Origin of the sequence: Pseudomonas orientalis, assembly GCF_002934065.1 — a bacterium.
Taxonomy (GTDB): Bacteria; Pseudomonadota; Gammaproteobacteria; order Pseudomonadales; family Pseudomonadaceae; genus Aquipseudomonas; species Aquipseudomonas orientalis_A.
In genome coordinates this window covers 237,843-351,966 of record NZ_CP018049.1, presented here as the reverse complement: position 1 = coordinate 351,966, position 114,124 = coordinate 237,843, and the positions used below count along the sequence as shown (strand labels likewise).

Below are 114,124 nucleotides of genomic sequence, written 5' to 3'. Positions count from 1 at the left end.
TGAGCCGGGCCGCCGCTCCCGGTGACATATTGCTGCTCTGCGGCAAAAGCAAAAGTCCCTCCCTCAACCTCGGCTATCAAACGCTGGCGCGAGACAGCCGTGCGTTGTACACGCATGTCGCATTGGTTATCAGCCCTTTCCGCGTCATCCACGCACCCCAAGCAAGGGTGTAGAAACCCGGGTGAAAACATGCGGGCCAGGGTTGATAACCTAGACAACCTATTGGGTTGGACGCAAAACTTATCTGACGATTTCACCCTGGATTTTCCTGCCATCCTTGCATCAGGCATCTACGAATCCGAAGAAGAAATAACCTCAGCAAGTCGATGCTTGTTGAATATTGCTGACTTCGCCAATGCCATAAGCAGTTGGGACGCTATGCGAACAGCAGTGCTGGCTACCTTTGAGGAACGGCCTTCCTTGGAGTCGACAACGCCCCCTCCATCCGCGCCCTACACACCTCCAAAATCTCATCCGCCAACGCCGAATCATCCGGGCAAGCCCGCGACAACATAATCGCGCCCACCGCCCTCGCCAGTAGATCAATCATTTTCGCCCGCGCCTCTTCCGGCGCCTCATCCGGGCCAGTCGGGCATTTTTCGCCAAGTGTCTGCAACAAGCGTTCGATGCCTCCAGCAAAGGCCGACTTCAATTCCTCCGACTGACGCGCCGCGTCGCCGCATAGCGCCGCCATGGTGCAACCCGTGGCGCGGCCGTCGCGATGTTCCCTGGACACGTATAGGTCGATGAAGTCTTTCACGCTTAATTGTTCAGCGCCGGCCAGGGATTGGGCGAGGCTGTTGGCCGAAGCTTCGGCCATCAGGTCGGCCTTGGAGCCGAAGTGTTTGTAGAAGCCGCCATGGGTGAAGCCGGCGGCGGCCATCAGGTCGGCCACGCCGACGCCATCAAAGCCACGCTCGCGAAACACGACTGACGCCGTTTCGACGATGTGCTCGCGGTTTGCCTGGGCCTGGGCCTTGGATACGCGCATGTTCGATTCCTCTCTACCACTGGATGCATTGGCCAATGATACATAGATGTCGTTCATAATCAAAACCGTTGACAGTTTAGATTTCGATCATCATCCTAATCGCCAGCGGTATGACCTTCCTCCAAACGCACGGAAATCTCCGTCCCTGACCAAAGAGCTGACATCATGACTACTCGCCCTACCGTTCTCATCACTGGCGCTTCCACTGGCATCGGCGCGGTTTATGCCGAGCGTTTCGCCCAACGCGGGCATGATCTGGTGTTGGTCGCCCGCGATCACTCTCGCCTGGAAACGCTCGCCGCGACCCTGCGCGACAAACACAACGTCGCCATTGATGTGCTCCAGGCCGACCTGACGCAACTCAGCGACCTGCACGCCGTCGAAGCGCGCCTGCGCGATGACGCGCGCATCGGTATCCTGGTCAACAATGCCGGCGCCGCACAATCGGGCACGTTTATCGAGCAAAGCACTGACAGCGTTGCGCAACTGGTGGCCCTCAACACCACCGCGCTGGTGCGGCTCACGAGCGCCATCGCGCCGCGCCTGGCCAAGGCAGGTGAAGGCTCGATCATCAACATCGGTTCGGTGGTGGGGCTTGCGCCTGAGTTCGGCATGTCGGTGTATGGGGCGACCAAGGCGTTTGTGCTGTTCCTGTCCCAAGGACTGAGCCTGGAACTGTCGCCTCGGGGTGTCTACGTGCAAGCCGTACTGCCCGCCGCGACCCGCACGGAGATCTGGGATCGCGCCGGTATCGACATCAACACCTTGAGCGAAATCATGGAAGTGGATGCGCTGGTGGATGCCGCACTGCTCGGCTTCGACCGTCGCGAACCAGTGACCATTCCCGCGCTGCAGGACGGCGAGCGTTGGGATGCGCTGCAAACCGCGCGTCAGGGGCTTTTGGCGCAGATCAAGCAGTCCACCGTGGCGCAGCGCTATCTACCATGAAGGCATTTTTTATCGATCGCTACGGCAAGCAAGACGCAATGATTGGCCATGTACCCGACCCTGCGGTCGGTGTGCATGACGTGCTGATCCAGGTGCATGCAGCAAGCGTGAACCCGTTGGACTCCAAGATCAGCACGGGGGAGTTCAAACTGATCCTGCCCTACAGGTTTCCGTTGATATTGGGCAATGATCTGGCCGGAGTGGTGGTTCGCACAGGTGCGGCGGTCACGCGATTCAAGCCGGGAGACGAAGTCTATGCACGTCCTCCCGAGTCACGGATCGGGACCTTTGCCGAGTTGATCGCCGTGCATGAAAACGCGCTGGCGTTCAAACCCTCGAACCTGAGCATGGCCGAAGCGGCTGCCATGCCCTTGGCCGCCTTGACGGCCTGGCAGGTGCTGGTTGAAACCGCCCAGGTGAAAAGAGGCCAGAAGGTGTTGATTCATGCCGGTTCCGGCGGTGTCGGCACGCTCGCCATCCAGCTCGCCAAGCACCTCGGCGCCTTCGTGGCGACCACCACCAGTACGGCGAATGTCGCATGGGTGAAAGCACTTGGGGCAGATGTGGTCATCGATTACAAACAGCAGGATTTTGCCAACGAGTTGCACGATTTCGACATGGTATTGAACAGCCTCGGCAGCGATGTACTGGAGAAATCGCTCAAGGTGCTCAAACCTGGTGGCCAGCTTATTTCTCTATCAGGACCGCCCACCGCGCAATTTGCCCAATCGCAAGGCTTGGCCTGGGTGCTGGGGCAGGTCATGCGCCTGCTGAGCAGCGGTATTCGCAGAAAAGCCCGCAAGCGCGGGGTGAGCTATGCATTTTTGTTTATGCATGCCGATGGAATACAACTGCAGAAAATCACTGCGCTGATCGAGGCGGGCGTTATCAAACCGATCATCGATCGCTCCTTTCCTTTCGAATCGACCGCGCAGGCATTGCGGTACGTCGATCAGGGAAGGGCAAAAGGCAAGGTCACCATTACCCTCCAATAAGCTTGATTTCGACCATAAAAAAACCCCGAACCAGTCGGGGTTTTTCATGGCCTGGTATCAGGCACGACGTGCAATCAATCAGAAAACATTGATCGGGTAGTCGGCGAACAGGCGCAGCTCGTTGCCGCCTACGTTGTAGTTGCTGGCGTTGTTGGAAACGCGCAACCACGAGGCACGCGCACGCAGGCTCAGGTCTTTGGCCGGGCCGCTCTGGACCACGTACTTGAACTGGTTCCAGATTTCGCGCTCGGTGCCATCGCCACGGCCGGTGCCGTCGTCGATGTTGGTACCGCGCACGTAGGCAACGTTGTAGGTCAGGCCCGGTACACCGAAGGTGGTGAAGTCGATGCCGTAGCCGGCCTGCCAGGAGCGCTCGTCCTTGCCGTTGAAGTCGGACCAGTAGGAGTTGGCCAGCAGGATGGTATTGCCGCCGTCGCCGATGCCGCCGGCGTTGCGGTAGCCGCCGTACAGGTAGCCGGTGTCGCCGGTGCTGCGCTGGTGAGCGACGGTGAAGCTGTGCGGGCCAACAGCCCAGGTAGCGCCCAGGCTCCAGATCTTGTTGTCGCGTGCGTCCGCATCACCTTGGTTTTCCAGGGCGAAGCTGCGGTCCAGCTTGGTTTTGTAGCCGTTGAAGTCAAAGGTCAGCGACTGTTTCTCTGGCAGCGCCAGCACGTAGTTGACGTTGACGTATTGCTTCTTCAGCACGTCCTGCATATCGGAGGCATACAGGGCAGCCGACAGGCTTTCGGTGAATTTGTAGCTGCCACCGATGTAGTTGATGCTCTTCAGGCGGCCGCTGTCGCTGCCTTCGGCACTCTTGCGGGCTTCCTTGGTGAAGTGACCGGCGTCCAGTTGCAGGCCGGCAATTTCCTTGGAAACGATCGAGGTGCCCTCGTAGGTTTCCGACAACAGGCGCGAGTTGTCGTACTGCAGGACCGGCACGGCCGGCATCTGCTGACCGTATTTGATCACGGTGTTGGAAATGCGCGCCTTGACGGCTGCGCCGCCTTTGGCCAGGTCGTTGGCCGCTTCGCCGCTGTCGCCCTGCTTGAAGAAATCGATACCGCCGGCGCCGCTGCGACCTTTACCGCCGTCCAGACGGATGGCGTATTGGCCGATCACGTCCACACCCACCCCTACAGTGCCCTGGGTGAAGCCGGACTCGAACTTGCCGATGAAGCCCTGGCCCCACTCGGCTTTGTCCTGCTTGCCGTTTTTGTAGTCACGGCTGATGTAGGCGTTGCGTGCTGCGATGTTCAGGTGGCTGTCTTCGACGAAACCCTTGGATTGCTCCTGGTCGTTCGCCATGGCTGTCGATGCGCTCAAAATCCCCAGAGCGATCAGACTCATCCGTTGCTTCAACATGTTCTTATATTCCTTATTACTGGTTGAGTACGCGCTATGACACCAGGCCCCTATCACTTTCCGGTGTCGACTTTCTCCAAAAAAAACAAGGCCCGCGGACGACTGAACTGCCGCGGGCCTTTTCTTATTGGATGAGTCATGGCTGTCAGCCACAGGCGTTGGGCGCAATCCTATGCGCGCGTTGAACTATGTGTCAATTTCGTGAAGCACCCGTATTTAGGCTAAATAATTCTAAGCACAGACCTATTGCGCTTGGGTAACCGTCCAAAAATCCAACAGCCCCTGCAAAAAAACACACTAAGTAACAAATTAACCGACAATACGTTTGGGAATAGATCCCGTAAGCAAATGCAAAGCATTACCATTTGCGCGCTTTCTCATCCCTGACAATTCGGACACTTTTTCCCATGCCTGCCCCTCGCCTGACGCCTGTTCTTCTTGGGCTTTCTGCTGTGCTGTCTGCCGGTTTTGCCTGTGCTACCACAGTGTTGCCTGCCACCTCGATCAGCGCCGAACTCGACGAAGACGACCCACGCATCAAGCAAAGCACCACCGCCACGCGCACTGCGACCGCCGTGCGTTACGTACCCCAGGCGATCGATTCGGTGAAAACCGACAGCCTGCGCGCCTATGGCACCAACGATCTGGGCCAGGCGTTGAGCGGTATCCCCAACGTCAGCAGCGGTGCCGACACGCGCTTCGACAGCCTGCGTATCCGCGGTTTCGATGCGAGCAATGACTTCTACCTGGACGGCATCCGCGACGACAGCCAATACGTGCGTGACCTGCACAACATCGAGCGTATCGAGGTGCTGAAGGGCCCGGCAGCAGTGCTCTACGGGCGCGGCGGCCAGGGCGGGATCGTCAACCGTGTGAGCAAACTGCCAAGCCCCGGCCGCAGCTCCAGCCTCGAAGCCCAGGGCGGCAGCAACGATTTGCGCAGCCTGTACGCCGACCTGAGTACCGACCCCAGCGATAACATCAGCCTGCGCCTGAACATGGGCAACCAGGACAACAACAGCTTTCGCGATGGCGTCAGTGGCAACCGCCAGTTGTTCGCGCCGTCGATGAGCTGGCAACTCACGCCCGAGCTGAACTGGCTGGTGCAATACGAATACAGCCGCTACAACCGCACGCCGGACCGCGGCATTCCTGGCGTCAATGGGCGTCCTGCGGATGTGAGCCGCAGCACTACCTATTTCTCCAGCGGCGATTACATCGATGACACCTCCCAGTCCCTGCGCTCCAAACTGGCCTATGAGCTCAACGATAACTGGCAACTGCGCCACACCCTGGGCGTATTCAAGCTCGACAGCGATTTCGACAACACCTACCAGACCGGCTACGACGCGAGAACCAACACCGTCAGCCGCCAGCACTGGCAGCAGGACCTGACCACCCGCAACGTGTTCAACAACCTTGAACTGGAAGGGGGTTTCGATACCTTCGGGCTGGAGCACCGCCTGCTTACCGGGATTGAACTGGGCAGCCAGCGCCGCGACCCGAAACTCTACTCGGCCACCGCGCCCAATCGGGGCGGCCAGGCTGTACCGAGCCTGAATCTGCACCAACCCAACCGTCACCTCAGCCATACCGGGCGCATGAGCGTTTCGAGCGACAACCACACTGAAGTCGAAAGCCGCGCCCTGTACGTGCAGGATCAACTGCGTTTGAACGATCAGTGGCAACTGTTGGGCGGGCTGCGTTATGACCACTTCGAAGTGGACACCACCAACAAGTTGCTCAACACTCAACAGGACGTGAAAAGCCACAGCACCAGCCCCCGCGTCGGCCTGGTGTGGACGCCGCTGGAGCATCACTCCTTCTATGCCTCGTGGAGCAAGACGTTTTCCCCGGCAGGCGGCGGTTTGATCGGCATCACGCCGAACGCCGCCGGCAGCGTCAACGACCTGAGTCCCGAGCTGACCAAGCAGAAGGAAATCGGGGTAAAAAGCGATTGGCTTGACGACCGCTTGAGCACCACCCTGGCGGTGTACGAGCTTGAACTCTACAACCGCCGCACCAGCGACCCGCTGGACCGAACTATCACCCTGCTGACAGGCAAGCAACGCTCGCGCGGCATCGAGCTGACCGCCACCGGCAAGGTCGTCGGCCATTGGTATGTGCGCGGCGGCATCGGCCTGCAGGATGCCAAGGTCGAGGAGGACAACAACGGTTTCGAAGGCAAGCGCATCAGCGACGTGGCCAAGCGCAATGCCAGCGTGTTCATCACCTGGAAACCGGAGATGGGCTGGTATGCTGAAACCGGCCTGACCCTGGTCGGTGACCGTTATGCCGACAACCTCAACACGGTGGTATTACCCGGTTATGGCCGCTGGGACGCGCTGGCCGGGTTCCGCCAGAAAGAATGGGACGTGAGGGCTGCGCTGAACAATATCGCCGACAAACGCTATTACGCCTCGGCCACCAGCGTCGCGCAGATTCAGCCGGGGGAGCCGCGTAGCGTGGTGGTGACAGGCACCTACAGCTTCTAAAGCTTCGCGCGCGATGTGGCAGCTGTTCAGTGACTCATCAGCTCGCACAACACCTGCACCTCATCCTCCGTGAACAAACCCGCCGGGTAGCGTTCGCTCATCACGCTGCGCAAGTCAGGCTGTTGCCTGACTTGACGCGAGCCATTTTCCTTCAACCAGAGCCCCAGCGCGTGGATGGCATCGCCATCGACCCGTACCGGGTGGAACGTGCGCATATACATCGGGTTGATTTCGGCATTCATTTCAGCGCTCTCTCCTGCTGCGTGAGCGGCTAACGTACTCAAGGTATGTGACAGAACAACGCGGTCTTGACCTGAGTCCCTGTCGCCTCTCTGCGATACAAGAGCTATGCCAATGTCCCGTATTCACGGGTATTGAGACGCACAAAAGCCCGCGACCTTGCAGGGCCGCGGGCTTGCCTGGAACACCACTGTCACGCGGTGCTCACTCGCCATCAAGGCACTGTTACAACTGCACTCAATTTCTCTGCGGGGCGGGCTGCTGCTGGGTCAGGCAGTGTATGTTGCCGCCCCCCAGTAACAGTTCGCGGCCCGGCACCATCACTACTTCGTGTTGCGGGAACAGGTTCTGCAGGATCTGCTTGGCCTGGTGGTCCAGCGGGTCGTCGAAGCTCGGCGCGATGATGCCGCCGTTGACGATCAGGAAGTTCACGTAGGAGCCGGCCAAGCGCACGCTCGGATTACGTTCCTGGCTCCCGTCCACCGGATCGACACCGGCACATTCTTCCTCGGTGGCGTACAGCGGCCCTGGAATCGGCATCTTGTGCACCGTGAACGAGCGGCCCTGGGCGTCAGTGCTGCTTTGCAGTACGTCCATGGCGGCATGGCAGCGCGCGTAATTCGGGTCTTGCGGGTCGTCGGTCCAGGCCAGCAGCACTTCACCGGGGCGCACGTAGCAGCAGAAGTTATCCACATGGCCGTCGGTTTCGTCGTTGAACAGGCCATCCGGCAACCAGATGATCTTATCCACAGCCAGGTTGGCGCTGAGTACCGCTTCAATGGCTGCGCGATCCAGGTGCGGATTGCGGTTGCGGTTTAACAGGCACTCTTCGGTGGTGATCAGGGTACCTTCGCCGTCGACGTGAATGGAACCGCCCTCCAGCACAAAGCCTTCGGTGCGGTAACGTGAGGCGCGCTCGATCTCGAGAATCTTGCCTCCCACTTGTGAGTCGCGGTTCCACGGCGCATACAAACCGCCGTCAAACCCGCCCCAGGCGTTGAAATCCCAGTTCACACCGCGCACTTCGCCGCTGTCGTTGATCACGAATGTCGGACCGGTGTCCCGCACCCAGGCGTCGTCGCTGGACATCTCCACCACGCGGATATTCGGCACGTCGAGGCGGCTGCGGGCGTTCTCGTACTGGCCGGCGGAAACCGCGACGGTCACCGGTTCGAACCGCGCGATGGCTTTGGCCACGGCCACATGAGCCGCCTGCGCCGGCTTGCCGCCCAGGCGCCAGTTGTCCGGGCGCTCGGGCCAGATCATCCAGGTCTGGGTCTGTGGCGCCCATTCGGCGGGCATATGAAAGCCGTCGGCGCGAGGCGTGCTGTGCAGGGTGGTCATGACGATCAAGGCTCCGAATGGGGTGAAAGCCGACTTTATAACGGATAAATATCGGCTTTAGTAGCTAAAAAACAGGACTGAAAACAAGTCTGATCAAATGCAGTCGATAACAATCGACTTGTTACAACTGTTCGTCGAGCACCTTCGACAGCATGTCGACGAAAAAATCCACACTGCGCCGGGTAGTGACCATCGGCGGCTTGATCTTGAGGATGTTCAGGTAGTCGCCGGTCGGCTGCATGAATACCCCCAGTTCGCGCAGACGGTCGCATAACAGCGCCGTCTCCTGGGTCGCAGGTTCCAGGGTTTGGCGGTCGCGTACCAGCTCAAGCCCCAGGTAGAAGCCGGAACCGTGCACCGCACCGACTAACGGATGATGCTCAATCAACGCTTGCAGGCGTGTCTTGAAATATCCCCCCACCGCCTGGGCGTTTTCCCACAGTTTTTCTTCCTCCATCACATCCAGTACCGCCATGCCGATACGGCAACTGACCGGGCTACCGCCCGATGATGAGAAAAAATAGCCCTCTGCTTCCAGGGCCTCGGCAATGTCGCGACGGGTGATCACCGCACCCAGTGGCTGCCCGTTGCCCATGCCCTTGGCCATGGTGATGATGTCCGGCACAACGCCCTGCTCTTCAAAGCCCCAGAAAAAATGCCCCATGCGGCCATAGCCCACCTGTACCTCATCGGCGATACACACGCCGCCCTGGGCGCGGACCAACCCATAGACCTGCTGCAAGTAGCCCGGCGGCAACGAAATACCGCCGGCGTTGCCATACACCGGCTCGCAGATGAAACCCGCCAGCTGACGTTGGCTCGCGGCGATTTTCGCCAGGTTATGTTCCACGCTTCGTACATAGTCAGGCGCACTGTCCGGCCCGCGAAACTCGCCACGATAGGTATTCGGCGCCGTCACCGGGTGCACCCAGTCCGGGCGGCTGCTCAACGCCTGGGGATTATCGGCAATCGAGGTAGACACCGCGTCCGCCGCCACCGACCAACCGTGATAAGCCTCCAGCACACTGAGCATGTCGCGCCCGCCGCTGTAGGCCCAGGCCAGGCGGATCGCCAGGTCATTGGCCTCGGTGCCGCTGTTGACCAGAAATACCCGGTCCATGCCCTGCGGCGCCAGCGCCAGCAGGCGTTCGGAAAACTCGGCAATCGCCGCGTAGTGAAACCGCGAGTTGGTGTTGAGCAGTGACCACTGCCGCGCCGCCACCGCCGCCATGCGCGGGTGGCCGTGGCCCAGCACCGCCACGTTGTTGAGCATGTCCAGGTAGGAGCGACCCTGCATATCGATCAAGTGGTTGCGCCAGCCCCGTTCGATACGGGGCGGGTCGACGTAGTAATGCTTCTGCGAGCGGGCGAAGCTGGCGTCGCGCCGGGCCAGCAGCGCCTCGGGGTCCAGCTCCGGCTCGGCGTCGCAGGCCAACCCGAGCAGCGCCGCCGGTGACGGGCACAACGCCTGCCACGCCGCCGCCCTGGAGGGGGCACAGAACAGCGGGGCCTCAAGGTCGGCACGACACAGTTGCACGGTCAACGGCCCGTGGACTTCACCGAGTATCTGCCCTTTTACTACCACCGCACCGGGATTGAGCAGGGTTTTAACGCCCCATACGCGCAGGTTCAGTCGCTCGTCATGCACACACAGCAAGTCGTCAGCACCCTCGCGCAGGGTCCCTGCGAAAGGGGCTTCAACCACTGTGCCAGGGGGCAGATGCAATTCGACGTGAAGGGGAAACGTGTCCGGCTCCACAGCGCTGTCCGGACGGGTGCGCGACAACCGGTATTGCCCATAACGGCTGGCCGCCAGTCCATGCACCGCCGCAGCTTCGTCCAGCAATCGTCGATCAATGCCAGGCGTTTCCCAGTTGCCCGCCTCGAAATGCGGGCTGAGTACGCCCAGGTCGATCAAGGCGAATTCCCGCCCGACCAGCCCTGGCAGCAACGGGGCAAATTCCTGGGTGGTCAACTCTGCCAACGTCTCACCGACACCAGTGAGGATCGCCGCCTCCATCAATTCGAACGGCACCGATGTCGCGACGTGGAAAATTTCCCACTCATGCTCGGCGTTCTTCAACAGGTAGGCGTTATCAGGGTCCAGGCGTTGCTGCTGCTCGCTGCTCAGCACCAACACCGCGGCGCGGGCCACGATCAACGGCCATAGCGCGCGCAACTCTTCCCGCAGCAACGGCGTGACCGCGTGGCAGGCGCGGATCGCCGGCAGGATGGCAAACGGGTCGCCCTCGGCATGGTGCAGCAGCGCGGCGCAGGTGACTGACAGGTCGGCAATGCGCCAGGTATGCACCAGGTCGCCGAAATCGATTACGCCCTGGACCTGCCAGTGCCGCTGCGCATCACGCTGCCACACCACATTGTCGTCGGTGATGTCCATGTGCACGGCCTGCCAGGGCAAGTGCGCAGCCAAAGGTCCGATATGCGCCTCGATCTGCCCGGCGACCTGTTCCAGCGCGGCGCGATGGACGACGTCGGGCAAGGTCGCCAGCAAATGCTTGATCAACGCCTGCGCGTGGCGCGGGTCCCATTGCAGGGTGCGGTCCAGGCCGGGATGGGTGAACGTTGCCAGCGCCAGGCTCATTTGCCCGCACAGCTCGCCGAAGCCTGCGATCACGTCGCGCCCCAGGTGAGGCAAATGGGTCAGGGGTTGGCCGTCGATGTAGTCCAATAGCCGCAGGTGCAGGGGTTGCCCGTCGACGCTGACAGTCAGCAACTCCTCGCCATTGAGGGCCTTGATCACCTTGGGCACCCGCACCTGTACGTTTGCCTGCAGCGCGTTGAGGGCGGCATGCTGGGCCTGAAGCTCGATTGGCGCGTAGTCACCCCGGCAGATTTTCAGAACGAAGCGGCCCAAGGCGCTGTCAATCCTGAAGTTAAGGTCTTGTTGACTGCCCAGAGATTGCAATGTGCCACTAAGGCCGTAATGCTGCTCAAGCAGATGGGCCGCCTGCTCAAGGCTCAACTGGGGGCACGGCAGACTGGCACGATGGATCAATGTGGCAAGCAACATTGTGACGACCTCGGTTTTATCAGGCGTCTATATCGCCATTGTTCGGGGGCGTTAATCAACCCCTCCTGCTCGCCGCGCTTGCGCCCGCTCGATTCACAACTCAAGCTATGCTTCTTTCGCTTAATGTCCGTCTAAGGAAAAGGCCCTCGACATGCGCATTCTTATCACCGGCGGTGCCGGATTTATTGGCTCGGCCCTGATTCGGCACCTGATCCAGCACACTGAGCATGAAGTGCTCAACCTGGACAAGCTGACTTACGCCGGCAACCTTGAGTCGCTGGCCAGCATTGCGTCCAACAGCCGCTATGAGTTCGTCCAGGCCGATATCATCGACCAGGCCACCGTCAGCGCCGTACTGGCGCGCTTTGAGCCAGACGCGATCATGCACTTGGCGGCCGAGTCCCATGTGGACCGTTCCATCGACGGGCCGTCGGATTTTATCCAGACCAACATTGTCGGTACCTACAGCCTGCTGGAAGCCACCCGTGCCTATTGGCAGAAGCTGGCCGAACCGGCGAAGAGCGCCTTCCGTTTCCATCACATCTCCACCGACGAGGTGTACGGCGACCTGCACGGCGTGGACGATCTGTTCACCGAAACCACCCCCTACGCCCCCAGCTCGCCGTACTCGGCCAGCAAGGCAGCCTCCGACCATCTGGTCCGCGCCTGGCAGCGTACCTACGGCCTGCCGGTGCTGTTGACCAACTGCTCGAACAACTACGGGCCGTTCCACTTCCCTGAAAAGCTGATCCCACTGGTGATTCTCAACGCCCTCGCGGGCAAGCCGCTGCCGGTGTATGGCGATGGTCTGCAAGTGCGCGACTGGCTGTTCGTCGAGGACCACGCCCGTGCATTGCTCAAGGTGGTGACGACTGGGGTGGTGGGCGAGACCTACAACATCGGTGGCCACAACGAACAGAAGAATATCGACGTCGTACGCGGCATCTGTGCCCTGCTGGAAGAGCTGGCGCCACAGCGTCCGGCCGGCGTGGAAAAATTCACCGATCTGATCACTTTCGTCAAGGATCGCCCGGGCCACGACCAGCGCTACGCGATCGACGCCAGCAAAATCGAGCGCGAGCTGGGCTGGGTCCCGGAAGAAACCTTTGAGACCGGACTGCGCAAGACCGTGCAGTGGTACCTCGATAACCTGGAATGGTGCCGCAGGGTCCAGGATGGCAGCTATCAAGGTGAACGACTTGGCAATACTGACGTGAAGGATCTGATCGCATGATGAAGGGAATTGTATTGGCCGGCGGTTCCGGCACCCGTTTGCACCCCATTACCCTGGGCGTGTCCAAACAACTGTTGCCGGTGTATGACAAGCCGATGATCTACTACCCGATCTCGGTGCTGATGCTGGCGGGGATCAAGGACATCCTGGTGATCTCAACGCCAGTGGACCTGCCGCAATACCGCAACCTTCTGGGTGACGGCAGCCAGTTCGGCGTGCGTTTCAGCTATGCGGAACAGCCATCGCCCGATGGTTTGGCCCAAGCGTTCATCATTGGCGAGCAGTTCATCGGTGATGATCCGGTGTGCCTGATCCTGGGCGACAACATCTTCCACGGTCAGCACTTCGGTGATCAATTGCGCAACGCCGCGCAACGCCCATCCGGCGCCACGGTGTTCGGCTACTGGGTCAAGGACCCGGAGCGTTTCGGCGTGATTGATTTCGACAAAGAGGGCCGTGCCCTGTCGATCGAAGAAAAACCGGCGAAGCCTAAATCCAGCTATGCGGTGACCGGCCTGTATTTCTACGACAACGACGTGATCAAGATCGCCAAGGCCGTCCAGCCTTCGCCACGCGGCGAGCTGGAAATCACCGACGTCAACAACGCCTACCTCAAGCGCGGCGACCTGCACGTTGAACGTTTCGGTCGCGGCTTCGCCTGGCTCGACACCGGCACCCATGACAGCCTGCTGGAAGCGTCCACCTACGTGCAGACCATCGAGCACCGCCAGGGCCTGAAAGTCGCCTGCCTGGAAGAAATCGCTTACGAAAACGGCTGGATTGATCGTGACTATTTGCTGGAACGCGCCAAATATTTCGGCAAAACCGGCTATGGTCAATACCTTTATTCGCTCGCCGGAGAAACCAAGTGAATGTGGTTGAAACCTCGTTACCCGGCGTACTGATTCTCGAGCCAAAAGTGTTTGGTGATGAGCGCGGCTTCTTCTACGAAAGCTTCAACGCCAAGGCTTTTGAAGCCGCCACCGGGCTCAAGCGTAACTTCGTGCAAGACAACCACTCACGCTCGCAAAAAGGTGTGCTGAGGGGGCTGCACTACCAGCTCGAACACACTCAGGGCAAACTGGTACGTGTCACGTGCGGAGAAGTGCTGGATGTTGCCGTCGACATCCGTCGCAGCTCACCAAACTTCGGCCAATGGGTGGGCGTACGATTATCCGCGCAGAATCATCGCCAACTGTGGGTGCCCGAAGGTTTCGCCCACGGGTTTGTAGTGCTGAGCGACCACGCCGAGTTTCTGTACAAAACTACCGACTACTACCAACCGAGCGCCGAACGCAGCATTCTTTGGAATGACCCGACACTGGCAATCAACTGGGAGCTGTCCGAACCGCCGCAACTGTCCGCCAAGGACCAAGTCGGTAAACTGTTGATGGAAGCCGACTTATTCCCATGAAGATATTGATCACCGGCCAGCACGGCCAAGTCTCCCAGGCGCTGCAACAGCGGCTCCAGGGCCTGGGCGAGCTCATCGTGCTGGGCCGCGACCAGCTTGATCTGGCCGACGCAGCGCTTATCCGCCAACAGGTGCACGCTCACCGCCCCGACCTGATCATCAACGCCGCCGCCCACACTGCGGTCGATCAGGCCGAAAGCGAGCCGGACGCGGCCTTCGCCATCAATGCCATCGCCCCGCGCATTCTCGCCGAAGAAGCCAAGGCCCTTGGCGTCCCGCTGATTCATTACTCCACCGACTACGTGTTCGACGGCGGCAAACCTGCTCCCTACACCGAAAATGACCCGCCCAACCCCCTGGGTGTGTACGGCCAGAGCAAACTGGCGGGTGAACAGGCGATTGCGGCCGTGGGCGGCAAGTACCTGATTCTGCGCACCAGCTGGGTGTATTCGAGCCACGGCAAGAACTTCCTGCTGACCATGCAGCGCCTGCTGCAGGAGAAACCGCAGATGCGTATTGTCGCCGACCAGATCGGCGCACCGACGTGGGCCGGGACCATCGCCGACAGTACGCGTGCACTGATCGAGCGCTGGCAAGCCGGTGACGCCGGGGATTGGGGCGTTTATCACCTGACGGCCCAAGGTGAAACGTCGTGGTTCGGCTTTGCCCAGGCCATTGGCGAAGCCCTGCGCGTGGCAGGCAAACCCTGCGCTGAGCTGGAAGCGATCCCGTCGAGCGCCTATCCAACACCTGCCAGGCGCCCACTGAACTCGCGCCTCGATTGCAGCCGCCTGCAGCAGCAGTGGCATGTCAGCCAGCCGCACTGGCAGGATGCATTGCACGAGTGTCTTGCCAGGCAGCACTAGGCATAATGCGCCTGTACCCACAGGCGCACGATCCCCATGACCCCACCTCTTCCACGAAGACCCCGCTGGCGCAGCCTGGCCCTGTTGGCGTTGTGCCTGGCGCCGCTGCTATGGCCGCTGGAGCATCTGGCCGAGCGCTACTACCGCAGCGAGCTGGCCGGGCAGAACCGCCAGACCCTCGACCTGTACGTCGCCAACCTGCTGGGTACCCTGCATCGCTATGAAGTGCTGCCGCAGATCCTCGGTGACCTGCCGGCGTTGCGCACCGCGCTGGATGCACCGCAGATCAGCACCAACCTGGTCAACGCCAACCTGCTGCTCAAGGATGTCGCCGCCCAGGCCGGGGTGGAGGTGATGTACCTGATGGACACCACCGGCAAGACCCTCGCCGCGTCCAACTGGGATAAACAGGACAGCTTTGTCGGGCGCAACTTTTCCTTTCGCCCCTATTTCAGCGAAGCCATGGCCGGGCGCCTGGGGCGCTTTTTCGGGTTGGGCACCACCTCGGCCAAGCGCGGCTATTTCTTCGCAGCCGCCGTGCGCGATGACGAAAAAATCATTGGCGTGCTGGTGGTCAAGGTCGACCTGGACCACACCGAGAGCTTGTGGGGCAACACCCCGGAACAACTGCTGGTAACCGACCACAATGGCGTGGTGATCCTCACCTCGCGCCCGCAGTGGCGGTTCCGCGCCACGCGACCGCTGACCGCCGAAGAACGCCAGGCCATTATTGCCATACAGCCCTACCCGACCCGTGATCCGCAACCACTGAACCTCAGCAGCAGCGCCTGGCTGCGCCAATCCACCGCCATCGCCGAAACCGGCTGGAACGTGGAAATTCTTGCGCCCCAGTCCCTGATCAACCGCCCGGTGCGTACCGTGGTGGCCGTCGGCGGCGCGACGTTGCTGGTGCTGATGCTGCTGCTCGGCTTGATGATGCAGCGCCGTCGCCATTACCTGGAGCGCATCGCCTTCGAAGCCAAGGCCCGCCGCGAACTGGAAATGCGTGTGGCCGAGCGGACCAGCGATCTGGAGGGCCTGAACCGACGCCTGAAACAGGAAGTGCTGGAGCGCGAACACGCCCAGCAGGAACTGGTACGCGCCCAGGACGACCTGGTGCAGGCGGGTAAACTCTCGGCGCTGGGCACCATGTCGGCCAGCATCAGCCATGAGCTGAACCAGCCCCTGGCAGCGATTCGCAGCTACGCGGAAAACGCGGAAATCCTGCTCGACCATGAGCGCACCGCCGATGCGCGCGGCAACCTCAAGTTGATCAGCGAACTGACCGGGCGCATGGCGTCGATCATCGCGCACTTGCGCGCATTCGCTCGCCGCGACCGCCACGCGCCGGAAAGCGTGGCGCTGCAACCTGCGCTGGACGATGCGCTGGCCTTGCTGGGCAAACGGCGGCGCTCGATGGAAGTGGAACTGATCCGCGACTTACCCGAAGCGACCCTGTGGGTGCAGGCCGGTGAAACCCGTCTACGCCAGGTGCTGGGCAACCTGCTGGCCAATGCCCTCGACGCCCTCACCGAAAAAGGCCCGCCACGCAAACTGTGGCTGAGTGCCCAAACAACCGACCAGGGCGTCAACCTGTATATCCGCGACAACGGCCCGGGCTTTTGCATGGAAGCCCTGGGCCGCGCCAGCGAGCCGTTCTACACCACCAAGACACGCACCCAGGGCCTGGGCCTGGGCCTGGCCATCTGTGAAACCCTGATGCGTGCGTTCGGCGGCGAGCTGCTGTTCGCCAACCACAAGGAAGGCGGCGCGCTGTTAACCTTGAAATTGCGCGCCGGCTCGCCGGGCGTCAGTGTGCAACCGTCCGAGGACCGCAGTGTATGAGTATCGATAACCAGATTCAGGTGGTGCTGATCGACGACGATCCCCATTTGCGTCAGGCGCTATGCCAGACCCTCGACCTCGCCGGGCTGAAAGTGCTGACCCTGGGCGAAGCCAGCGGCCTCACCGCGCGCCTGTCGCGGGACTGGCCGGGCGTGGTGGTCAGCGATATCCGCATGCCCGGCATGGACGGCCTGGAGCTGCTCGCCGAACTGCACGGCCAGGATCCGGACCTGCCGGTGCTGCTGATCACCGGCCACGGCGACGTGCCCCTGGCGGTGCAGGCCATGCGCGCCGGCGCCTACGACTTCCTTGAAAAACCCTTCGCCAGCGACGCGTTGCTCGACAGCGTGCGCCGCGCCCTGGCCTTGCGCCGCCTGGTGCTGGACAACCGCAGCCTGCGTCTGGCCCTCAGCGATCGGCAGCAACTGAGCACACGCCTGGTCGGACATTCGCCGCAGATGCTGCGCCTGCGCGAGCAAATCGGTGCGCTGGCGGCGACCAAAGCCGATGTGCTGATCCTCGGCGAAACCGGCGCCGGCAAGGAAGTGGTCGCCCGGGCCTTGCACGATCTTTCGAACCGGCGCAGCGGCCCGTTCGTGGCGATCAACGCCGGCGCGCTGGCCGAGTCGGTGGTGGAAAGCGAACTGTTCGGCCATGAACCCGGCGCGTTTACCGGTGCGCAGAAGCGCCGTATCGGCAAGTTCGAATTCGCCAACGGTGGCACGCTGTTTCTTGATGAAATCGAAAGCATGAGCCTGGACGTGCAGGTCAAGCTGCTGCGCCTGTTGCAGGAGCGGGTGGTCGAGCGCCTGGGCGGCAACCAGTTGATCCCGCTGGACATCCGCATCATCGCCGCCACCAAGGAAGACCTGCGCCAGGCCGCCGACCAGGGCCGCTTCCGCGCCGACTTGTATTACCGTCTCAACGTCGCGCCGCTGCGCATTCCACCGCTGCGCGAACGTGGCGAAGACGCGCTGATGCTGTTCCAGCACTTCGCCGACGAAGCCAGCAGCCGCCACGGCCTGCCGCTGCACGAGTTGCAACCGGGACAACGCGCCCTGCTGTTGCGCCACAGTTGGCCGGGCAATGTGCGCGAGCTGCAAAACGCCGCCGAACGCTTCGCCCTGGGCCTGGAACTGGCTCTGGACAGTACGCCGGACGATCCATCCACCAGCACCCTGACCTCCACGCCTGGCGGTTTGAGCGAGCAAGTCGAACAATTCGAAAAAAGCCTGATCGCCGCCGAACTGACCCGCCCCCACAGCTCCCTGCGCAGCCTCGCCGAAGCCTTGGGCGTGCCACGCAAAACCCTGCACGACAAACTGCGCAAACACGGCCTGAACTTCGCCGACAGCGCCAACCACAGCGCAGACGACGAATGACCCTGTCCACCCGCCAAGAGGCCGCCATGAGCCGCGACAGCCGTTACCTGGAATCCATCCTCCATCACGACATCCCCCTCACTCGGGAAATGGGGCTCAAGGTGCTCGACTGGCAACACCACCAGCTGCAACTGCATCTGCCCTTGCAAGCCAATATCAACCACAAGAGCACCATGTTTGGCGGCAGCCTCTACTGCGGCGCCGTCCTGGCAGGCTGGGGTTGGTTGCACCTGAGACTGCGCGAAGACGGCATCGAAGACGGGCACATCGTGATTCAGGAAGGACAGATCAGTTATCCGTTGCCGGTGACGCAGGATGCGACGGTGATTTGCACGGCACCGGAGGAGAAGGTGTGGAAGCGCTTCGTGGCGACCTACAAACGCCATGGCCGGGCGCGGTTGGCGCTGGACACATGGATTGTGAATCAGGGCAGTGAAGACCGCGCAGTGACTTTTACCGGCCAATACGTCCTGCACCGCTAGCCGCCATCACACAAAGCAAATGTGGGAGGGGGCTTGCCCCCGATAGCAGTGTGTCAGACAACCCGCTTCTGACTGTTACACCGCAATCGGGGGCAAGCCCCCTCCCACATTTTTAATTTGCGCAGGTCTTAAGACCTGGCCAGGCTCAACAGGCGCTCGCGCCATGCCGCCTTGGCCGGCAACGCCAGAAAGAACGGGTTCAGCAACGATTCCCGCGCCGGGTAGCTGAACGGCTTGCCGTTCAACTCCAGCACCTCGCCCCCCGCCCCTTCCAACACACCTTGCGCCGCCGCGGTATCCCACTGCGACGTCGGCGCCAGGCGCGGATAGCAATCGGCACTGCCCTCGGCCAACAGGCAGAACTTCAACGAACTGCCGATATTCGCCAGTTTCAGCTCGCCCAAACCCTGGCTCAACCCCTCCAGCAAACGCTCCTGCTCCGGGCTGGTATGCCGGCGGCTGGCAACCACAGTAAAGGCTTCACCCGCAGCCGGAGTCTGGCGCACCTGGATCTGCCTGGGCGCGGCATTTACATCCGAGCGCCAGGCTCCCAGGCCCGCGCCGCCGAAGTAGCAACGACCGCTGGTGGGCATCGAGACCACGCCGAACACCACACGGCCCTGCTCGATCAAGGCAATATTGACCGTGAACTCTTCACTGCCGCTGATGAATTCCTTGGTGCCGTCCAGCGGGTCCACCAGCCACCAACGCTGCCAGCCGGCGCGCACGCTCTGGTCGATATCGGCGTCTTCTTCGGACAGCACCGGAATGCTCGGGTCCAGCGCCGTGAGACCGGCGAGAATCAGATGATGCGCGGCCAGATCGGCGGCCGTCACCGGCGAATCATCCGCCTTGGAGGTCACCGCCACATCGGCACGCCAGTACGGCAGGATGGCTTCACCGGCCTGGCGCGCCAGTTCAATGACCGGCGCGATAAACGGATGGCCCAGAAACAATTCGCTCATAAGGTGAACACCCCACGCTGGGTCAGCAGGTCCCGTACCAGATACAACGCGGCCAGCGCCCGGCCCTCGCTGAACTGTTCGTTCTGCGCCAGCGCCGACAGCTCACGCAGGTTGACCCGCTCCACGCGCATAGGCTCAGGTTCATCGCCTTCCAGGCGCTCTTCGTACAGATCAGTGGCCAGCACCACCTGGATTTTCTGGCTCATGTAGCCGGGCGACAGCGACAACTCGGTGATATGTTCCAACTGACGTGCGCCATAGCCAGCCTCTTCCTTGAGTTCACGGTCCGCCGCAGCCAGCACATCCTCGCCAGGCTCGATCAAGCCTTTGGGCAAGGACAACTCATATTCATCGGTGCCACCGCAGTACTCTTCCACCAGCAGTGCATGATCGTCGTCGATCATCGCCACGATCATCACTGCGCCATAACCGGCACCACGGCCCACCAGACGTTCGTAGGTCCGTTCAACGCCATTGGAAAAGCGCAATTGCACTTCCTCCACGCGGAACAAACGGCTACTGGCGACTATTTCGCGGGCGAGGACGGTGGGTTTCTGGCGCATAAACGGCTCCTTGGCGTGATCGGGTTACTATACCGTGGCTTTTCCGATTGTCTGTGTCGGATATCTTTACTTACATGAGAACGCCCCATGCCCTCTTTGCCCTGGCACGCCATCGACACTGTCCTGCTGGACATGGACGGCACCTTGCTCGACCTGCATTACGACAACCACTTCTGGATGGAGCACCTGCCGCAACGCTACGCCGAGCTGCACGGCGTGAGCCTGGCCATGGCGCAAATGGAATTGCAGCCGCTGTTCGAGCGTAACGCCGGACAGTTGCAATGGTATTGCCTGGATTTCTGGAGCGCAGAACTTGCAATCCCCGTGCGCGAACTCAAGCTGGAAACCGCCCACCTGATTGCCCTGCGCCCGGACGCCGATACTTTTCTGGCAGCGATCAAACAGGCCGGCAAGCGCGTGATCATGATCACCAACGCTCATCGCGATTCGTTGTCCTTGAAGTTGGAGCGCATCGAGTTGGCGCCGTACTTCGAACGACTGATCAGCTCTCACGATTACGGTTTTCCCAAGGAGAACCCGCAGTTCTGGGCAGCGCTGCAAGCTGACATCGACTTCGACCCGGCCCGGAGCCTGTTTATCGACGACACCTTGCCGATTCTGCGCAGTGCCAGGGATTTCGGGGTAGGCCATTTGCTGGCGGTCAAAGAGCCCGACAGCAAAAAGGGCCCCAAGGACACCGCAGAGTTCGCAGCCGTCGGGAATTACCGAGAACTTATTACCGGGCTTTGAGCGAGCGTGGGAGGGGACACGCCCTAATACCAATCTGTAGGAGCGAGCTTGCTCGCGAAAAACGTCAACGATAACGCGTATTTCCTGAATAAACGCGGTGCCTGTGAGTTTTTCGCGAGCAAGCTCGCTCCTACAAAAGGGCGAGCTTGCTCGTTTTATCCTGCGTATTACTCAGGGATACGCAGGGTCTGGCCTGGGTAGATCTTGTCCGGGTGCGACAACATCGGCTTGTTAGCCTCGAAAATCTTGTTGTACTGGTTGGCGTTGCCGTACACCGCCAGGGAAATCGCGCTGAGGGTGTCGCCTTTTTTCACGACCACGAAACGCGCAGCGGCAACGACCGGGCCGGAGACGGTGAGCTTGTCTTCAACACTGCCGACACCTTCGATATTGCCAGCCGCCAGGATGATTTTTTCTTTCTCTTCCTGAGTCGCGACTTCACCCGTCAGCGTGACTTTGTCACCCTCAACGGTCGCCTGCACATTCGGATTTCCAAGGCCAACCTTGGAGATGTGGTCCTTCAACTGCTCACTGGCGTTTGCATTACCCGGCGTCAGCAGATCAATCAATTTCGCGCCTGCTTCCTTAACAAAACTGAAAATACTCATAGTGCGCTCTCCTTGGGTTTAAGTGCCTGATGCCCAAGACTAGACCAGTCCCGGGGATTTGGGTTCCAGGTCGCTGCTGGAGGAAAAAACGAACCTTGATCGACGCCATCTATCAATACATCAATACTGGCAATTAGACGCGACCCTTTGTCGCGCCTAGTCTGAACACTGATCAATCCGCCGGTGGTATTGCCCCATGAACGCCAAGCGCCCCACCTGCGCGGCGCCCGCCCTCGAAACGCCAGCGCCCGCCGCCAGCCAGAGCTATCAGTACAGCAATCTGGAACACACCGACGTCGGCAGCACTGCGCTGGCCGAAGAAGTGGCGTTGGCGATTGCCTACAACGATATCAGCCAGGCCGTCATGCTGGTGACGCCGACCGACCTTGAGGATTTTATCGTCGGTTTCAGCCTTGGCAGCGGCATCATCCGCGACGTTAGCGACATATACGATCTGAAGCTCAGTGGCTCGGGTTCCACCCAGTATGCTCAGGTACAGATTTCCAGCCGTGCATTCTGGAACCTCAAGCAACAGCGCCGCCAATTGGCCGGTACCAGCGGCTGCGGCTTGTGCGGTGTCGAAGCGGTGGAGCAGGCCTTGCCCGACCTTCAGGTGCTGCCCGGCGCGCCCTTGCCACCGGCCGAATGGCTCGATGGCCTGCGCCAGCGCATCAGTGCGTTCCAGCCCCTGGGCCAACACAGCGGCGCCGTGCATGCGGCGATCTTTATGAACGACCAGGGCGAGTTGCTGATGGGCCGCGAAGACATCGGCCGGCATAACGCCCTGGATAAATTGATCGGCGCGCTGATTCGCCAAGAAATTCCGACCGACGGCGGCCTGGCGATTGTCACCAGCCGCTGCAGCCTCGAATTGATCCAGAAAGTCCTGCGCGCGGGCATCCAGACCCTGGTCAGCCTGTCGTCGCCCACCGGCCTGGCCCTGCAATGGGCGCGCCGGCATAACCTCAATCTCATCCACCTGCCGCAGAAAAGCGCGCCGCGGGTCTACAGCCCTGCGATGGAGTACCAGCCATGAGCCTTCACCACCAAGCCGACCAGACCCCAACCCCACGCTATAAGCCCTATAAAGGCCCGGCCGGCGGCTGGGGGGCATTGATCAGCGTGGCGCAAGCCTGGCTGACCAGCGACAACGCGCTGAAAAACCTGCGCATGATGCTCAAGACCAACCAGAACGGCGGCTTCGACTGCCCAGGCTGTGCCTGGGGCGACTCGCCGGAAAGCGGCATGGTCAAGTTCTGCGAGAACGGCGCCAAGGCCGTCAACTGGGAAGCCACCAAGCGCCGCGTGGACGCAGCGTTCTTCGCCAAGCACAGTGTTACCGCGCTGCTGGAGCAAAGCGATTACTGGCTGGAGTATCAGGGCCGTCTCACCGAGCCGATGCGCTACAACGCCGAGACCGACCGCTATCAGCCCATCAGTTGGGAAGCCGCGTTCGACCTGGTCGGCAAGCACCTCAATGCCCTGCCAAGCCCGGACATGGCCGAGTTCTACACCTCGGGCCGCGCCAGCAACGAAGCCGCCTACCTGTATCAGTTGTTCGTGCGCGCCTACGGCACCAACAACTTCCCCGACTGTTCGAACATGTGCCACGAAGCCAGCGGCGTCGCCCTGGCACAGAGTGTGGGCGTGGGCAAAGGCACCGTGACCTTTGATGACTTCGAACACGCCGACGCGATTTTCGTCTGGGGCCAGAACCCCGGCACCAACCACCCGCGCATGCTTGAACCACTGCGCGAAGCGGTGAAACGCGGCGCCCAGGTGGTGTGTATCAACCCCCTGAAGGAACGCGGCCTGGAGCGCTTTCAGCACCCGCAACATCCGCTGGAAATGCTCACCAACGGCGACAAGCCGACCAACACGGCGTATTTCCGCCCGGCGCTGGGCGGCGACATGGCCATCCTGCGCGGCATGGCCAAGTTCCTGCTGCTATGGGAGCGCCAGGCCCTGTCCGAAGGCAAGGAAGCCGTGTTCGATCATGACTTCCTCAACGAACACACCGTGAACGTACTGGACTATCTGGGCCAGATCGATGACACCTCATGGGAGGAAATCGTCGAGCAGTCCGGCCTGACGCTGGTGGAGATCGAGCAAGCCGCGCGCATGTACGCCAAAGGCAAGAACGTGATCATGTGCTGGGCGATGGGCATTACCCAGCACCGTCACTCGGTACCGACCATCCAGGAAATCGCCAACCTGATGTTGCTGCGCGGCAACATTGGCCGCCCGGGCGCGGGCCTGTGCCCGGTGCGCGGCCACAGCAACGTGCAGGGCGACCGCACCATGGGCATCAACGAACGCCCACCGGTGGCGTTCCTTGACTCACTGGAGCGTCGTTTCCAGTTCCAGGTGCCGCGTACCAATGGGCACAACGTGGTCGAAGCCATCCACGCAATGCTCGAAGGCCGCGCCAAGGTGTTTATCGGGCTGGGCGGCAACTTCGCCCAGGCCACGCCGGACAGCACCCGCACTTTCGAGGCGCTGCGCAACTGCGACCTGACCGTGCAGATCAGCACCAAGCTCAACCGCAGCCATCTGATGCACGGTAAAGACGCCCTGATCCTGCCGTGCCTGGGCCGGACCGACATCGACATTCAGGCCGACGGCCCGCAAGCAGTGACGGTGGAAGACTCGTTCAGCATGGTCCACGGCTCCAATGGCCAATTGCAGCCGCTGTCGAAACTGATGAAGTCGGAGCCTGCGATCCTGGCCGGCATCGCGGCCGCGACCCTGGGCAGCAAACCGGTGGATTGGAACTGGCTGGTCGCCGACTACCGCCGCATCCGCGACCTGATCGCCGATACCATTCCAGGCTTCAAGGACTTCAACGAAAAGATCAAACATCCCGGCGGCTTCTACTTGGGCAATTCGGCCGGTGCACGCCGCTGGAACACCCCGTCGGGCCGCGCCAACTTCCGGCCGAACGTCCTGCCCAAGGACCTGATTCATGAGCGCACCCACGCCACAGGGCGGGTGCCGGACCTGATCATGCAGTCGATGCGCTCCCACGATCAGTACAACACCACCATCTATGGCCTGGACGATCGGTATCGCGGGGTCAAAGGGCAGCGGGACGTGCTGTTCGTCAACGAGGCCGACATCATCCGACTGGGCTTCAAGCCGGGGCAGAAGGCCGACATCATTTCGTTGTGGGAAGATGGCCGTGAGCGCCGTGTGAAAGGCTTTACCTTGCTGGCATTTGATGTTCCGGCCGGGCAGGCAGCGGCTTACTATCCGGAAGTGAACCCGCTGGTGCCACTGGAAAGCACGGGCGACGGTAGCCATACGCCAACCTCGAAGTTCGTCGCGATTCGTCTGGAAGCGGCGAGTGACACTGGGCTGATCATGGCGCGCTCGGCCTGACTTAATCGGCAGACAAGCCACCTTCCACGCTTGGATTACATCTCAAATGTGGGAGCGGGCTTGCCCGCGAAGAGGCCAGCACTTTCAGCACACATTTTGCGGGCACAAAAAAAGCCGCTTTTACCTAAAAGCGGCCGTTCCGAAGTAACTAAAGACTCGTAAAAACAACTTAAGTTCCCCATACAAAACAGCAACTTAGCAAATTGTATACAACTGCTGCCGCTGGTCGGATTTCGATTGTCAGCGTCTCGATACAACCTCAGGATCGCGCCGTCATCCCCTTGAGGTTTCCCTGAATGAAGTTCTCCTCGATTCTCTTGTTGTCCCTTGGCCTGGTCAGTGGCGCAGCCATGGCCGGTGGCACCACCGAAGCCGGTGTGGGCGGCGCATTGGGCGGGGTTCTAGGTTCGGTTGTCGGCCAGCAGTTGGGCGGCAACACCGGTTCCACCATTGGCGCAGCGCTGGGTGGTGCGGGCGGTAGTGCGGTCGGCGCCGACAAGCGCAGCCGTGGCGAAGCCGCCATTGGCGGCGCACTGGGCGCAGCCGGCGGCAACGTGGTAGGCCGCAGTGTCGGCGGCGGCACCGGCGCACTGATCGGCTCGGCGGCCGGCGGTGGCGCAGGTGGCGCGCTGGGCAACTACATGGGCAACAAGAGCGATGACGATGACCGCCGTTATCGTGGCCGTGACGACCGTCGCTACTATCGCGATGACCACCCAGGCCGCGGTCATGCCTATGGGCATCGCAAGAACAAACACAAGCGCCATCATCGCTATGACGACTAAGGCCTGACGAACACAGAAAACTCTATGTGGGAGGGGGCTTGCCCCCGATAGCGGTGGATCAGTCACTGTATGTATCGACTGATCTACTGCAATCGGGAGCAAGCCCCCTCCCACATTTGGTCAGACAACCAACCGCTGCAACGCCTCGCGCAACAGCCCCGCAATCGCCACAGGCTGGTTCGACGCCCTGTCCACAAACACATGCACAAAGCGCCCCGCCGCACAGGCCTCCTCCTCGCCGGCCTTGAACACCGCCAACTCATACTGCACCGAACTGTTGCCCAACTTGCCCACCCGCAAGCCGATTTCGATGCGCTCGGGAAAAGCGATCGACGCAAAATAATCACACGCTGAACTCACCACAAACCCAACCACTTCACCGTCATGGATATCCAACCCGCCTTGTTCGATCAGGTAGGTATTCACTGCGGTGTCGAAGAAGCTGTAGTAGGTCACATTGTTCACATGGCCATACACATCGTTATCGTGCCAGCGCGTGATGATCGGCTGAAAGTGGGGGTAGTCGGCACGTTGCGGTACTGAGTCAGGCATGGGCACCTCGGGTGAAAATGGGTTTACAGATCATTCAAATGGGCCTCGGCCCACTCGCGTACCTCGGCGTAGGGGTAGTCCTCCAGTGCGGCGAAACCGGGAATGCCCCGCGCTTTCAACTTGGTGAACAACGGCACGCTGATCCCGCCCAGAAAGCGCGTCAGCCGTTCCGCACCCGGTAACTGGCCGGTGTGCTCATGATGCCTGTGGATAAAATCACCGCACAGCCCCATGAAGTTTTTATCCACAAGCGGCGGCAAGCTCGGCGGTGCCGGCAAGTGCGCGACATGTCCGTGGCACACCGAGCAGTGCCCGCAACGCTGCGGTGCGTTTTCATCGCCAAAATACAGCGCCAGGCGTTGCCCAAGGCAGCGCTCGGTGGCGAATAGATCGAGCATGGCGTGAATCCGCGCCACCTCCGTCGTCTCATGGCGCTTGAAGCCTGTGTATAACTCGGTGCTCAACACCTGCGCATCGAAATCGGTGTTGAGCAGGCTGTAGACCTCGGTCATCTGCTTGCTTTCCAGCTCGATCAGGCCCTGCTCCTGAAAGTAATCCAGCGCCTTCACCACCCGGCTGCGCTCGGCATTGTGCTGCTGATACAGCGCGTCGAAATCCACCGTTGCCCAGGTTTTTGCGCGTTTGCACACCTGGATGATCGCCGCGACAAATTGCTGCCGCTCGCCGGAGAAACGTGCGAGCAAGGCCTCGGGTTCGATCAGGTACTTGAAACGGTATTCGGCATAAAACGCATAGCGCGGCGCGATCACGCCCTTGAGCTCCAACTGCACCAGCAGGGTCTTCAACGGCAGCTCGCGAATATTGCTGTGGTCCGACAACGACCTCAGCAAAAACTCCCACTGGCCCTCGCCACGTGCGGCCTGCAATTCTTCCAGCACCCGACGGATACCCTCCTGCTCCGGCGTGTCGCCGTACACGAAGTTCTCCAGCACATTGAGGCTGTCGCGGTTGGCCAGCACCAGACAGTCGGAGGGCCGCCCATCGCGACCGGCGCGGCCGATTTCCTGGCTGTAGTTCTCGATGGATTTGGGCAGGTCGAAGTGCACCACGTTACGGATGTCACTTTTGTCGATGCCCATGCCAAACGCGATGGTGGCGACGATGCAGTTGGAGCGCCCGCCCATGAAACGCTGCTGGATGCCCTCGCGTTTATCGTGGGGCAACCCGGCGTGATACGCCTCGGCCTGGATGCCATTGCGGTTCAGGTGCTCGGCAATCTGCTCGGCGGTTTTCTGCAGGGTGACGTAGACGATGCTCGGCTGGTCGGCTCGCTCGCTCATCCATTGCACAAGACGGCGGCGCTTGTCCGCCCCACTGACCGGCTCGACCAACAGGTTCAGGTTGGGCCGGTAAAAGCCCGTGGTGACCACATCGTCCGGCGCAATGGCGAACTTCGCCTGCATGTCGGCAATCACCTTGGGCGTCGCCGTAGCCGTCAGCAGCAATGCTTGTGGGATATTGAACTGACGCTGGTAGTCCGGCAGCTTCAGGTAGTCCGGGCGGAAGTTGTGGCCCCACTCGGAAATACAGTGCGCCTCGTCCACCACCAGCAGCGAGATCTGCACACTTTGCAGGAAGTTTCGAAAGCGCTCGTTCTTCAAGCGCTCCACGGAAATCATCAGGATTTTCAGCTCACCGGAACGCGCGCGCACCATCACATCATTGGCGTCTTCGCGGCTTTGGGCCGAATCGATGCTGCCGGCTGAAATGCCGTGGCGCTTGAGGAAACCCAACTGGTCCTGCATCAACGCCAACAGCGGCGAAACCACCAGCGTCAGGTGCGGCAGCAATACGGCCGAGAGTTGATAACACAGCGACTTGCCAGACCCGGTCGGGAAAATCGCCGCCGCCGAACGACCGCCCAATATGGCGCGGACCGTTTCTTCCTGGCCCGCACGGAACTGCGGATAACCAAAGACCTGCTGGAGGGTATCGTGCATAGGCTGTCACTCCATTGACCGTTGAACATGGCTTAAAAACGTAGCCCATGAAGTTCAGCGAATCGAGAAAGGTCGCATGGAAAAAGAGACAGGATGATACACAGGCTGGGAGATGGCCCAGGGCCGAGGTAGGAATATTCCGAAGTAATTGCAGGACAACCAAAATCCAACTGTGGGAAGGGACTTGAACCCGCTCCCACAGTTCAGACAGCTGAATCAGCGGTTCTGCACCCGCTCGATCGCCGTGTCGTACACCGGATTGGCCTTCTGTTCCTTGGCCAACTGGTAGTGACGCAACGCATCGGCAAACTGCCCCGCCGCTTCGTAGATGCGTGCGATGTTGTAGTAGGCGCCCGCGCGTACGGTTGCCGCATTGGCACCGGTCGCCAGGGCAATGGCCTTGCGGTTGGCCCAGATCGACTCCGCGGTATTGCCTGCCTTCTGATAGGCCAGGCCCAGATTGCCGTAGGCCTTGCCGAAGCCATTGTCCAGCTCGATGGCCTGGCGGAACAGGTCGATGGCCTGGTCAAGGTTCCCGGCCTGATAGGCCGCTTCGCCTTGAACGTTCAGACGCTTGGCATCGGTTTGGGCCGAAGAGCTGACCGCGACAGCCGCCACCGCAACACTGTCATCCAGTAACGGTTTGACTTCATTGAGCACATTCGCAGCATCCACCGTCACGCCGTTGAAGGTGTTGATGTCCTGGAAGTCGCCGCTGCCGGTCATGCGGAACACGGTCCACAGGTTACCGCTGCGGTTTTTCGGCACGTAGTAGGTGCGCACCAAGGACTGGCCCATGTACACAAACACCTTGGCTTCACTGTTGGACAACTGGCGCGAACCTGGATTGCCGCCATTGCTGTAGTCATGCACGGCGTAGACGTAGCTTTCGCCGTAGTGCTTCTTCTGCAGGGTGATGGTTTCCGGGCCGTAGCTGTCGGTGTCGTCCACGTCCAGCTCGGCGTCGGTGCCAGTCTTGTTCTCGAAGTAGATATTGTTGCCGGGGAAGATCATATGGGAGTCAAGATCGTCCGGCGTCTGGCCCCAGGTCAGCACCACGCGCAGACCGTCGAGGTTTTCCATGACCGGGCTGACGGCATAGGTCATGCCCTTGCACGGGCATTTCACCACCAGGTTGGAATAGCCGGGCTTCTTGATGATCAGCAGGCTGCTGGCATCATCCGCGGCATCGCTGGTGAGCGTCACCTGGCCCTGGGCATTGGTGCGGCCCACTACGTTCTGTGCGCCGTTACGTTGCAGCAGCACTTCGGCGTCGGCGATTTTCTGGTCCTTGACCACCGCGCTGAGCACCTCGATCGGCAATTGTTCGGCCTGGACCGAAAACGCCACTGCACACAATGACATCGCCGAAGCGATACGCAGCAAACCCATGCTTAACTCCCTTTAAGTAGAAGGCGGAATCGCCCTAGAAGATTTTGCGGTGAAACATACGCTGAATTCAGCGCGCTGGCGGATTTTTTATAAGGAATGTGACGTGGTTATAGGGACGCTGATCGCAGACAGGTAAACCATCTGTTTATTGCCCGAGAACAAACTCACTTCTAAGGTTCGTTCCGTCGCTGCCAAAATCAGCGGCCGGGTTTGGCCACCCGAAAACAGCAGAGACAAGCGTGCCAATTCGTTGGCGTATTCTTTGAATCTGTACTGGAACTCTGCAATGACAAAGCCTAATTTCCCTTCTGAACGCTATCGCCTCTTGCGCACAAACTTCACCGACACCCACCCACTCCTCATCGACACCGAAGCCAACGCCGAAGACATCCAGTCCGCCGCCCACCAACGTATCCGTGCTGCCACGGACCTGCTCTAAACCTTCTCCTGCCTGACCTTCGAACACGCCGACCTCAAAGACATCTCCCACATCATCAACGCCTTGTACCTGCTGGTTCAGGACGGCTGTGATTTGCTGGAAGCCACGCAACACGTACAGCTGCAACCGGCGGCCGATAATCCAACACAAACTAACCAGACATACAGCTAACCCTGTGGGAGCTGGCTTGCCTGCGATAGCGGAGCGTCAGGCGACATTTTCATACCTGACACACCGCCATCGCGGGCAAGCCCGGCTCCCACATTTTTGCCGGTTCAGCCTTCCAAATCAGCATCAAGCCGTAAAACTGTAAGAAGCCGCCAGACGGCGCGTCGTCCATTTCTGAAACGGCCTAAAACACTCGTCCAGCCCTCTACAAATCCACGTTTTCCTGGCCGAGACTGAACCCCCTTCAACTGCCCCGACAAAAAACCGTGAACATCGAAAGGACGCAATATATCGGCCACTATGGCATCACTTTCACAGTGATTCGACTCACCGTGATGCCAAACAATCGACAGGAGCTAGCCACTCTTTGCTTACTGGAAGTAAAAGCATCAGCGATAGAGGTCCGCTTGCGACTTCAGAAATTGTACGAAAAGATGCTCGCCCGAGATCTACCTTGCGTCATGACAGTGGCCGTCTCAAAGCCATTGACCAGAAAGCACGCAGATAGCTTGAACAATCGAAACAACCTCATCAAAGAAATCATTTCTGGCGCAATTGCATCCCCTGTCGGGGTCATATCCAGCAATGCAGAATCGATCGTCGAGAATGCTGTCAGCGATTTGATTTCTCGCGCGCTTCGCAACTTTCATAGCGCAGACATCATCATTGGCCTGGATGCCCAGGTCAGTGGTGGCATAGGCCCGCAGCGCTCAAGCGTCTCAATGCATGTGTACTCAAATGAACCTTGATCAATGGCTTTACCTGCAAACAGCGCTGTTATTCGCTCTCCATCTATTGTTGTATTACAAAATCACTGACTGCACGTTAAGAAGGCGTTTCGCCGTTACCTTCATCGTAACGGGACTGGCTCTGTTGCTCTGGCTGCCCTACGTCGCCATCATCCTGAACATTCAACTCCTTCCCCTGGCCCTGTTCTTGATAGGCTTGGCACTTTTCATCAGCCGAAACAAATACCGCCTAAAACGCAAAAGCCCCCCTCACCCACTCCTGCGTGCCCCCACCATGAACCTCGCCTCCCACTTCCCCGATGACCCCGTCATGCAGCAACTCCTGCAACTGTTGCACGAAGAAATTGGCCTGCCGAAGCACAGTACCATCCGCCTGCAAACCTCGCTGAACTTCGACTTGGGCTGTGATGGCAGCGAGGCCAAGCAACTGATGGAAGCGCTGGAGCAGGAATTCACGCTCGACCTGGGCGACTTCGACACTTATCGTTATTTCAACCCGCCGGTGTTTGATGTGTTTCTCAAACGTCGGGCCAAGGGGCACGGCGAAAAAGTGCCACTGACTATCGGCATGCTCTACCTGGCGATCAAGACCCACAGCTGGGATACGCAAACACTGGAAAACCTGAGCTGACCTGAAGTACACCGAGAATCAAGTGTGGGAGGGGGCTTGCACCCGATAGCAGTGTGTCAGGCGGCCCACCTTTGACTGGTACACCGCAATCGGGGGCAAGCCCCCTCCCACATGGGAACTGCGCAAACCCGGCGAGCGGGATATAACCTGTCGCGCACAAAAAAGCCGCCCACCCGGGGCGGCTTTTTCACACCATACGAACCTTACAACTTAGGCCCAGCCGCCTTGATTGCATCGCTCACTTCAAACTTCTTGAAGTTCTCGATGAACAACCCGGCCAGCGCCTTCGCTGCTTCATCGTAGGCAGCTTGGTCAGCCCAGGTGTTACGTGGGTTCAACAGGCCGGTCTCAACGCCTGGCACAGCCAACGGCACGTCGAGGTTGATGGTATCGAGGTGCTCGGTCTCTGCACCGATCAACGCGCCGCTCTGGATCGCTGCGATCACGCCACGAGTGGTCGGGATGTTGAAGCGTTTGCCGACACCGTAGCCGCCGCCGGTCCAGCCGGTGTTGACCAGGTAGACCTTGGAACCGAAGCCGCGGATGCGCTTGATCAACAGCTCAGCGTATTCACCGGCCGGGCGTGGGAAGAACGGTGCGCCGAAGCAGGTGGAGAAGGTCGACTTGATGCCGCTGCCCGAACCCATTTCGGTCGAGCCCACCAGTGCGGTGTAGCCGGACAGGAAGTGGTAGGCCGCTTGTTCTTCGCTGAGGATCGACACGGGCGGCAATACGCCGGTCAGGTCGCAGGTCAGGAAGATCACCGCGTTGGGCTCGCCGCCCAGGTTCTTCTCGGAACGCTTGGCAACGTGCTCCAGCGGGTAGGCGGCGCGGCTGTTCTGGGTCAGGCTGACATTGGTGTAGTCGGCGTGCCCAGCTTCGTCGATAACGACGTTTTCTAGCACGGCGCCGTGCTTGATGGCCTTCCAGATAACCGGTTCGTTCTTCTCGGACAGGTCGATGCACTTGGCATAGCAACCGCCTTCGATGTTGAATACCACGCCTTCGCCCCAGCCGTGTTCGTCGTCACCGATCAGGTAGCGGCTTTCGTCAGCGGACAGGGTGGTTTTACCGGTGCCCGACAGGCCGAAGAACAGGGTCACGTCGCCCGCTTCGCCGATGTTGGCGGCGCAGTGCATCGGCAACACGTCGGACGCCGGCAGCAGGAAGTTCTGCACCGAGAACATGGCTTTCTTCATTTCACCGGCGTAACGCATGCCGGCGATCAGCACTTTTTTCTGGGCGAAATTGAGAATCACGCAACCGTCGGAGTTGGTGCCGTCACGCTCAGGCACGCACTCGAAGTTGGCCACGTTGAGCACTTGCCACTCGTCACGACCGGCCGGGTTGTACTGGGCCGGGTTGATGAACAGGCAACGACCGAACAGGTTCTGCCAGGCAGTCTGGGTGGTCATTTTCACGGCCAGGTAGTGGTCTTCGGAAGCCCCTACGTGAACGTGGGAAACAAAGTGTTCCTGCGCGTTGTTGAAGGCTTCTACGCGGTTCCACAGGGCATCGAACTTGTCGGCCGGGAACTTGCGGTTGATCGGGCCCCAGGCGATTGCGTCCTGGGTAGTAGGCTCTTCAACGATGAAGCGGTCGACCGGCGAACGGCCAGTGCGGTGACCGGTTTCTACGACCAGCGCGCCAGTATCGGCAAGCACGCCTTCACCGCGCTGCAGGGCTTCTTTGACCAGATCGTCAACACTCAGATCGGTGTATACGGCGTTATTGGCTTGCGTCATGAGGTTCCCCGTCGGCCTGTGGCCGAGTGCTCCAAACGTTTTGTAGTAGAAAGTTGCGCACTACTACCGCGAAAAAAGTGGGCCGGATTATGCCAGAAAAGCCCAAAAAGAGTAGGGCCCTCCCGTCAGAACGCCTCTAATCCGGCATTTGGCAGGTGATTTACCTGTGCTTAAACGTTTTAGTGACGGGTGTCGGAAGGGGAGTCGCTGCCTGCACCGGCAAATAATTGGGCGACATCGGCGGCATCGAACAGATAACGCTCGTTGCAGAACTGGCAGTCGATCTCGATATGACCACCGTGCTCTACCACCAGATTTTGCGCATCTTCCAGGCCAAGGCTGACCAGCGCATTGGCTGAGCGCTCGCGCGAGCAGCTGCAATTGAAGCGCAGGGACTGCTCGTCGAACAGGCGCACCGCCTCCTCGTGGTACAGGCGGTGCAGGATGGTCTCGTTGTCCAGGCCCAGCAGTTCTTCGGCGGTCAGGGTGCCAGCCAGGGCGGTCAGCTTGCGCCAGCTATCGGTGCGCTCATCCTCGTCCTTGATACGGTCAGCCGGCAATTGCTGCAACAACAGGCCGCGAGCGCGCTTGCCGTTGGCGTTGAGCCAGAACTTGGTGCCGACCTGCTGGGACATGACGAAATAGTTGGTAAAGCAGTCCGACAGGGTTTCGCCGTCCAGATCGACGATACCCTGGTAGCGCTGGCCCTCGGTGGGGTCGACGGTGATTGCCAGCACACCATCGGCCATCAGTTCGGAGAATGTGGCATCCGGGGTAATCCGGTCGACGTCATAACGGGCCAGGCCACGGATTTCGCGCTCGCTGGAACATTCGATCATCAGCATCGGGATCGGACCTTCGGAACGCGCCTGCAGGATCAGCAAGCCATCGAATTTCATCGTACCCACCAGCAGCGCAGCCGCTGCCATCAACTCACCGAGCAATTGCGCGACCGGCTCCGGATACGCGTGCTTGGCAAGGACTTCGGCATAGCTGAGCTCCAACGAGACCAGCTCGCCGCGGGCGTCGTTCTCGTCAAAGATAAAGCGTTGGGTGAAGTCGGTATCCGGTAGATCAGTCATAGGTTTGGGTATCTGAAGTGATGACAAAATGATTACAACGTTTATAAAATTAAACGCTTTAGCACCACATTGGTGCGATTTCTCCTGAAACAAGGAGCTAAAGAGCGATGAGGGACAGTTTATGAACAATCCGGGTTTGTTCCAAGCGAACTGGAACCTCCGGCGATGGGCTCTTTGCAATCTAGTCGCTATCGGGCTGCTGTGTTTCTGGCTGTGGCCCACGGGCCAGATGCTGTGTGTGATTTTCGACGAGTGGCTGTTTCACCTGCTCAATGGCCCGCTGGCCAGCAACTCGACGTGGCTGCACGTGTGGGCCGTGGCGAGCCTGCGGCCCTTCGATGCGATCGTCGGGGTAATTTTGCTGGCCCTGCTGATTCGCGGCGACTGGGTGTTCAAGGCCGTGCAGGTGCGCCAGGCGTTCTTCGGCTTCCTCGGTATTCTGCTGCTGTTGCTGTTTATCCGCATGCTGTTTTCCAAGCTTGCAGCGCACATGGGTTGGCAGCACAGCAGCCCGTCAATGGTGATCGACGGCGCGATTCAGATGAGTGATTTTTTCCCCGGGCTTGAGAAAACCTGGGAATTGAAAGACCGTTCGAGCCAGAGCTTCCCGGGTGATCATGCTTCGGTGTTGTTGATCTGGGCGATGTTCATGACCGTGTTCGCCAAGCGCATCGGCCAGGTGCTGGTGATCTGGGGCCTGGCGCTGTTGTTCATGATGCCGCGGCTGGTGGCGGGCGCGCATTGGGGACAGGACGATTACATCGGCGGGGTTTTGCTGGCGCTGTTGGCCTTGGGGTGGGGTTATTACACGCCGTTTGCGGCGAAGGTGTCGGGGTTCCTGTTGCGGGTAACCGCGCCGGTTTTCGGGTTGCTTGGCAAACTGCCGGTGATCGGGCGCTTGAGCGTCATGCGCACAACCCCTTAACGACGCGAGCTAACTGTGGGAGGGGGCTTGCCCCCGATAGCGGCAGGTCAGCTACATATAAGTTGACTGATTCACCGCCATCGGGGGCAAGCCCCCTCCCACATTTTTGATCTCCTGCGGCGTGGAGATTGTGCAATTAATCATCACTGCCGCTGCCGCGAAATTTGAACAGGTCGCGGCGCTGCTTCTTGCTCGGTTTGCCGTCAGTGGTCAGGCCTGAAGCGCCCGCCTTGCGCATGGCTGCGGCATTTTCCCGCTTGGCGATACTGGCTTCGGTTTCCGCGTACAACGCCTGTGCTTCAGGCGCACCCCGGCGCACGCTGGAGAGCGCTTGCACCACGACAGTCTTTTCATCAAACCCTGTACGAATCTGAAACTCATCGCCGACGCGCGGTTCCTTCCCCGGCTTGCAGCGCTCGCCGCGATGGTGCACCTTGCCGCTCTCGATGGCGGCCTTGGCCAGGGCACGGGTCTTGTAGAAACGCGCGGCCCACAGCCACTTGTCCAAACGGACCTTTTCTTCCTCTTCCTGCTTTTGAGCCACTTGAATTCCTCGCTCTGAAAAATGTCGCAACCTTACCGTTGAAACCCTTCGGCGCATAAACCCCAAGGCTCACCTAAGATACGCCAGGTAGCACCCTGTTTTCGCGAGGATACGCCGTGACCGACTTTCCCGTTTCACTCACCTCGCCCAACCAGCGGTGCGTGGGTTGCCAGCAAAGCGAGCCGCTGGGGTTCGATTTTGCTTTCGCCTACCAACCTATCGTAGACCTGCGTGACCGTTCGATATTTGCTAATGAAGCCCTGGTGCGAGGCACACAGGGTGAAGGCGCATTGTCGGTGCTGGCGCATGTCAACGAAACCAATCGCTACCGCTTCGACCAGCGCTGCCGCACCCAGGCCATTGCCGGCGCCGCCGCCCTGGGCATGCAAACTTATCTTTCCATTAACTTCATGCCCAATGCCGTATACCGTCCGGAACTGTGTATCCGCAGTACCCTGGAGGCCGCCCGCGCGCACAATTTTCCACTGGACCGCCTGATTTTCGAGACACTGGAAAGCGAGCATGTAGATAACTATCGCCATTTGACGAATATTCTGCGTGAATATCGCCAATTCGGCTTCAAGACCGCCATCGATGATTTCGGCGCGGGCTATTCGGGGCTGAATCTGCTGGCCGATTTCCAACCTGATCTGATCAAGCTCGACATGGCGCTGATTCGCGATGTCGACCAGGATCGTGTCCGCCAGGTGATCGTCCGGGGGATTGTCACAATCTGTGAGCAGTTGGGGGTTACTGTCATCGCCGAAGGCATCGAAAGTGCCGGCGAGCGGGACTTCCTCTCCGACTGTGGAATATTTCTGATGCAAGGCTACTGGTTCGCCAGGCCCGCATTCAATGCCCTGGCCAAGGTTGCCCCTCAAGCCTGGGCAAAATGACGGTACCTCTATTTGAAGACATTTGACCATTTGACCGTTGTGGGTCTGCGTGAGTGGGTGGCCCTTCCCGACCTCGGGGTGGCAGGCCTGCGCGCCAAGATCGACACCGGTGCCAGCACCTCAAGCCTGCACGCCACCGACATCGAGCCGTTCGAGCGCGACGGCGAGAAGTGGGTGCGCTTTACCGCGCACCTGGGCAGCGTGGTGCAACTGCGTCACCGACGCTGCGAAGCGCCCCTGGTAACGATGAAAACCATCAAGAGCTCCAACGGCCACGCGCAGGTGCGCTACGTGATCAGCACCACCCTGGCGTTGGGCGATCGGGTGTGGCGAGTGGAATTCACCCTGGCCTGCCGCAAGGCCATGCGTTATCGCCTGTTGCTGGGCTCCAAGGCGCTGATTGACGGCCAGTTGGTCGTCAGCCCGGCCGTAAAATACGTTCAAGACAAGCCGGTGTTCCCGGTCTCCACTATTTCTGCCCCAGGTGCTGCATGAAGATTGCTGTGCTGTCGCGAAACCCGCGTCTGTATTCCACCCGCCGCCTGGTCGAGGCCGGCACCGAACGTGGCCATGAAATGGTGGTGATCGACACGTTGCGGGCCTATATGAACATCGCCAGCCACAAGCCGCAGATCCACTACCGTGGCAAGCCGCTGGAAGGCTTTGATGCGGTGATCCCACGCATCGGCGCCTCGGTGACCTTTTATGGCTGCGCAGTGCTGCGCCAGTTTGAAATGATGGGCGTTTTTCCGCTGAACGAGTCCGTGGCCATTGCCCGTTCGCGAGACAAGTTGCGCTCGCTGCAACTGCTGTCGCGCCGGGGCATCGGACTGCCGGTCACCGGCTTCGCCCACTCCCCGGATGACATCCCCGACCTGATCGAAATGGTCAATGGCGCGCCGCTGGTGATCAAGGTGCTCGAAGGCACCCAGGGCATCGGCGTTGTGCTGTGCGAAACGGCAACGGCTGCGGAGTCGGTGATCGAGGCGTTCATGGGCCTCAAGCAGAACATCATGGTGCAGGAGTACATCAAGGAAGCGGGCGGTGCGGATATCCGCTGCTTCGTGGTGGGCGACAAAGTGATTGCTGCCATGAAGCGCCAGGCCAAGCCGGGCGAGTTCCGCTCCAACCTGCACCGTGGCGGCAGCGCCAGCCTGATCAAAATCACCCCGGAGGAGCGCATGACCGCGCTGCGTGCGGCCAAGGTCATGGGGCTGGCCGTGGCAGGCGTGGATATCCTGCGCTCCAACCATGGCCCCCTGGTCATGGAGGTGAACTCATCGCCGGGCCTGGAAGGGATCGAGACCACCACCGGCAAGAACGTGGCGGGGATCATCATTGAGCATCTGGAAAAAAATGGCGGGCCTAACATGACTCGGACCAAGGGCAAGGGCTAAAAGCTCTGCCCCTGACACAACATCAAACCAAATGTGGGAGGGGGCTTGCCCCCGATAACGGTGTATCAGTCCGCACATCGGTGACTGACAATCCGCGATCGGGAGCAAGCCCCCTCCCACATTTGATCCATGTTGTTTGTCAGACTGCATCTCTGGGCAACATCAACCCAAGCGGCAAGCGCACCCGAGCTTCCAGCCCGCCCCCTTCACGGTTGCGCAACTCGACATTGCCGCCATGCATCGAAGCAATCCGCCGCACAATCGCCAACCCCAAACCGGTCCCCTTACCGCCTCGAGCGCGGTCGCCACGGGTGAACGGGTTGAAGATGGCTTCCAGCTCAGCCGGGTCGATACCGGTACCGCGGTCCATCACGCTCAGCACGACGTAGGGCGCAGCGCTGTCACCCGACACGTACGCCGCCACCTCCACATCCGAACCGGCATGATGCAAGGCATTGCCAATCAGGTTGTTGAGCAGGCGCTTCATCGACACCCTGCGCAAGGCAAACGGCTGAATCGGCTCCAGGCGCATGTGCACCTGCTCACCGCTCTGGTTGTAAGGCGCGACTACCTCACGCACCAGATCGGTCAGGTCAACCTCCTCCACGACCTCGTCACGCCCGTCACGAATGAACGCCAGGAACTGGTCCAGAATCGCATCCATATCTTCGATGTCGCGCACCATGTCATCGGTGAGGTCGGTATGGTTGCCCATCAATTCCAGGGACAAGCGCAGTCGCGTCAACGGCGTGCGCAGGTCATGGGACACCCCCGCCAGCATCAGTTCGCGCTCACGCCCGGCCTGCTCGACATCCTCCGCCATCTGGTTGAATGCGCCGTACACCTCGGTCATCTCACTGGGTGTATCGCTGACCGGCAGGCGCACACTGCGCCCCTGGCCCAGTTGGCGGGCGGCAAATACCAGGCGCTTGAGCGGTTGGTTGAGCTGGCGCACGAAAATCCATGCGGACGCGGTTGAAAGCAAGCCGATGGCGAGAAACCAGCCCAACACGTTCCAGATTTTTTGCCCGCGCAGCGGATGCGGATACAGCGGGACCTTGATCCAGGCATCGCCCAGACTGGGCGCCCTCACCCAGAGCGCAGGCGAAACATGCATGCGCAGCCGCACCTCGGTGTCGTCGCCCAGCTCCGCCTGCATCTGGCGCTGGTAGATCTCACTGTAGGGCCAGTGCTGCTCGCCCTCGGGCACGCCGGCACCATCGACCCGGATCAGCGTTGAGGCCTTGGCTACCTTTTCACGGTTCTCGGGGTCTACGGCCCAGTAGGCACGCAGCGTCAAGGCGACGCCATGGCTGTACTGCCGATCCACCAGCACGTCCTCGTTCATCAACAGATAAACCAGGGTGAGTGCCTTGGAAAACAGAACGACGATGAGCACCAGCCAAAGGGTGCGGGAAAAGAAACTTTGCGGGAACCACAGCGGGGTTTTCATAGGAGACAGCTAGACACCTTGCAGGAACGAGCGGCGCTCGCAGAATTGCAGACGCCGGGCACCCCGTCGACCCTCATGGAATCAAACGCCGGATGCCCGTCCCTGCAAATCATCGGTCACTTGGTTGCGGTGCCATCCGGCACAAACACATAACCCACACCCCATACCGTCTGGATATACCGCGGCTTGGAAGGGTCCGGCTCGATCATCCGGCGCAGTCGGGAGATCTGCACGTCGATGGAGCGCTCCAGGGCATCCCATTCGCGGCCACGGGCCAGGTTCATCAGCTTGTCGCGAGTCAACGGCTGGCGAGCGTTCATCACCAGAGCCTTGAGCACCGCGAATTCGCCGGTGGTGAGCATATGCACTTCGTCACCGCGCTTGAGCTCGCGGGTGGCCAGGGACAATTCGTAGTCGCCGAACGTCACGCTTTCGTCTTCGCTGCCCGGCGCGCCCGGTACCGGCGGAGCCTGGCGACGCAAGACGGCCTTGACCCGTGCCATCAACTCGTCAGGATTGAACGGCTTGGCCAGGTAGTCATCAGCACCCAGTTCGAGGCCCTTGATGCGACTCAGCTCATCGCCCTTGGCAGTGAGCATGATGATCGGGATCTGGTTGTTCGCGCCGCGCAAACGCTTGCAGGCGGTCAGGCCGTCTTCGCCGGGCAGCATCAGGTCGAGCACGACCAGATTGAACACTTCGCGCCCCAACAGGCGGTCCATCTGCTCGGTATTCGGCACCGCGCGCGCCCGGTAGCCCTTGGAGTTGAAAAAACGCTCCAGCAGGCTGCTCAGCCCCGGATCGTCGTCAACGATGAGAATTTTTTCGCCTTCAGCAGTTTGTGCAGTGCTGCTCATTAGATGCTCCTCTTATCTCGGCGCGCATTATGGCCTAGCTGCCGTTATACGCACCGTGTGCATTGTTAGCAGATTTTTCCTCTACTGCCAGTCAAGCCGCGTCCGGCGCAGTAGCCCCCAAAGGTGGAACGCTGGTTATAATGCGGCGCCTTTGCGCAGGGCAACGTCAGATCGTTACCGTTTACTGCCGGGCTTTTTTTACCCGCTTGTGGTGTTTTTTTCGATTTCGAGGGTCAACAGGCTGCCTCTTGACCCAGGCAGCGGCGCCGGTCGGGCCGCTCAACCAGCCTCGCAAGGCCTTGTTTTCCGGGCCTGCGAGCGGCTTTTCAGAATTTCAGGTGGTTTTATGGACAGCATCAACAGCCGCATCGCCGAGGAACTCGGTGTACGCCCACAGCAGGTCGAAGCGGCCGTCGCGCTACTGGACGAGGGCTCCACGGTACCTTTCATCGCCCGTTACCGAAAAGAGGTGACCGGCAGCCTTGACGACACCCAACTGCGGCACCTGGAAGAGCGCCTGCGCTACCTGAGAGAACTCGACGAGCGGCGTATCAGCATCCTCGCCAGCATCGAGGAACAGGGCAAGTTGACCCCGCATCTGGAACGCGACATCAAGCTGGCCGATACCAAGACCCGCCTCGAAGACCTTTACCTGCCGTACAAACAGAAACGTCGTACAAAGGGCCAGATCGCCCTGGAAGCCGGCCTTGGCGACTTGGCCGACGGCCTGTTCAACGACCCGTCGCTGACGCCTGAAACCGAAGCCGCGCGCTTTATCGACGCGCAAAAAGGCGTCGCCGATGTCAAGGCCGCCCTCGACGGCGCCAAGTACATCCTGATGGAACGCTTCGCGGAAAACGCCAGCCTGCTGGAAAAGCTGCGCACTTACCTGAAGCAGGAAGCCATCCTCAGCGCCCGTGTTATCGCCGGCAAGGAGGAAGAAGGCGCCAAGTTCCGCGATTACTTCGAACACGACGAACCACTCAAAAGCATGCCGTCGCACCGCGCCCTGGCAATCTTCCGTGGCCGCAACGAGGGCATTCTCAGCTCCGCGTTGAAAGTCGGTGACGAGCAGCCGGGCACCATGCACCCGTGCGAAGGCATGATCGGTCAACAATTCGGTATCCAGAATCAGAATCGTCCTGCGGACAAGTGGCTCGGTGAAGTCGTGCGCTGGACCTGGAAGGTCAAGCTCTACACCCACCTGGAAACCGACCTGCTCGGCGAGCTGCGTGAAGGCGCCGAAACCGAGGCGATCAACGTATTCGCCCACAATCTGCATGACCTGTTGCTGGCCGCACCGGCGGGCCCGCGTGCCACCCTGGGCCTGGACCCGGGTCTGCGCACCGGCTGCAAGGTTGCGGTGGTCGACGCCACCGGCAAGCTGCTGGACCACGCCACCGTCTACCCGCACGTACCGCACAACAAGTGGGACCAGACCCTGGCTGTCCTGGCCGCCCTGTGCGCCAAGCACGCCGTGGACCTGATCGCCATCGGCAACGGTACCGCCAGCCGCGAAACCGATAAGCTGGCCGCCGAGCTGATCAAAAAGTACCCGGCGATGAGAATGACCAAGGTCATGGTCTCCGAGGCGGGGGCTTCGGTGTACTCGGCCTCGGAGTTGGCGTCCAAGGAGTTTCCGGACCTTGACGTGTCCATCCGCGGCGCGGTGTCCATTGCCCGTCGCCTGCAGGACCCACTGGCCGAACTGGTAAAGATCGATCCCAAGTCCATCGGCGTCGGCCAATACCAGCACGACGTGTCACAGCTCAAGCTGGCGCGTGGCCTGGATGCGGTGGTGGAAGACTGCGTGAACGCCGTGGGTGTGGACGTGAACACCGCGTCCGTGGCGCTGCTGGCACGCATCTCCGGCCTCAACGCTACCCTGGCGCAGAATATCGTCAATCACCGCGATGAGAACGGCGCCTTCAAAACCCGCGCCGCGCTGAAAAAAGTCGCGCGCCTGGGCGAAAAAACCTTCGAGCAAGCCGCAGGTTTCCTGCGCGTAATGAACGGCGATAACCCGCTGGACGCCTCAGCGGTTCACCCGGAAGCGTATCCGCTGGTCCAACGCATTGCAGCCGAAACTGATCGCGACATCCGCTCGCTGATCGGCGACGCTGCGTTCCTCAAGCGCCTGGACCCAAAGAAGTACACCGACGAAACCTTCGGCGTGCCCACCATCACCGACATCCTGCAAGAGCTGGAAAAACCCGGCCGCGACCCGCGCCCCGAATTCAAGACCGCCGAGTTCCAGGACGGTGTCGAAGACCTCAAGGACCTGCAGCCAGGCATGATCCTCGAAGGCGTGGTGACCAACGTGACCAACTTCGGCGCATTCGTGGATATCGGCGTGCATCAGGACGGTTTGGTGCATATCTCCGCGCTTTCGGAGAAATTCATCAAGGATCCGCGCGAAGCGGTGAAGGCCGGTGATGTGGTCAAGGTCAAGGTGATGGAAGTCGACATTCCACGCAAACGCGTTGGCCTGTCGATGCGCATGAGCGACACCCCCGGCGAGAAAATCGACGGTGCCCGTGGCGCGCGCCCTGGCTCGGCACCGCGCCCGTCGCAGCACACTGCGCCGCGCAAGGACACCGCGACAGCCGCACCGAGCAACAACGCCATGGCCTCGCTGTTCGCCAACGCCAAGCAACTGAAGAAGCGTTGATGGATATTCCGGCCGGTTTGACCCAGAGCGCGTTCAGCGAACTGATCGGCTGCCGCCTGCAGCGCCTGGACGAAGGCGTTGCCGAGGTGGCCCTGAGCCTGGCGCCGCAGTTGCGCAATCGCGGGGGCAAGTTGCACGGCGGGGCGATTTTCAGCCTGGTGGACATCACCATGGGACTGGCATGTTCCAGCGCCCATGGGTTCGACCAGCAGAGCGCCACCATCGAATGCAAGATCAACTATATCCGCGCCGTGGAAGACGGCGACGTGCTGTGCACCAGCCGCGTGATCCACGCCGGCAGGCGTACCCTGGTCGTCGAAGCCGAGGTGTACCAGGACGAAAGACTTGTCGCAAAAGCACAGGGCACGTTCGCTGTCCTATAGCTCCCTGCACATGATTTGAGTTAATTTCGGCGCTGTGACAACAGCGTCGGAATTTTCTCGCTGCGCTGTAGCCCAATTCATGGAGTGAAGTAGGCATATTCAGAGCGGGTCCTATCGACTCAGAACCAGGCGATCACGCCAGTTTCAACTTCACCCTTGTAGACCGTCTTGACCACCCCCATATTGGGGCGACTGACGCGTGAAGGAATCCAACTTGAGCGAACTTCTCAACCGCCGCCTGGCTCTGCTCGGCAAGCGCGAACACCTCTCCCTGCTAGAGCACTGCCTGCATGGCATCGAGCGTGAATGCCTGCGCGTCACCAGTGAGGGTCGCCTGGCCCAAACGCCGCATCCGGAAGCCCTGGGCGCCGCGTTGACGCACGAACAGATCACTACCGACTACTCGGAATCGCTGCTGGAGTTCATCACTCCCGCACTGCCCAACCCGGCCGATACCCTGAGCAGCCTGGACAAGATCCATCGCTTTGCCTACACCAAACTGGGCAGCGAATACCTGTGGAGCCCCTCGATGCCGTGCCCGTTGCCGGCCGAGGAAGATATTCCGATTGCCTACTACGGCACCTCCAATATCGGACAGCTCAAGTACGTTTACCGCAAGGGTCTGGCCCTGCGTTATGGCAAGACCATGCAGTGCATCGCCGGCATCCATTACAACTTTTCGCTGCCGGAACAGCTGTGGCCGTTGCTCAAGGACGCCGAAGGCTTTGTTGGCACCGACCGCGACTATCAATCCACCGCCTATATCGCGCTGATTCGCAACTTCCGCCGCTACAGCTGGCTGTTGATGTACCTGTTTGGCGCCTCGCCGGCCCTGGACGCAGGCTTCCTGCGCGGTCGTTCGCACCAGCTTGAAGTGCTCGACGCCGATACCCTGTACCTGCCGTACGCCACGAGCCTGCGCATGAGCGACCTGGGTTACCAGAGCAACGCCCAGGCCGGCCTCACGCCGTGCTACAACGACCTGGCCAGCTACACCGACAGCCTGCGCGAAGCGGTGGCAACGCCCTACGCGCCCTATGTCGAAGTCGGCACGCACAAGGACGGTGAGTGGGTGCAGCTCAACACCAATATCCTGCAGATCGAAAACGAGTACTACTCCAACATCCGCCCCAAGCGCGTGACCTATACCGGTGAGCGGCCGATCCAGGCGCTGATGGCGCGCGGCATCCAGTACATCGAAGTGCGCTGCCTGGACATCAACCCGTTCCTGCCGATGGGCATCGATCTGCCGGAGTCACGCTTTCTCGACGCGTTCCTGCTGTTTTGCGCGCTGAATGACAGCCCGCTGTTCGCCAATAACGAGTGCGGCAATGCCACGTCCAACTTCCTCAGCGTGGTCAAGGAAGGTCGCCGTCCGGGCCTGCAATTGCAGCGTCAAGGCCAGGCGGTGGACATGAAAGCGTGGGCCACCGAGCTGCTGGAGCAGATTGCGCCTCTGGCCGCCCTGCTCGATGAGAGCCATGGCATCACTGAACACAGCCAGGCGCTGGACGCTCAGTTGGCCAAGGTCAACGACCCGTCACTGACGCCCTCGGCCCAGGTGCTGGCAGCGATGGCCGAGCGTAAGGAAAGTTTCGCGCAGTTCTCGCTGCACCAGAGCGAGGTGCATGCCGAGTTCTTCCGCAAGGAACCGCTGCCGGCCGAGGAACAAGCGCGCTTTGAAGAACTGGCGCGTAAGTCGCTGGCGCAGCAGGCCGAGCTTGAGCAGAACGAAGTGGGCGATTTCGATGTGTTTGTCGGGTCGTACCAGGCGAGCATTCTGGCCATCAGCAACTAAACCTTATGTGGGAGGGGGCTTGCCCCCGATAGCAGTGTCTCTGCCACTCAATCAGTGACTGAACCACCGCCATCGGGGGCAAGCCCCCTCCCACATTTGAACCCCACCAGGCTCGCGACTCGCTTCACCTTCTGCTCATAAGCTAATTCGAAAATGTTATTTATTTTCGGATTCTTAGATCATTTAGTCTCCTCACACGCCGCCTCCCTGGCCGCCTGATCGAGGAGCTTCCCTTTGAAACTGCCTATTCCACTGCGCTTGCTGGCGGCGTTGTCCCTGGCCGGTGCCAGCCTGTTTGCCCAGGCGGCGGATGTGACCGTCGCGTACCAGACCACCGTAGACCCGGCCAAGGTCGCCCAGGCCGATGGCGCCTATGAAAAAGCCACCAATGCCAAAATCGACTGGCGCAAATTCGACAATGGCGCCGATATCATCGCCGCTATCGCCTCGGGCGACGTGCAGATCGGTTACCTCGGTTCCAGCCCGTTGACCGCTGCGATCACGCGCAAGGTGCCGGTGCAGACATTCCTCGTCGCCACCCAGATCGGCGCCGCCGAAGCCCTGGTGGCGCGCGATGGGTCGGGGATCAACAGCCCCCAGGACCTGGTCGGCAAGAAGGTCGCCGTGCCGTTCGTGTCCACGGGGCACTACAGCCTGCTCGCCGCGCTGAAGCACTGGAACATCGACCCTTCGAAAGTCACCATCCTCAACCTCGCCCCACCGGCCATCATCGCCGCCTGGAAGCGCGGTGATATCGACGCCACCTATGTGTGGGACCCGGCCCTGGGCGTAGCCAAGGAAAACGGCAAGGTGTTGATCACGTCCGGCGAACTGGCCAAGTCCGGTGCGCCGACCTTCGATGCGTGGATTGTGCGCAAGGACTTCGCCGAGAAGCATCCGGAAATCGTCACGGCCTTCGCCAAAGTCACGCTGGATGCCTACGCCGCTTACCGTAAAAACCCACAGGCCTGGCTCGCCGATAAAGCCAACGTCGACAAGCTGGTGAAGCTCTCCGGCGCCAAGGCCAGCGACATCCCGCTGCTGCTGCAAGGCAATGTCTACCCGCTGGCCGCTGACCAGGTCACTCTGCTGGGCGCACCGACTACCCAGGCTGTCACCGATACCGCCGCGTTCCTCAAGGAGCAAGGCAAGGTCGACGCGGTGCTGCCGGACTACGCCCCTTACGTCAGCGCCAAGTTCATCACTCACTGATCAAGGAGTTCATCGCGATGGCCTTGCTACAACTGGAGCGCATCAGCGCACAGTACCCAGGCGCCCCGGAACCGGTACTGGCGGATATTTCACTTGAACTTGGCCCCCAGCAATTGCTGGTGGCCCTGGGTCCTTCCGGAAGTGGCAAGACTTCGCTGTTGAACCTGATTGCCGGTTTTGTCGAGCCCAGCGCCGGGCGCATTACCCTGGATGGCGTGCCGGTCAAAGGCCCGAGCGCCGAACGCGGCGTGGTGTTTCAGGACGATGCCCTGCTGCCCTGGCAGGACGTGCTGGCCAACGTCGCCTTCGGCCTGGAGCTGGCCGGCGTGCCGAAGGCGCAACGTGAAGTGCGCGCCCGTGAAATGCTCGCGCTGGTGGACCTGAGCGGTTTCGACAGCCGTCGCATCTGGCAGCTCTCCGGCGGCCAGAAGCAACGCGTCGGCCTCGCTCGCGCCCTGGCGGCGGACCCTCGTGTATTGCTGATGGACGAACCCTTCGGCGCCCTCGATGCCTTCACCCGCGAACAGATGCAGGAACTGCTGCTGCAAGTCTGGCGACGCACGGCCAAGCCGGTGTTCCTGATCACCCACGACATCGAAGAAGCGGTGTTCCTCGCCACGGACCTGATCCTGCTGGCGCCCAACCCCGGCCAGATCGTCGAGCGTTTGCAGCTGGATTTCGGCCAACGCTACGCGGCCGGCGAATCGGCACGGGCGATCAAGTCCGACCCGCGTTTTATCGAAACCCGCGAACACGTACTGGGCAGAGTGTTCTCGCAACGGCAGGTGTACGCATGAGCAGCTATGAACTTCCCGCCACAGCGGCCAAGCCGCTGACACATGCGGTTATTCCGGCACGCCGCAGCCTCAGCACACGGTGGATCAGCGTACTGACCCTGGCGGTCCTGCTCGCTATCTGGTGGGCGGTAACCGCCAGCGGCTTGATCGGGCCACTGTTCCTGCCGCCGCCCTCTGCCGTGCTGCAAAAAGGCTGGTTGCTGGCGACATCCGGCTACATGGATTCGACCCTTTGGCAGCACCTGGGCGCGAGCCTCAGCCGCATCGGCCTGGGCCTTGGTTTCGCGGTGCTGACGGCCGTGCCGGTGGGGATTGCCATCGGCGCCAACCGGATCGCCCGCGGCATTCTCGATCCGCTGATCGAGTTTTACCGGCCAATCCCGCCGCTGGCCTATCTGCCGCTGATCGTGATCTGGTGCGGTATCGGCGAGCTGTCCAAAGTGCTGCTGATTTACCTGGCGATCTTTGCGCCGATTGCCATCGCCACCGCCACCGGTGTACGCACGGTCGACCCGGCCAAGTTGCGCGCGGCGCAGTCGCTGGGCGGCACCCGTGCCCAACTGATTCGTCATGTGATCCTGCCAAGCGCCCTGCCCGACATCCTCACCGGAGTACGTATCGGCCTGGGCGTGGGCTGGTCGACCCTGGTCGCCGCCGAATTGATTGCCGCCACCAGCGGTCTGGGCTTCATGGTGCAGTCGGCGGCGCAGTTCCTGGTCACCGATGTGGTGGTGCTGGGCATCCTGGTGATCGCACTGATCGCCTTCGCCATGGAAATGGGCCTGCGCGCCCTGCAGCGTAAATTAGTGCCGTGGCATGGCCAGGCACACTGAGTGATGAACATACAATGAGCAGCCTGACCGTTACCCCGTTAAGCACCGCGCTCGGCGCACAGATCAGTGGCGTCGATATCACTCGGGCGCTGAGCACCGAACTGCGCGATGCCATCGAACACGCACTCCTCAAGCATTCCGTGCTGTTCTTCCGTGACCAGCCGATCACCCCGCAGCAGCAGGCGCGGTTCGCGGCGAATTTCGGTGACCTTCACATCCATCCGATCTACCCCAACGTGCCGGAACAGCCCGAAGTGCTGATCCTCGACACCGCCGTCACCGATGTGCGCGACAACGCCGTGTGGCACACCGACGTGACCTTCCTGCCCACCCCGGCCCTCGGCGCGGTGCTGAGCGCCAAGCTGCTGCCGGCGTTTGGTGGCGATACCTTGTGGGCCAGTGGGATTGCGGCGTATGAGGCGTTGTCCGAGCCGTTCAAAGCATTGCTCAACGGCCTCACCGCGACCCACGACTTCACCAAGTCCTTTCCGCTGGAGCGCTTCGGCAACACCGCCGAAGACCTGGCGCGCTGGGAAGAAGCCCGCCGCAAGAACCCACCGCTGTCGCACCCGGTCATACGCACCCACCCTGTGAGCGGGCGTAAATCGCTGTTCGTCAGCGATGGCTTCACCACCCGAATCAATGAACTGGAACCGGCCGAAAGCGAGGCGATTCTCAAATTGTTGTTCGCACATGCCACTCGCCCGGAATTCACCATTCGGTGGCGCTGGCAGGAAAATGACGTGGCGTTCTGGGATAACCGCGTGACCCAGCATTACGCGGTGGATGACTACCGTCCACAGCGCCGCGTCATGCACCGGGCAACCATCCTGGGCGATGTGCCGTTCTGAGTCATGCTCAATTCAGGCAACACAGGAGATCAAATGTGGGAGGGGGCTTGCCCCCGATAGCAGTGGGTCAGTCAATAAATACAGTGACTGGACCAACGCCATCGGGGGCAAGCCCCCTCCCACATTTTTTAACCCTGCTGTGTCAGGGTCATTCAGCGCTGGACGGCTTTTCCCATAAGTTAATCCCACCTTCTTGCGCAAACCGATCGATCTCCGCCAGTTCTTCAGCGCTGAAGCTCAGGTTCTTCAACGCCCCGACGTTCTCGATGATCTGCTCCGGCCGGCTGGCACCAATCAACGCGCTGGTCACCCGTGGATCGCGCAGGGTCCAGGCCAAGGCCAATTGCGCCAAGCTCTGGCCGCGACGCTGGGCAATCTCATTCAGGGCGCGAACGTGGGCAATGTTCTCCTCGGACAGGTGCTGGGCCTGCAGCGAGCCTCCCCCCGGACGATTCACCCGGGCATCGGCAGGAATGCCGTTGAGGTATTTATCGGTGAGCAAGCCCTGAGCCAGCGGCGTGAAGGCAATCACGCCCGCGCCGAGTTCGTCGGTGGTGTCGAGCAGGTCTTTTTCCACCCAGCGGTTGAGCAGGTTGTAGGCCGGCTGGTGAATCAACAGCGGCACTTTCCACTCTTTGAGCAGCGCTGCCATCTCACGGGTTTTCACGCCTGAATAAGACGAGATCCCGATGTACAGCGCCTTGCCCTGCTGCACGGCGGTGGCCAGCGCACTGGCGGTTTCTTCCAGTGGCGTGTCGGCATCGAAACGGTGGGAGTAGAAGATATCCACATAATCGACGCCCAGGCGTTGCAGACTCTGATCCAGGCTCGCCAGGACGTATTTACGCGAACCACCGCCCTGGCCGTAAGGACCGGGCCACATGTCCCAGCCGGCCTTGCTGGAGATGATCAGTTCGTCGCGGTAGTGCTTGAAGTCTTCGCGCAGCAAACGACCGAAATTGATCTCGGCGCTGCCGTAGGGAGGGCCGTAGTTATTGGCCAGGTCGAAGTGATTGATGCCCAGGTCGAACGCGGTGCGCAGCAGGGCGCGCTGGGTGGCGATCGGAGTGCTGTCGCCAAAGTTGTGCCACAGCCCCAGGGACAGTGCCGGCAGCACCAGTCCACTGCGGCCTACGCGGCGGTAAGGAATAGATTCATAGCGGTTTTCGGCAGCAATGTACGTCATCGAATCCTCTCTGGGCGTTGGGGCAAAGAAGGCCTGGGAATAAGGTTATTCCCAGGCCTTTAACCCGCTGAATCGCTTAAGTCTGCCTTTCCCTTTTACAGCAAAGACCCACTTGAGAGGAACGCTATTACGTGCATTTATGCGCGCGAATCAGCGCACCAGATGCAGGAACTGCAGGTGCCGCTCGTACTGGTCGAGGATGTCGTTGATGATCTGCTCCTTGGTGTAGCCCACCAGGTCGTAGTCCTGGCTGCCCTCACGCAAGTGCACTTCGGCGCGATAGTAACGGCGGTTGTTGATCTCTTTGGAACCCATGCCGCCACGGGCGAACGACGGCGTGAAATAGCCACGCATCTGCACCTGGTAGATGAACGGATGCTCCTCGCCATGGCCGATTTCCAGGCTGACGCTGTCATTGGCCGGGTCCGGTTGGGTGACCACGTTCAGGCCCTTCTCGACAAACACCGCCGTCACTTCTTCGATGGCCGGTCGCACCGTCGACTCGAGGAAACGGTACACCTCATCGCGCGACGGAAAATGCACGGCCTGGCTCAGACGCTGGCGCCAGCCGCCACGGCCTTTGCGCGACGCCGAGATCGGTGCCAGCGAATGCAACTGGGCGATCTGCTTTTGCGATTCCAGATAGAACGCCTTGTGCAGTCCCCACATCATCAGCAACAGGATCAGCGAGAACGGCAGCGAGGTCAGCACGACCGCTGATTTCAACGAATCGATACTGCCGGCAAACAGTAAGGCGCTGGTGACCAGGGCGGTCATCGCGCCCCAGAACACGCGCAGCCATTTCGGCCCGTCTTCATCGGCGTTGCCGCCTTTGGACGACAGGGTCGACAGCACCACTGTGCCGGAATCGGCCGAGGTCACGAAGAACACAAAGCTGATAAACACCGTGACCGCGATCACGGTTTTGCTCCACGGGTAGGTTTCCAGCAGCAGATACAGGCTCATCGACGGTTCGTCGATGGCCGACTGGCCCAACGCGGTCATGCCATGGTTAAGCACCTGGTCGATGGCACTGTTACCGAAGATCGACATCCACGCCAGGGTGAAACCCAGCGGGATCAGCAGCACGCCAAACACGAATTCGCGGATGGTACGGCCACGGGAGATCCGCGCGATGAACAGGCCCACGAACGGCGACCATGCGATCCACCAGGCCCAGTAGAACACTGTCCAACCGCCCAGCCAGTCGCTGGGTTTGTCGTAGGCGTATACGTCGAAACTCTTGGTCGGCAAGGCTCCCAGGTAGTCGCCGATGTTTTGGATCAGGGTGTTGAGCAGGTGCTGGGTAGGCCCGGCGAACAACACAAACAGCAGCAGTGCGCAGGCCAGCAGCATGTTGATGTCGGACATCACCCGCACGCCCTTGTCGACACCGGCCACGGCAACGATGATCGCCGCGCCCATCATCAAGGTGATCAAGCCCACCTGGATCCACTGCGTATGGGCGATGCCGAACAGGTAATCCAGGCCGGAGTTGAGGTGCAACACGCCAAAGCCCATGTCGGCGCCCAGGCCGAACACGGTGGCAATGATGCCGAAGCCATCCACCGCGTAACCGATCGGGCCATTGATGCGCTTGCCGATCAACGGGTACAGCGCCGAGCGCAACGCCAGCGGCAGGTTATGCCGGTAGGCGAAGTACGCCAGTGCCATGCCGACAAACGCGAACACACCCCAGCCGTGCAGGCCCCAGTGCAGGAACAGGATCTGCATGGCCTGGCGCGCCGCATCCGCGTTCATCGCCTCGCCCTGGGGCGGTTGCACCAGGTGCGTCAGCGGTTCGGACACACAGAAGAAAAACAGTGTGATGCTGATCCCGGCGGCGAACAGCATGCCGGCCCAGGACAGGTAACTGAATTCGGGCTCGTCGTGGTCGGCACCGAGTTTTATCTTGCCGTAGCCCGATAGCGCGGTGACCACCACGAAGACCAGATACAGGGTCATCGCCAGCATGTAGTACCAGCCGACCGTATTGGCCGCCCAGTTTTGCGCCGCCAGCAGCCAGGCACCGGCCTGTTGCGGGATAGCGATGACCGTGATGCCGAACAGCAGGATGGCCGTGGCGGCAAAGTAGAAAACGGGCGCATTCATGCGCACCAGACCGCTGGGTGGGGTGGACGATGCACTCATGAACGCAGCACCCCCGAGGTGTGAAATGTGGCTGTCAATAACGGACTCAGCAAAGGTAAGCCTCCTGTTGTGAGCGGGCAGCGAACCACCGGTTTAACTTGAACGAGCGTTCAAGTTAAACATGAATGGGCGGTCTGGGACTAATTTCAGGGCTGAGTGGTAGACAATTCCTACACTAGCTCAGGGATTGGTATGACGGGTTACGGGGGCAAATCGTTCAGCGACGTGAAGATGAAATGCATTCAAATGTGGGAGGGGGCTTGCCCCCGATGGCTGCCTCAGGGCCGACCAGGATATTGGATCAGACCGAGTACATATCCGTTTCTGCGGTAACGGCTGCTAATGGTTCCGCTTTTACAGCGGCTCACTTTTGAAAAGCGCAAAAGTAAGCAAAACGCTCTTGCCCCACCACTCGGCACCTCGCCTAGGCTCGGTGTGCCCGAACGCAGGCTTGAATCCGTGGGCCGCCGCAATGGGCCATCCCTGGCCCAGTGCGGCTAACCCGGCGTCCTGCCGGGTTACCCACGGATTCAAGCCTGCGTTCGGCCAGCGTGGTTTAACGGGGCGCCTGAGATCAAGATCAAAAGCAGATCAAGATCAAGAGCGACTCGCTTCGCATCGTGGTTACGGTTGAGCGCTACAGAGTTGTGTAGATACCTATGCCCCGATAGCGGTGGGTCAGTGCCAGTTATATCAACTGACAGACTGCTATCGGGGGCAAGCCCCCTCCCACAGGGGATTTGTGCAGGTTCTTTACTTCTGCGCCCCATCATCATGCTGCAAATTGGCCTGGGTAATATTCGCCCCCGCCGGCACGCTGCGGGTCAGCCATACATTGCCGCCGATGGTCGAACCCTTGCCGATGGTAATCCGCCCCAGGATCGTGGCGCCGGCGTAGATCACCACGTCATCCTCAACGATAGGATGGCGCGGATGGCCTTTTTGCAGCTGCCCATCCTCATCCGCCGGGAAGCGCTTGGCGCCCAGCGTCACGGCCTGGTAGATGCGCACCCGCTCACCAATGATCGCCGTCTCGCCAATCACCACACCGGTGCCGTGGTCGATAAAGAAACTCGGGCCGATCTGCGCGCCGGGGTGGATATCGATACCGGTAGCCGAGTGGGCGATTTCCGCACTGATGCGCGCCAGCAGCGGCAAGCCGGCGCGGTACAGGTGGTGGGCCAGGCGGTGGTGAATCACCGCCAGGATGCCCGGGTAGCACAGCAGCACCTCATCCACGCTGCGCGCGGCCGGGTCACCGTGGTAGGCGGCCAGTACGTCGGTGTCCAGCAGGCTGCGCAACGCCGGCAATGCCAGGGCGAAATCCTGGATCAGGCGAATGGCATCGGCGTCGATCTGGCTGTCATCCCGGCCACCCTGACGCGCGGCGTAGCGCAGCTCCAGGCGAGCCTGGGCAAGCAAGGCGTTGAGGGCGACGTCGAGGGTATGCCCGACGTAGAAGTCTTCACTTTCCTCGCGCAGGTCCACCGGGCCCAGGCGCATCGGGAACAGTGCGCCGCACAACGCTTCGAGAATCTGCGCCACCGCTTCGCGCGACGGTAATTCGCGACCACCGTGTTCGCCGCTCAAGCGACCGTTGCGCGTTCGCCACTGGTCCCGGGCGCTGCGCAGTTGGCTGACGATGGTCTGCAATTGCCAATGGCTGGAACGCTCACTCACGGTATTCACTCCTGACGAAATGGCCATCACTTTACGGTATCCACCCAGGCAACCCTTAAGAACCAATGGTATGAGGCCAAGAACCATCCGACATAAGCGATTGGCCGTTGCCCGATGAAAAGTGCCTGCCTATAGTCGTCCAATTACTCAGCCACCGTGCGTAGCCATGATCAAACAACAGCTTGACCGCTTTAACCGCCTGGACCTGTTGGGCGGCGCCACCGCCCTGGAAAAACTCGAGCGGCTGTCGACCTGGTTGGGCAGGGACATCTACGTCAAGCGCGATGACACCACCCCGCTGGCCTTGGGTGGCAACAAATTGCGCAAACTTGAATACCTGGCCGCCGATGCCCTCGCCCAGGGCGCCGACACGCTGGTCACCGCCGGCGCTATCCAGTCCAACCATGTGCGCCAGACCGCCGCACTGGCCGCCAGGCTCGGCCTGGGTTGCGTCGCACTGCTGGAAAATCCTACCGGCACCGACGACCCCAACTATTTGGGCAACGGTAACCGTCTGTTGCTCGAACTGTTCGACGCCAAGGTGGAGTTGGTCGAGAACCTCGACCATGTCGACGACCAGCTCAACGCCCTCGCCGATCGCCTGCGCAGCAACGGCAAGAAGCCCTACCTGGTACCTATCGGCGGCTCGAATGCCCTCGGCGCGCTGGGTTATGTGCGTGCAGGCCTGGAGCTGGCGGCGCAGATCGAAGACAGCGGCCTCGACTTTGCAGCGGTGGTATTGGCCTCGGGCAGCGCCGGTACCCATAGCGGCCTGGCGCTGGCGCTGAGCGAAGCGCTGCCGAACCTGCCGGTGATTGGCGTCACCGTGTCGCGCACCGACGAAGCCCAGCGCCCGAAAGTACAGGGCCTGGCCGAGCGCACCGCCGAGCTGCTTGGCGTGGAGGTGCCCGAGGCATTCAAGCTGATCCTGTGGGACGAATACTTCGGCCCGCGTTATGGCGAACCGAACGCGGGCACGTTGTCGGCGATCAAACTTTTGGCCAGTCAGGAAGGTCTGTTGCTTGACCCGGTCTACACCGGCAAGGCGATGGCAGGCTTGCTGGACGGCATCGGGCGTCAGCGGTTCGGGGACGGGCCGATTATTTTTCTGCATACGGGCGGGGCACCGGCGCTGTTTGCCTATGACTCAGTATTCAGCTGAATAAACGCGGACAGAATGTGGGAGGGGGCTTGCCCCCGATAGCGGTGGGTCAGTCAGCTAATCTGTAGCTGAACCACTGTCATCGGGGGCAAGCCCCCCTCCCACACTTGACCTCATCCATATTCAAAATACGAATATGAAGTTTGATTTTTATTATTTTCAAGTCTTAAAAACCCGCCTTATCATCGCGCCGAAGGCGAAGACGCGGTTCTCGCTTTAAGGCAGGATACGGCTACTGCGTCACCGGCTTCGCTCACCATAAAAAACCATAGGGGCTCTTCATGACTATTTCTTTATTGCGTCGCACATTGCTGGTCAGCACATTGGGCCTGGCGCTCGGCGCAGGCATGCTCGGCCAGGCGGTTGCCGGCGAGCAACTGGGCGCCATCAAGAAAGCCGGCGAGATCAAGATCGGCCTGGAAGGCACCTACCCACCGTTCAGCTTCGTCGATGAAAGCGGCAAGCTCAGCGGCTTCGAGGTGGAGCTGTCCGAAGCGCTGGCCAAAGAATTGGGCGTCAAGGTCAAGCTGCAGGCCACCCCATGGGACGGCATCCTCGCCGCCCTGGAATCCAAGCGCCTGGACGCGGTGGTCAACCAGGTGACCATCTCCGAAGAGCGCAAGAAAAAGTACGATTTCTCCAAGCCTTACACCGTGTCCGGGATTCAGGCGCTGGTGCTGAAGAAAAACGTCGACGCGATCAAGACCGCCAACGACCTGGCCGGCAAGAAAGTCGGCGTAGGCCTGGGCACCAACTACGAACAATGGCTCAAGGACAACCAACCTAAAGCCATCATCAAGACCTACAACGACGACCCGACCAAGTTCCAGGACCTGCGCATCGGCCGCATCGACGCCATCCTGATCGACCGCCTGGCCGCTCTGGAATACGCCAAGAAAGCCCCGGATACCGCTGCGGCAGGCGACGCTTTCTCTCGCCAGGAATCGGGTATTGCCCTGCGCAAGGGCGAGCCTGAATTGCTGGACGCGGTGAACAAGGCGCTCGACAAGCTACGCGCCGACGGCACCTTGAAGACGCTGTCGGAGAAATACTTCAACGCTGACGTCACTCAATAATGGAAGCAGGTTTGCAACTCGCGCTGGACTCCGCGCCCTTTCTGCTCAAGGGCGCGTATTACACGGTAATCCTCAGCCTGGGCGGGATGTTCTTCGGTCTGCTGCTGGGCTTCGGCCTGGCCTTGATGCGCCTGTCGCGCTTCAAGCTGCTGAGCTGGACGGCGCGGGTCTACGTGTCGTTCTTTCGCGGCACGCCCCTGCTGGTGCAATTGTTCCTGATTTACTACGGCTTGCCGCAAGTGGGCATCGAGCTGGACCCGATCCCGGCCGCCATGATCGGCTTTTCGCTGAACATGGCCGCCTACGCCTGTGAAATCCTGCGGGCCGCCATCGCGTCCATCGAGCGTGGCCAGTGGGAAGCCGCTGCGAGTATCGGCATGACCCGTGCGCAGACATTGCGCCGGGCCATCCTGCCGCAGGCCATGCGCACCGCATTGCCGCCGCTGGGCAACAGTTTTATTTCACTGGTCAAGGACACGGCGCTGGCCGCCACCATCCAGGTGCCCGAGCTGTTCCGGCAGGCCCAACTGGTCTCGGCGCGCACCTTCGAAATTTTCACCATGTACCTGTCCGCAGCCCTGATCTACTGGATCCTGGCGAGCATCCTGGCGCATCTGCAAAATCGTCTGGAAGACCGGGTCAACCGGCATGACCTGGAGTCTTGAAGCATGATCGTGGTTGAAAAACTGACCAAACAATTCAACGGTCAGGTGGTGCTCAACGGCATCGACCTTGAGGTCAAGGCCGGCGAAGTCGTAGCCATCATCGGCCCCAGCGGCTCCGGCAAGACCACCTTCCTGCGTTGCCTGAATTTTCTCGAAGAACCCACCAGCGGCCGTATCAAAGTGGGCGATATCGAGATCGACAGCAACAAACCGCTCAACCAGCAACAGGGCCTGGTGCGACGTCTGCGCCAGCATGTGGGTTTTGTATTCCAGAACTTCAACCTGTTCCCCCACCGCACCGCACTCGAAAACGTCATCGAAGGCCCGATCGTGGTCAAGAAGATGCCCCGCGACGCGGCGACCGAACTGGGTCGCAGGCTGTTGGCCAAGGTTGGCCTGGCGGGCAAGGAAGCGGCGTATCCACGGCGCCTGTCCGGCGGTCAGCAACAGCGTGTGGCGATCGCTCGGGCCCTGGCCATGGAGCCTGAGGTGATTCTGTTCGACGAACCCACCTCGGCCCTAGACCCGGAACTGGTCGGTGAAGTGCTGGCGACCATCCGCAGCCTGGCCGAAGAAAACCGCACCATGGTGATCGTCACCCACGAGATGAGCTTTGCGCGGGATGTCGCCAACCGCGTGATCTTTTTCGACAAGGGCGTGATCGTCGAACAGGGTGAAGCCAAGGCGCTGTTCGCCAACCCCAAAGAAGAGCGCACCCGGCAGTTCCTGAGCAAATTTCTCGCCCACTGACGCCCCCCTCTGTAGGAGCGAGCTTGCTCGCGAAAAACGCTCAGGCAACTCGGTCAATCTGATTCACCGCGTTATCGTTAACGTTCTTCGCGAGCAAGCTCGCTCCTACAACGGGTTACCCTCTCATCGCGTAAAAACCCCCGTCATAAGCGCCTTTAAATCCCCCGCTCCGTCAGACCCTTCTGAATATCGCCAAACCCGCCGTTTAGCCTTTTGCCTCCATTGACCCTCCTCCAGCAACCCTCTTATCTAGCGCCTTGAGGATTGGATCCTATCCCGGCTACTCACTGAATCGTTCTTTCGGCCCCTTTGCGCACCCGCGCCCAAGGCCCGGAACGATTGCTGCTGGCTGCATCAAGGAGATCACTTATGACGCACACTACAATCCCAGCCATGCTGACCGCACCCACCCTGCCCCAGGCCGTTCGAAACGGCATCAGTGCCCATGCGGCGGCTCAATTGCAGGTCGACATCGCCCCTTACCCCGGCATGGAAGAAGGCGACCTGATCGAGCTGTTCTGGAACAACTGCTTCGCCGCTTCACGCCGGGTGACAGCCGGCAAAATCGGCACGCCGACCCACCTGCGGGTGCCGGAAAGCTTTGTCCAGGATGGGCCGGCCCGGGTTCACTACCAGATCATGCAGATCGGTCACGGACCCGCGCGCTCGGCCACCACCCAGGTACGGGTCAAGACCAACTGCCCAGGCGGGCAGCCGTCGAACCTGTACAGTGATGAAAACCAGAACCTGGCACCCGTCAGCCTGCCCGAGACCATCCGCCGCCAGGGCGTCAACAGTCGCCAGGTGCAACGCGGTATTCCGCTATGCATCGAACCTTACGCGAACATGGCCAGCGGCGACGCGATCACGCTGCGCTGGGGTGACGTGCGCATGGATCTGCCGAAAATCCAGGCCAGGGACATCGGCCTGGCAGTTCAGGTCTGGGTGCCTTCAGCCGTCATTATCGAAGGCGGTGACGACTGCCGCCTGGAGGTGACCTACTGCATCCTGGATAGCGTCGGCAACAATTCGCGCTGGGCGCCGGCCCGTACCTTGCGCATCGCCGCCTGGGTTCCCACGAGCTCGGACAGGGCCGAGGCCACGTATCGACCTCGCCCTTTCGGCTCCCCCTGCGAACCGGGGTGAGGACCCTTCTATGCATATTCCTAAAAGTTAGTTTATTTAAAAAATAAACACGCTTAGGGTATATGCACCGGACCACCGGACATTCCTGATTTTTTTGTTTTTATTTCATTGAATGCGAGGTCGGTATGGTCAGAATTACCCCGGTGCATAACGCCAGGGCATTACGTGCAGCCAAGGAGCGGCGCTGATGTCTAACTTGGCTCTAACACCCCCCCAGAGTGATGTGGACGCAGCGCCGCTGTTGTTGCCGGCCACTGTGCTGCGCAACGACGCCCAGGCGCTGAGCGCCGCCCAGGAGTTGGCTGACGCCGCGCGCCTGCAAGCCGCCAGGCGCGACCAGCAACGCCAATTGCCATGGGCGCAGATCGAACAGTTCACCCGCAGCGGGTTGGGCAGCATTTCCATTCCCCGCGAATACGGCGGTCCGCAGGTTTCGTTCGTGACCCTGGCCGAGGTCTTCGCCATCATCAGCGCGGCCGACCCGGCTCTCGGACAGATCCCGCAGAACCATTTCGGCATCCTGCACCTGCTGCAGAGCACCGCCAGCGAGCGCCAGAAAAAGCACCTGTTCCAGAGCGTGCTCGAGGGTTGGCGCATCGGCAACGGCGGCCCGGAACGCGGCACGAAAAACACCTTGGAGCTCAAGGCACGCATCACTGCCGAAGGCGACGGCTATGTGGTCAGCGGCCAGAAGTTCTACTCCACCGGCGCACTGTTCGCCCATTGGGTGGCCATCAAGGCCCTCAACGATGAAGGCAAGCAAGTCATGGCGTTTGTGCGCCGTGGCAGCGAGGGGCTGCGCATCGTCGATGACTGGTCGGGCTTTGGCCAACGCACCACCGCCAGCGGCACCGTACTGCTTGACCGGGTACCGGTGGACGCAGAGTTGGTGGTGGACAACTGGCGCCTGGGAGAAAGCCCGAATATCCAGGGCGCCATCTCGCAACTGATCCAGGCCGCCATCGACGCCGGCATCGCCCAGGGTGCCCTCGAGGACACCATCGCTTTTGTGCGTGAACGTTCACGCCCCTGGATCGACGCCAAGGTCGAACGGGCCAGCGACGACCTGTATGTCATCGCCGATATCGGCAAATTGAAGATCGAGCTGCATGCCGCGCAGGCGCTGCTGCGCAAGGCCGGCCTGGTACTGGACCAGGTCAGCGCCGCACCGATCACCGCGCAGTCCGCCGCCCGCGCGTCTATCGCAGTCGCCGAGGCCAAGGTGCTCACTACCGAAGTGTCATTGCTGGTCAGCGAAAAGCTCTTCGAGTTGGCCGGCAGCCGCGCCACCCTCGCCGAATTCAACCTTGACCGGCACTGGCGCAATGCGCGGGTCCACACGCTGCATGACCCGGTGCGCTGGAAGTACCACGCCATCGGTGCCTACCGCTTGAACGGCACGTTGCCGGCTCGACATTCCTGGATCTGACCGCCCAGAACACTTTTTCCACGAGCTTCTGGAGAACACATGACGCTTTCCCATCACGTCGCGGTCATTACCAGCGATGAACAAGCCCTTATTGTCGCCAGCGACCTGGCCGAAGACCTGCGCCGCGACAGCGCCCAGCGCGACCGCGAACGTCGCCTGCCGTTGCCCGAGCTGGACGTGTTTTCCCGCTCCGGCCTGTGGGGCATCAGCGTGCCCAAGGCCTACGGCGGTGCCGGTGTGTCCAACGTCACCCTGGCCAAGGTCATTGCGCTGATTGCCCAGGCCGACGCCTCCCTGGGCCAGATCCCGCAAAACCATTTCTATGCCCTCGAAGTGCTGCGGGTCAACGGCAGCCCCGAACAGCAGCAGCGCCTGTACGCCGACGTGCTGGCCGGCCAGCGCTTTGGCAACGCCCTGGCAGAACTGGGCACCAAGACCGCCCATGACCGCGTGACCCGCCTCAGCCGCGACGGCGAGGGTTTTCGCATCAGCGGGCGCAAGTTCTACGCCACCGGCGCGATCTACGCGCAACGCATCCCCACCTCGGTGGTGGATGAAAACGGTGTCCAGCAACTGGCCTTTGTGCCTCGCGACAGCGCCGGCCTGACGGTGATCGACGACTGGAGCGGATTTGGCCAGCGCACCACCGGCAGCGGTTCGGTGGTGTTCGACAACGTGTGGGTGGACGCCCGGGATGTGGTGCCGTTCCAGAGCGCCTTCGAACGCCCGACCACCGTCGGCCCGCTGGCGCAGATTCTTCACGCTGCCATCGACACCGGCATCGCCCGCGCCGCCTTCGAAGATGCGCTGCATTTTGTGCGCACCAAGACCCGTCCCTGGATCGACTCAGGCAGCGACAAGGCCACCGATGACCCGTTGACGCTGAAAAGCTTCGGCCACCTGAGCATTCGCCTGCACGCCGCCGAAGCGTTGCTGGAGCGCTCGGGGGAATTCCTCGATCGCGCCCAGGCCGACAGCACGGCCCACACCGTCGCGGCCGCCTCCATCGCCGTCGCCGAAGTGCGCGCCTTGAGCACCGAAATCTCCCTCGCCGCCGGCAGCACACTGTTCGAACTGGCCGGCAGCCAGGCAACCCTGGCCGAGCACGGCCTGGACCGCCACTGGCGCAACGCGCGGGTTCACACCCTGCACGACCCGGTGCGCTGGAAATATCACGCCGTGGGCAATTACTACCTCAACGCCGAAAACCCGCCGCTGCGGGGGACGATCTGATGAGCAAGAAAAAAATCCTGCTCAATGCCTTCAACATGAACTGCATCGGGCATATCAACCACGGCTTGTGGACCCATCCACGGGACACGTCCACCCAGTACAAGACCCTCGAATACTGGACCGACCTGGCGCAAACCCTCGAGCGCGGGCTGTTCGACGGCTTGTTCATCGCCGATATCGTCGGCGTGTATGACGTGTACCAGAAGTCCATCGACGTGCCGCTCAAAGAATCGATCCAGTTGCCGGTCAACGACCCGCTCCTGCTGGTCTCGGCCATGGCGGCGGTCACCCGCAACCTTGGCTTCGGCCTCACCGCCAACCTGACCTATGAGCCGCCCTATCTGTTCGCCCGGCGCATGTCCACCCTCGACCACCTGAGCCGCGGCCGCGTGGGCTGGAACATCGTCACCGGCTACCTCGACAGCGCCGCCAAGGCCATGGGCCTGAACGAACAAGTCGAGCATGACCGCCGCTACGACCAGGCCGATGAATACCTGCAGGTGCTGTACAAACTCTGGGAAGGCAGCTGGGAAGATGACGCGGTCGTCAACGATCCCCAGGCGCGGGTGTATGCGCAGCCGGGCAAGGTGCACAAGGTCGAGCATCACGGCGAGTTCTACCAAGTGGAGGGTTATCACCTGTGCGAGCCCTCGCCGCAGCGCACGCCGGTGCTGTTCCAGGCCGGCAGTTCGGAGCGCGGCCTGCAGTTCGCCGGGCGTCATGCCGAGTGCGTGTTCATCAGCGGGCAGAACAAGGCCTCGACCAGAATCCAGGTGGACAAGGTGCGTGCCAGCGCGGTGGCGGCCGGGCGAAATCCGGATGACATCAAAGTGTTCATGGGCCTCAACGTGATCGTCGGCGCGACCGAAGAACTGGCCTGGGCCAAGCACGCCGAGTACCTCAGCTACGCCAGCGCCGAGGCCGGTGTGGCGCACTTTGCGGCGTCCACGGCGATCGATTTTTCCGAGTACGAACTGGACGAGCCGATCCAGTACGTGAAGAGCAATGCAATCCAGTCGGCCACCAAAAACCTGCAGAACAACGACTGGACCCGGCGCAAATTGCTCGAGCAGCACGCGTTGGGCGGGCGCTATATCACGCTGGTGGGGTCGCCTGAGCTGGTCGCCGATGAGTTGGAATCCTGGATCAGCGAAACAGGCCTGGATGGCTTCAACCTGACGCGCATCGTGACGCCGGAAAGCTATGTGGATTTCATCGATCTTGTAGTGCCGGAGCTGCAAAAGCGCGGCTCGTACAAAACCGAATATGACCAGGGCACGCTGCGCGAAAAAGTCTTCCATGGCGGCGCTCGCTTACCCGAACAACACACCGGCTCTACCTACCGACACTGATCAAAAATGTGGGAGGGGGCTTGCCCCCGATAGCGGTGGGTCAGTCACCCCATTTGCCAACTGAACCACTGCTATCGGGGGCAAGCCCCCTCCCACATTGGATCTGCATTGTTTGTTCTAACACCTTATGACTGGAAATTGATGATGAAAAAAATACTGCTCACCCACCCAGTCAAAGCACTGGCCCTGGCCTTCGGGTTATTCAGCACGGCCGTATTCGCCGCCGATGCGCCGCTGAAAGTCGGCACCACCGCCGCCTTCGCCATTCCCCTGGAAGCGGCCGCGGAAGAAGCCGGCAAACAAGGCCTGAAAGTGGAGCTGGTGGAATTCACCGACTGGATCGCCCCCAACGTCAGCCTCGCTGCCGGCGATATCGACGTGAACTACTTCCAGCACATTCCCTTCCTGGAAAACGCCAAGGCCGCCGCCGGGTTTGACCTGGTGCCTTACGCGCCGGGCATCATCAACAACGTCGGGCTGTATTCGAAAAAGTACAAGAGCTTCAACGACCTGCCCGAAAGCGCCAGCGTGGCCATCGCCAACGACCCGATCAACAGCGGTCGCGGCCTGCAGCTGCTGGCCAAGGCCGGGCTGATCAGCCTCAAGCCGGGCGTGGGCTACAAGGCCACCGAAGAAGACATCGTCAGCAACCCGAAAAAAATCAAGATTCTGCAAGTGGAAGCCGTGCAACTGGTGCGCGCCTATGACGACGCCGACCTGGTGCAGGGCTACCCTGCGTACATCCGCCTGTCCAAGACCTTCGATGCGGAATCGGCGTTGCTGTTCGACGGCCTGGACCACCCGGAATACGTGATCCAGTTCGTGATCCAGCCCAAGAGCAAGACCGACCCACGGGTGATCAAGTTCGTCGACATCTACCAGCACTCGCCGGTGGTACGCGCAGCCCTGGATAAATCTCTCGGCAAGCTTTACCAAGTCGGCTGGGAAGCTAAAAAATGACCGCCGCCAATGCCCGACTGCGCGACCTGGGCACACCGCCCAGGGACGCCCGGCAGACCGAACTGCATGCGGATCTGAACCGTGCCCACGTGCGCTTCATCAACCTGGGTAAAACCTATGACGGCACGGTGCATGCCTTGCACGGCATCGACCTGGCGATCCAGCGTGGCGAAGTGTTCGGCATCATTGGCCGCAGCGGCGCCGGCAAGTCGTCGCTGATTCGCACCATCAATCGCCTGGAACAACCCAGCAGCGGGCGCGTGCTGATCGATCAGGTGGATATCGGCGGCTTCGATGAAGACCACCTCGTCGCGTTGCGCCGGCGCATCGGCATGATCTTCCAGCACTTCAACCTGATGTCGGCCAAGACCGTGTGGCAGAACGTCGAGTTGCCGCTCAGAGTTGCCGGGGTGCCCAAGCCGCAGCGTGAACAAAAGGTGCGTGAGCTGCTGGAACTGGTGGGTTTGCAGGACAAGCACAAGGCGTATCCGGCGCAGCTTTCCGGGGGGCAGAAACAGCGCGTGGGCATCGCCCGTTCGCTGGTGCACGACCCCGAGATCCTGCTCTGCGACGAGGCCACCTCGGCGCTGGACCCGGAGACCACCCAATCGATCCTCGGCCTGCTGCGCGAGATCAACCAGCGCCTGGGCCTGACCATCGTGTTGATCACCCATGAGATGGCGGTAATCCGCGACATCTGCGACCGCGTGGTGGTGCTGGAACACGGGCGTATCGTCGAGCAGGGCCCGGTGTGGCAAGTGTTCGGCAATCCGCAGCACGACGTCAGCCAAACCCTGCTAGCCCCCTTGCAACACGGGTTGCCGGCCGAACTGCAAAACCGCCTGCAACCCACCCCCACGTCGGCCGACGCCGCGGTGGTGCTGCGCTTGCAGTTCACCGGCAGCGACGCCGATGAGCCGGACCTTGCCGCACTGTTCAAGGCCCTCGGCGGCCGCGTGCGGTTGCTGCAAGGCGGTGTGGAGCGCATCCAGGGGCATGCCCTGGGGCAATTACTGCTGGCGGTGAATGGATCGCCGCACAGCGCCGAAGAACTGCGCAACCGCGCCGCGAACTGGGCGCAACGGGTGGAGGTGCTGGGCCATGTGGTTTGATCGTTTAGTACAGGGCGCCATCGACACCCTGTTGATGGTGGGCGTGTCGTCGTTGATCGCCCTGCTGGTGGGGATTCCGCTGGCCGTGTTTCTGGTCACCAGCGACAAGGGCGGGATCTACCAGGCACCGACGCTGAATCGGGTGCTGGGCGCCTTCGTCAACCTGTTCCGCTCCATTCCCTTTCTGATCCTGATGGTGGCGCTGATCCCGTTTACCCGCTTGATTGTCGGCACCACCTACGGCGTGTGGGCGGCGGTGGTTCCGCTGACGATCGCCGCCACGCCGTTCTTTGCGCGCATCGCCGAAGTCAGCCTGCGCGAAGTCGACCATGGCCTGATCGAAGCGGCGCAGGCCATGGGGTGCCGGCGCTGGCACATCATCTGGCACGTGTTGTTGCCGGAAGCGCTGCCGGGGATCGTCGGCGGGTTCACCATCACCCTGGTGACCATGATCAACTCATCGGCCATGGCCGGGGCGATTGGCGCCGGTGGCCTGGGCGACATTGCGTACCGCTATGGTTACCAGCGTTTCGATACCCAGATCATGCTGACGGTGATTGTGCTGCTGGTGGTGCTGGTGGCGGTGATTCAACTGGGCGGAGATCGACTGGCGAGGGTACTGAACAAGCGGTGAGGTATAGTCCGGGAATCCAAGCACCCGGTATTGCCTGTCATGACCCTCAAGCCCGACGACCTCAACCAGATCACCGCCACCACCCTCGGCCATTACAACCACGTGGCCGAGGACTTTCGTGAAGGCACCCGCGATCATGATGTCAGCCAGAACATCGATGCGCTGCTGCGGCATCTCCAGGGCACGGCGCCGTTTACCGTGCTGGATTTCGGCTGCGGGCCGGGGCGCGATTTGCAGACATTTACGCGCATGGGGCACATCGCCGTGGGGCTCGACGGTTCCGAGCGGTTTGCACAGATGGCGCGCGAAGACAGTGGTTGTGAGGTGCTGCAGCAAGACTTCCTGAGACTGGACCTGCCTGCCGAGCGCTTTGACGGGATCTTCGCCAATGCGGTGCTGTTTCACATACCCAAGCAGGAATTGCCCCGGGTGCTCAAAGAGCTGCACGGCGCGTTGAAACCCGGTGGGGTGCTGTTCAGCTCCAACCCTCGGGGTGACAACCGGGAAGGTTGGAACGGGCCGCGGTATGGGTCTTATCACGATCTGGAGGCATGGCGGGGGTTGCTGGTTGAGGCCAGGTTTGAAGAGTTGGAGCATTATTATCGACCGGCGGGTTTGCCAAGGGAGCAGCAGCCTTGGTTGGCCAGTGTGTGGCGTCGGGTTTAAGTGATTTATTGCCTGGGCTAATGCTATCGGGGGCAAGCCCCCTCCCACAGGGGTACGCATTCCAAATGTGGGAGGGGGCTTGCCCCCGATGATCTTAAGGGCGCCGCTGACCCACCTGATACACCACCGGTTTTTCCCCCTCGACCAGCGCGGTCACACTGTATCCGGCATACCCATCTTTTTGCGCATCGGAAAAATTCGCCACCAACCGCGTCCCATCGGCGAACGTCGTCTGCTGCAACAGCTTGTCCACCGTCAACCAGCGAAAATCAATCATCGCCTGAGTCCCCAAGCGCTCATGCAGCGGACGGAAAAACCGGTCATGACGCTGAATCACCGGCAGTCGTTCCTTGAGCGTCGCCGCACTCAAATGGTACAGCGGCGGTACGTTGTAGAGCAGTTGGGTCAGCTCGTTTTCAGCCCGTACGTTGCTCAACTTGAGGCTGTCGAACAGCCAATGATGGGTGGTGATCACCGAGCCATGGAACACCGTCTGATACAGCGGCAGGCGCATCGTCGGGTCGAAATACACCGTGCGCAGCGGCGCTTTCAAGGGTACCGGCTTGAAGAACACGGCCGGTTCTTCCGGTGGGTACCAGTTACCGACGTAGTAAGGTGAGTGTGGGTCCTGGGTCATCGCTCGGTCACCCCAACCGATTACCGGTGTTTGCATACCATGGGCGAACAGGATGCCCCGGGCGGTGATGGCGTTACCGTCTTCGGAGCCTGCGGGCAGTTTGAGCGAGGTGTTGATCCAGCGCGACGCGTCGATACTGCCTTCGGCGTTTTGTGCCTCGGTCATTGGCGCACTTTCGCGGTAACTGTCAAACACCATTCCGGCGGCATAGGCGTCGAGAAACCAGGCATTGAAACCGGCGGCGGCCTGTACCGCTTTCACCCGGGTCTGCAACAGGGGTCGCACACAGCGCGGATCGGTGTAGTGGCCCGATTGCTGGAAGCCGACCTTGAGTGTGCCGTTCTTCAACATGATTGCGCAGTCGCGATAAGCCCTGCCGCCCAGATGAGCAGTGGTCCAATCGGGGTTTTCAGTGGCAGACAGAGCCGTTTCATAAGAATCGTAAGGCGCCACCAGATAACCGGCATCCACGCCCGCGCGAATCGCTTCGGGATGCCACAGGCCGCCTTCCCAGCCTTCGCCCAGTGTCAGCAGCAAACGCTTGAGCCCAGTGTCGCGCAAAGCCTGGATAGTCGAATCACCCCAGGTTTCGGGGCGATCACGCAAGGTCCCGGCGAAATCGACGGCCAGCTCGCGACGCAACTCGCCGTAGCGAGCGGCAAGGCGATTCATGTCGGGCTCTTCCACTTGCCAGGCCTGCCGAACCTTCTTGTTGATAGCCGCATTGACGCCGCGCAACAGCAGGGTTTGCTCATAGCGATTCAACGCGTTTGTCTGCGCGAGCACCTGCGCAGGTTCCCTGTCCATCAGCCCACTGAGCTCGTGCGCGCTCAGCCGTTCGATCAACGCGGGCCAATCAATTACGTCATCCAACTTCAGCAGGCCGTTGCCCCAGAGGTAAACGTGACTGGCGCCGAGCAATTTCACCGCCTCGGGGGTTTGCCGCAGCTTGTCCGTCAGTGACTCGTATCGGCCCTGCTCGGCCAGCCACTGACGATAACGTTTGGCACCGGCCAGCGGGTCGGCCTCGCCCAGATACAGGCGCAGCGTCATCGGTTCCTGCGGCGCGAGCGAGGTGAATTCATGGGCCACGGACAGCGCCACGCCCTGGCCGTCCGCTTGCCATTGGAGGCGATTGCTATAGGGGTTGGTCAGCAGCCAGTTGAGCGTGAAGCGCCCGTGATCCAGGCCCCATAACGGCAAGCTGAGGTTCTGGGTGGTATTGAGCTCGCCCCGCTCGATCAGAAAGTCTTTCCACACGGCATTATCGGCCGGCACGTAATGCCCCTCGGCCAACGGCCAGATCAGCCCCTGGCCCATGGCCCTGGCCGGCTGGCGCAGCAGGGCCAGTTCACCCGGCTCGCGGGCGCTGATAGTCAGCGACAATTCGCGCTGTTCAAGTCGGGCCGTCAGGCGATAAGCGCCATCGTCCCATTGCCAGGAGACTTGTTCGGCATCGGCTTGCAGCGCGTTGACCGCATGGGCGGCGACACCGCTGGACGCTTGTACCGTAGCCTCGCCCGCAGGGGTGACGCGCAACGCCAGGGTGGCGGGATCGAGTTCGATACGCCACTGGGTATTTTCCAGCACGTTGGTGGCGAAGGTCGGCGGCGCAAGCACAAGGGCGCAGAGTAAAAGGAGTGGACGCAGGCACTGCATGGGAATCGACCTGGATAAGAAGAAGGCCGAAAGAGTAAAACAAGCTCAGGCTCGCCGGGACGGCAAGCGGCGGTTTCGGAAGCTTCCCACAGCCTGACAAGATGCAGATCCAAATGTGGGAGGGGGCTTGCCCCCGATGGCGGTATGTCAGCCAAGCATCAGGTGACTGAACCACCGCCATCGGGGGCAAGCCCCCTCCCACATTTTTTAACCGCGTTGTTCCTGCGGTTCCTGCTTGGGTTCGCGGATTTTGTACCAGGCCACATACAGGGCCGGCAGGAACAACAGCGTCAGCAACGTGGCGATGATAATCCCGCCAATCATCGCGTAGGCCATCGGCCCCCAGAACACTTCCCGGGCAATCGGGATCATGCCCAGGCTGGCGGCCGCAGCCGTGAGCAGGATCGGCCGGCGCCGATGCTCGGTGGCTTCCACCACCGCATCCCACGGCGTGTAACCGGCCACTTCGTACTCATGAATCTGCGTCACCAGAATCACCGAGTTGCGGATGATGATGCCGATCAGCGCCAGGATGCCCAGGATCGCCACGAAGCCCATGGGCGTGCCCGTGGGAATCAGCGCCAGCACCACGCCGATCAACCCCAGCGGGGCGACACTGGCCACCAGGAACATCTTCTGCACGCTGTGCAACTGGATCATCAGGAAGGTCGCCATAAGGAACAGCATCAACGGCACCACGCTGGCGATCGGGCCCTGGGCCTTGCCGCTTTCTTCCACGGTACCGCCGGTGGCGACCTTGTAACCCACCGGCAGGCCATCGCTGAATTTCTGGATGGTCGGCGCCAGCTGCTTGACCAGGTCGGTCGGCTGCATCTCGTCACGCACTGCGGCCTTGATGGTAATCGTGGGCTTGCGGTCGCGACGCCACACCAGCGGCTGCTCCAGTTCATAACGCACGGTGGCGAAGGCCAGCAACGGAATCGAGGTGCCGTTGGGCGTGACGATCTGCAGGTTCTGCAGGGTTTCCGGCGTACCGCGCTCGGCGTCTTCGGCGCGGCCGACCACGTTGATCAGGTAGATATCGTCATGCACCTGAGTGACCGACGCGCCGCTGACCACGCTGTTCATCAACTGCGCCACGTCTTCGGACGACAGCCCCAGTTGCCGCGCCTTGTCCTGGGCGATGTCGACGCGCAAGACTTTGCCCGGCTCGTTCCAGTCGTAGATGATTTCGCCCAAGTGAGTGTTCTGGTCGAGCAAGGTCGCCAGTTCGATGGCGTGCTTGCGCACCTGGTCGGTGTCCTTGCCGGACACACGGTACTGGATCGGCCGACCCACCGGCGGGCCCATTTCCAGCGGCTGGACGAAGCTGCCGATACCGACGAAATCATCGCGCAGGCGCTTCTGCAGACGCGTAATCAACTCGCCGCGCTCTTCCAGGCCTTTGCTGACGATCACCAGCTGCGCGTAGTAGGGGTTCTCCAACTGCTGGTCCAGCGGCAGGTAGAAACGGATCGCGCCCTGGCCGATGTAGGTGCTCCAGCGCGCGATGTCCGGGTCGTCCTTGATGATGGCTTCGAGGCGGTCGACCGCCTTGCGCGTCTCGTTGATCGAGGCGTTCTGTGGCAGGTTCAGGTCAACCAGGATCTCCGGGCGATCCGACGACGGGAAGAACTGGTTCTGCACGAACTGCATGGAAAACACCGAGGCCACGAACAGCGCCACGGTGATGCCGATGGCCCACCAACGGTTGCGCATGGCCCAGAGCATGCCGCCATTGAAGGCGCGGCCGATGCGCCCCGGCTCGGCGTCGTGCGGCTTCACCTTGGCGCTGAGGATATGCACGCCGATCACCGGCGCAAACAGCACTGCCACGACCCAAGACACCAGCATGGCCACGGCGATCACCGCGAACAGCGTAAAGGTGTACTCGCCCGCCGAGCTGGCGTTAAGACCAATCGGCACAAAACCGGCCACGGTCACCAGCGTGCCGGTAAGCATCGGAAACGCCGTGGAGGTATAGGCGTAGGTCGCGGCCTGCTCCTTGGTTTCGCCTTTTTCCAGGCGTGTGATCATCATCTCCACGGTGATCATCGCATCGTCCACCAGCAGGCCGAGGGCGATGATCAAGGCGCCCAACGACACCCGCTGCATGGTGATGCCGCTGTATTCCATGAACACGAACACCAACGCCAGCACCAGCGGAATCGAGCACGCCACCACCAGCCCGGCGCGCATGCCCAGGCTGATAAAGCTCACCACCAGTACGATGATCACCGCTTCGAACAGCGCACTGGTAAAGCCGCCGACGGCCTCTTCCACCACTTCGGCCTGGTCCGACACCTTGTGCACGCCGACGCCCACCGGCAGGTCGGCGGTCAGCTCATCCATGCGCCCGTGCAGCGCCTTGCCGAACGACTGGATATTGCCGCCCTTCTGCATCGCAATCGCCAGGCCGATCGCCGGCTTGCCGTTGAAACGGAACATCGGCCGTGCCGGGTCGACGTAGCCACGGCTGATCTCGGCAATGTCGGCCAGGCGATAGAAGCGGTCATTGAGGCGCAGGTTGACGTTGGCCAGGTCCTTCTCCGAGGCGAACTGCCCGGAGGTGCGCACCGAAATCCGCTCCGGCCCGGCCTCGATCACCCCGGCGGGCGTGACTGCGTTCTGCGACTGCAGGCTTTGCACCACCTGACGCTGATCGATGCCCAGCGCGGCCAGTTTGCGCGTGGAAAAATTCAGGTAAATCACTTCGTCCTGCTGGCCGATCATCTCGACCTTGCCCAGCCCCGGCACCGAGCGGATCTCGGCGCGCACCTGCTCCACGTAGTCGCGCAGCTGGCGCATCGACAGGCCGTCGCCGGTAAAGGCGTATACCGAGCCGAACACGTCACCGAACTCATCGTTGAAGGACGGCCCCTGCAAGCCCTGGGGGAAGGTGCCGCGAATATCGTCGATCTTCTTGCGAACCTGGTACCAGATCTCCGGGATGGCCTTGGCGCTGGTGGTGTCCTTGAGGAACACGAACACCGTGGACTCGCCCGGCCGGGTATAGCTTTTCACGTAGTCGAGGGAGTCGAGTTCCTCGAGTTTTTTCTCGATGCGGTCAGTGACCTGCTTGAGGGTTTCTTCCTGGGTCGCGCCCGGCCAGCGGGTCTGGATCACCATGGTCTTGATGGTGAACGAGGGGTCTTCCTCGCGCCCCAGGTTCATGTACGAAAACACGCCCATCAAAAGCGCGACGAACATCAGGTACCACACGAAGGACTGATGCTTGAGGGCCCAGTCGGATAAGTTGAAGCTCCCTTTCATCGCGGGCTGCCCTCGTCGATTTTGACTTTTTGCCCGGGTTTCAGGCTGTTCACGCCGGCGGTGACAATGCGTTCACCGGGTTTGACGCTGCCGTTGAGCACGGCGCTGTCGGCATCCCGGCTGACGACCGTGACGTCACGCGGCTGCACCGTCTGGCTCTGGGTGTCGAGCAGCCAGATGCGGGTCTTGCCGTCGACGTCCTGCAAGGCGCTCAGGGGCAGTTCGATACGCGGCGCGATGGCGCTGCTCAAGGTGACGCTGATGGCGGTGCCCAGGCGGAACGCGGTGGGGGTTTCGGTCAGGCTCAGGCGTGCGCGACGGGTGCGCGTGGCGCTTTGGGCCTGGGGCTCGATCTCGCGCACAATGGCGGTGGTCTGCACGCTCGGGTCCAGTTGCCCGGCGACGAGGAACACCACGTCTGCGGGCAAGCGTTCGGCCAGCCCGGCGGGCAGGTCGATCACCGCTTCCTTGACGTCCGGGCGCGCCAGGGTCACCACTTGCTGGCCGGCGCTGACCACCTGGCCGGCCTCGGCATTCCAGGCGGTGACGATGCCGGCGTGGTCGGTGCGCAGTTCGGCGTAGTTGAGCTGGTCCTTGGCCTGGTTGACCGATGCGCGCGCCTGATCGAGGGTGGCCTGGGTGGTTTTCAGGTCAGTCTGGGCCACGTCGAGCTGAGCCTGGGCACCGACGCCACGGTTGAACAGTTCCTGCTGGCGGCGGGCATTGGCCTGGGCATTGATGAACTGCGCCTGCACGCGCGCCAGGTCGCCCTGGGCGGCGCGCAATTGGTTCTGCTGGTCGGTGGGGTCGAGCACGGCAAGCAAGGCGCCCTTTTCCACTTCAGCGCCCACGTCCACGGCGCGACGGGCAATACGCCCGGGGACACGGAAACCCAGGTTACTTTCGTAGCGCGCCTGAATGGTGCCGGCAAAGCGACCGAGGTTTTCCTGGTCTTCGGCCTTCACCTCCATGGACAACACCGGGCGCACCGGTTCGGGCGGCGCTTCTTCTTTGGAGCAGGCCATCAGCAACAGGCTGGCGGCGACGATTACCGTCAGTTGCCTCATGGCTGGACTCCTTGCTGGGCGATTTCAACCGGCATGCCGGGGTGCAGCAATTGCCCACCGGCCACCACAACTTTTTCGCCGCCTTTAAGGCCATCGCCGATGATCACTTTGCCGGTGAGGTAACGCGCCACCGTGACTTTATGCAATTGCGCCTTGCCGTCACCGTCCACCAGCCACACGGCGGGTTCACTGAGGTCCTTGGTCAAGGCCGACCACGGCAACTCGATGCTGGCCCTGGCCGGACCATTGGCAGTGGCGCTGACCACCGAGCCCAACTCCATGCCAGTGGGCAGGCTTTGCAGGGCGATTTTCACCTGCACGGTGCCGGTATTGGCGGCCACGGCCGGGGTGACTTCGCGGACCTTGCCCACGGCCTTGATGCTCGGGTTGTCCAGCAGGCTGACGGTAATCGGCGCATCCGACGGCGGTTCCACCAGCAGCGATTCATAAACGTTGAACACCGCATCACGCTCGCCATCACGGGCCAGGCTGAAGATCGGCATGGTGGCCTGGACCACCTGGCCGACTTCGGCCTGGCGCGCGGTGATGATGCCCGGCGCGTCGGCGATCAGCGCGGTGTAGCCGAGTTGTTCACGGGCGTTGGCCAACTGGGCCTGGGCGGCGGCCAGAGCGCTCTGGCTGCCGCGCAGCGCGGCCTGGGCGGAATCGTATTCGCTGCGGCTGGTGTAGCCCTTGGGCAAGAGTTTTTCCTGGCGCACGAAGGCAGCGGCAGTCTGCTTGACCCGCGCCTGCTCGGCCACGACCTGGGCCTGGGCGGAGTCGACGTTGGTCTGCAGGTCCTTGGGATCGAGTTTGGCCAGCACTTGCCTGGCCGTCACCCGGTCGCCCACATCGACCATGCGCTGGATGATCTTGCCACCCACGCGAAAGGACAAATCGGTTTGCACCCGCGCCTGGATATCACCGGTCAGCGTGACCGCAGCAGCGAAATCCGCCGGCTGCACGGTTTGCACGAACACCCGGGAATGGGCTTTGGGCTCGGTCTTTTCCTCACCACAACCGCCAAGCAGCGTCAGTAAGCCAAATCCGAGTAAAAATATCGAAATGCGACCGCCCATGCAGGCTCCTTTTGCGTGATGCCGACTTGCCAGTGTGTATGCGACTGTGAGCGTAGTTCAGGGTTCCTTATCTGCATGGAGGATCCCATACTTCAATGGTTCCCATCCCGATTGAATTGTCATGCTCAAGACCCTCGCGGTAGCCAATTACCGCTCGATCAACAAATTGGTGGTCCCTCTGGACCGACTTAACCTGATCACCGGCCCCAATGGCAGCGGCAAATCCAACCTGTATCGCGCCCTGCGCCTGCTGGCCGAAACCGCCCAGGGTGGGGTGATCAACGCCCTGGCCCGTGAAGGCGGGCTGGACTCGACCTTCTGGGCCGGGCCGGAAACCATCACTCGGCGTATGCGCAGCGGTGAAGTGCCAATCGAATCCAACGTGCGCCAGGGCGTCAAGCGTCTGCGTCTGGGGTTTGCCGCCGAGGATTTCAGCTACGCGATCTCCCTGGGCTTGCCGGAGCCCTCCACGTCGTTTTTCAGTCTCGATCCCGAGGTGAAGAAGGAGTGCATCTGGGCCGGGCCTATCTACCGCCCGGCCAGCCTGTTGGTGCAGCGTTCCGGGCCGATGGTGCGTGCCCGCGAAGGTCGTGCCTGGGATGTGCTGGCCCAGCACACGCCCAATTACCACAGTCTGTTCGACCAGGTCGGCAGCCTGCGGGGTTCGCCGGAGGTGCTGCTGCTGCGCGAAAGCATCCGTGGCTGGCGTTTTTATGATCACTTTCGCAGCGACGCCGACGCGCCGGTGCGCCAGCCGCAGTTGGGCACGCGCACATCGGTGCTGCACCACGACGGGCGCGATTTGGCGGCGGCCCTGCAGACCATTCGCGAGATTGGCGACCCCGAGGCGCTGCAGCGCGCGGTCAGCGATGCGTTCCCCGGCGCACGCTTGAATATCCAGCCCTTGCAGGGCGGACGCTTTGCCATCGAGTTCTATCAGGAAGGCTTGCTGCGACCGCTGTCGGCGGCCGAGCTGTCGGACGGCACCTTGCGCTACCTGCTGCTGATCGCCGCACTGCTGACGCCGCGCCCGCCGACCATGATGGTGCTGAACGAACCGGAAACCAGCCTGCATCCGGACCTGTTGCCCGCGCTGGCGCGCTTGATTATCGAAGCGTCAAAGCAGTGCCAGGTGTGGGTGGTGTCCCATGCCAGCCGCTTGATTGCGGCGTTGCAGCAGGATGAAGGGTGTAATTCGATTGTGCTGGAGAAGGTGCTGGGGGAGACGCGGATTGTGGGGCAAGGGATGTTGGATGCACCGGTGTGGCATTGGCCGGAGTAGGTGGCGGCTGTACCGGCCCCATCGGGGGCAAGCCCCCTCCCACACCGGATTGGGTTCACAAGTTCTGATGTGTGAATACAGTCCAATGTGGGAGGGGGCTTGCCCCCGATGAGGCCGGTACAGTCAGCACAAAAGCCAGGCTTCAGCCCTGCCACTTCCCGCCTTCAACAATCACACTCTCAGGCTGGGTGTCATCGCTCAGCTCTTTGCGCACATATTGGTCATACAGCTTGAGCAAAAACTTCTCCTCGCCCAATTTCGCCAGCTCCGCATTCACCCAGTCGCGCAGTTCGATATTGCCCTTCTTCACCGCTGGAGCAATCGGCGCTTCATCACCGAGTTTCTGTTCCAGCACACGGTAGCCCGGGTTCTGCTTGGCCCAGCTGAAGAGCACCAGGTTGTCCTGCGCGTAGGCATCGCCACGCCCGGCCGACAGCGCCTGCAGCGACTCGGAGTTTTTCTCGAACTTGAGCAATTTCCAGTCCGGGTGGTTCTTGGTCAGCCAGATATCGGCAGTGGTGCCGGTGGTCACGATGGTGGTGCGGCTCGCCAAATCATTCAGGCTTTTGACCGGGCTGTCGTTCGGCACCAGGGCCTGTACCGCGACTTTCAGGTTGGGGTTGGTGAAGTCCACCGCTTCCTTGCGCTCCGGCGTGACCGTCATGTTGGCCAGGATCAGGTCGACCTTGTCGCTCTGCAGGAACGGGATACGGCTGGCGGGCTCCACGGCGACGAATTCGACTTTGTTCTCATCGCCCAGCAGGTCCTTGGCGAATTGGCGGCCAATGTCGGTATCGAAACCCACATAGCGGCCAGCCTCGTCGACGAAGCCGAACGGTGGTTTGTCGGTGAAGACGCCAACGATCAGCTTGTCCCGCGCCTTGATCTTGTCGATGTAGCTGACAGCCGCAGGTTTTACCGGCTCTTCGGCCTTTTTATCGCAGCCGGCCAGTAAGGCGACGGCCAACAGTGGCAGCAGTAACTTTTTCATATCAGCTCCGGTTCCTTGCTCTTTTTGGGCAGTGTTGAAACAAAGGAGAACTTCTCCAGGAACTGCTGCGCGCGTGCGGTCTGCGGGTTCGTAAAGAATGCCTCGGGGGTGTTGTGTTCGAGGATGCGACCGGCCTCCATAAACACCACGCGGTCGGCGACGGCGCGGGCGAAGGCCATTTCATGGGTGACGATCAGCAGGGTCATGCCATCGCGGGCCAGGCCCTGGATGACTTCCAGCACTTCCTTGACCATCTCCGGGTCAAGGGCGGCAGTGACTTCATCAAACAACATGACCTGTGGGTTCATGCACAACGACCGCACGATGGCGATGCGTTGCTGCTGGCCACCGGAGAGCTGGCGCGGGAAGGCGTCGCGCTTGTCGGCCAGGCCCACGCGTTCGAGCAGTTTTTCAGCTTGAGCGCGGGCTTCACGCGGGTCGCGTTTTTGCACCTTGAGCGGGCCGAGCAAAATATTGTCGAGCACACTCATGTGAGGGAACAGGTGGTAACTCTGGAACACCATGCCAATGTCCTGGCGCACCTGGCGCCAGTCGGTGTGCTTGCCCAGAAGCTCACTGCCGGCAAACCGCAGGCTGCCGCTGTGAGCGACTTCCAGCCCATTGAGGCAGCGCAGCAAGGTACTTTTGCCGCAACCGCTGGGGCCGAGGATCACCACCACTTCGCCGCTTTGCACACTCAGGTCGATGCCCTTGAGCACCTGCGCCTGGCCGAAGAATTTGTTGAAACCCTGAAACTCGATCAATGCGCTCATGCTTGGGCCCAGCGCCGTTCCAGCACCTTGGAGGCGGCCGACAACGGGTAGCAGATAAAGAAGAAAAACAGGAACAGCGCGCCGTAGATCAACACCGACTCGTAGGTGCGCTCGATGATTTGCTGGCCGACCTTGATCACATCCACCACACCGATCAGCACCGCCAGCGAACTGGTCTTGATGATGCGCGTGTAGACGTTGATGGTCGGCGGCGTCATGCGCTTGAGCGCCTGGGGCAGCAGTACGTAGCCGTACAGCTGCGGGGCGGACAACCCAATCGACAAGCCCGCCTCACGCTGACCGCGCGGCAGTGAATGCAACGCGCCGCGCACCACTTCACCGACCTCACTGGCGCCCCACAGCGACAACACCAATACCGCGCACCAGAAACTCGGCAGGCTCAAGCCAAAGAAGATCGGCAGGCCGAAGAACAGCAGGTACAACCACACCAGCACCGGAATCGCCCGGAACAGCTCCAGGTAAACCCGCAGCACAGCGTTGATCACCCTGTTGTTCAGCGTTCGCAGTACGCCATACAGCACACCGCCGACCGTACTGAAGGCGATGCTCAAAAACGAAATCGACAGGGTTTGCGCAGCGCCCTTGCCCAGTTGCGGCAACGACACCCACAACAACTCAAGACCCGAACTGGCCATGCTGGAGCCTCCTTTCCAGGCGGCTGAGCAGCAGCGACAACGGCAGGAACAGCAGCACGCAAATCAGTGTCAGCACGGCGAGCATTTCATAGGTCTTGTAGTAGAGCGCGATGTAGCTCTTGGTGGTATACAGAATCTCCGGCACCGCCACGGCGGAAACCACCGTGGTCTCCTTGAGCAGAAAAATGAAATTGGCGAACAACGCCGGCAGGCTGAGAATGCCGGCCTGGGGCAAAATCACATGGCGCAGCAGTTGCCAGTCGGACAGGCCGATGGACTTGCCCGACTCGATCTGCGCCAGCGGTACCGCCTCCACACCGGCGCGCAGCACTTCCGTGAGGTAGGCGCCGCCGAGAAAGGTCATGGTGATGATCGCCGCCCAGAACCCGGAGATATTCAGGCCCAGGGCCGGCAGCGCGAAGTACACGAAGAACAGCTGGATCAGCAGCGGCGTGTTACGCGCCAGTTCCACATACAACGCCACCAGGCGTGACAGGTACGGCGTGCGAAAGACCAACAGGGCTGCGTTGATCAGCGCCACCAGCAAGGAGGTGGCAATCGCGATCAAGCCGACTTGCAGGGTCACCCCAACCGCCTTCAGAAACGCGGGCAAGGTGCTGAGGATAAAAGCGAAATCGAAGGTCATGTGCAGTCCATATCGCCGCATGGGTAATGCCGCGAGCGCAGTCCGTTCCGGCGTGGATAACGTCGGGTAGCGCGAACTTTAAAGGTATAAAAAGCAAACTTTAAATACCAAAATAGCATATTGATATCACCCAAAAAGCTAACCTGTGGATTTACCGTCGGATGAAGTTCAAATGTGGGAGGGGGCTTGCCCCCGATAGCCATAGGTATCTACACAACTCTGTAGCTCAACCGTAACCACGATGCGAAGCGAGTCGCTCTTGATCTGCTTTTGATTTCAGGCGCCCCGTTAAACCACGCTGGCCGAACGCAGGCTTGAATCCGTGGGTAACCCGGCAGGACGCCGGGTTAGCCGCACTGGGCCATGGATGGCCCATTGCGGCGGCCCACGGATTCAAGCCGGAGAGAGGGCACACCGAGCCTGGGCGAGGTGCCGAGTGGTGGGGCAAGAGCCCTTTGGTTACTTTGGGGCTTTTCCAAAGTGAGCCGCCGTCAGGGCGGAACCCTAAGTGGCCGTTACCTAAAGAATGGATATGTACTCGATCTGATCCAACATCCTGGTCGGCCCAGAGGCCGCCATCGGGGGCAAGCCCCCTCCCACAGTTTTGGTTGCGTTAAAAAATTCAGGGCCAAAAAAAACGCCGACGCTGTAATAGCCGCCGGCGTTTAAACCTTGAAGGGGGTTTTGGCTTATATCAGAACGCCGGCACGACCGCGCCGTTGTACTTTTTCTCGATGAAGGCTTTGACTTCCGGGCTGGTCAGCGCCTTGGACAGCTTCTGGATAGCGTCGCTGTCCTTGTTGTCCGGGCGAGCGACCAGGAAGTTCACGTAAGGCGACTTGGCATCTTCGATGATCAGCGCATCCTTGGCCGGATTCAGGCCGGCTTCCAGCGCGTAGTTGGTGTTGATCACGTCCAGGTCGACCTGGTCGAGTACGCGTGGCAGCAGAGCCGATTCCAGCTCCTTGAATTTGAGGTTTTTCGGGTTGTCCTTGATGTCCTTCGGCGTGGACAACGCGTTGGTCGGGTCTTTCAGGGTGATCAGACCGCTCTTCTGCAGCAGCAACAGGGCGCGGCCGCTGTTGGAGCCTTCGTTCGGGATGGCCACGGTGGCGCCATCTTTGAGCTCGGAAATATTCTTGATTTTTTTCGAGTAACCACCGATGGGCTCGACGTGTACGCCGACCACGGTCACCAGGTTGGTGCCTTTACCTTTGTTGAAGTTTTCCAGGTACGGCAGGGTCTGGAAGTAGTTGGCATCCAGGCGCTTTTCGGCCACTTGCACGTTCGGTTGTACGTAGTCGGTGAAGACTTTGATCTGCAGGTCCACGCCTTCCTTGGCCAGGGTTGGCTTGATCAGCTCAAGAATTTCGGCGTGCGGGATCGGGGTGGCGGCCACCACCAGTTTCTCGTTGGCCTGGGCGAAGCTGGCCGTCAGGGCAGCCGCCAGTGCGGTAAACAACAGAACCTTTTTCATGCAATGTCCTTCTAACGACCGTTTTCATGTGAGGTGCCAGCGAAGTGCTATCGCGGCGTGGAGTGGACAATACCTAGATTTTTTATTCCCGAACAATATCTTTTATTCACGTTGATATTCCATTTTGCTCATACAGGAATTTTCGCAGCGTCTCCTGTTCCGCAGGGCTGGCGCTCGCGAAAATCCGCCGCACCTGCTCCAACGGCGAGCCGTCGACGGGCAAGTTCAGGTGCTCCGGCAGAATCTCATCGCCGCTGCTCACCAGCAGCGCAAAGTGAATGACGTTTTCCAGCTCGCGGGTATTGCCCGGCCAGCTGTGGTGCTCCAGCACGCGTTGGGCGGCGTCGCTGATCAGCGGCACCGGCAGGTCCAGGCGCTGGCTGTAGATGCCCAGGAAATATTCAGCCAGGGACAGAATGTCGCCGACCCGCTCGCGCAGTGCCGGCAGGTCCAATTGACCTTCGCTCAAATAATGAAACAGGCGCTCATGAAACTTGCCCGCCGCCACCGCCTGGGCCAGGTCGATGCTGGTGGCGGCCACCAGGCGCACGTCCACCGGGCTCGGCTGCTGGGCGCCGACGCGAGTGACTTCGTGGTTTTCCAGCGCGGCGAGCAACTTGACCTGGATCGGTAACGGCAAGTCGCCGATTTCATCCAGGTACAAGGTGCCGCCATTGGCCGAACCGAACCACCCGGCCCGGCTGCTCGCCGTGCCGCTGTGGCTGCCGGCGGCGTAACCGAACAGTTCCGCGTCGGCGTAGGTCGGGCTTATCGCGCCGCAGTTGACCGACACAAACAGGCCCGTGCGATCACTGCCACGGTGGATATGCCGCGCCAGCAGCTCCTTGCCGCTCCCCGTCTCGCCACGAATCAACACGGGCAGCGCACGCGGGGCCAGATTTTCCAGGTCTTCGCGCAGCTGCCGCGAACGTGGGTCGACAAACACCAACGCCTTGGCGCGGATGCTCAGCGGGCTTTTGTCGGCGTCGGGGAAGGTCAGCAACGGCTGGCCGTAGGTTTCATGCAGACTCATGGCAGGCTCCCGCCCCCATCCACTCAAGGGACGGGGCGTTGAAATAGGTTATGCACGGCGCCGAGCGTGGTGCTCGAGGCGATTTTGCAGGCGATAGAGGTAGGCGAATCCCTGCTCCCAGCGCTGGTGGCCGGACTTCACATTGATGTGCCCCGCGCCGGACAATATGCCGGCTTCGGCGCCCCAATGGCGCGCCAGCTCCAACGCCCGTGGCGCACTGACAGCACTGTCGTTGTCGGAGCTGACCACCTGGCTGGGAAACGGCAACAGGTCGGTAGGAATCGGCGCAAAATTGCGCAGGGCGGGAGCACAGGCTGGACGTTCGACATCCGCCGGGGCTACCAGCAAGGCACCGCGCACCTGGCGCAGGAACTGCACAGGCGCGGTGGCCGCCCAGTGCGCCACGGTGATGCACCCCAGGCTATGGGCGATCAGGATCACCGGCGTGCTGTCGGCGGCGATGGCCTCTGCCAGCGCGGCCACCCAGTCTTCACGGCGTGGGGTCAGCCAATCGTCCTGCTCCACGCGCGCACTGTTGGGCAGGCTGTTCTGCCAGTGACTTTGCCAATGTTCTTCTGGCGATCCTTGCCAGCCCGGCACGATCAGGTAACGAATCGACTCGCTGTGCATGGGTGTGCCCTCCTGCAGCGTTTAACGTTGCTGACCAGTATAGGGATGCGGTTTATATTCGTTAAGGAATAAGAAGCTATTTATTAATAACCAAAATCTCAGGCCCGCCTGCAGTCAAAATGTGGGAGGGGGCTTGCCCCCGATAGCATTCTGTCAGTCAGCACATCTGATACTGACACCCCGCTATCGGGGGCAAGCCCCCTCCCACATTTGATCCGGTTCAACAGTGGAATTTAGCGGTCTGGCTTAAATTTAAGGCAAAAAAAAGGCCGCACCCTGCCAAGGAAACGGCCCAAAAATCGTCGAGGCTTGTTTACAACTAACGTGCGGTTATCACCGACAGCCTGGTAATCCCCGCGCGCTCGATAGACGCCATGGCTCGCGCCACTTCGCCGTAGTTCACGCCATCGTCAGCCTGCAGTTGCACCCGCACATCGGGGTCCTTGGCCTTGGCCGCCTGCAGGTTGAATTCCAGCAGGTCCGGCTGGATTTCGTCCTTGTTGATAAACAGCTTGCCGGCACCGTCGATGCTCACCACCAACGGGTCTTTCTGCTCGACCGGGGCCACGGCCTCGGTCTTGGGCAGGTTGATCGGGATCGAGTTGGTCAGCAGCGGCGCGGTGACGATAAACACCACCAGCAGCACCAGCATCACGTCCACCAGCGGCGTGACGTTGATCTCGCTCAGCACCTCATCACTGTCTTGCGTGGAAAAGGCCATCTCAGGACGCCTCCTTCACTTTCTGCGGGTTGCCGACGCTGGCTTTGTTCAGCGCCGGATGCAGCAGCACGCGGAAGGCGTTCTTTTGCGCCAGGCTGTAGAAGTCGTGGGCAAAGTCGTCAAGGTCGGCAGCCGTCAGCTTCAGGCGGCGCAGGAAATAGTTGTAGACCAGCACCGCCGGCACCGCGACGGCAATCCCCACCCCCGTTGCGACCAGCGCCGCACCGATGGGCCCCGCCACGGTTTCCAGGCTGGCTGAACCGGCGGCGCTGATGCCCTTGAGCGCCTCCATGATGCCCCACACGGTGCCGAACAGTCCGATAAACGGCGAGGTACTGCCGATACTGGCGACCACCGCCAAGCCGGTTTCCAGGGAGCGGCGCTCGCGCACGATCTGCTGGCGCAAGGCCCGCTCGAGGCGGTCCTGGTGATTGATGGCCTGGCTCAGGTCAGCCGCGTGCGGGGTATCGCCAACCTGGATCGCGGCATACCCGGCTTGGGCCACCCGGGCTGCCGCGCCCGGTTGGGTGTCGGCCAACTCGGCGGCGGCGTCGAGGCTCGATGCGGCCCAGAACTGTTTGTGAAACTTGCGATCCTGGGCCTTGAGACGCCCGAACTGCACGCCCTTCAACAATGCCAAGCCCCAGGTGGCGACTGAAAAGACCACCAGCAACCAGATCACCGCGCTTTCGATGGATTCAAGTGGAGATGCCAAAGCCATGATGTTTTCCCTCTGTGCCGCTGAATAATTAATGAATCTTGAAATCGATCGGTACGCTGACCCAGCCGTCCTGGGCCACTTCACCCTGCTTGGCCGGCACAAAGCTCCAACGCTTCACGGCGGCCAACGCGGCGTCATCGAGTTGCTGGCGACCGCTGCTTTTCTGAAGCTGAATCTCACCGGGTTTGCCGCTGGCCAATACGTGTACCCGCAGCAACACGGTGCCCTCCCAACCCCGCCGCTGAGCCAGTGACGGGTATTCCGGCGCCGGGTTCTTCAGGTACGCGGCATTGGCCGACGCGGGCGTAACCGGCGCTGGCGCTGGTGGTGCAATTGCTGCCGGGGGCGCCGGTACAGGCGGCGCGGGCGGTGGTTCGACGGCCTTGGGTGCCGGCTTGGGCTCAGGCTTGGGCACCGGCTTGGGTTTGGGCTTGGGCTTGGCCACCAGTTTTGGCGGCGCAGGCTTGGCGGCCAACTCATCCACCACCGGCGGCGGTGGCTCGACCACGGGAGGTGGCGGCGGCACCGGCGGCGGTGGTTCAACCACCGGCGGCGCCGGCCGGGAAAACTCGATGGTCATCGGCGGGATTTCCGGCGGCACCACCGGCAGCACCGGGGTGGGCTTCTGGCTCACCCAATAGATCACCGCGCCGTGCAAGGCCAGCACCAACAACCCCAACAGAACGCCTTCGCGCCGGCTGGAAAACCGCTTGGGGGTCTGCTGCAGGCGCAATTGCCCCAACGGCGCGCGGTGCGACCGGCCAAGGTCGACCAACTCACCGCTCGGTGCCAGGCGCCCTTGCGCCTCGGTGGCACGGGCGGCGGTCTGGACATTGCCCATTGATTCACTCCCTACGATTTTCAAACCTAAAAACCGACGGGCCTGCGTGGCAGGCCGTCCAGGGTTGAATCATCGGGCTGGGCGCTTATCTCTTAAAGTAATCTTTAAAGTTATGCTTATGCATAATTTGAATAACTAAAACTGACTCATACGCCAAAGCCACGTTCTGCGCGGCCTGGCGCCGAGGTGGCATTTTTCAATGCGTTTCAGGCATGCAAAATATTCAGTAGAGGCATGGCCCAACGGGGCTGTTGGCGCACAAATCGAACAGTTCAGCCTGTAAGCACTGCCCTGCCGCGCTCAGGCCGCCGCGGGCATACAACGCCAGGCGCACGCCTTGCACCACGGGCAAACCGCTCTCTACGCCCAACACCACATGCCCGGCCTGCACAACCCTCAGCGGCAACAGGCTCACGCCCAAGCCCGCCGCCACTGCCGAACACACGCTGGCCAGGCTGGCGCTGGAATAGCCGATACGCCAGCGCCAGCCGCCCACTTCAAGGTGGTGGAGCATTTCATTGCGGTACAGGCCGCCCACGGGAAACGCCACCAGTGGCAACGGGTCGCGTCCCAGGCACGGCGTGCTGCGGCTGTCTACCCAGCACAGCGGCTCGGGCCACGAGGCCAGGCAGTCATCGCTGCTGCCCATCTGCTTGACCAGCAACACGTCGAACTCACCGCTGCGGTATTGGCGCTGCAACTCGGGGCCCAGGCCGCTGGTGACCTCCAGGCGCACCCGTGGATAGGCCAGCACAAACGCCGAGAGCAACGGCATCAACCGCTGCGCCGCAAAATCTTCCGGCACGCCCAGGCGCAGCACACCGTCACTTTGCTGGCTGATCAACACATCGGCGGCTTCCTCATGCAGCGCCAGGATGCGGCGCGCATAGGCCAGCAAGCGCTCGCCTTCGGCAGTGGCGACGACACGACGTTGATCGCGGTCCAGCAACAGGCACGCCACGGCGTCTTCCAGGCGGCGGATCTGCTGGCTGACGGTGGACTGGGTCACATGCAGGCGCTCGGCGGCGCGGGTGAAGTTGCCGCAGTCCACCACGGCGACAAAGCTGCGCAATAACACGGGATCGAACAAGGTCATGGCCATTCCGTTTGCCACTGATTGGCATGGTTATATTAATTTCAGAGTAGCGTTTCGGCTAAGCGCCTTTGAGCCTTTGATTGCGCTTGGGCTTGCATGACCACTAAACCGACGAGCAAGGCCCAAGGCAATGCAACGGCAAGAGCCGTCGGTCGCAAGCCCCCACCAGCCACGTCGAACTTCAATCCGCTTTCTGCGTGTACAGATATTGCGCGGAGCACGCGCCTTGGAACCCTGTGCAGGCCTTGACCACCAAGCGTTCAACTGGCGAGACGAACAGCTCATCAGTAAAAAGCTCGGTTTCAATGACGCACCTAAGTGCTTCCGGCACTGGAAAATCACACAGGACGGGTAACTCCATGAATATTTGCTCACGCCTTGGTAACACATTCGACAGCAACCTGCCCTGCCAGCCCCAGAACGGCAGACGCCACGGCGCACCCCGCGCGCACCATAGCGAAAAGACCGCTCATACCATTAATTTTACCGATTCCAATGCAAGGCCCCAGGCATTCGTCTCTACCGCCTACGCGGGCTCTGAACAGAGAAGCAGCGACGGTGGCCTTCCCGTAACGCGTTTCGCAGGACTAGACGCCAGCAGGACGAAACGTTCCGCGCCGTCAGATGCTTACCAACGAAGCAATCTGTCGGGAACTGGAAGGCCCTACACCCAAAATGAGCTGCTCAGTGGCTTCTCGCAAAAATGGGGCACTATGAATTGTGTGACCGTTGCGGGGATAAAAGCGGCGATGCAACGCTTTGGCGGCCCTGACCAGGTTTACGCTTCGGTGGAGCGAACCAGGGACGGCTTTACCGTGAGAATGAGGGACAACCCTGCCAACACTTACCATGTGACCCATGCCGAACTTAACGAAGCAGCCGCACGCTCAGGGTTCAGGGGCACCAATCAAAAGATGCTGAACGAAGCCAACTTTATGTATGCCGTCAGTGCAAAACGGGCACAGGCAGAAAACAATGATGGCTATGCGTCACAAAGTTTCTCTGCTGCCTTGAATAGTTTGGATAGCTGGGAAAACACCTACGAAGGGCTCGCTCGCCTGGGCTTGAGAAACCATATCCAACCTGCCAGCGCACAGGCATTGATCAATGGCGTACCTGGGGTCATGGCTCAGAATGACCATGTCTTTACCGTGCTCAATGGCCGAACGGACAACTACGGCACGTCGGGCTATCGACCGGACCCACGAGCCTACGCGCTGACATTGCGCTGAGTCTTGTGCACCCGGAAAAATCGAACAGGCCCATCGCCATCGCCACTGACCGGGATGAGCATTCTTAATTTCATACGTCCTGCCGAGCACCGCATACTTCACGTCTCTTCTGCGTAGGCGACAGGACCCGCATGACACTCAACCTTTCCTTCATGGCCAGGCACGCCGGCTGGGGCCTGCTGGTGGTACTCGGTCTCAACCTGCGGCCGATCCTCAGTTCCATCAGCCCGTTGCTCGGCGAGATTCGCCAGGCCACCGGCCTGAGCTTCCAGAGCAGCGCCCTGCTGACCAGCCTGCCGGTGATCTGCATGGGCCTGGTGGCGCTGGTGGGCGTGCGCGTGGAAGCGCGGCTCGGTGAACGGCGCGGTATCGCCCTGGGCCTGGTGATGATTCTGCTGGCGTGCCTGGCGCGCTGGCTGATGGGCCAGGCGTCGGCGCTGCTGGTCACCGCGTTGCTCGGTGGTGCGGGCGTGGCGCTGATCCAGGCGCTGGTGCCGGCGATGATCAAGCGCGAGTTTCATCAGCGCGTACCGGTGGCGATGGGCGTGTATTCGGCCTCACTGATGGCCGGCGGAGGCCTGGCGGCGTTGCTCAGCCCGGTGGTGGCGACGCACTTCCAGCAGTGGCAGGCCGGGTTGGGTGTGTGGCTGTTGCCGGCGCTTGGTGCCTTGTTGCTCTGGGCGTGGCTGCCGCTGGGCGCCGCCAGGAATCCACACGTGGCGCCCGCCTTCAAGGGGCTGCGCAACCGTCGCGCGTGGTTGCTTGCGCTGTATTTCGGCCTGGTCAACTGCGGCTACATGAGCATGGTGGCCTGGCTGCCTGCCTACTATCAGCAACTGGGGTGGGGCGTGCTGCCCAGCGGCTCACTGCTGGCGTTCATGACCATTTTCCAGGTGATCGCCGCGCTGCTGATGCCGGTGCTGGCGCAACGCGGCATCGACCGCCGCCCGCTGCTCGGCATCAGCCTGGTGGCGCAAACCCTCGGCTACCTCGGCCTGATCATCGCGCCGCAGGCCTTTCCCCACGTGTGGGTGGCCCTGTGCGGCTTCGGCCTGGGCGCGTGCTTCGCCCTGAGCCTGCTGCTGACCCTCGACCATCACCGCGACCCACGCCAGGCCGGGCAACTGGCCGCCTTCGTCCAGGGCGTGGGCTTTTTGATCAACGCCATCTCGCCATGGCTGACCGGTTGGCTGCGCGAACTGACCGGCAACTTTGTCAGCGCCTGGATCGTGCTGACACTGACCGTGCTGGCCATGCTGCTGGTGACGCGGGTATTCAGCCCGGCCACCTACCGCACCGGGCTAGAAGTCGTAGCGCCCGGTCACGCCTAGGGTACGCGGGGCGCCCAGCAGGCCTTCGTATCCGCCGTTACCGCCGGTCCACAGGGTGGTGTAGTAGGTTTTGTCGAAGGCGTTTTTCAGCCACAGCGACACGTCCCACTGGCCCTGTTGGTAATTGCCGCGCAGGCCGGTGGAGAGGTTGACCAGCGCATAGGCCGGGATCTGCCCGTAGTCGGAATCTTCCACGGTGCCCACCGCCTTGGAGCGGAAGGCATAACTGGCGGTGACGTAGGGTTCAAAGCCGTTATCCAGGTTCCACTTGTACTCGCCGTTGGCGTTGGCGATCCATTTCGACGCGCCCACCACCTGGTGGCCGGTGAGGTCGCAGGACGTCGGTGCGCCGGGGCGCAGGCTGACTTCCGGCGGGCATGGCGCGTCCTTGTAAGACAGGTAACTGACATCGTTGAAGGAGCCGTTGAGGTTCAGCGTCAGGCCCTTGATCGGCACCAGCGTACTTTCCACTTCCACCCCCCGCGAGCGCACGGAGCCGGCGTTGGTGAGGTACTGCACACGGTTGTCCTGGTCGTAGGCGTTGGTCTGGTAGCCATTGACCTGGGTCCAGAACAGGTTGGCATTGAGCTGCAGGCGGCGATCCCACAACGTGCTCTTGAAACCCAACTCAGCGTTGTTGGCGCGCTCGGTGCCGATCAACAGCGAGTCGGCCCCCGCCGTCGGTGCCGAGCCCACCGCCAGGTTGACGCCACCGGACTTCTCGCCGTGGGACAGCGTGGCGTAGCCCAGCAGGTTGTCATTGAAGTGGTAACTGAGGTTGAGCAGCCCCGACGGGGTGGCACTGTATTGCGTCAGGTCACCCGAGTCATACGCCCCGGTACGTCCGCGTCGCGCCGTGGCTGCGGCGCCGCTGACCGCAGCGCCGCCCAGCGGGGCATTGCGTGTCACCCAGGCACTTTTTTCTTCGTAGGTGCCGCGCAGGCCGGCAGTGAAATCCAGGCGTTCGGTCAGGTGCCAGGTGCCTTGGGCGAACAGCGCAAAACTGTCGGTACGGATATGCCCGTTGCCGATGCTGCTCACGTTGCTCAACGCGCCGCTCGGCGTGCCGTTCCAGATATCCGCCTGGGGGCCGTAATAGGCGAAGGACTTGTTATCCAGGTCAGAGCCGAAGTAGTAGGCGCCGAGCACGTAATCGAAAAACCCGCCCTGGGGTGAAGCCAGGCGAAATTCCTGGGACCACTGCTTGTCCTCCACCGATACGCCGGCGTTATACGAGGCCGGCACGTTAAGACCGTCATCGTTGCGCGGGGTGAAATTCCACCAGCGATAGGCACTGACCGACGTCAGGGTGAAATCGCTCGGCAAGGTCCAGTTGGCCTCCAGCGAGGTGCCGCCCTGAAACACGGTGACGTGCTGGTCGTTGTCCAGGTTGACCTTGCGGTGGGTGCCATCGACCAGGGTCGCACCCGCGGCGTTGGCCCGGGACTGATAGAGGTTGGTGCCGTTGATGGTCGGCCCGGTGCTGTAGAGCACACGTGTACCGGCGCTGGAATCCTCCTCGTTGTAGTCGCCGATCCAGCGCAGGTTGAAGGCCTCATTGGGCTTGTACAGCAACTGCCCGCGAAAGCCCTGGCGCGAACCGCCATTGAGGTCGTGGCCGTCATGTTCATTCTTGATGTCGCCGTCGCTGCGCGTGCGATAGGCCGAAAAACGCCCGGCCAATTCATCGGTAAGCGGCCCGGAAATCGTGCCCTTGGTCTGGAAATAACCGTCCTCGCCCAACGAGGTTTCGATGCTGCGCTCCGGGGTGAAACTCGGCGCGCGGGTGCTGATATTGATCACCCCCGCTGTGGTGTTCTTGCCGAACAGGGTGCCCTGCGGGCCGCGCAATACCTCAAGCTGCTCGATGTCCATCAGGTCGAACACGGCCATGCCGGGGCGCCCGAGGTAGACGTTGTCGATATACAACCCCACGCTGCCCTCCAGGCCGTCGCTGGCCGGGTTGTTGCCCAGGCCGCGAATCGACACGCTGGACTGGCGCGCATGCATATAGGCGACGTTGACGCTGGGCACCAGCTGCTGCAGGTCCTGAATCCGATACACCCGCTGGCTCTCCAGCGCCTGACCGCCGACCACGCTCATGGGCGTCGGTACCGCCTGGGCGCTTTCGGTGCGCCGCCGCGCGGTGACCGTGACGGTTTCCAACTGGCCACTGGCGCTCTCGCCTGCCGGAGCCGGCTCGGCAGCATGACTGGGGGTCCAACTGGCACTGCCCGCCAGCAGCATCGCCAGGGGCAGGCGCTTGAAGGGTACAACGGGCTTGAACAGACTCATGGGCGGCTCCGGAACCCAGGAATATCCAGCAAGGCATATTCCTTAAGGTTATTTATTTATGGTTTTAAGAACATTTACTGCATAAGAGATAGCCTTTATAAGGAGTCGACCTAATGCATAGCCAATGCATTTCCCGGATATTTTTGATGTGAAAAATGCATATCGACCTGCGCCAACTTCGCCACTTCATCGCCCTCGCCGAACAACGCAGTTTCGTCGCGGCGGCGTTGACGGTGAACCTGTCGCAATCGGCCTTCAGCCGCAGCATCCAGGCGCTGGAACACAGCACCGGCTGCCAGTTGGTCGACCGTGGGCGCAAAGACCTGGCGCCGACCAAACAAGGCCAGGTGCTGCTCGAACATGCCCGGCGCCTGGTCAGCGGCGCGCAGCAACTGGCCAATGAGATCAGCCAGTTCAACGGCCTCGAGGCCGGCGAGTTGCGCTTCGGTTGCGGCCCGGCGCCGGCCGGTGGCTTGATCCCCCGCGCCATCGGCAGTTTTATCGGGCGCTACCCCAAGGCACGCGTGCAGTTCCAGGTGGACGACTGGGAAAGCCTGAGCAAACGCCTGCTCAGCGAAGAGTTCGAGTTTTTCGTCGCCGACACCCGCCACTTCGAAGCCAACCCCGACTACCACACCGACCGCCTGCGCCCGCGCCGCTGGTATTTCTGCTGCCGCATCGGACATCCCCTCGCCACCCACGACAGCGTCAGCCCCGCCGAACTGATGAGCTTCCCGCTGGCCGTGACCATCCGCCCGCCGAACCTGCGCAAAGTCATCGTCGACCTCAGCGGCCGACCGGATTACCAGCCCAACGTCGAATGCGAAAACGGCTACAGCCTGCTGGGCGTGGTACTGCGCTCGGACGCCATCGGCATCGTCAGCGCCAACAGCGACGTGCTGCACATGGCCCGGGGCGAGTTGGTGTGTTTGAAGATTGATGGCCTGGATGAAAACCTGGAGGAGCGTTACACCCGCTACGGGATTGTCAGCCGTGCGGGGTATCGATTGTCGCCGTTGGCGGAGGCGATGATTGAGCAGATCAAGGAAGTAGATGAGTTGGATGAAGATATTTGTACGCTTGAGAATATCGCTGTGTGAACCGGCGCCATCGGGGGCAAGCCCCCTCCCACATCTGGAATGCATTTCAAATGTGGGAGGGGGCTTGCCCCCGATGGCGTCGGTAGCCACACCCATGCATTCACTGCATAAAACCCAGACCTCAAATGCACTTGCCAGCGCCCCACCCAAACAGCGAAAAAACCTCACCTATCTTCCATCCGGTGAGCCTCCATGTCCCAACCCCAACCCGTACGCAACGTGCTCTACATCATGTGCGACCAACTGCGCCGCGATTATCTGTCGTGCTACGGCCACGCCCACTTGCACACCCCGAATATCGACCGCCTCGCCGCAGCCGGCGTGCGTTTCAGCCGCGCCTACACCCAGGGCACCATCTGCGGCCCGTCGCGGATGTCGGCCTACACCGGACGCTATGTCAGCAGCCATCAGGTGGCGTGGAATGCGGTGCCGCTGCCCCTGGAAGAACTGACCATCGGCGACTACCTGCGCCCCCACGGCATCCGCACCGCGCTGGTGGGCAAGACCCACGCCACGTCAAACCTGGATGCCCTGCAGCGGCTGAATATCGACCCCGAAAGCGCCCAGGCCGAGGTGCTGAACGAAGTGGGCTTCGACACTTATTTCCGCCACGACGGCATCTACCCCGACAGCCCGCTGTTCGAGGACAAACGCGAGTCCGCGCCCTACACCCATTACCTGCGCGAGCAGGGCTACAGCGGCAGCAACCCGTGGCACGAATGGGCCAATGCCGCGCAAGGTGAAAACGGCGAAGTGCTCAGCGGCTGGCATATGCGCAACGCCGGGTTGCCGGCGCGGGTTGCCGAGCAGCACTCGGAAACCGTCTACACCACCGACCGCGCCATCGACTTTATCCAGGAGCAGGCCGAACAACCCTGGTGCCTGCACCTGTCCTATATCAAGCCACACTGGCCCTATATCGCCCCGGCGCCGTACCACGCGCGGTATGGCGCCGAGCATATCCAGGCGCCAATTCAACCGGCACACACCAGCGATCACCCGGTGTACCAGGCGTTTCGTCAACACCAGGAGAGCCTGAACTTCTCCCGCAACGAGGTGCGGCTCACGGTGATTCCAACCTACATGGGGCTGATCAAACAGATCGACGACCAGCTCGGGCGGCTGTTCGATTTCCTGCAAAGCAACGGGCGCTGGGATGACACGCTGATCGTGTTCACCAGCGATCACGGCGACTTCCTCGGCGATCACTTTCTCGGTGAAAAGGAATTCCTGCTGGAGCCTGCCGTGGGCATTCCCCTGATCGTGCGCGACCCGCGTGCCAGTGCCGATATCAGCCGTGGCTCGGTGGACGCGCGCCTGGTAGAGACCATCGACGCGCTGCCAACCTTCCTCGACGCCCTGGGCCTACCCGCCGCCGAGCACCGCCTGGAAGGCCGCTCGCTGATCCCGCTGCTGCACGGTGACCCGACGCCTTGGCGCCACTATGCGATTGCCGAGTACGACTACGCCTTCCAGGCCCCCGCCCGCGAGCGCCTGGGCCAGCCGATCGACCGTTGCCGCATGACCATGGTGCGCAGCGAGCGCTGGAAATACCTGGCCTATGACGGCTTCCGCCCGCAGCTGTTCGACCTGCACAACGACCCGCAGGAAGTACACGACCTGGGCGCCGACCCGGCCTATGCCGATGTGCGCGAGGTGCATGTGGGTTATCTGTTCGACTGGCTGCGCGGGTTGAAGCGGCGAACCACCATCAGCCACACCGAGATCGAAGTGCGTGGCCAATGGTTTCGCTACGGTGAGCCGGAGGCGGAGAAGGTGGTGCAGATTGGCGTCTGGTAGAACGACACAGGTCTGAATGTGGGAGGGGGCTTGCCCCCGATAGCGGTGTGTCAGCCACTGAAAGGTTGACTGACACTCAGCTATCGGGGGCAAGCCCCCTCCCACATTTTAATCTGCAACCTGACTTAGAGACCTTTGGTGGTTCTGCTGGTTTGCCCCTGCACGCCCACCGGCACATCGCCCTTGAGCGTCACCCGGCGCACGATACGCTCCTGGGTGCCGTAGTCGTCTACCGCGTAATGCTGGGTCGCGCGGTTGTCCCAGATCGCTACGTCGCCGCTGCTCCAGCGCCAGCGCACGGTGTTTTCCAGGCGGGTGACGTGGCTTTGCAACAGGTTGAACAGTTGCGTCGAGTCGGCCTGGGAGTAGCCTTTGAGGCGCTTGACGAAGTGCCCCAGCAACAAGGTTTTCTCACCGCTGACCGGGTGCACGCGCACCACCGGATGCTCGGTTTCATACACCGTCGAGGTGAATACCTTGCGGTACTCCTCAAGCCGCTCCACCACCACATCCGGCTTGAGCGCGGCGTAGTCGTATTCGTTGCTGTGGATGGCCCACAGGTTATCCGCCAGGGCGCGCAGCTCGACGCTGAGGTCGTTGTAGGCCGCCGAGGTGTTGGCCCACACGGTGTCGCCACCGGATGCGGGCGCCAGCACCGAACGCAGGATCGAAGCTTTGGGGTAGGCATCGACGAAGGTCACGTCGGTGTGCCAGGAGTTGGCGCGCTGGCCGCGCGTGCCGTCCAGCTCCATCAGGAAACGCGTGCCGTCACGCACCGGCACGGTCGGGTGGGCAATCGGTTCGCCGAGCAGATGGGCAAAGGCTTCCTGGCTCTGGTCGTCGAGGTGGGACTGTTCGCGAAAGAAGATCACCTTGTACTGCACCAGCGCTTGCTGGATGGCGTCGACAGTGGCGGCATCGAGATGCCCCGACAGCTTGATGCCACGGATCTCGGCGCCGATGCGGCCGGCGACCGGATGAATGTCCAGTGCCTGGGCGATGGGTTGAACAGCTAATGCGGCGTTGCTCATTGTGGTGACCCTCATGTGCCTGCGGATGGTGGAACGCTCGCCGGCAACGCTCTATTCATATGCATTTTAGATCTAGCAAATGAACCAATGCTTCGTTGACGGAATAAGAGCTTGCATTTAAAACCTCAGCTCCGTCGCTCGCAAATGCCTTCGACCTATTTTTCAAATGCCGGGAATGCATATGGATCTGCGTCAACTGCGCTACTTCATTGCCCTCAACGAACACCGCAGTTTCGTACGCGCGGCGGACGCCATGGGCATCACTCAACCGGCGTTCAGCCGCAGTATCCAGGGGCTGGAACAGGAGTTCGGCTGCGTACTGGTCGACCGTGGCCACAAGGACCTGCGCCCCACGCCCGAAGGCCAGGTGGTGTTGCAACACGCCCTGAGCCTGGTGCACGGCGCCGCCTTGCTGAGCAGTGAAGTCACGCGCATGACCAAGCTCGATGCCGGCGACCTGCGCTTCGGCTGCGGCCCGGCGCCGGCGGTCAAGCTGGTACCGGATGCGGTGGCGCGGTTTATCGGCGCGCACCCGAAAATCCGCACCAGTTTCCAGGTGGATAACTGGGAAAAACTCAGCCGCGCCCTGAGCCGCGAGGAGATCGAATTCTTCATTGCCGACATCCGTCAGTTCGAAGCCGACCCGAACTTCCAGACCCGCGCGCTGACCGCCAAGCGCGGCGTGTTTTTCTGCCGCCCGGGGCACCCGCTGCTGGCCAAGGACAGCCTGTCGACCAATGACATGTTCGACTACCCGCTGGCGGCGCCGCTGATCTCCCAGGGCATTCGCAAACTGCTGGCAAACCTGAGCGGGCGCATGGATTTTTCGCCGAGCATCCAGACCGAACACTTCCCGGCGCTGGTGAAAATCGTGCTGCAGTCCAACGCCATTGGCGTGGGCACCGAGGAAGCGTTCGCCGAGGACATCGCCAGCGGCACGCTGGTGCTGCTGCACTGGCGCAACCTGCCGCAGAACATGGAGACCCTGAGTGCGCGGTGCGGGATCGTCAGCCGCACGGGGGCGCGGTTGTCGCCGGCGGCTAAAGCGATGATTGAGGTGTTGGTGGAGGTCGACAGGCAGGAGGTGAGTGTGGCGGTTTGAAGGGCCTCATCGGGGGCAAGCCCCCTCCCACATTTGAACTGTGAATACCTTCAAAGTGTGGGAGGGGGCTTGCCCCCGATAGCTATAGCCCAGGCACCACCAGACTCAAAGCCCCGCCGCCGCAAACCCAGGCGCCACCCAATCACTCACCTGAAACGACCGGCGAATCAACTTCTCCCTGGAAGCCAGATCCACCGCATCCTGCAATTTGCCCAGGAACACCGGGTCCAGCGTCGCCGGGAAAATCTGGCTGAGCTGCTGGTCCTTCAAATCATTGCTCAGGATCACTGGCGGATAACTGGCCAGCCCCGACACCAGCTCGATGTAGGCCTGTTTGTTGTTGTCATCGGTCAACCATTGCACCGCCTGCTGCTGGGCCTTGAGCAACTTGGCCACCGCGTCGGGATGCCCGTCGACGAACTGTTTGCTGCCCACCAATACCGCCTGGATGCTGCCGGCGCCGTTCAGGTCCTTGGTGGTCAGGGCGATCTCGGCCAGCCCCTTGGCTTGCAGCGCCGTGAGGTTCGAGCCGCCCCAGGTCGCGTCGATCTGCTTGGCGGCCAACGCCGCACCGGCCGCGTTGTAATCCAGGTTGATGACTTTCAGGTCCTTTTCACTCAGGCCCTGGCTGGCCAATGCGCTGTCGAATGACAACTGGCTGGCCGTGCCGCGAAACACCGCGACGCGCTTGCCCTTGAGGTCTTGCAAGGTCTTGATGCCCGAGCCCGGCACCACGCCCAGGTACTGCTTGATGTCACGCGCGGTAGCGCTGAGCAGGCGGGTATCCAGCCCGTTGGAACGGCCGATGATGGCCGCCAGGTCGCCGAGATAAGCGAGGTCCACCTGGCCATTGGCGAAGGCTTCATTGATCACCGGGCCCGCGCCCTTGAAGTAATTCCATTGAATCGTGATGCCCTGGTCGGCAAAGGCCTTTTCGAAGATCTGCTGTTGGCGCAACACATCGGTGATGCCGCCACCGCTGTGTTGGCTCCCGGCGCTGAGGTCGGGCACGGCAATACGGATCTCCTTGAGCTCGGCGGCCTGCACCAGACCCGCCAGCGCGGTAGCGGCGATCAGCGTGATCAGACGTTTGAAGGGCAGTTTCATAAGGGCAGCTCCTGGTGGGCGACGGTCGCCTGGGGAGCTGAAAGTAGCCATAGGCAGATAGAAACTTTAAATACTATAAATTCACAATTTAATAACCTTTTGAACTATGCGAGACAAACCGCAGGCTGCAGCGGGCTATGCATAAACAGCATCGAAAATATTCTCCGAATGCATTGGATGCGTGCCGGGCACGGGCTTTAAATGGACTCTCTTATCGCACAATCATCTTGATTACGTTTTTATAAGATCGGAATCACATAACGAAAGGAAGGTCCCCGATGGCCCGGACCGCACGGTTAAGCCCGCCTCTGACAACCCCCACACTGCGCTGGCCGGCGCTCAGCCCCTGGCTGTTACCGCTGACGCTATTAGCCTTGTGGTGGCTGGCCTGCCGTCATCAGTGGATGAGCGAACAAATCCTGCCGCCGCCTGCATTGGTGTGGAGCAGCGCCGTGGAACTGGCGGGCGGCGAGCTGTGGAGCCACCTGGCGATCAGTGTGCAGCGCTTGTTCTGGGGCTTGCTGGCGGGCATCGGCGCCGGGGCGTTGCTCGGCGCCTGGCTGGGCTTCAGCGCGCGCGCCGAGCGCCTGGTGTTTCCCACCTTCAGCGCGCTGGCGCAAGTGCCGACCCTGGCGTGGATCCCGTTGTTCATGGTGTTTTTCGGCATCGGCGAAACCCTGAAACTGGTGGTGCTGGTAAAGGCCATCGTGGTACCTGTGACCCTGCATACGCTGGTCGGCGTGCGCGATGCCCAGCCGCAGTTGCGCGAAACTGCCCGCGTGCTGCGCCTGCCCACCCACCTGCTGATCCGCCGGCTGATTCTGCCCGCCGCACTGCCGGCGTTCATGGCCGGTGTGCGCCTGGCCCTGGCGGCCGGTTGGACGTCGCTGCTGGCGGTGGAGTTGCTGGCCTCCAGTGAAGGCATCGGCTACTTGATGGTGTGGGCACGCCAGTTGTTCATGCTCGACATCGTCTTTGTATGCATCGTGGTCATCGGCGTGCTGGGCGTGGTGATGGACCGTGGCGTCGGCTGGCTGGACCGCAAATGGGTGCACTGGCCGCATCCGGCCACCGCGCACATCCGGCGCGGCCCGCGTTACCAGGGTTGGCAGCGCCTGCAGCCGTGGCTGCTGCCGCTGGGGTTGCTGGCGCTGTGGCAAGTGGCGACGCAGCAGGGCTGGGTCGACGCAAATATCCTGGTGAGCCCATGGACTGTGCTGCAGACCACCGCCACGGGCGTCGTGGATGGCACGCTGTCGGGCGCGCTGGGCAAAAGCCTGGGGCGCACCCTGGGTGGCCTGGCATTGGGCGCCAGCCTGGGGTTTGCCATCGGCTTGTGGCTGGGCTTGTCACCGCGCAGCGAGCGGGTGCTCGGCCCTACCCTGGCCGCCTTGCGCCAGATCGCAATCTTTGCCTGGGTGCCGTTGCTCACGGCCTGGTTTGGCCTGGGGGAATTGGCCAAATGGGTGTTTATCGGCCTGGCGGCGTTTTTCCCGCTGTTTATCGCCACCCAGCGCAGCGTGTTGAACCTGTCACCGCAACTGAGCGAAGCCGCACAGGTGCTGCGCCTGAACCTGTTCCAACGGCTGCGCCGCCTGATACTGCCGGGCGCGGCGCCGGGCATTTTCGCCGGGCTGCGCCTGAGCCTGATCTACGCCTGGCTGGGCACCATCGGCGCGGAATACTTCATGCCGTCCAATGGCGGCATCGGCAGCCTGATGATCGGCGCCCAACAGCTGCTGCGCATGGATTTGATCATGAGCGGCATGCTGCTGGTCGGCCTTACCGGCGCCACCCTCAACCTTATCGGCCAACGCCTTGAAAGCCGCGTCACCGGCTGGAGACACGCATGAACGCACCGATTGTCAGCTTCAACCATGTGGGCAAGTCCTTCGAGGTGGATGGCGTCGAGCTGGAAGCCATCCGCGAATTCAACCTGGAGATTGCCGAGGGCGAATTTGTGGCGATTGTCGGTTCGAGCGGCTGCGGCAAGTCCACGCTTTTACGCTTGCTGGTGGGGCTGGATACGCAGTTTCGCGGGCAGATTCAGGTCGATGGCAAAGCCGTGAGCGGCATCGGCAGCGAACGCGGCATCGTGTTCCAGGAACACCGCTTGTTCCCCTGGCTGACGGTGGCGCAGAACATCGGCCTGGGCCTGGTCAATGAGCCCTTGAGCGAGGCCGAGCGCAGCCGACGCATTGGCGACTTTATCGAACTGGTGGGCCTCACCGATTTCACCCGCGCCTATCCCCACCAACTGTCCGGCGGCATGGCGCAACGGGTAGCGATCGCCCGTGGCCTGGTGGCCAGCCCACGGATTCTGCTGCTGGACGAGCCGTTCGGCGCGCTGGATGCGCTGACCCGCCAGCAGATGCAGGACGAACTGCTGGCGATTCGCGCCCGCGCCAAAATCACTACGGTGTTGGTGACCCACGATGTGGAAGAGGCGATTTTCCTCGCCGACCGCGTGGTGGTGATGGAGCCCCGGCCCGGGCGGATCAAGCAGGTGGTCGAGATCGCCCTGCCCCATCCGCGCCAGCGCAGCAGCTTTGAATTCCACCAACTGCGCGAAGAACTGCTGCATGAACTGATCAGCGACGATCACTACCAGCCACCGGTGCGCGAACAGATCCGCGACCTGCCGCTGGCATTCATTGCTTGCTGAACGCGAGGTCGCTGTCCGGTTGCTCTTCGCGTTCAAACCGATTGGCCCGCGCAAAGGTGCCGAAATCATTGAAGCGCACGCCCATCTCGGCCATGACCTTGTGCGCCACCCTGACCGTCATCTGGCGGATATAGAACGGCTCCTTCACCACGAAATGGTGGATGCCGTGGGTGCTGCCGAAATTGAAACAGAACGCCTGCAACGGCCACATCCACCAGGGGTTGAGCACCTGGGTCTGCTGGATCACATTGCCCGGCTCCACATCGCCGTAGTAATGCATGTTGGAACTGACGAAGTGCAGGCAAAAGGTGCGCAGCACGTTGGGGCCGATGATCACCACCGCTGCGATATCGATCACCTGCATCATCTGCAGCGTCCCGGCTGACCAGTCGATGGGCGCGCCCACCAGACCGGCGATGCCGTTGGCGGCATGAAAACCGAGGAAGATGTACCACGCGCCCCAATGCAGCAGCGCCAGCGGTGCGTACACCAACAATACCCGCTTGAGGATGCTGAACCTGTGCGGCCAGGTCCTCGCGCGCAGCAGGCGGATCATGGCGGACATCATGTTGTCGCCCACCATCAGCAACCGCGCGATGCCCCAGGGCTCGCCGTTGGTGATGGCACGCTCTTCCACATCGGCCTCGGTGCCGGAGACCTTGTGATGATTGAGGTGCAGGTGCCGGCGAATCCACGGGTTGATCGTGCTCGGCCGCGCCAGCCACACCAGGCCCATCATCAGGTTGTGGGGCACGCGCTGCTTGCGAAAGTACATGCTGTGGATCAGGTCGTGTTCCAGCTCATGGGTGAGTGAGGCAAAGAACGCATTGAGCAGCAGGCATACCCACCAGTTCATATGACCGCTGATATACAGCGCCGCCGAACCCAGCATGCCGACCCAAGCGAACGCCAGGATGCCCGCGCCCAGCGCGTCCTGATGCAGCAGCCAGGGATGCCGCTGGCGCAGGCGCGCGCCCTCGGCCAGCACCACCTCGCGGATATGCGCCGAACGCTGTTGCGCGTTCATCTGCTGGGGACTTGCACAAGTACCGTCCATGCTTCCATTCTCTTGTGGAGTGATGCCTGCATCCTGCACCCAACCCTGGCGCAGGCCGCTAGCTCCGCACGCCAACCTGTTGACCGCAAGCGCCAATCGCCATGACTGAACCGACTTCCCTCGCCAGCTGGACCCGCGCCCTGCGCAAGCAACTCGAGGCCCTGGGCCTGGACAGCGCCGCGCTGTGCCTTGAGGCCGGGCTCGACCCGTTGCTGATGGACGACCCAAACGCACGCTACCCATTGTCGGCCACTACGCGCCTGTGGGCACTGGCGGTGCAGGCCAGTGGCGACCCGGCGATTGGCTTGCGGGTGTCGCGGTTTGTCAGCCCCACGACCTTTCATGCATTGGGTTACGCGCTGGTGGCCAGCGGCAGTTTGCGCGAAGTGTTCGAACGCATCGTGCGCTATCACCAGGTGGTCAGCGATGCCCTGAGCCTGGAGTTGAGCCGACACGGCGACTGCTACCGTTTTCGCCTGCTGCAACCCGAAGGCAGCCCGGCGCCGGCGCTGGAAGCCATTGATGCGTTTGCGGCGATCTATGTGCGCACCTGCCGCAATCGCCTGGGGCGCGACTATGCACCGCTGGCGGTTTACCTGCAGCGCCCGGAACCGTTCGACCCCGCGCCCTGGCACACGGTGTTTCGCGCACCGGTATTCTTTGGCGCCGAGGAAGACCGCCTGGAGTTCGCCGCCCAGGACTTCGACAGCCACCTGGACGATGCCAACCCGGAGTTGGCCGAACACAATGAAACCGTGCTCAAGCGCACCCTGGCGCAACTGCAGCCGCTGACCTGGGAGCGCAAGGTGCGCGCCGCCATCGAGGCGCAACTGCCCGACGGCGAACCCGGCGCGGAGCGGATCGCCCAGGCGTTGCATTTGAGTCTGCGCAGCCTGCAGCGGCACCTGGCGGATGAAGGTTGCCGGTTTGACGCGTTGCTCAATGAATGCCGGCAGAACCTGGCGCTGTTGCACCTGCGCGACCCGCAGTGTTCATTGGCCGAGATCAGTCATTTGCTGGGGTTTGCCGATACCAGCAGTTTCAACCGGGCGTTCAAGCGCTGGACGGGGATGACGCCGGGGCAGTTTCGGGATGGGTTGCGGTAGGGGAATGGGGGGTGTTTTTGAGGGCCTCATCGGGGGCAAGCCCCCTCCCACATTTGAACTGTGAATACATTTAAGTGTGGGAGGGGGCTTGCCCCCGATAGCGGTCTTTGAGGCTCTGCAAATCCCGGATCAATCACCGCCCCCGATCACGCCGCAACAATTTCCTCACCCGCGCCACCAACACCTTGGCGTCAAACGGCTTGAGCAAGTAATCGTCTTCATGCAATTCCAACCCTCGCAGCCGATCTTCAATCCCATCAGGCGTGGTCAGGAACAGCACGGGGGTTTCTCCGCGCTGGCGAATCGCCTGCTGCAACTTCCACGCATTCAGGCCCGGCAGCATCACGTCCAGGATCACCAGGTCGTACTCGGTGCTTTCCACAAAGCGCTGCGCCGCCATGCCGTTGGCCGCCACTTCAACGCCGAAACCCGCCTCGCTCAGGCCCTGGGCCATGCGTTGCGCCAGTTGCGGCTGGTCTTCCACTAACAACACCTGCATGCCTTACCTCTGGGTTTGATTACAAACCTGTCATCAAATTGTGCGGCTTTTGACCACGTCCACTGGCTACCGTGACGGCCTGCCTTCTGGAGCCCTCACCATGTTTCGCACTGCCTTGTTCCTGAGCCTCGCCGTGGCGACTGCCGCCCAGGCCACGCCGCAACTGCCACGTCACGCCGAGCTGGATCTGCGCACCGCACGCCAATTGGCCGATGCCGGCCTGGCGCACTGCACCGCCGCGCTGACCGTGCTCGACCGTGGCGGCAACCTGTTGCTGAGCCTGCGCGCCGACGGCGTCGGCCCACACAACAGCCTCGCCAGCCAGCGCAAGGCCTACACGGCGCTGTCGAGCAAAACCCCGACCCGGCTGTTCGCCGAGCGCGCGCGCAACAACCCCGAGGCCGCCAACCTTAACAGCTTGCCCGAGTTGCTGTTGCTCGGCGGTGGCGTGCCGCTGTTCGCCGACGCCGAGCTGGTCGGCGCACTGGGCATCGCCGGTGCCGGCGGCGCCGCGCAGGACGAAGCCTGCGCCGTACAGGCCGCCGAGCAACTGGGCCTGAAAATCACCCCTTGATACCACCTCTGTCAAAAAAGGACTTCACGATGAAAACCCTCAGCATGACCCTCGCCGCCCTCAGCCTGAGCGGCCTGTGCACCCTGGCCATGGCCGCCGGCAACCCGCTGAGCGTGCATGTGCTCAACCTGGAAAACGGCCTGCCGAGCGCCGGCGTCAACGTCACCCTGGAAGAACACGTGGGCGACCAATGGCAATCGCTGTCCCAGGGCGTGACCAACGAACAGGGGCGCATCGCCGAACTGTTTCCCGCTGATCGCAGCATGAAACCGGGCGAGTACCGCGTGGTGTTCAAGACCGGCGACTATTACAAGCACGCCAACCGCGAAACCTTCTTCCCCGAAGTGCCGGTGATTTTCCAGGTCAAGCAGGCTGATCAGCACTACCACATCCCGCTGCTGCTCAGCCCTTACGGCTTCTCCACCTATCGCGGTTCATAGGCCGGCAGCCAGCCGCAGGCCATTGAGGTCGAGAATCTCGATGGCCCCGTAGCTCAGGCCGAGCACGCCCTGTTGCTCCAGTGCCCTGAGCAGGCTGTTGGTGGTCTGGCGCGACAGGCCGAGCATCGCCGCCAGGTCCTCCTGGGGCAGTTGCAACACCCGGCGCGCCTGCGTTCGCTCACCGTAACCCTGAGCAATCATCAGCAGCCGATGGGCCAGCCGCGCCGACGCGGGCATCAGGCTCATCTGTTCGATATTGATCAACGACAGGCGCAGCTTGTGGCTCATCAACAGGGCCACATCGCGCCAATACGCCGGGTGCCGCTCGAGCATGCCGAGCATCGCCGCCTGCGGCACCTGCGCCAGCGTGCAAGGGCCCGTGGCGAGCGCATCGTGGGTGCGCGGCAGGTTGTCGAACAGGCAGATCTCGCCGAACCAGTGAGGCGTCTCCACCAGGCTCAGCACCGCTTCCTTGCCCTGGGCATTCACCGCGCTGATGCGCACCGTCCCTTCCAGCACCGCATACAGGCCACACGGCGGATCGCCGCGTTTGAATAGAAACTGCCCCGCCGTCAGCGTGCGCACCCGCGCCGCCGCCAGCAGGCTATGCTGCAAGTCTGCAGGCAGATGGCCAAACCAGTGGCCGCCGGCCAGGTGCGCGTGCCATTTGCCTGTGTCCATGGGAACTCCGAAGATTGTCGCCCAGTTGACAGTTAGGCGCCGACTGACAGGGCATGATCAAACATCCTACAGGAGGAACAACAATGAAAAGCCTCGTCGACCACCTCAGTCAATACGCCGCCTACCACCGCGACCCACGCAATATCGCCAGCCATTTCATCGGCATTCCCTTGATCGTGGTAGCGGTCGCCGTGCTGCTGTCACGCCCCGAATGGCCGGTGGGTGCGCTGTGGGTTTCCCCGGCGGTGCTGCTGGCGCTGTTTTCGGCATGGTTTTACCTGCGCCTGGAACTGGCCCTGGGACTCTTGATGACGTTGCTGATGGGCTTGTCGGTATGGGCCGGCCACGTGCTGGCGGCGCAGAACACGACGGTGTGGTTGAGCAGCGGTATCGGGATGTTTGTGGTGGGCTGGGTGATTCAGTTTGTCGGGCATTACTACGAAGGCCGGAAGCCGGCGTTCGTTGATGATGTATCCGGGCTGATCGTGGGGCCGCTGTTTGTGGTGGCGGAGCTGGCGTTTGCGCTGGGGTTGCGCCAGGCGCTGAAGCAGCAGATTGAGCAACGCTCAGGCCCGGTGGCACGCCGCGATCTCAAACCCAGCGGGATCTAAATGTGGGAGGGGGCTTGCCCCCGATGGCGGTGGATCAGTCAGCATATGTGTGACTGACACACCGCTATCGGGGGCAAGCCCCCTCCCACATTGGTAGCTCAGGCTTTTTGCCAGACCTTGGGTTTGAAGAACAGGGTTTCGCCACGGGTCAGGCCGGTCAGGCTGTCGTGGTCCTTCACCACTTCGGCTTCGATCAGCTCGGGCTGGCCTTCTACCTTGAGGGTCACGCGAGTAGTCGCGCCCAGCGGCCGGATGTCCCGCACCTCAGCTGCGTGGTGATCTTCAAGCTCATGCCGTGACAGCGACACCTCGTGCGGGCGGAACAGCAGGTGTTTGTCCTCGCCCAGATGCAAGCGGTTGGAGTCGCCCAGGAAGTGGTACACAAAGTCGCTGGCCGGGTTTTCGTAGACGTCGCCCGGCGAGCCGATCTGCTCGATCACGCCCTTGTTCATCACCACGATACGGTCGGCGACTTCCATGGCCTCTTCCTGGTCGTGGGTCACGAACACCGAGGTCAGGTTGATATCTTCATGCAGGCGCGCCAGCCAGCGGCGCAGCTCTTTGCGCACCTTGGCATCGAGGGCGCCGAAGGGTTCGTCCAGCAGCAGCACCTTGGGCTCCACCGCCAGGGCGCGGGCCAGGGCGATACGCTGGCGCTGGCCGCCGGAGAGTTGTTCCGGGTAGCGGTCAGACAGCCAGTCGAGCTGCACCATGTTCAGCAACTCGTGAACCTTGCTCGCGATCTGGCTTTCCGTCGGGCGCTGGTTTTTCGGCTTCATGCGCAGGCCGAAAGCGACGTTGTCAAACACGGTCATGTGGCGGAACAGTGCGTAGTGCTGGAACACAAAGCCCACATTGCGATCACGCACATCGTGACCGGAGACGTCCTCGCCGTGGAACACGATGCTGCCGGCGTCCGGGGTTTCCAGGCCTGCAATGATGCGCAGCAAGGTGGTCTTGCCGCAGCCGGACGGGCCCAGCAACGCCACCAACTCGCCACTCTGGATATCCAGGTTGATGCTGTCCAGGGCCTTGAAGGCGTTGAAGTTCTTGCTGACATTACGGACTTCGATCGACATGACTTATTCCTCACCGGCGCTGTTGCGCAGGCGGTTGATTCGGTTCTCGCTCCACTGCTTGAGCAGCAGGATGAAGAGCGCCAGGATCAGCAACAGGCTGGCCACCGCGAAGGCGGCGACGTGGTTGTATTCGTTGTAGAGAATCTCGACATGCAGCGGCAGGGTGTTGGTCACGCCGCGGATATGGCCGGACACCACCGACACCGCGCCGAACTCCCCCATGGCCCGCGCCGTGCAGAGCACCACGCCGTAGATCAGGCCCCACTTGATGTTCGGGACGGTGACATGCCAGAACATCTGCCAGCCGTTGGCACCGAGCAGGCGCGCGGCTTCTTCTTCCTGGGTGCCCTGCTCCTGCATCAGCGGGATCAGCTCACGGGCCACGAACGGCACGGTGACGAAGATGGTCGCCAGCACGATGCCGGGCAAGGCGAACACAATCTGGATGTCATGGTCCTGCAACCAGGGGCCGAAGAAGCCCTGGGCGCCGAACATCAGCACGTAGACCAGGCCTGCGATCACCGGGGACACCGAGAACGGCAAGTCGATCAGCGTCACCAGGATGCTTTTGCCACGGAATGAATATTTGCTCACGCACCACGCGGCGCTGACGCCAAACACCAGGTTGAGCGGCACCGAGATCACCACAGCGATCACCGTGAGTTTCAGCGCCGACAGCGCATCCGGTTCAAGGATCGCGGTGAAGAACGCGCCGAGGCCGTTCTTCAGGCCCTGGGACACCACGATCAGCAGCGGCAGCAGCAGGAACAGGGCAAACACCAGCCAGCCAAGGCCGATCAGGACGCGTCGCGAGGTCGCGCTGCCACGCCGGGCGGCGTTGGCCGAGGACGCGGCGGATATAGACGATTGGGACATGTTCCGCGCCTCCTTATGGACGTTCGATGCGCCGCTGCAACAAGTTGATCAGCAGCAGCAGGACAAAGGAAACCACCAGCATCAGCACCCCGATAGAGGTGGCGCCACGGTAGTCGTACTGGTCGAGCTTGACCATGATCAGCAACGGCAGGATTTCGGTTTTCATCGGCATGTTGCCGGCGATGAAAATTACCGAGCCGTACTCACCGACGCCCCGCGCGAACGCCAGCGCGAAACCGGTCAGCCAGGCCGGCAACAGGGCCGGCACGAGGATATGGCGGAACACTTGCAATGGCCTGGCGCCCAGGCAGGCGGCGGCTTCTTCGACTTCCCGGGGGATATCGGCCAGTACCGGCTGCACCGTGCGCACCACGAACGGCAAGGTCACGAAGGTCAGCGCCAGGGTGATACCCAGCGGCGTATAGGCGATCTTGAAGCCCAGGTCGGCGGCGAACTGGCCCACCAGGCCGTTGGGCGCATACAGCGCGGTCAGCGCGATACCGGCCACGGCGGTGGGCAAGGCGAACGGCAGGTCGATCATCGCATCGATGACCTTGCGGCCGGGGAAGGTGTAGCGCACCAGCACCCAGGCCAGCAGGGTGCCGATCACGCCGTTGATCAGCGCGGCGTACAAGGCGGTGCTGAAGCTCAATTTCAACGCCGCCAACACGCGGGGTGCGGAGATGATGGCCCAGAACTGATCCCAGGTGAGTTGAGCGGCGTGCACAAACATCGCCGCCAGGGGGATGAGTACGATCAGGCTGAGGTACACCACGGTGTAGCCCAGCGTCAGCCCGAAGCCGGGTATGACGGGGGAAATACGACGCGACATAAGAGTCCTTGGTTAAAGGGTAGAAACCATTGTAGGAGCGAGCTTGCTCGCGAAAGAATCAAGGGCACCGCGCTCATTCAGAATGTACGCGTTATCGTTGACGACCTTCGCGAGCAAGCTCGCTCCTACAGGTACTTTGGTTTATTGCGCCGTGTAGATCTGGTCGAACACGCCACCGTCGTTAAAGAATTTCGGTTGGGCAGTTTTCCAGCCGCCGAAGTCTTTGTCGATGGTGACCAGGTCCAGTTCAGGGAACTGTTGGGCGTATTTGGCGGCAACTTTCGCATCGCGTGGGCGGTAGAAGTTTTTCGCCGCAATCTCCTGGCCCGCCGGGCTGTACAGGTGCTTGAGGTATTCAGTCGCGATCTCGGTATTGCCCTTTTTCTCGGCGTTCTTGTCGACCACGGCCACCGGCGGCTCCGCGAGGATCGACAGGGACGGCACGACGATGTCGAACTTGTCGGCGCCGCCGTCTTCCTTGAGCGCCAGGAACGCTTCGTTTTCCCAGGCCAGCAGCACGTCGCCCTGACCGTTGTTGACGAAGGTGATGGTGGAACCGCGTGCGCCGGTGTCGAGGATCGGCACGTGCTTGAACAGCTCTTTAACGTATTCCTGGGCCTTGGCTTCGCTGCCGCCGGTCTTCAGGCCATAGGCCCAGGCGGCGAGGAAGTTCCAGCGCGCACCGCCGGAGGTTTTCGGGTTAGGCGTAATCACCGACACGTCTTTCTTGATCAGGTCGCCCCAGTCCTTGATGCCTTTGGGGTTGCCCTTGCGCACCAGGAACACGATGGTCGAGGTGTACGGGGTGCTGGCGTCCGGCAGGCGGGTTTGCCAGTTTTCCGGCAGAGTCTTGCCCAGCTTGGCGATTTCGTCGATGTCGCCGGCCAGGGCCAGGGTTACCACGTCGGCGCGCAGGCCGTCGATCACCGCGCGGCCTTGCTTGCCCGAACCACCGTGGGATTGCTGGATCTTGACGTTGTCGCCCGGGTGGGACTGTTTCCAGAAGCTGGTGAACTCAGCGTTGTAGTCCTGGTACAGCTCACGGGTGGGGTCGTACGAGACGTTGAGCAACTCGTAGTCCTTGGCAACGGCGGAACCGGCAAACACGGCACTGGCCAGCGCGGCCAGGGCGTAACGGCGAATCGACGACATAGAAGCTCCTGAAAATTCTTGAGTGTTGGCTTTTTTTTATAATTGCGGGTCTATCGCCGTTGCTGCTCAGCTCGGTTTGTTACCCGGGTTCTGCAGGCGGAATTTTTCCTTGCGTTCGATCTGTACCACTTGAGCGTTGTGTACGGTGATTTCCACCGCGCCAAACCGCAGATCGCGCAGGGCGCTCTGGATCTCACGCAAAATGGCTGCTTCGTCCTGGCCGTCGACGCTACGTAGAGATGCGCTCATGGTCTCGCTCCTGAAATGAATAGTGCCTGGCAGTGGCGGCACTGCTTGCGGCGTGAGAGCGATAGTAGATAAGCGGGGATATTCTTAAAAATACTATTTAAGAATGTTTATATAACCAGAAAGAATTTTCTGCTGGGGCGTGGGGTTACACTTGGGTTTTGAACCACAGCACTGAAATAAAGCCTTGTGCAGTTCCAATGTGGGAGGGGGCTTGCCCCCGATAGCGGTGTGTCAGGTCAGTCACTCTTGGCTGACACACTGCCATCGGGGGCAAGCCCCCTCCCACATTTGGACTGCATTTCAAGCCCGGATGGCGGGTGCTCGTGCCCAATTGATCTCATCGGCCGGCACCGGCTTGCCAAACCAGTACCCCTGCCCCATGTCGCATTCCTGGTCCAGCAGGAAGCGGGCCTGCTCCACCTGCTCGATCCCTTCGGCATGCACCTGCATGCCCATGCTTTTCGCCAGGGCGATGACCACGCGCACGATGGCGGCGTCGTCTTCATCCCACGGGAGGCCTGCGACAAAGCCCTGATCGATCTTGAGTTTCTGCACCGGCAAGCGCTTGAGGCGCAGCAGCGAGGAATAGCCGGTGCCGAAGTCGTCGATGGCCAGGCGCAATCCCAGCTCGCGCAGGCGGTGCAGCTGTTCAAGGGCCACTTCCGGGTCGTCCATCACCGCGCTTTCGGTGACTTCCAGCTCAAGGAAGGCCGGGTCCAGTCCCGTATCGTGAAGCACCTGGCCCACGTGTTCGTAGAGTTCGCGCCGGGCAAACAGCCGGCTGGACACGTTGACGGCGATAAAACCCAACGGCGCGCCGTCCGCCAGCCATTGGCACATCTGGCGGCAGGCTTGGTTCATCACCCAGGCATCGATGTCGGCGATCAACCCGGTGCGCTCGGCGATGGGGATGAACTCGCCCGGCGGCACCAGGCCGCGTTCCGGGTGCTGCCAGCGCACCAGTGCTTCGACGCCGATCAGGCGGCTGTCCTGCAGGCCGTGCACCGGCTGGTAATAGACGCGCAGTTCCTGCTGGTCGAGGGCGCGGCGCAGTTCGCTGGCGATTTCCACCCGATTCTGCGCGTGAGCCGTCAGCTCCTCGGTGTACAGGGCGTAGCCTTCACGGCCCGCGTGCTTGGCCTTGAACAGCGCCGAGTCGGCGTTGCGCAACAATTGCTCGGCGCTCAGCGCATCGCTGGGGAACAGACTGATGCCGATGCTGGCGCTGATAAACAGCTGGTTGCCGTCAAACACAAACGGTTCCTTCATGGCATCGAGCATGCGCTGCGCCATGGCAGCCGCCTGCATCACCTGTGGACAACTCTCCACCAACACCGCGAACTCGTCGCCGCCCAGGCGCGCCAGGGTCACCCCGGGCCTGAACAGCCCCTTCAGACGCTCGGCCACCAGCTTGAGCAGTTGATCGCCCACATTGTGGCCCAGGCTGTCATTGATGATCTTGAAGTGGTCCAGGTCGAGCAGCAACAGTGCACAGCCACGTTTGTGCACTTGCGCCGAGGCCAGGGCCTGCTCGGCGCGATCGGTGAACAGCAAGCGGTTGGGCAAGTCGGTGAGCGGGTCGTGATGAGCCAGGTGCGCCAGTTCGTGTTCGGAGTCCTTGATGGCGCTGATGTCCGAGAACACCGCGACATAGTGGCTGATGCGGCCTTGCTCATCGCGGATGACGCGGATGGTTTGCCACTGTGGGTAAATTTCTCCGCTTTGGCGTCGGTTCCAGATTTCGCCGCTCCATTCACCGCTGCGCTCGAGGGTCTGGAACATCTGCCGATAAAAATTCGACGAATGGCGCCCGGACTTGAACAGGCTGGGGGGCTTGCCCATGACGTCTTCGCGCCGGTAGCCGGTGATCTCCATGAACGCACGATTGACGTGCACGATCAGGCCTCGGGCATCGGTGACCAGCACCCCTTCACGGGTGCAATCAAACACCGCAGCGGCCTGTTGCAGGCGCTCATGGTTTTCTTTCAGGGGTTGTTGCAGCTGGTGGACACGGGCGAAACGCACGCCCATCAGGTAGATAGCCAGCGCGCTCAGGCCCACCCAGACATAGCCGCGCAGTTGCAGCCAATGCGCCAACGCCTGGGGTTCATCGATAAAGTTGATCAATAAGTGGTGGCTGAGCCTGAGCCATACAATGGAAATCAGCAGGTATACCAGCCCCGCACGTAGGGCTCCTCGGTATGTAAACAGCATATGGTCAGTAATCCTTACCAAAAAACAGAATCGCCCTACGAAGGCTGAGGATTATAGAATAAGAAACATCCAGTCACTCCTATCTGAAAGAGCGGCTGGTTTTCTCTGTAGGCTTAGTGATAATGCGTGAGCTGTTCTTTTCTTTATCTGAGGGCCATACAGCCTATGTGGTACAACGGTTTTCTTGACCTGTCAGCCTGGCAACTGGTGGCAGTCACGCTGTTGATGACCCACGTGACCATTATTGGGGTCACGGTCTATCTGCACCGTTATTCAGCCCATCGCTCGCTCGAGCTCAATGCCGGCCTAAAACACTTCTTCCGCTTCTGGCTGTGGCTGACCACGGCGCAGAACACCCGCGAGTGGACCGCTATCCACCGCAAGCACCACGCCAAATGCGAAACCGTCGATGACCCCCACAGCCCGGTGATCAAGGGCCTGTCCACCGTGCTGCGCAAAGGCGCCGAGCTGTACCGCGCCGAGGCGGAAAACCCCGAGACCCTGCGCATCTACGGCAAGAACTGCCCGGACGACTGGATCGAACGCAACCTCTACACGCGCTTCCCGTTGCTGGGCGTGGCGCTCATGGGCGTGATCGACCTGCTGCTGTTCGGCACCATCGGCATCACCATCTGGGCGATCCAGATGATGTGGATCCCGTTCTGGGCCGCCGGCGTGATCAACGGCCTAGGCCATGCCGTGGGCTATCGCAACTTCGAATGCCGCGATGCGGCCACCAACCTGGTGCCGTGGGGCATCATCGTGGGCGGTGAAGAGTTGCACAACAACCATCACACCTACCCCAACTCGGCCAAGTTGTCGGTCAAGAAATGGGAGTTCGACCTGGGCTGGGCCTGGATCAAGGTGTTCAGCTTCCTGCGCCTGGCCAAGGTGCAGCGCGTCGCACCGATCGCCCACCGCGTCGAAGGCAAGGGCCACCTGGACATGGACACCGCCATGGCGATCCTCAACAACCGCTTCCAGATCATGGCCCAATACCGCAAATTGGTCATCGGCCCGCTGGTCAAGCAGGAGCTGGAGAAAGTCGATCACTCGGTCCGCCACCAGTTCCACCGCGCCAAGCGCCTGTTGTCGCGGGAAACCAGCCTGCTGAGCGATCGCCACCATGTGCGCATTCAAAGCATGCTGGAGCACAGCCAGGCACTGAGCGTGATCTACGAGAAGCGTCTGGCGCTGCAGCAGATCTGGCTCAAGACCAGCACCAACGGCCACGACATGCTCGCGGCGATCAAGGAATGGGTACACGAAGCCGAGGCCAGCGGTATCCAATCCCTGCGCGATTTTGCCCACCAATTGAAGACCTATTCATTGCGCCCTGCAGGGGTCTGACGCGACGGCGGGAGGGCTCGCCCTCCCGCACATTGGCTTTCTGACGCCATTTTCCGGGCACCGCCAATCGAGCCCGATCACGGAACTTCACCGCAATTCCCCTCTCTCAAAGAACACTTCGCCATCATGGTGACCGCTTGTAGTGACCGCTGTTCCATCCTGCGGCGCGCCCAGAGAGAGTTGTTCCGATGGTTCACGAAAAGCCCTGCACGCCTGATGTGTCCTCTGCCCAGCCACCGCGCCCGGCGGCCGCGTCGACGCTGTTGGCGCTGATGCATGCCCAGGGTGAGGTCGAGCGCCTGAGTGCGCGTGAGCAGCTGCTCAGCTCGCTGCTGGTGAGCGTGAACGCCGTACTGTGGGCCATCGATTGGGAAACCCGTCGCGTGCTGTACGTCAGCCCCGCCTATGAACGGATATTCGGCCGCAGCGCCGGTTTGCTGCTGGCCGACCATCGGGAATGGCGCAACAGCATCCACCCCGAAGACCTCGACTATGCCGAACACAGCCTGGCCCGTGTATTGGAGCAGGGCGCCGTGGAAGACCGCGAATACCGCATCGTCACGCTCGACGGGCAGATCCGCTGGCTCAGTGACAAGTGCTACATCAACCAGCAGGCCGAGCCGGGCAAGCCGATGATCGTCGTGGGCATCGCCGAGGACATCACCGAAAAAAAGCACCTGGAGCTGGAACTGCATCGCCTGGCCACCACCGATGTGCTGACCCAGAGCAGCAACCGCCGGCACTTCTTCGAACTCGCCAACCAGGCCTTTGACAGCGCCTGTGCGCAGGGCACGCCGCTGGCATTCCTGCTGCTGGACATCGATGATTTCAAAGACATCAACGACACCTACGGCCATCTGGAAGGCGACCAGGTGCTGCGGCGCATCGCCGAAAGCGGGCGTGGTGTGTTGCGCCGTGGCGACCTGTTCGGACGTATCGGTGGCGAAGAATTCGCCGCCGTACTGCCCGGCTGCGCCCCGGAGATGGCCCTGCAGGTGGCCGAGCGGCTGGGCAAGGAAATCCAGGCGCTGAGTTTCAGTGTCGAAGGTCACGCGTTTACCGTGACGGTCAGCCAGGGATTGACCAGCCTGCGCGAAGATGACTCAACCCTGGACAAACTGTTCGGCCGCGCCGATGCGGCGATGTATGAGGCCAAGCGTCAGGGGAAGAATCGCGTGATTGCGGCCTGACACTGTTCGAAATGTGGGAGGGGGCTTGCCCCCGATGGCGGTGTGTCAGCCGGTATATTCATCAACTGACAGACCGCTATCGGGGGCAAGCCCCCTCCCACAGGGGTTCAGCGCTTACAGCTCGGCAAAGCACTCTTCAATGATTGCCAGGCCCTTGTCCAATTGCTCGTCCGGCGAGGTCAACGGCACCAGTACACGCAACACGTTGCCGTAGGTACCGCAGGACAACAGGATCAGGCCCTTGTCACGCGCCTTGGCCACTACAGATGCAACGGCAGCGGCGTTCGGTTTGTGGCTGTCGCCATCTTCGAACAGTTCCACCGCGATCATCGCGCCCAGGGCACGCACTTCGCCGATCACCGGGTATTTGGCCTGGATGGCCTTGAGGCCGGTCACCAGGCGCTCGCCGACAGCCTTGCAGCGGTCCAGCAGGTGCTCTTCTTCGAACACTTCCATCACCGCCAGTGCGGCGGCGCAGGCAATCGGGCTGCCGGCATAGGTGCCGCCCAGGCCGCCCGGGGCGATGGCGTCCATGTATTCGGCCTTGCCGCACACACCGGCCAACGGGAAGCCGCCGGCGATGGATTTGGCAAAGGTGGTCAGGTCGGCGGCAACGCCCATCTGTTCCATGGCGAAGAAGGTACCGGTACGACCGGCACCGGTTTGCACTTCGTCGGCGATCAGCAGGATGCCGTGCTTGTCGCACAGCTCGCGCAGGCGCTTCATGAACGATTTAGGCGCGACGTAGAACCCGCCCTCACCCTGCACCGGCTCGATGATGATCGCAGCGATATCACGCGGCTCGGCGTCGTTCTTGAAGATGCGCTCGATGCTGGCGATGGCGTCGTCGTCGCTCACACCGTGCAGTTCGTTCGGATACAGCGCACGGAACACACCGCCTGGCATCAGGCCCATGCCGGCCGAGTAAGGCACGACTTTGCCGGTGAGGCCCAGGGTCATCATGGTGCGGCCGTGGTAAGCGCCGGTGAAGGCGATCACCCCAGCACGGCCAGTGGCGGCGCGGGCGATTTTCACGGCGTTTTCCACCGCTTCGGAACCGGTGGTGACCAGCAGGGTTTTCTTGGCGAAATCACCTGGCACCTTGGCCGCGACTTTTTCGCACACTTCCACGTAGGGCTCGTAAGCCAATACCTGGAAGCAGGTGTGGGTCAACTTGTTCAGTTGCGCGGTCACCGCCGCGATGATTTTCGGGTGCACGTGGCCGGTGTTGAGCACGGCAATACCGCCGGCGAAGTCGATGAACTCGCGACCTTCAACGTCGGTCACGGTGGCGTTCTTTGCCGATTCGGCGAAGATCGGGTGAATCTGGCCAACACCGCGCGGTACAGCGGCTTCGCGGCGTTTCATCAGGGATGCGTTGGTCTTGCTCATAAAGTCCTCATTCGCCGCTCATCGGGCGGCGTGGTTCAAGGATAGGTGACGGGGAGGCAACTACGGCAGCATGCGATGATCGACTGCCACAGCTTTCCCGGCCACTGCGAATAACGACGTGAAACACGCAAAGGGACAGCGCTCTCGTGCCCTTTGCGTCTGTTGCAATCTCTTACAGGGCTTAGATGCCCAGGCAGAGGTATTTGATTTCCAGGTAATCCTCGATCCCGTACTTGGAGCCTTCACGGCCCAGGCCCGAGGCCTTGATGCCGCCGAACGGCGCCACTTCGTTGGAGATCAACCCGGTGTTGACGCCGACCATGCCGTATTCCAGGGCTTCAGCCACACGGAACAC

The 114,124-nt window shown here is 61.4% G+C and carries 101 protein-coding genes and 1 pseudogene (1 of these 102 running past the window's edge); 54 read left to right on the top strand and 48 right to left on the bottom strand.

From position 1 onward, the window contains the following. Nucleotides 1-397: 397 nt before the first annotated feature. On the bottom strand, nt 398-991 hold the full coding sequence (locus tag BOP93_RS01470; RefSeq protein WP_104501311.1) for a TetR/AcrR family transcriptional regulator: 594 nt from the start codon (nt 989-991) through the stop codon (nt 398-400). A gap of 165 nt (nt 992-1,156) precedes the next feature. On the opposite strand from BOP93_RS01470, the gene BOP93_RS01465 reads away from it, so the two are divergent. Both BOP93_RS01465 and BOP93_RS01460 read left to right on the top strand, forming a co-directional pair. Next, nucleotides 1,157-1,939, top strand: coding sequence for an SDR family NAD(P)-dependent oxidoreductase (locus BOP93_RS01465; RefSeq protein ID WP_104501310.1), 783 nt, complete (start codon nt 1,157-1,159; stop codon nt 1,937-1,939). Beyond that, a complete protein-coding gene (locus tag BOP93_RS01460; protein WP_104501309.1) occupies nt 1,936-2,934 on the top strand; it encodes an NADP-dependent oxidoreductase in 999 nt (332 codons plus the stop codon). The genes BOP93_RS01465 and BOP93_RS01460 overlap by 4 nt, the downstream gene beginning before the upstream one ends. Before the next feature lie 78 nt (nt 2,935-3,012). Here the strand turns inward: BOP93_RS01460 and BOP93_RS01455 are convergent, their stop codons facing one another. Further along, nucleotides 3,013-4,299: an OprD family porin gene (locus BOP93_RS01455; protein WP_065892667.1), complete on the bottom strand. Its 1,287-nt coding sequence runs from the start codon at nt 4,297-4,299 to the stop codon at nt 3,013-3,015. 407 nt (nt 4,300-4,706) lie between these two features. Here BOP93_RS01455 and BOP93_RS01450 point away from each other — a divergent pair, with 407 nt between their 5' ends. Further along, the gene (locus BOP93_RS01450) at nt 4,707-6,794 is read left to right on the top strand and encodes a TonB-dependent receptor (protein ID WP_104501308.1); all 2,088 of its coding nucleotides are present in this window, start codon (nt 4,707-4,709) and stop codon (nt 6,792-6,794) included. Nucleotides 6,795-6,820: 26 nt separating this feature from the next. Here the strand turns inward: BOP93_RS01450 and BOP93_RS01445 are convergent, their stop codons facing one another. From BOP93_RS01445 to BOP93_RS01435, 3 genes are all read right to left on the bottom strand, one after another. After that, nucleotides 6,821-7,036, bottom strand: coding sequence for a hypothetical protein (locus tag BOP93_RS01445; protein ID WP_057725459.1), 216 nt, complete (start codon nt 7,034-7,036; stop codon nt 6,821-6,823). 235 nt (nt 7,037-7,271) lie between these two features. Next, nucleotides 7,272-8,378 carry an agmatine deiminase gene (aguA, locus tag BOP93_RS01440; protein WP_057725458.1) on the bottom strand — a complete coding sequence of 369 codons (1,107 nt, stop codon included), beginning with the start codon at nt 8,376-8,378 and terminating at the stop codon, nt 7,272-7,274. Between the two features lie 121 nt (nt 8,379-8,499). Then, complete coding sequence (locus tag BOP93_RS01435) at nt 8,500-11,409, bottom strand: aminotransferase (protein WP_104501307.1); 2,910 nt, start codon at nt 11,407-11,409, stop codon at nt 8,500-8,502. 151 nt (nt 11,410-11,560) lie between these two features. Between BOP93_RS01435 and rfbB the strand changes: the two genes are divergently transcribed. Genes rfbB through BOP93_RS01400 form a run of 7 tightly spaced genes read left to right on the top strand, consistent with a single transcriptional unit; the run spans nt 11,561 to nt 18,632 of the window. Next, nucleotides 11,561-12,643, top strand: coding sequence for a dTDP-glucose 4,6-dehydratase (gene rfbB / locus BOP93_RS01430; RefSeq protein ID WP_032894082.1), 1,083 nt, complete (start codon nt 11,561-11,563; stop codon nt 12,641-12,643). Next, complete coding sequence (rfbA, locus tag BOP93_RS01425) at nt 12,640-13,515, top strand: glucose-1-phosphate thymidylyltransferase RfbA (protein ID WP_104501306.1); 876 nt, start codon at nt 12,640-12,642, stop codon at nt 13,513-13,515. Before rfbB ends, rfbA begins: the two co-directional genes overlap by 4 nt. Then, a complete protein-coding gene (rfbC, locus tag BOP93_RS01420) occupies nt 13,512-14,057 on the top strand; it encodes a dTDP-4-dehydrorhamnose 3,5-epimerase (RefSeq protein WP_104501305.1) in 546 nt (181 codons plus the stop codon). Before rfbA ends, rfbC begins: the two co-directional genes overlap by 4 nt. Beyond that, nucleotides 14,054-14,923, top strand: a complete 870-nt coding sequence (gene rfbD / locus BOP93_RS01415) for a dTDP-4-dehydrorhamnose reductase (RefSeq protein ID WP_104501304.1) — start codon at nt 14,054-14,056, stop codon at nt 14,921-14,923. Before rfbC ends, rfbD begins: the two co-directional genes overlap by 4 nt. A gap of 36 nt (nt 14,924-14,959) precedes the next feature. After that, nucleotides 14,960-16,768 carry a sensor histidine kinase gene (locus tag BOP93_RS01410; RefSeq protein ID WP_104501303.1) on the top strand — a complete coding sequence of 603 codons (1,809 nt, stop codon included), beginning with the start codon at nt 14,960-14,962 and terminating at the stop codon, nt 16,766-16,768. After that, the gene (locus BOP93_RS01405) at nt 16,765-18,150 is read left to right on the top strand and encodes a sigma-54-dependent transcriptional regulator (protein WP_065883196.1); all 1,386 of its coding nucleotides are present in this window, start codon (nt 16,765-16,767) and stop codon (nt 18,148-18,150) included. The genes BOP93_RS01410 and BOP93_RS01405 overlap by 4 nt, the downstream gene beginning before the upstream one ends. A 26-nt stretch (nt 18,151-18,176) precedes the next feature. Continuing rightward, complete coding sequence (locus BOP93_RS01400) at nt 18,177-18,632, top strand: thioesterase domain-containing protein (protein ID WP_104501302.1); 456 nt, start codon at nt 18,177-18,179, stop codon at nt 18,630-18,632. Between the two features lie 128 nt (nt 18,633-18,760). Here the strand turns inward: BOP93_RS01400 and cysQ are convergent, their stop codons facing one another. Both cysQ and nudE read right to left on the bottom strand, forming a co-directional pair. Further along, entirely contained in the window at nt 18,761-19,597 is an 837-nt protein-coding gene (gene cysQ / locus BOP93_RS01395) for a 3'(2'),5'-bisphosphate nucleotidase CysQ (RefSeq protein WP_104501301.1), read from the bottom strand. Next, entirely contained in the window at nt 19,594-20,160 is a 567-nt protein-coding gene (nudE, locus tag BOP93_RS01390) for an ADP compounds hydrolase NudE (protein WP_104501300.1), read from the bottom strand. Before nudE ends, cysQ begins: the two co-directional genes overlap by 4 nt. A gap of 87 nt (nt 20,161-20,247) precedes the next feature. Between nudE and yrfG the strand changes: the two genes are divergently transcribed. Then, complete coding sequence (gene yrfG / locus BOP93_RS01385) at nt 20,248-20,910, top strand: GMP/IMP nucleotidase (RefSeq protein ID WP_104501299.1); 663 nt, start codon at nt 20,248-20,250, stop codon at nt 20,908-20,910. Between the two features lie 167 nt (nt 20,911-21,077). Here yrfG and lysM read toward each other — a convergent pair whose 3' ends face one another. Next, complete coding sequence (lysM, locus tag BOP93_RS01380) at nt 21,078-21,518, bottom strand: peptidoglycan-binding protein LysM (RefSeq protein WP_104501298.1); 441 nt, start codon at nt 21,516-21,518, stop codon at nt 21,078-21,080. A 196-nt stretch (nt 21,519-21,714) separates the two neighbouring features. Between lysM and fdhD the strand changes: the two genes are divergently transcribed. The 3 genes from fdhD to BOP93_RS01365 all read left to right on the top strand — a co-directional run bounded on the left by fdhD (nt 21,715) and on the right by BOP93_RS01365 (nt 25,684). After that, nucleotides 21,715-22,554, top strand: coding sequence for a formate dehydrogenase accessory sulfurtransferase FdhD (gene fdhD / locus BOP93_RS01375; RefSeq protein WP_104501297.1), 840 nt, complete (start codon nt 21,715-21,717; stop codon nt 22,552-22,554). Next, complete coding sequence (locus BOP93_RS01370) at nt 22,551-24,899, top strand: FdhF/YdeP family oxidoreductase (protein WP_104501296.1); 2,349 nt, start codon at nt 22,551-22,553, stop codon at nt 24,897-24,899. Before fdhD ends, BOP93_RS01370 begins: the two co-directional genes overlap by 4 nt. Nucleotides 24,900-25,195: 296 nt before the next feature. Next, nucleotides 25,196-25,684: a glycine zipper domain-containing protein gene (locus BOP93_RS01365; RefSeq protein WP_104501295.1), complete on the top strand. Its 489-nt coding sequence runs from the start codon at nt 25,196-25,198 to the stop codon at nt 25,682-25,684. Between the two features lie 120 nt (nt 25,685-25,804). Here the strand turns inward: BOP93_RS01365 and BOP93_RS01360 are convergent, their stop codons facing one another. From BOP93_RS01360 to BOP93_RS01350, 3 genes are all read right to left on the bottom strand, one after another. Then, entirely contained in the window at nt 25,805-26,236 is a 432-nt protein-coding gene (locus tag BOP93_RS01360) for an acyl-CoA thioesterase (RefSeq protein WP_104501294.1), read from the bottom strand. 23 nt (nt 26,237-26,259) lie between these two features. Next, nucleotides 26,260-28,197: a RecQ family ATP-dependent DNA helicase gene (locus BOP93_RS01355; RefSeq protein ID WP_104501293.1), complete on the bottom strand. Its 1,938-nt coding sequence runs from the start codon at nt 28,195-28,197 to the stop codon at nt 26,260-26,262. 216 nt (nt 28,198-28,413) lie between these two features. Continuing rightward, nucleotides 28,414-29,589, bottom strand: a complete 1,176-nt coding sequence (locus BOP93_RS01350; protein ID WP_104501292.1) for a tetratricopeptide repeat protein — start codon at nt 29,587-29,589, stop codon at nt 28,414-28,416. A gap of 286 nt (nt 29,590-29,875) precedes the next feature. Between BOP93_RS01350 and BOP93_RS27735 the strand changes: the two are divergent. The 3 genes and pseudogenes from BOP93_RS27735 to BOP93_RS27730 all read left to right on the top strand — a co-directional run bounded on the left by BOP93_RS27735 (nt 29,876) and on the right by BOP93_RS27730 (nt 31,576). Continuing rightward, nucleotides 29,876-30,199, top strand: a pseudogene (locus tag BOP93_RS27735) (hypothetical protein). A 263-nt stretch (nt 30,200-30,462) separates the two neighbouring features. Then, the gene (locus BOP93_RS01340; RefSeq protein WP_104501291.1) at nt 30,463-30,945 is read left to right on the top strand and encodes a hypothetical protein; all 483 of its coding nucleotides are present in this window, start codon (nt 30,463-30,465) and stop codon (nt 30,943-30,945) included. Beyond that, a complete protein-coding gene (locus tag BOP93_RS27730) occupies nt 30,935-31,576 on the top strand; it encodes a DUF1493 family protein (protein ID WP_237140390.1) in 642 nt (213 codons plus the stop codon). The genes BOP93_RS01340 and BOP93_RS27730 overlap by 11 nt, the downstream gene beginning before the upstream one ends. 203 nt (nt 31,577-31,779) lie before the next feature. Here BOP93_RS27730 and BOP93_RS01330 read toward each other — a convergent pair whose 3' ends face one another. Both BOP93_RS01330 and hslO read right to left on the bottom strand, forming a co-directional pair. Continuing rightward, complete coding sequence (locus tag BOP93_RS01330) at nt 31,780-33,321, bottom strand: phosphoenolpyruvate carboxykinase (protein ID WP_104501290.1); 1,542 nt, start codon at nt 33,319-33,321, stop codon at nt 31,780-31,782. A 179-nt stretch (nt 33,322-33,500) separates the two neighbouring features. Further along, on the bottom strand, nt 33,501-34,403 hold the full coding sequence (hslO, locus tag BOP93_RS01325) for an Hsp33 family molecular chaperone HslO (protein ID WP_104501289.1): 903 nt from the start codon (nt 34,401-34,403) through the stop codon (nt 33,501-33,503). Nucleotides 34,404-34,524: 121 nt separating this feature from the next. On the opposite strand from hslO, the gene BOP93_RS01320 reads away from it, so the two are divergent. Then, complete coding sequence (locus BOP93_RS01320) at nt 34,525-35,328, top strand: phosphatase PAP2 family protein (RefSeq protein WP_104501288.1); 804 nt, start codon at nt 34,525-34,527, stop codon at nt 35,326-35,328. Nucleotides 35,329-35,464: 136 nt separating this feature from the next. Here BOP93_RS01320 and BOP93_RS01315 read toward each other — a convergent pair whose 3' ends face one another. Then, nucleotides 35,465-35,872 (bottom strand): RNA-binding S4 domain-containing protein, encoded by a 408-nt coding sequence (locus BOP93_RS01315; RefSeq protein WP_104501287.1) that lies wholly within the window; start codon nt 35,870-35,872, stop codon nt 35,465-35,467. A 116-nt stretch (nt 35,873-35,988) separates the two neighbouring features. Here BOP93_RS01315 and BOP93_RS01310 point away from each other — a divergent pair, with 116 nt between their 5' ends. The 3 genes from BOP93_RS01310 to rimK are packed head-to-tail and all read left to right on the top strand — an operon-like array spanning nt 35,989 to nt 38,165. Next, nucleotides 35,989-36,768, top strand: a complete 780-nt coding sequence (locus BOP93_RS01310) for an EAL domain-containing protein (RefSeq protein ID WP_104501286.1) — start codon at nt 35,989-35,991, stop codon at nt 36,766-36,768. Nucleotides 36,769-36,798: 30 nt separating this feature from the next. After that, nucleotides 36,799-37,263, top strand: coding sequence for an ATP-dependent zinc protease family protein (locus BOP93_RS01305; RefSeq protein ID WP_173667503.1), 465 nt, complete (start codon nt 36,799-36,801; stop codon nt 37,261-37,263). After that, the gene (gene rimK, locus BOP93_RS01300; RefSeq protein WP_057725432.1) at nt 37,260-38,165 is read left to right on the top strand and encodes a 30S ribosomal protein S6--L-glutamate ligase; all 906 of its coding nucleotides are present in this window, start codon (nt 37,260-37,262) and stop codon (nt 38,163-38,165) included. The genes BOP93_RS01305 and rimK overlap by 4 nt, the downstream gene beginning before the upstream one ends. A 139-nt stretch (nt 38,166-38,304) precedes the next feature. On the opposite strand, the gene BOP93_RS01295 is transcribed toward rimK, so the two are convergent. Together BOP93_RS01295 and ompR are read right to left on the bottom strand one after the other, a co-directional pair. Beyond that, nucleotides 38,305-39,618 carry an ATP-binding protein gene (locus BOP93_RS01295; protein ID WP_104501285.1) on the bottom strand — a complete coding sequence of 438 codons (1,314 nt, stop codon included), beginning with the start codon at nt 39,616-39,618 and terminating at the stop codon, nt 38,305-38,307. 116 nt (nt 39,619-39,734) lie between these two features. Further along, a complete protein-coding gene (gene ompR, locus BOP93_RS01290) occupies nt 39,735-40,475 on the bottom strand; it encodes an osmolarity response regulator transcription factor OmpR (RefSeq protein WP_015373500.1) in 741 nt (246 codons plus the stop codon). A 346-nt stretch (nt 40,476-40,821) separates the two neighbouring features. On the opposite strand from ompR, the gene BOP93_RS01285 reads away from it, so the two are divergent. From BOP93_RS01285 to tauD, 7 genes are all read left to right on the top strand, one after another. Beyond that, nucleotides 40,822-43,146, top strand: coding sequence for a Tex family protein (locus tag BOP93_RS01285; RefSeq protein ID WP_104501284.1), 2,325 nt, complete (start codon nt 40,822-40,824; stop codon nt 43,144-43,146). Beyond that, the gene (locus BOP93_RS01280) at nt 43,146-43,529 is read left to right on the top strand and encodes a PaaI family thioesterase (protein WP_104501283.1); all 384 of its coding nucleotides are present in this window, start codon (nt 43,146-43,148) and stop codon (nt 43,527-43,529) included. The genes BOP93_RS01285 and BOP93_RS01280 overlap by 1 nt, the downstream gene beginning before the upstream one ends. A gap of 214 nt (nt 43,530-43,743) precedes the next feature. Beyond that, nucleotides 43,744-45,327, top strand: a complete 1,584-nt coding sequence (gshA, locus tag BOP93_RS01275) for a glutamate--cysteine ligase (RefSeq protein WP_104501282.1) — start codon at nt 43,744-43,746, stop codon at nt 45,325-45,327. A 234-nt stretch (nt 45,328-45,561) separates the two neighbouring features. Continuing rightward, entirely contained in the window at nt 45,562-46,539 is a 978-nt protein-coding gene (tauA, locus tag BOP93_RS01270; RefSeq protein ID WP_104501281.1) for a taurine ABC transporter substrate-binding protein, read from the top strand. Nucleotides 46,540-46,556: 17 nt separating this feature from the next. Then, on the top strand, nt 46,557-47,336 hold the full coding sequence (tauB, locus tag BOP93_RS01265) for a taurine ABC transporter ATP-binding subunit (RefSeq protein WP_104501280.1): 780 nt from the start codon (nt 46,557-46,559) through the stop codon (nt 47,334-47,336). After that, nucleotides 47,333-48,169 (top strand): taurine ABC transporter permease TauC, encoded by an 837-nt coding sequence (gene tauC, locus BOP93_RS01260; RefSeq protein ID WP_104501279.1) that lies wholly within the window; start codon nt 47,333-47,335, stop codon nt 48,167-48,169. Before tauB ends, tauC begins: the two co-directional genes overlap by 4 nt. A 14-nt stretch (nt 48,170-48,183) precedes the next feature. Next, on the top strand, nt 48,184-49,020 hold the full coding sequence (gene tauD / locus BOP93_RS01255; RefSeq protein WP_104501278.1) for a taurine dioxygenase: 837 nt from the start codon (nt 48,184-48,186) through the stop codon (nt 49,018-49,020). Between the two features lie 148 nt (nt 49,021-49,168). Here tauD and mgrA read toward each other — a convergent pair whose 3' ends face one another. The 3 genes from mgrA to epsC all read right to left on the bottom strand — a co-directional run bounded on the left by mgrA (nt 49,169) and on the right by epsC (nt 54,037). Beyond that, the gene (gene mgrA / locus BOP93_RS01250; RefSeq protein ID WP_104501277.1) at nt 49,169-50,206 is read right to left on the bottom strand and encodes an L-glyceraldehyde 3-phosphate reductase; all 1,038 of its coding nucleotides are present in this window, start codon (nt 50,204-50,206) and stop codon (nt 49,169-49,171) included. 150 nt (nt 50,207-50,356) lie between these two features. Continuing rightward, nucleotides 50,357-52,318, bottom strand: a complete 1,962-nt coding sequence (gene betT / locus BOP93_RS01245) for a choline transporter BetT (RefSeq protein WP_164484677.1) — start codon at nt 52,316-52,318, stop codon at nt 50,357-50,359. 792 nt (nt 52,319-53,110) lie between these two features. Next, the gene (gene epsC / locus BOP93_RS01230; RefSeq protein ID WP_104501276.1) at nt 53,111-54,037 is read right to left on the bottom strand and encodes a serine O-acetyltransferase EpsC; all 927 of its coding nucleotides are present in this window, start codon (nt 54,035-54,037) and stop codon (nt 53,111-53,113) included. Nucleotides 54,038-54,203: 166 nt separating this feature from the next. On the opposite strand from epsC, the gene BOP93_RS01225 reads away from it, so the two are divergent. The 12 genes from BOP93_RS01225 to BOP93_RS01170 all read left to right on the top strand — a co-directional run bounded on the left by BOP93_RS01225 (nt 54,204) and on the right by BOP93_RS01170 (nt 66,222). Further along, nucleotides 54,204-55,199: a D-cysteine desulfhydrase gene (locus tag BOP93_RS01225; RefSeq protein WP_104501275.1), complete on the top strand. Its 996-nt coding sequence runs from the start codon at nt 54,204-54,206 to the stop codon at nt 55,197-55,199. A gap of 281 nt (nt 55,200-55,480) precedes the next feature. Next, nucleotides 55,481-56,275, top strand: coding sequence for a cystine ABC transporter substrate-binding protein (gene tcyJ / locus BOP93_RS01220; RefSeq protein ID WP_104501274.1), 795 nt, complete (start codon nt 55,481-55,483; stop codon nt 56,273-56,275). Continuing rightward, entirely contained in the window at nt 56,275-56,940 is a 666-nt protein-coding gene (gene tcyL / locus BOP93_RS01215; protein ID WP_032878420.1) for a cystine ABC transporter permease, read from the top strand. The genes tcyJ and tcyL overlap by 1 nt, the downstream gene beginning before the upstream one ends. A gap of 3 nt (nt 56,941-56,943) precedes the next feature. Continuing rightward, complete coding sequence (gene tcyN, locus BOP93_RS01210; RefSeq protein WP_065893800.1) at nt 56,944-57,690, top strand: L-cystine ABC transporter ATP-binding protein TcyN; 747 nt, start codon at nt 56,944-56,946, stop codon at nt 57,688-57,690. Between the two features lie 369 nt (nt 57,691-58,059). Further along, nucleotides 58,060-58,836: a hypothetical protein gene (locus BOP93_RS01205; protein WP_104501273.1), complete on the top strand. Its 777-nt coding sequence runs from the start codon at nt 58,060-58,062 to the stop codon at nt 58,834-58,836. Nucleotides 58,837-59,023: 187 nt separating this feature from the next. Then, nucleotides 59,024-60,265 carry an SfnB family sulfur acquisition oxidoreductase gene (locus tag BOP93_RS01200; RefSeq protein WP_104501272.1) on the top strand — a complete coding sequence of 414 codons (1,242 nt, stop codon included), beginning with the start codon at nt 59,024-59,026 and terminating at the stop codon, nt 60,263-60,265. Nucleotides 60,266-60,304: 39 nt separating this feature from the next. After that, nucleotides 60,305-61,498, top strand: a complete 1,194-nt coding sequence (locus BOP93_RS01195; protein WP_104501271.1) for an SfnB family sulfur acquisition oxidoreductase — start codon at nt 60,305-60,307, stop codon at nt 61,496-61,498. Beyond that, nucleotides 61,498-62,850 carry an LLM class flavin-dependent oxidoreductase gene (locus tag BOP93_RS01190; protein WP_104501270.1) on the top strand — a complete coding sequence of 451 codons (1,353 nt, stop codon included), beginning with the start codon at nt 61,498-61,500 and terminating at the stop codon, nt 62,848-62,850. The genes BOP93_RS01195 and BOP93_RS01190 overlap by 1 nt, the downstream gene beginning before the upstream one ends. Before the next feature lie 144 nt (nt 62,851-62,994). Next, the gene (locus tag BOP93_RS01185) at nt 62,995-63,810 is read left to right on the top strand and encodes a MetQ/NlpA family ABC transporter substrate-binding protein (RefSeq protein ID WP_104501269.1); all 816 of its coding nucleotides are present in this window, start codon (nt 62,995-62,997) and stop codon (nt 63,808-63,810) included. Next, nucleotides 63,807-64,922 carry a methionine ABC transporter ATP-binding protein gene (locus tag BOP93_RS01180; RefSeq protein ID WP_104501268.1) on the top strand — a complete coding sequence of 372 codons (1,116 nt, stop codon included), beginning with the start codon at nt 63,807-63,809 and terminating at the stop codon, nt 64,920-64,922. Before BOP93_RS01185 ends, BOP93_RS01180 begins: the two co-directional genes overlap by 4 nt. After that, nucleotides 64,912-65,556 (top strand): methionine ABC transporter permease, encoded by a 645-nt coding sequence (locus tag BOP93_RS01175; protein ID WP_065893807.1) that lies wholly within the window; start codon nt 64,912-64,914, stop codon nt 65,554-65,556. Before BOP93_RS01180 ends, BOP93_RS01175 begins: the two co-directional genes overlap by 11 nt. Nucleotides 65,557-65,595: 39 nt before the next feature. Then, nucleotides 65,596-66,222, top strand: coding sequence for a class I SAM-dependent methyltransferase (locus BOP93_RS01170; RefSeq protein WP_104501267.1), 627 nt, complete (start codon nt 65,596-65,598; stop codon nt 66,220-66,222). Between the two features lie 94 nt (nt 66,223-66,316). Here BOP93_RS01170 and BOP93_RS01165 read toward each other — a convergent pair whose 3' ends face one another. The 4 genes from BOP93_RS01165 to BOP93_RS01150 all read right to left on the bottom strand — a co-directional run bounded on the left by BOP93_RS01165 (nt 66,317) and on the right by BOP93_RS01150 (nt 73,937). Next, on the bottom strand, nt 66,317-68,518 hold the full coding sequence (locus tag BOP93_RS01165) for a glycoside hydrolase (RefSeq protein ID WP_104501266.1): 2,202 nt from the start codon (nt 68,516-68,518) through the stop codon (nt 66,317-66,319). Nucleotides 68,519-68,725: 207 nt separating this feature from the next. Beyond that, nucleotides 68,726-71,791: an efflux RND transporter permease subunit gene (locus tag BOP93_RS01160; RefSeq protein WP_104501265.1), complete on the bottom strand. Its 3,066-nt coding sequence runs from the start codon at nt 71,789-71,791 to the stop codon at nt 68,726-68,728. Further along, on the bottom strand, nt 71,788-72,858 hold the full coding sequence (locus BOP93_RS01155; protein WP_104501264.1) for an efflux RND transporter periplasmic adaptor subunit: 1,071 nt from the start codon (nt 72,856-72,858) through the stop codon (nt 71,788-71,790). Before BOP93_RS01155 ends, BOP93_RS01160 begins: the two co-directional genes overlap by 4 nt. After that, nucleotides 72,855-73,937: an efflux RND transporter periplasmic adaptor subunit gene (locus tag BOP93_RS01150; RefSeq protein ID WP_104501263.1), complete on the bottom strand. Its 1,083-nt coding sequence runs from the start codon at nt 73,935-73,937 to the stop codon at nt 72,855-72,857. Before BOP93_RS01150 ends, BOP93_RS01155 begins: the two co-directional genes overlap by 4 nt. 121 nt (nt 73,938-74,058) lie before the next feature. On the opposite strand from BOP93_RS01150, the gene BOP93_RS01145 reads away from it, so the two are divergent. Continuing rightward, on the top strand, nt 74,059-75,219 hold the full coding sequence (locus tag BOP93_RS01145; protein ID WP_104501262.1) for an AAA family ATPase: 1,161 nt from the start codon (nt 74,059-74,061) through the stop codon (nt 75,217-75,219). Nucleotides 75,220-75,361: 142 nt separating this feature from the next. Here BOP93_RS01145 and BOP93_RS01140 read toward each other — a convergent pair whose 3' ends face one another. The 11 genes from BOP93_RS01140 to BOP93_RS01085 all read right to left on the bottom strand — a co-directional run bounded on the left by BOP93_RS01140 (nt 75,362) and on the right by BOP93_RS01085 (nt 84,810). After that, nucleotides 75,362-76,210 carry a transporter substrate-binding domain-containing protein gene (locus BOP93_RS01140; protein WP_104501261.1) on the bottom strand — a complete coding sequence of 283 codons (849 nt, stop codon included), beginning with the start codon at nt 76,208-76,210 and terminating at the stop codon, nt 75,362-75,364. Beyond that, nucleotides 76,207-76,983, bottom strand: a complete 777-nt coding sequence (locus BOP93_RS01135) for an amino acid ABC transporter ATP-binding protein (RefSeq protein WP_104501260.1) — start codon at nt 76,981-76,983, stop codon at nt 76,207-76,209. Before BOP93_RS01135 ends, BOP93_RS01140 begins: the two co-directional genes overlap by 4 nt. Further along, nucleotides 76,980-77,639 carry an amino acid ABC transporter permease gene (locus tag BOP93_RS01130; RefSeq protein WP_104501259.1) on the bottom strand — a complete coding sequence of 220 codons (660 nt, stop codon included), beginning with the start codon at nt 77,637-77,639 and terminating at the stop codon, nt 76,980-76,982. Before BOP93_RS01130 ends, BOP93_RS01135 begins: the two co-directional genes overlap by 4 nt. Then, complete coding sequence (locus tag BOP93_RS01125; RefSeq protein ID WP_057725386.1) at nt 77,620-78,285, bottom strand: amino acid ABC transporter permease; 666 nt, start codon at nt 78,283-78,285, stop codon at nt 77,620-77,622. Before BOP93_RS01125 ends, BOP93_RS01130 begins: the two co-directional genes overlap by 20 nt. A gap of 694 nt (nt 78,286-78,979) precedes the next feature. Then, nucleotides 78,980-79,762 (bottom strand): MetQ/NlpA family ABC transporter substrate-binding protein, encoded by a 783-nt coding sequence (locus BOP93_RS01115; RefSeq protein WP_065949999.1) that lies wholly within the window; start codon nt 79,760-79,762, stop codon nt 78,980-78,982. A gap of 106 nt (nt 79,763-79,868) precedes the next feature. Continuing rightward, complete coding sequence (locus BOP93_RS01110; protein WP_104501258.1) at nt 79,869-80,795, bottom strand: sigma 54-interacting transcriptional regulator; 927 nt, start codon at nt 80,793-80,795, stop codon at nt 79,869-79,871. Nucleotides 80,796-80,843: 48 nt separating this feature from the next. Then, complete coding sequence (locus BOP93_RS01105) at nt 80,844-81,425, bottom strand: alpha/beta hydrolase (RefSeq protein WP_104501257.1); 582 nt, start codon at nt 81,423-81,425, stop codon at nt 80,844-80,846. Nucleotides 81,426-81,744: 319 nt separating this feature from the next. Continuing rightward, on the bottom strand, nt 81,745-82,146 hold the full coding sequence (locus tag BOP93_RS01100) for an ExbD/TolR family protein (protein ID WP_065949996.1): 402 nt from the start codon (nt 82,144-82,146) through the stop codon (nt 81,745-81,747). Nucleotide 82,147: 1 nt separating this feature from the next. Continuing rightward, on the bottom strand, nt 82,148-82,867 hold the full coding sequence (locus tag BOP93_RS01095; protein WP_065949995.1) for a MotA/TolQ/ExbB proton channel family protein: 720 nt from the start codon (nt 82,865-82,867) through the stop codon (nt 82,148-82,150). 28 nt (nt 82,868-82,895) lie between these two features. After that, complete coding sequence (locus BOP93_RS01090) at nt 82,896-83,708, bottom strand: energy transducer TonB (RefSeq protein WP_104501256.1); 813 nt, start codon at nt 83,706-83,708, stop codon at nt 82,896-82,898. A gap of 223 nt (nt 83,709-83,931) precedes the next feature. After that, on the bottom strand, nt 83,932-84,810 hold the full coding sequence (locus tag BOP93_RS01085) for a LysR family transcriptional regulator (RefSeq protein WP_104501255.1): 879 nt from the start codon (nt 84,808-84,810) through the stop codon (nt 83,932-83,934). A 239-nt stretch (nt 84,811-85,049) separates the two neighbouring features. On the opposite strand from BOP93_RS01085, the gene BOP93_RS27245 reads away from it, so the two are divergent. After that, nucleotides 85,050-86,036, top strand: coding sequence for a hypothetical protein (locus BOP93_RS27245; protein WP_157943439.1), 987 nt, complete (start codon nt 85,050-85,052; stop codon nt 86,034-86,036). A 131-nt stretch (nt 86,037-86,167) separates the two neighbouring features. Then, nucleotides 86,168-87,367, top strand: a complete 1,200-nt coding sequence (locus BOP93_RS01070; protein WP_104501252.1) for a CynX/NimT family MFS transporter — start codon at nt 86,168-86,170, stop codon at nt 87,365-87,367. Here BOP93_RS01070 and BOP93_RS01065 read toward each other — a convergent pair. Beyond that, the gene (locus BOP93_RS01065; RefSeq protein ID WP_065893825.1) at nt 87,338-89,662 is read right to left on the bottom strand and encodes a TonB-dependent receptor; all 2,325 of its coding nucleotides are present in this window, start codon (nt 89,660-89,662) and stop codon (nt 87,338-87,340) included. The two genes, BOP93_RS01070 and BOP93_RS01065, sit on opposite strands and share 30 nt — an antisense overlap. Before the next feature lie 155 nt (nt 89,663-89,817). Between BOP93_RS01065 and BOP93_RS01060 the strand changes: the two genes are divergently transcribed. Both BOP93_RS01060 and BOP93_RS01055 read left to right on the top strand, forming a co-directional pair. Next, complete coding sequence (locus BOP93_RS01060; protein WP_104501251.1) at nt 89,818-90,762, top strand: LysR family transcriptional regulator; 945 nt, start codon at nt 89,818-89,820, stop codon at nt 90,760-90,762. A gap of 192 nt (nt 90,763-90,954) precedes the next feature. Further along, nucleotides 90,955-92,562: an alkaline phosphatase family protein gene (locus BOP93_RS01055; RefSeq protein WP_104501250.1), complete on the top strand. Its 1,608-nt coding sequence runs from the start codon at nt 90,955-90,957 to the stop codon at nt 92,560-92,562. A 125-nt stretch (nt 92,563-92,687) separates the two neighbouring features. Here the strand turns inward: BOP93_RS01055 and BOP93_RS01050 are convergent, their stop codons facing one another. Next, nucleotides 92,688-93,593, bottom strand: a complete 906-nt coding sequence (locus tag BOP93_RS01050; RefSeq protein WP_104501249.1) for a TauD/TfdA dioxygenase family protein — start codon at nt 93,591-93,593, stop codon at nt 92,688-92,690. Nucleotides 93,594-93,774: 181 nt separating this feature from the next. Between BOP93_RS01050 and BOP93_RS01045 the strand changes: the two genes are divergently transcribed. Beyond that, nucleotides 93,775-94,695, top strand: coding sequence for a LysR family transcriptional regulator (locus tag BOP93_RS01045; RefSeq protein ID WP_065893829.1), 921 nt, complete (start codon nt 93,775-93,777; stop codon nt 94,693-94,695). A gap of 105 nt (nt 94,696-94,800) precedes the next feature. On the opposite strand, the gene BOP93_RS01040 is transcribed toward BOP93_RS01045, so the two are convergent. Continuing rightward, nucleotides 94,801-95,802 (bottom strand): ABC transporter substrate-binding protein, encoded by a 1,002-nt coding sequence (locus BOP93_RS01040; protein WP_104501248.1) that lies wholly within the window; start codon nt 95,800-95,802, stop codon nt 94,801-94,803. A gap of 278 nt (nt 95,803-96,080) precedes the next feature. On the opposite strand from BOP93_RS01040, the gene BOP93_RS01035 reads away from it, so the two are divergent. Both BOP93_RS01035 and BOP93_RS01030 read left to right on the top strand, forming a co-directional pair. Next, a complete protein-coding gene (locus BOP93_RS01035) occupies nt 96,081-97,655 on the top strand; it encodes an ABC transporter permease (RefSeq protein WP_104501247.1) in 1,575 nt (524 codons plus the stop codon). Next, a complete protein-coding gene (locus tag BOP93_RS01030; protein ID WP_065893831.1) occupies nt 97,652-98,467 on the top strand; it encodes an ABC transporter ATP-binding protein in 816 nt (271 codons plus the stop codon). The genes BOP93_RS01035 and BOP93_RS01030 overlap by 4 nt, the downstream gene beginning before the upstream one ends. Here BOP93_RS01030 and BOP93_RS01025 read toward each other — a convergent pair. Then, nucleotides 98,454-99,524 carry a fatty acid desaturase gene (locus BOP93_RS01025; protein ID WP_104501246.1) on the bottom strand — a complete coding sequence of 357 codons (1,071 nt, stop codon included), beginning with the start codon at nt 99,522-99,524 and terminating at the stop codon, nt 98,454-98,456. The genes BOP93_RS01030 and BOP93_RS01025 overlap by 14 nt on opposite strands. 101 nt (nt 99,525-99,625) lie before the next feature. On the opposite strand from BOP93_RS01025, the gene BOP93_RS01020 reads away from it, so the two are divergent. After that, complete coding sequence (locus BOP93_RS01020) at nt 99,626-100,630, top strand: AraC family transcriptional regulator (RefSeq protein WP_104501245.1); 1,005 nt, start codon at nt 99,626-99,628, stop codon at nt 100,628-100,630. Nucleotides 100,631-100,763: 133 nt separating this feature from the next. On the opposite strand, the gene BOP93_RS01015 is transcribed toward BOP93_RS01020, so the two are convergent. After that, entirely contained in the window at nt 100,764-101,129 is a 366-nt protein-coding gene (locus tag BOP93_RS01015; protein WP_057725354.1) for a response regulator, read from the bottom strand. Nucleotides 101,130-101,229: 100 nt separating this feature from the next. On the opposite strand from BOP93_RS01015, the gene BOP93_RS01010 reads away from it, so the two are divergent. Beyond that, nucleotides 101,230-101,703, top strand: a complete 474-nt coding sequence (locus BOP93_RS01010; protein WP_057725353.1) for a GlcG/HbpS family heme-binding protein — start codon at nt 101,230-101,232, stop codon at nt 101,701-101,703. 29 nt (nt 101,704-101,732) lie between these two features. After that, a complete protein-coding gene (gene uraH, locus BOP93_RS01005) occupies nt 101,733-102,143 on the top strand; it encodes a hydroxyisourate hydrolase (protein ID WP_104501244.1) in 411 nt (136 codons plus the stop codon). Here uraH and BOP93_RS01000 read toward each other — a convergent pair. Further along, entirely contained in the window at nt 102,138-102,824 is a 687-nt protein-coding gene (locus tag BOP93_RS01000; protein WP_065933452.1) for a Crp/Fnr family transcriptional regulator, read from the bottom strand. The two genes, uraH and BOP93_RS01000, sit on opposite strands and share 6 nt — an antisense overlap. Before the next feature lie 83 nt (nt 102,825-102,907). Here BOP93_RS01000 and BOP93_RS00995 point away from each other — a divergent pair, with 83 nt between their 5' ends. After that, nucleotides 102,908-103,435 (top strand): DUF962 domain-containing protein, encoded by a 528-nt coding sequence (locus tag BOP93_RS00995; protein ID WP_104501243.1) that lies wholly within the window; start codon nt 102,908-102,910, stop codon nt 103,433-103,435. Between the two features lie 98 nt (nt 103,436-103,533). On the opposite strand, the gene BOP93_RS00990 is transcribed toward BOP93_RS00995, so the two are convergent. From BOP93_RS00990 to dibA, 6 genes are all read right to left on the bottom strand, one after another. Continuing rightward, nucleotides 103,534-104,514 carry a sulfate/molybdate ABC transporter ATP-binding protein gene (locus BOP93_RS00990; RefSeq protein WP_057725349.1) on the bottom strand — a complete coding sequence of 327 codons (981 nt, stop codon included), beginning with the start codon at nt 104,512-104,514 and terminating at the stop codon, nt 103,534-103,536. Nucleotides 104,515-104,517: 3 nt separating this feature from the next. Beyond that, nucleotides 104,518-105,390: a sulfate ABC transporter permease subunit CysW gene (gene cysW, locus BOP93_RS00985; RefSeq protein WP_065883110.1), complete on the bottom strand. Its 873-nt coding sequence runs from the start codon at nt 105,388-105,390 to the stop codon at nt 104,518-104,520. Nucleotides 105,391-105,403: 13 nt separating this feature from the next. After that, complete coding sequence (gene cysT / locus BOP93_RS00980; protein ID WP_104501242.1) at nt 105,404-106,222, bottom strand: sulfate ABC transporter permease subunit CysT; 819 nt, start codon at nt 106,220-106,222, stop codon at nt 105,404-105,406. Between the two features lie 141 nt (nt 106,223-106,363). Then, nucleotides 106,364-107,374 carry a sulfate ABC transporter substrate-binding protein gene (locus BOP93_RS00975; protein ID WP_065893836.1) on the bottom strand — a complete coding sequence of 337 codons (1,011 nt, stop codon included), beginning with the start codon at nt 107,372-107,374 and terminating at the stop codon, nt 106,364-106,366. Between the two features lie 66 nt (nt 107,375-107,440). Next, on the bottom strand, nt 107,441-107,623 hold the full coding sequence (gene oscA, locus BOP93_RS00970) for a sulfur starvation response protein OscA (protein WP_003170956.1): 183 nt from the start codon (nt 107,621-107,623) through the stop codon (nt 107,441-107,443). A 300-nt stretch (nt 107,624-107,923) separates the two neighbouring features. After that, the gene (gene dibA / locus BOP93_RS00965) at nt 107,924-109,837 is read right to left on the bottom strand and encodes a phosphodiesterase DibA (RefSeq protein WP_104501241.1); all 1,914 of its coding nucleotides are present in this window, start codon (nt 109,835-109,837) and stop codon (nt 107,924-107,926) included. A 165-nt stretch (nt 109,838-110,002) separates the two neighbouring features. Between dibA and desA the strand changes: the two genes are divergently transcribed. Together desA and BOP93_RS00955 are read left to right on the top strand one after the other, a co-directional pair. After that, entirely contained in the window at nt 110,003-111,187 is a 1,185-nt protein-coding gene (desA, locus tag BOP93_RS00960; RefSeq protein ID WP_057725344.1) for a delta-9 fatty acid desaturase DesA, read from the top strand. Nucleotides 111,188-111,375: 188 nt separating this feature from the next. Then, the gene (locus BOP93_RS00955; RefSeq protein ID WP_104501240.1) at nt 111,376-112,377 is read left to right on the top strand and encodes a sensor domain-containing diguanylate cyclase; all 1,002 of its coding nucleotides are present in this window, start codon (nt 111,376-111,378) and stop codon (nt 112,375-112,377) included. A 114-nt stretch (nt 112,378-112,491) separates the two neighbouring features. Here BOP93_RS00955 and gabT read toward each other — a convergent pair whose 3' ends face one another. Together gabT and gabD are read right to left on the bottom strand one after the other, a co-directional pair. Then, complete coding sequence (gene gabT / locus BOP93_RS00950; RefSeq protein WP_104501239.1) at nt 112,492-113,769, bottom strand: 4-aminobutyrate--2-oxoglutarate transaminase; 1,278 nt, start codon at nt 113,767-113,769, stop codon at nt 112,492-112,494. Between the two features lie 181 nt (nt 113,770-113,950). Further along, on the bottom strand, nt 113,951-114,124 hold the final stretch of the coding sequence (gabD, locus tag BOP93_RS00945; protein WP_104501238.1) for an NADP-dependent succinate-semialdehyde dehydrogenase. The gene runs 1,269 nt beyond the window's last position; only the last 174 of its 1,443 coding nucleotides appear in the window; its start codon lies off the right edge, out of view; its stop codon occupies nt 113,951-113,953.

What these genes read in the sequence shown, in the direction of transcription:
- BOP93_RS01470 (WP_104501311.1), bottom strand. Translation starts at nt 991, where the DNA reads ATGCGCGTATCCAAGGCCCAGGCCCAGGCAAACCGCGAGCACATCGTC.
- BOP93_RS01465 (WP_104501310.1), top strand. Translation starts at nt 1,157, where the DNA reads ATGACTACTCGCCCTACCGTTCTCATCACTGGCGCTTCCACTGGCATC.
- BOP93_RS01460 (WP_104501309.1), top strand. Translation starts at nt 1,936, where the DNA reads ATGAAGGCATTTTTTATCGATCGCTACGGCAAGCAAGACGCAATGATT.
- BOP93_RS01455 (WP_065892667.1), bottom strand. Translation starts at nt 4,299, where the DNA reads ATGTTGAAGCAACGGATGAGTCTGATCGCTCTGGGGATTTTGAGCGCA.
- BOP93_RS01450 (WP_104501308.1), top strand. Translation starts at nt 4,707, where the DNA reads ATGCCTGCCCCTCGCCTGACGCCTGTTCTTCTTGGGCTTTCTGCTGTG.
- BOP93_RS01445 (WP_057725459.1), bottom strand. Translation starts at nt 7,036, where the DNA reads ATGAATGCCGAAATCAACCCGATGTATATGCGCACGTTCCACCCGGTA.
- aguA (WP_057725458.1), bottom strand. Translation starts at nt 8,378, where the DNA reads ATGACCACCCTGCACAGCACGCCTCGCGCCGACGGCTTTCATATGCCC.
- BOP93_RS01435 (WP_104501307.1), bottom strand. Translation starts at nt 11,409, where the DNA reads ATGTTGCTTGCCACATTGATCCATCGTGCCAGTCTGCCGTGCCCCCAG.
- rfbB (WP_032894082.1), top strand. Translation starts at nt 11,561, where the DNA reads ATGCGCATTCTTATCACCGGCGGTGCCGGATTTATTGGCTCGGCCCTG.
- rfbA (WP_104501306.1), top strand. Translation starts at nt 12,640, where the DNA reads ATGATGAAGGGAATTGTATTGGCCGGCGGTTCCGGCACCCGTTTGCAC.
- rfbD (WP_104501304.1), top strand. Translation starts at nt 14,054, where the DNA reads ATGAAGATATTGATCACCGGCCAGCACGGCCAAGTCTCCCAGGCGCTG.
- BOP93_RS01410 (WP_104501303.1), top strand. Translation starts at nt 14,960, where the DNA reads ATGACCCCACCTCTTCCACGAAGACCCCGCTGGCGCAGCCTGGCCCTG.
- BOP93_RS01405 (WP_065883196.1), top strand. Translation starts at nt 16,765, where the DNA reads ATGAGTATCGATAACCAGATTCAGGTGGTGCTGATCGACGACGATCCC.
- BOP93_RS01400 (WP_104501302.1), top strand. Translation starts at nt 18,177, where the DNA reads ATGAGCCGCGACAGCCGTTACCTGGAATCCATCCTCCATCACGACATC.
- cysQ (WP_104501301.1), bottom strand. Translation starts at nt 19,597, where the DNA reads ATGAGCGAATTGTTTCTGGGCCATCCGTTTATCGCGCCGGTCATTGAA.
- nudE (WP_104501300.1), bottom strand. Translation starts at nt 20,160, where the DNA reads ATGCGCCAGAAACCCACCGTCCTCGCCCGCGAAATAGTCGCCAGTAGC.
- yrfG (WP_104501299.1), top strand. Translation starts at nt 20,248, where the DNA reads ATGCCCTCTTTGCCCTGGCACGCCATCGACACTGTCCTGCTGGACATG.
- lysM (WP_104501298.1), bottom strand. Translation starts at nt 21,518, where the DNA reads ATGAGTATTTTCAGTTTTGTTAAGGAAGCAGGCGCGAAATTGATTGAT.
- fdhD (WP_104501297.1), top strand. Translation starts at nt 21,715, where the DNA reads ATGAACGCCAAGCGCCCCACCTGCGCGGCGCCCGCCCTCGAAACGCCA.
- BOP93_RS01370 (WP_104501296.1), top strand. Translation starts at nt 22,551, where the DNA reads ATGAGCCTTCACCACCAAGCCGACCAGACCCCAACCCCACGCTATAAG.
- BOP93_RS01365 (WP_104501295.1), top strand. Translation starts at nt 25,196, where the DNA reads ATGAAGTTCTCCTCGATTCTCTTGTTGTCCCTTGGCCTGGTCAGTGGC.
- BOP93_RS01360 (WP_104501294.1), bottom strand. Translation starts at nt 26,236, where the DNA reads ATGCCTGACTCAGTACCGCAACGTGCCGACTACCCCCACTTTCAGCCG.
- BOP93_RS01355 (WP_104501293.1), bottom strand. Translation starts at nt 28,197, where the DNA reads ATGCACGATACCCTCCAGCAGGTCTTTGGTTATCCGCAGTTCCGTGCG.
- BOP93_RS01350 (WP_104501292.1), bottom strand. Translation starts at nt 29,589, where the DNA reads ATGGGTTTGCTGCGTATCGCTTCGGCGATGTCATTGTGTGCAGTGGCG.
- BOP93_RS27730 (WP_237140390.1), top strand. Translation starts at nt 30,935, where the DNA reads ATGAACCTTGATCAATGGCTTTACCTGCAAACAGCGCTGTTATTCGCT.
- BOP93_RS01330 (WP_104501290.1), bottom strand. Translation starts at nt 33,321, where the DNA reads ATGACGCAAGCCAATAACGCCGTATACACCGATCTGAGTGTTGACGAT.
- hslO (WP_104501289.1), bottom strand. Translation starts at nt 34,403, where the DNA reads ATGACTGATCTACCGGATACCGACTTCACCCAACGCTTTATCTTTGAC.
- BOP93_RS01320 (WP_104501288.1), top strand. Translation starts at nt 34,525, where the DNA reads ATGAACAATCCGGGTTTGTTCCAAGCGAACTGGAACCTCCGGCGATGG.
- rimK (WP_057725432.1), top strand. Translation starts at nt 37,260, where the DNA reads ATGAAGATTGCTGTGCTGTCGCGAAACCCGCGTCTGTATTCCACCCGC.
- BOP93_RS01295 (WP_104501285.1), bottom strand. Translation starts at nt 39,618, where the DNA reads ATGAAAACCCCGCTGTGGTTCCCGCAAAGTTTCTTTTCCCGCACCCTT.
- ompR (WP_015373500.1), bottom strand. Translation starts at nt 40,475, where the DNA reads ATGAGCAGCACTGCACAAACTGCTGAAGGCGAAAAAATTCTCATCGTT.
- BOP93_RS01285 (WP_104501284.1), top strand. Translation starts at nt 40,822, where the DNA reads ATGGACAGCATCAACAGCCGCATCGCCGAGGAACTCGGTGTACGCCCA.
- BOP93_RS01280 (WP_104501283.1), top strand. Translation starts at nt 43,146, where the DNA reads ATGGATATTCCGGCCGGTTTGACCCAGAGCGCGTTCAGCGAACTGATC.
- tauB (WP_104501280.1), top strand. Translation starts at nt 46,557, where the DNA reads ATGGCCTTGCTACAACTGGAGCGCATCAGCGCACAGTACCCAGGCGCC.
- tauC (WP_104501279.1), top strand. Translation starts at nt 47,333, where the DNA reads ATGAGCAGCTATGAACTTCCCGCCACAGCGGCCAAGCCGCTGACACAT.
- tauD (WP_104501278.1), top strand. Translation starts at nt 48,184, where the DNA reads ATGAGCAGCCTGACCGTTACCCCGTTAAGCACCGCGCTCGGCGCACAG.
- mgrA (WP_104501277.1), bottom strand. Translation starts at nt 50,206, where the DNA reads ATGACGTACATTGCTGCCGAAAACCGCTATGAATCTATTCCTTACCGC.
- betT (WP_164484677.1), bottom strand. Translation starts at nt 52,318, where the DNA reads ATGAATGCGCCCGTTTTCTACTTTGCCGCCACGGCCATCCTGCTGTTC.
- BOP93_RS01225 (WP_104501275.1), top strand. Translation starts at nt 54,204, where the DNA reads ATGATCAAACAACAGCTTGACCGCTTTAACCGCCTGGACCTGTTGGGC.
- tcyJ (WP_104501274.1), top strand. Translation starts at nt 55,481, where the DNA reads ATGACTATTTCTTTATTGCGTCGCACATTGCTGGTCAGCACATTGGGC.
- tcyL (WP_032878420.1), top strand. Translation starts at nt 56,275, where the DNA reads ATGGAAGCAGGTTTGCAACTCGCGCTGGACTCCGCGCCCTTTCTGCTC.
- tcyN (WP_065893800.1), top strand. Translation starts at nt 56,944, where the DNA reads ATGATCGTGGTTGAAAAACTGACCAAACAATTCAACGGTCAGGTGGTG.
- BOP93_RS01205 (WP_104501273.1), top strand. Translation starts at nt 58,060, where the DNA reads ATGACGCACACTACAATCCCAGCCATGCTGACCGCACCCACCCTGCCC.
- BOP93_RS01200 (WP_104501272.1), top strand. Translation starts at nt 59,024, where the DNA reads ATGTCTAACTTGGCTCTAACACCCCCCCAGAGTGATGTGGACGCAGCG.
- BOP93_RS01195 (WP_104501271.1), top strand. Translation starts at nt 60,305, where the DNA reads ATGACGCTTTCCCATCACGTCGCGGTCATTACCAGCGATGAACAAGCC.
- BOP93_RS01190 (WP_104501270.1), top strand. Translation starts at nt 61,498, where the DNA reads ATGAGCAAGAAAAAAATCCTGCTCAATGCCTTCAACATGAACTGCATC.
- BOP93_RS01185 (WP_104501269.1), top strand. Translation starts at nt 62,995, where the DNA reads ATGAAAAAAATACTGCTCACCCACCCAGTCAAAGCACTGGCCCTGGCC.
- BOP93_RS01180 (WP_104501268.1), top strand. Translation starts at nt 63,807, where the DNA reads ATGACCGCCGCCAATGCCCGACTGCGCGACCTGGGCACACCGCCCAGG.
- BOP93_RS01175 (WP_065893807.1), top strand. Translation starts at nt 64,912, where the DNA reads ATGTGGTTTGATCGTTTAGTACAGGGCGCCATCGACACCCTGTTGATG.
- BOP93_RS01170 (WP_104501267.1), top strand. Translation starts at nt 65,596, where the DNA reads ATGACCCTCAAGCCCGACGACCTCAACCAGATCACCGCCACCACCCTC.
- BOP93_RS01165 (WP_104501266.1), bottom strand. Translation starts at nt 68,518, where the DNA reads ATGCAGTGCCTGCGTCCACTCCTTTTACTCTGCGCCCTTGTGCTTGCG.
- BOP93_RS01160 (WP_104501265.1), bottom strand. Translation starts at nt 71,791, where the DNA reads ATGAAAGGGAGCTTCAACTTATCCGACTGGGCCCTCAAGCATCAGTCC.
- BOP93_RS01155 (WP_104501264.1), bottom strand. Translation starts at nt 72,858, where the DNA reads ATGAGGCAACTGACGGTAATCGTCGCCGCCAGCCTGTTGCTGATGGCC.
- BOP93_RS01150 (WP_104501263.1), bottom strand. Translation starts at nt 73,937, where the DNA reads ATGGGCGGTCGCATTTCGATATTTTTACTCGGATTTGGCTTACTGACG.
- BOP93_RS01145 (WP_104501262.1), top strand. Translation starts at nt 74,059, where the DNA reads ATGCTCAAGACCCTCGCGGTAGCCAATTACCGCTCGATCAACAAATTG.
- BOP93_RS01140 (WP_104501261.1), bottom strand. Translation starts at nt 76,210, where the DNA reads ATGAAAAAGTTACTGCTGCCACTGTTGGCCGTCGCCTTACTGGCCGGC.
- BOP93_RS01135 (WP_104501260.1), bottom strand. Translation starts at nt 76,983, where the DNA reads ATGAGCGCATTGATCGAGTTTCAGGGTTTCAACAAATTCTTCGGCCAG.
- BOP93_RS01130 (WP_104501259.1), bottom strand. Translation starts at nt 77,639, where the DNA reads ATGGCCAGTTCGGGTCTTGAGTTGTTGTGGGTGTCGTTGCCGCAACTG.
- BOP93_RS01125 (WP_057725386.1), bottom strand. Translation starts at nt 78,285, where the DNA reads ATGACCTTCGATTTCGCTTTTATCCTCAGCACCTTGCCCGCGTTTCTG.
- BOP93_RS01115 (WP_065949999.1), bottom strand. Translation starts at nt 79,762, where the DNA reads ATGAAAAAGGTTCTGTTGTTTACCGCACTGGCGGCTGCCCTGACGGCC.
- BOP93_RS01110 (WP_104501258.1), bottom strand. Translation starts at nt 80,795, where the DNA reads ATGAGTCTGCATGAAACCTACGGCCAGCCGTTGCTGACCTTCCCCGAC.
- BOP93_RS01105 (WP_104501257.1), bottom strand. Translation starts at nt 81,425, where the DNA reads ATGCACAGCGAGTCGATTCGTTACCTGATCGTGCCGGGCTGGCAAGGA.
- BOP93_RS01100 (WP_065949996.1), bottom strand. Translation starts at nt 82,146, where the DNA reads ATGGCCTTTTCCACGCAAGACAGTGATGAGGTGCTGAGCGAGATCAAC.
- BOP93_RS01095 (WP_065949995.1), bottom strand. Translation starts at nt 82,867, where the DNA reads ATGGCTTTGGCATCTCCACTTGAATCCATCGAAAGCGCGGTGATCTGG.
- BOP93_RS01090 (WP_104501256.1), bottom strand. Translation starts at nt 83,708, where the DNA reads ATGGGCAATGTCCAGACCGCCGCCCGTGCCACCGAGGCGCAAGGGCGC.
- BOP93_RS01085 (WP_104501255.1), bottom strand. Translation starts at nt 84,810, where the DNA reads ATGGCCATGACCTTGTTCGATCCCGTGTTATTGCGCAGCTTTGTCGCC.
- BOP93_RS01070 (WP_104501252.1), top strand. Translation starts at nt 86,168, where the DNA reads ATGACACTCAACCTTTCCTTCATGGCCAGGCACGCCGGCTGGGGCCTG.
- BOP93_RS01065 (WP_065893825.1), bottom strand. Translation starts at nt 89,662, where the DNA reads ATGAGTCTGTTCAAGCCCGTTGTACCCTTCAAGCGCCTGCCCCTGGCG.
- BOP93_RS01060 (WP_104501251.1), top strand. Translation starts at nt 89,818, where the DNA reads ATGCATATCGACCTGCGCCAACTTCGCCACTTCATCGCCCTCGCCGAA.
- BOP93_RS01055 (WP_104501250.1), top strand. Translation starts at nt 90,955, where the DNA reads ATGTCCCAACCCCAACCCGTACGCAACGTGCTCTACATCATGTGCGAC.
- BOP93_RS01050 (WP_104501249.1), bottom strand. Translation starts at nt 93,593, where the DNA reads ATGAGCAACGCCGCATTAGCTGTTCAACCCATCGCCCAGGCACTGGAC.
- BOP93_RS01045 (WP_065893829.1), top strand. Translation starts at nt 93,775, where the DNA reads ATGGATCTGCGTCAACTGCGCTACTTCATTGCCCTCAACGAACACCGC.
- BOP93_RS01040 (WP_104501248.1), bottom strand. Translation starts at nt 95,802, where the DNA reads ATGAAACTGCCCTTCAAACGTCTGATCACGCTGATCGCCGCTACCGCG.
- BOP93_RS01035 (WP_104501247.1), top strand. Translation starts at nt 96,081, where the DNA reads ATGGCCCGGACCGCACGGTTAAGCCCGCCTCTGACAACCCCCACACTG.
- BOP93_RS01030 (WP_065893831.1), top strand. Translation starts at nt 97,652, where the DNA reads ATGAACGCACCGATTGTCAGCTTCAACCATGTGGGCAAGTCCTTCGAG.
- BOP93_RS01025 (WP_104501246.1), bottom strand. Translation starts at nt 99,524, where the DNA reads ATGGACGGTACTTGTGCAAGTCCCCAGCAGATGAACGCGCAACAGCGT.
- BOP93_RS01020 (WP_104501245.1), top strand. Translation starts at nt 99,626, where the DNA reads ATGACTGAACCGACTTCCCTCGCCAGCTGGACCCGCGCCCTGCGCAAG.
- BOP93_RS01015 (WP_057725354.1), bottom strand. Translation starts at nt 101,129, where the DNA reads ATGCAGGTGTTGTTAGTGGAAGACCAGCCGCAACTGGCGCAACGCATG.
- BOP93_RS01010 (WP_057725353.1), top strand. Translation starts at nt 101,230, where the DNA reads ATGTTTCGCACTGCCTTGTTCCTGAGCCTCGCCGTGGCGACTGCCGCC.
- uraH (WP_104501244.1), top strand. Translation starts at nt 101,733, where the DNA reads ATGAAAACCCTCAGCATGACCCTCGCCGCCCTCAGCCTGAGCGGCCTG.
- BOP93_RS01000 (WP_065933452.1), bottom strand. Translation starts at nt 102,824, where the DNA reads ATGGACACAGGCAAATGGCACGCGCACCTGGCCGGCGGCCACTGGTTT.
- BOP93_RS00995 (WP_104501243.1), top strand. Translation starts at nt 102,908, where the DNA reads ATGAAAAGCCTCGTCGACCACCTCAGTCAATACGCCGCCTACCACCGC.
- BOP93_RS00990 (WP_057725349.1), bottom strand. Translation starts at nt 104,514, where the DNA reads ATGTCGATCGAAGTCCGTAATGTCAGCAAGAACTTCAACGCCTTCAAG.
- cysW (WP_065883110.1), bottom strand. Translation starts at nt 105,390, where the DNA reads ATGTCCCAATCGTCTATATCCGCCGCGTCCTCGGCCAACGCCGCCCGG.
- cysT (WP_104501242.1), bottom strand. Translation starts at nt 106,222, where the DNA reads ATGTCGCGTCGTATTTCCCCCGTCATACCCGGCTTCGGGCTGACGCTG.
- BOP93_RS00975 (WP_065893836.1), bottom strand. Translation starts at nt 107,374, where the DNA reads ATGTCGTCGATTCGCCGTTACGCCCTGGCCGCGCTGGCCAGTGCCGTG.
- oscA (WP_003170956.1), bottom strand. Translation starts at nt 107,623, where the DNA reads ATGAGCGCATCTCTACGTAGCGTCGACGGCCAGGACGAAGCAGCCATT.
- dibA (WP_104501241.1), bottom strand. Translation starts at nt 109,837, where the DNA reads ATGCTGTTTACATACCGAGGAGCCCTACGTGCGGGGCTGGTATACCTG.
- desA (WP_057725344.1), top strand. Translation starts at nt 110,003, where the DNA reads ATGTGGTACAACGGTTTTCTTGACCTGTCAGCCTGGCAACTGGTGGCA.
- BOP93_RS00955 (WP_104501240.1), top strand. Translation starts at nt 111,376, where the DNA reads ATGGTTCACGAAAAGCCCTGCACGCCTGATGTGTCCTCTGCCCAGCCA.
- gabT (WP_104501239.1), bottom strand. Translation starts at nt 113,769, where the DNA reads ATGAGCAAGACCAACGCATCCCTGATGAAACGCCGCGAAGCCGCTGTA.